Consider the following 113,117-nt stretch of genomic DNA (forward strand, 5'->3'; position numbering starts at 1 on the left):
GACCGGGTGGGGGTGATGTACCTGGGGAAGATGGTCGAGATCGGCACGGACACCCAGATCTACGACCACCCCACGCACCCGTACACGCAGGCGCTGCTCTCGGCGGTGCCGGTGCCGGATCCGGAGGCGCGTGAGGGGCGGGAGCGGATCATCCTGCAGGGGGACGTGCCCTCGCCGGCGAACCCGCCGTCGGGCTGCCGGTTCCGCACCCGCTGCTGGAAGGCGCAGGAGCGGTGTGCGACCGAGGTGCCGCTGCTGGCGGTGCCCTCGACGCTGAAGGGCGAGGCGGCGCACGACTCGGCGTGCCACTTCGCCGAGGAGAAGGACGTCGTCCACGCCGCCTGAGATGCATGGTGGCACTCCGCCCGTGACGCGCCGCAGGGCCCGGACCGCAGCAGCGGCCCGGGCCCTGCGGCGTTCCCCGCTGTCAGGACGGACGGACGCTGGAACGGCGGAGTCCGCGTCCCCGGCCGGGGACGCGGACTCCGCCGTTGCGCGCGGTGCTACCGGATCACTTGGTGAAGCCGATGTCCTGGTACTTCAGGTCCGCGAACCCCTTGGCGCCCAGGTTGGCGAGGGTCTTCTTGGTGGCGAAGATGTCGGGGCGCTGGTACAGCGGGATCAGGCCGGCCTGGTCCCACACCAGCTTGTCGGCGGCGTTGAGGTCCGTGAGGGCCTGCGCAGGATCGATGTCGGCGGCCGCCTTGTCCATCGCGGCGTCGAGCTCGGGGCTGCCCACCCGGGTGTAGTTCTGCTGGATCTCGTCGCCCTTGGGGTTGACGTACAGCGACTTGCTCGACGAGGCCGCGAAGGGCGTGCCGATCCAGCTGAAGACGGTCAGGTCGAAGTTACCCGGGGTGACGTACTTGTCGAAGAAGGCGTCCAGCGGGACCGACTTGATGTTCAGCTTGATGCCGACGGCCTTGAGCATCGGCTGCATCAGCTTGCCCTCGTTGGCCGAGACGGAGACGTTGGCCGGGATGACCAGGTTGACCTCGAGGGTCTTGCCGTCCTTCTTGCGGAACTCGCCGTCCTGCTTCCAGCCGGCCGCGTCCAGGGCCGCCTTCGCCTTGGCAGGGTCGTACTGGCCGGTGTCGCCGGAGTTGTCCTGGTACCCCTTCTGGTTGTTGACCAGGAAGTGGTTGTTCAGCGGCTGGGCCGCCCAGTCCAGGCCCTGCAGGTCGGAGTTGGCGATCGCCTTGCGGTTGAGCGCCATGGAGATGGCCTTGCGCACGTTGACGTCACTGAGCATCGCGCTCTTGCCGTTCATCGTGACGTGGCGGTAGTTGGGACCGCCGGCCTTGAGGATCTGTCCGTCGGCAACCCCCTTGGCCTGCTTGTAGGCCGCCGGGTCCGGGCCGACGTCGAAGAAGTCGACCTCGCCGTTGGCGAAGGCGCCGGGAGTCGCGGAGGAATCCAGCGCGCGGTAGATGATCTTGTCGAGGATTGCCTTCTCGCCCCACCAGTTGTCGTCGCGGACGACGGTCAGCGTCTTGGCGGTCTTGTCGATGCCCTGGAACTTGAACGGGCCCGCGGTGATCGGGATCTTGCCCAGGTAGCCGTTGTTGAAGCCGTCCGGGGTGCTGTTGATCGAGGCCGGGTACAGCGGCGAGAACAGTGACTTCCAGTCGCCGAACGGGGACGAGAAGGTGACGATGACCTCCTGGTCGTCCTTGCCCTTCGCCACGCTGGTGATCAGCTCGTAGCCGGTGCTCGAGGAGATCTTGTACTTCTTGTCCTTGCCGTTCAGGGCCTTCCACTGGGCCTCGAAGTCCTTGTAGGACAGCGGCTTGCCGTCGGACCACTTGGCCTTCGGGTTGATGTGGTAGGTCACCACCTGCTTGCCCGAGCTGCTGTCGGCCTTGGCGTCGGTCAGGTAGTTCGGGTCGGGGGAGACGGTGCCGGTTGCGTCCGCGATCATCGTCACCGGCATCAGGGCGTGCTCGACGTCGAGGCCGTCGGAGAGCGTGCCGTCGATCTCGTTGTAGTTGAAGTTCTCGGCAATCTCGCCGAGCGGCCAGTTGAGGGTGCCGCCCTGCTTCAGCTGTGCCCGGTCCACGGGGTTGACGTTGTTGGCGTTCGACTTCGGCAGGGGCTTCGAGGAGCTGCTCGAACCCTTGCCGCCGTCGCCGCTGCTGCAGGCGGTGAGGCACAGCGCGGACGTGGCGATGGTGGCGACCAGCGCGAGGGAGACGCGGTTTCTCTGCAAGGGGTTCTCCAGGGGAGTGGTTGGGACGAACGGGTGGTCGGGTGATGCGGGCGGACTACACCACGGTCAGAGCAGCCGCGTAGTGGCAGGCTGCGGTGTGGTCCTCGCCGAGACCGCGCAGTGCGGGGTCCTCATCGCGGCAGCGGTTCTGCTCCGCCCCGGGGAGGGCGGCGAACTTGGGGCACCGGTTTCGGAACCGGCAGCCGTCCGGCACATCTGCCGGACTGGGCAGGTCACCGGTGAGCAGGATGCGCTTGCGCTCCCGCTCCTTGCGTGGGTCCGGCAGAGGCACCGCCGACAGCAGCGCCTGCGTGTACGGGTGTGACGGTGAGGCGAACACGGAGTCCGCCTCACCGAGCTCGACGATCCGGCCGAGGTACATCACGGCGATCCGGTCCGCAATGTGCCGGACCACGGACAGGTCGTGCGCAACGAAGAGGTAGCTCAGACCCATCCGGGACTTGAGCTCGTCCAGCAGGTTGAGCACGCCGGCCTGGATGGACACGTCCAGCGCCGAGACCGGCTCGTCCAGGATCACCAGCTTGGGCTCCAGGGCCAGGGCGCGGGCGATGCTGATCCGCTGCCGCTGGCCGCCGGAGAACTCGGAGGGGAACCGCTCGGCGTGGTCCGGGTTGAGCCCGACCAGGTCCAGCAGCTCGGGCACCCGAGCGGCGATGCGCTCCTTGCCCCAGCCGTGCGTCTTCAGCGGCTCGGCGAGGATGTCGCCCACCGGCATCCGGGCGTCCAGCGAGGCCATCGGGTCCTGGAAGACGACCTGCAGGTCGCGGCGGAGCGCCTTGCGCTCGCTGCCCTTCCGCAGCGAGCGGATGTCCTTGCCGAAGACGGTGACCGTGCCCGCCTGCCCGCTGGGCAGGTCCAGGATTTCCAGCAGGGTCGTGGTCTTGCCGCAGCCGGACTCGCCGACCAGGCCCAGCGTCTCGCCCTCGCGGATGTCGAAGCCGATGCCGTCCACCGCCCGCACGGTGCCCACCCGGCGCTTGAAGACGGCGCCCTTGAGCAGCGGGAAGTGCTTCACCAGGCCGTCCACGGAGAGCACGGTGGTGCGCTCCTCGCGCGGCAGCCGCTCCACCGCGGCGGCCGGGGGCAGCTCGGGAACGGGGTAGATGGCCGCGGGGTCGAGTGCGCCGCCGTCCTTCAGCTCGTGGCTCCGGTGGCAGGCGGTCGGGTGGCCGACACCTTCCCGGAGGACCAGCTCGGGCTCTGCCTCCCGGCAGTGGTCGACGGCGATGGGGCAGCGTGGGGCGAAGGGGCAGCCCGGAGGCAGCGCCACCATCGACGGCGGTGTCCCCTCGATGGGGGTGAGGGCGTGCTTCCCGGTCTCGTCCAGCCGCGGGATCGACTCCAGCAGGCCGATCGTGTAGGGCATCCGGGGCTGGTAGTAGACCTGATCCACGGTGCCCGCCTCGACGGGCTTGCCCGCGTACATCACCTGGACCCGGTCGGCGAAGCCGGCCACCACGCCCAGGTCGTGGGTGATCATCACGATGGCGGCGCCGGTGACCTCCTGGGCGGTCTTCAGCACCTCCAGCACCTGCGCCTGGATGGTGACGTCCAGGGCGGTGGTGGGCTCGTCCGCGATGATGACCGAGGGGTCGTTGGCGATGGCCATGGCGATCATCGCGCGCTGGCGCATGCCGCCCGAGAACTCGTGGGGGAAGGCGTCGACCCGGCGGTGCGGGTCCGGGATGCCCACCACGTCCAGCAGCTCGACGGCGCGCTTGCGCGCTGCGGCCTGGTCCATCTCCTGGTGGATCTGGAGGGCCTCGACGATCTGCGTGCCGATCGAGTAGACGGGGGTCAGCGCCGACAGCGGGTCCTGGAAGACCATGGCGACGTCCTTGCCGCGGATGGCGGACATCTCCCTGTCGCCGAGCCCCAGCAGCTCCCGGCCGTGCAGCTTGACGGACCCGCTCACCTGGGCGCTGTCCGGAAGCAGTCCGAGCACGGCCATGGAGGAGACCGACTTGCCGGAGCCGGACTCGCCGACGATGCCCAGCACCTCGCCGGGCCGCACCGCATAGGAGATGCCCCGGACCGCGCGGACCGGTCCGGCCTCGCTCGGGAAGCTCACGTGGAGGTCGGTGACCTCCAGTGCGGGAGCGGCGTCCGCGGACGCCGCCGGTCCCGGTCGGTGGAGCGTCTCGGTCACGGGGGTGGTTCCTTCCTTGCTCGTACCGGGCTGCGGTGCTGCGGTGCTGGGGTGGGTGTCGCGTGTCACGGTGTGCCCAGGACGTCGGAGGAGGAGGTGGCGGTGGGATTGGCGTCGGCGCCGGGGATCTCGTCGCCGCGGCGGTCGGCCTTGCGGTCGCGGCGCGGGGGCCTGGCCTTCGCGGTGCTGGAACTCGGGTCGAGCGCGTCCCGCAGGCCGTCCCCGATGAAGGCGATGGACAGGCCGATGAGGACCAGGCAGCCGGCGGGGAAGTAGAACAGCCAGGGGAACGACGGGGCGTCGGGGGTCCCCGAGGCGATGACCGTGCCCAGCGAGACGTCCGGGGTCTGCACGCCGAAGCCGAAGTACGACAGGCCGGTCTCACCGATGATCGCCGCGCTCACCTGGATGGTCGCGTCGATGATCAGCATGGAGGCCATCGAGGGCACGATGTGGCGGAAGATGATCACGAGGTCGGGTACGCCCATGTACTTGGCGGCCTTGACGAACTCCCGGTCCTTCAGCGTCATCGTCATGCTGCGGACCACGCGGCCGGTGATCATCCAGCTGAACGCCGCCAGCAGCACCACGAACAGCAGCCAGGTGGAGCCCTGGAAGACCGGGGAGAGCACCGCGATGATCAGGAAGCTCGGCATCACCAGCAGGAGGTCGACCACCCACATCAGGATGCGGTCCACCCAGCCGCCGAAGTACGCGGCGCTGGCCCCCACCAGGGCAGCCAGCACGGTGCAGATGATGCCGACCAGGATGCCGATCACCAGGGACTTCTGCATGCCGCGCGCCGTCATGGCGAAGAGGTCCGCACCCGCCTGGTCGGTTCCGAACCAGTGGGTCGCGGAGGGTGGCTGCTGGAAGGCGTCGAAGTCCAGTTCGTCATAGCCCCACTGGTAGAAGAGCGGTGCCACGTAAGCCATGAGGAACAGCAGGACCAGCAGGACCAGCCCGAAGAGGGCGGTCCGGTTGCGGCTGAAGCGGACAGCGGTGAGGCGGGCGCGGCTGGTGCGGCGGCGGGTCGGCGCGGCGCCGGCGGGTGCGGCGTCGGGCGCCGCGGGCTGCGTGGGCTGCGGGGTGGAGGTGACGGCCATCGGTGGCTCCTCGGTGCGCGTGTTCGGGATCGGCTCGTGCGGTGCGGGGTCAGCGCACGCGGACGCGCGGATCAAGGGCTGCGTACACCAGGTCGGAGAGGAGACCGGCGATCAGCACCAGTGCTGCGGTGAACATCCCGACGGCAGCGACCGCGTTGACGTCGTTGGTCTGGATCGAGCGCACGAGCCAGGAGCCCATGCCGTGCCAGCCGTAGATCGTCTCGGTGAAGGTGGCGCCGGTGAACAGGAGCACCACGTTGTAGACCAGGAGCGGCATCACCGGCAGGACCGCCGTGCGCAGCCCGTGCTTCATCAGCGCCTTGCGGCGGGACAGGCCCTTCGCGCGGGCCGTCCGCAGGAAGTCGCTGCCCAGCACGTCGAGCATGGTGCTGCGCTGGTACCGACTGTAGATGGCGATCTGGAGCACGATCAGGGTGAGACTGGGCAGCAGCAGGTGGTTGGCGCGGCTGACCAGGCTGGGCCAGAAGCCGCTCACCGAAGGGTCCTTCTCGCCGACGTACTCCAGGACCGTACTGCCCAGCAGGTCGTTGAAGTCGCGGGCCCACAGCTGGAGTGTCACCGCGATCACGAACACCGGCATCGCCAGGATGAAGAACGACGCCAGGGTCGCGGCCCGGTCCGACGCCCGGTACTGCCGGATCGCACCCCAGGCCCCCACCAGCACGCCGGCCACGGAGCCGATGACCGTCGCCAGCAGCAGCAGGCGGGCGCTGACACCGACGCGGCTGGTGAACTCCTCGTTCACCTGGCCGCCGGTCACCGTCCGGCCCAGGTCGCCCTCGGCCACACCCTCCGCCCAGTGGGCGAAACGCGTCACCACGGGCGTATCGGGATTGAGGTTGTACTCGTCGAGCGTGCTGGTGATCGAGGCGGCCGACGGCGGGGGGTTCCGGCCGGCGAAGTTCGAGCGGGGGTTCAGGCTCAGCGCTGCGAGGAAGTAGGTGAGGGAGGCGGCCACGATCACCAGGACCAGGTAGTTGGCCAACCGGCGCAGCAGGTACTGACCCAACGTGCTCTTCTCCCTCGTGCGGTCCAGTGCTGTCGCGGAGGCGGTCCGTCCCGGGACGGCGCGACCCGGGGGATGAGGGGTCCCGCGCGGTGGTGCGTGCTCTGGACGTCTCGCGTTCCGGACAGGTGGACGAAGACTGGCCGCTGTGGAACGGCTCGGGCACATCTTGCTGTTGCCGCAGCAGCGTTGTCGACAAGCCACTGATCAAAGATTGGTAACGCCGGGTGGATTCCCCGGCGCTTTGGCAAACGCTGAGGGCCGCTTCTCGGGCCGCTCGCGACGCAGTCCCGGGTCTTTCTGCGCGGCGGACGCCCTGTACGCCTCTGTCCGAATATCGAACGCAAGGGTGGTTGGATTGGCCAAGATCGGACAGCTTGACTGGATCCTGTCGCTCTTCGAACCTTTTCGGACTGAATCGACGGATCGATGCGGTTGTCCGCTCCGGGGTGCTTTCGGGCCTGCGGTCCGACCGCGTCCTGCATTGTGGCGGCATCGGAAATTGCCGGGGTGGCGGATTCCCGACAGGGTGGCCAATACTCGCCACCGACGTCGTCCCGCCACGCGTTCAGGCCGCTGTTTACACGCCGGTGACAAATCCCCGGAGGCGGATACGCCGGAGGCCGGACCCCGGTGGACGGGGTCCGGCCTCCGCGGAGCGGCCGGGGGTCAGCCGGCGGTCACGGGCAGGACGACGGTGCGCCCGGCGCCGGTCTTGTCCAGGGCCGAGGAGATGGCGTCCGCGACGTCCTTGACGGTCACCGGTCCGACGGTGGAGCCGTGCTTCATCTGCAGGCCCGTGAAGGCGCCCTTGATGCGCGACTCCAGGACGGACAGGTCGAACACCGGGACCACCCTGCCGCTCGCGTCGGGGGCGAGCCGCAGGGAGCGGGCGAACGTGGCGGGGCCGAACGGGACGCCCACCTGGTCGGCCTGGCCGCGCCGGACCCGGACGAAACCGCCCTGCACGACCTGCCGGCCCAGGCCCGCCGCGGCCGCCCGGAGGTCGGCGACGGAGGCCTTCGGCCGCGCGTCGGTGACCTGCAGCTCGATCGGGGCGGACGTCCGGCCCTGCGCCCGGGCCTCGTAGGCCCGCCGGACCGCTGCGGCGGCCGAGTCGACGTCGACGCTCCTGCCCGCCTTCGGCGGCACGACCACCGGCCTGCCGGAGGCGAACGACACGTACCCCTCCTTCGGGCCCTGGCCCGCCCGGCCCGCGAGCTGCTGCAGCGCGGCGCGGAGCTTGGGCAGGTCGATCCTGACCTCCGGCGCCACGGCCTTGGTGGCGCCGGTCAGCGAGCCGACGACGTCCACCGGGTTGTAGCTGTGCCGGGTGAGCCCGTCCACCGTGGCGGTGGTGTCGAAGTACAGGCCTGCCGTGGCCGGGTCCAGGGACACCTGCCGCCCGCCGATGCTGATCGGGACGGGCTGCCGGCCGATCCTCGCGACCGTGGAGTCCAGGGTGTGCACGGCCGCGTCACGGCTGCTGCCGCCGATGTCGGTGCCGAGCACGGTGGTGCCCTTGGGCACGTCGGCCTGGTTGAGCATCAGGCCCGCGCCGTAGGCGGCGCCGGCCGCGCAGACCAGGGCGCCCACCGCGTAGACCAGGAGCTTCTTCGCGCGACCGGGACGGCGCGGTGCGGAGGCGTCGTCCGCCGCCGCCCCGCCGTCGGCCGGGCCGGCCTCGGGCACGGGCACCGTGACCGGGGCCGGCCGGGACGCGCCCGCGGGACCGGGGCGGAAGTCCTCCTCGCGGAAGCCCGGGCCGAAGGGGTCCGCGGACGGCGCGGCCGGACCGCCGGCGAAGGGGTCGGCCGGGTGGCCCGCCGGGCCGCCGGCGAACGGGTCGGCGGCGGCCGGGAAGGCGGCGGTGGTCTCCTCCGGGCGCCCGCCGGCGACCGGGGGGAAGCCGCCGACGGCGGTGTCCCCCGGGGCGGCGTCCCCCGGTGCGGTGTTCCGCGGCCGGGTGTCCCGGCCCGGCCCGGCCGGGCCGGGGCCGAAGGGGTCGTCCCCGTGGTCGGGCCGGAAGCCGCCGCCGGGAGCGCCGCCGGGAGCGCCGCCCGCGGGGCGGCTGCGGACGCCGAGGCCGGGCGGGAACGGTCCGGCCGCGGGCCGCGGTGCGGGGCCGCCCGGGAAGGCGTCGCCGCCGGACCCCTGCTGGGGCGGCGGGGCGAAGGGCGACGCGGGCGCGCCGCCGGGCCGGGGGCCGCCGGGGCCCCGCCGGGGCGTGGCGCCCTCCGGGGCGGCGCCGCGGCCGGGCTCGGCCTGGTTGGGGCGTCCGGTGGTGCGCGGGGGCGCGAACGCCTCGTCGGGCGCCGGAGCGGACGGCGGGGGGACGGGCGCGCCCGCGCTCCGGCCGCCGTTCGGGGCCGACCCGTTCGGGGCGCTCCCGTTCGGGGTGCCCCGGGGCGGCGTGCTCGCGGGCGGCGTGCTTGCGGGCGGCGTGCTCGCGGGCGGGCCGTCCGCCCCGGGTCCGGACTTCCGGCGCGGCCGGAACCACTCGCCGGTGGCGTCGGGCGAGGCGGGCGCCTCCCCGCTCTCGGGGGTCTGCCACTCGGGCGGCAGGTCCGGCGGGGTGGAGGTGCGGTTCTCGGGGTCCATCACACCGAGCACCGGCGAGGCGGGCGCACCCGCCCGGCGCCGGGGCGCCGTGTCCTTCCCGTCGCCGGGGGCCGGCTGCTCGGCCGCCTCCCCGTCCTTCACGGGGCTGCGCACCACCACCGGCGGGATCGGCCGGGACCCGGGGATGTTGATGCGGATGCGCGTGGTGAGCGTGGTCTCGGTGCGGGGGCCGTCCTCGGCGGCGGGCTCCTCGGCGCCGCCCGCCGGGCCGGGCCCCCCGGTGCCGAAGCCGCCGTCCCGCAGGCTGTTGCCGCCGAAGCCGCCCGGCGCGCGGCCGTCGGCGCCGGTGACCTGCGGCACGCCGTAGGGGGGCGTGCCCGACGGATAGGCGTCCCCGCCCTTGCGACGGGGGCTCGGGGACGCGTTGTCAGTTTCGCGGCTGCTCAATGCTGCTCCGGGTTCGCCTCTGTCGCCCGCCGGGGGCTCCAGTCGCGGATGGTGGATCGACCTCCGTGCGGCGCACCGCACACAGGATCTGGTTGGCCGGCGCCGGCCCGCGGACCGGCCCCGCGGGGCACGGCCGGTACCTCCCGGCGTGCGTACCGCTGTCGGGAGTCTAGGGTCCTGCGGGCGACCCGCCGTTCGGGGGGCCGCCGCACCACCATACTGGGAACGCCGTGGTGGCGGTCCGGTTCCGATAGAACCCCTTTGGTCCGAATCGCGGCGTATGCACCTCCCTGCCCGGGCTGCTGACGCACCGTCGTCCGGTCGTCGTCCGGAGGGCCGGCTCCCGGCGGACACCACCGATGACGTCTCCCGGCGGCGGACGGTTCAGGGAGGACCGCCCCGGCGGGCCGGACGGCTCAGCGGCCGCCCGCGCGCCCGGCCCCGGAGCCCGGTTCGTACAGCGGGCGGGTCGGCAGGGTGGCGCAGATCACGCCCCCCACCGCCCCCGCGAAGAGGTACACGTACGACCCGATGCCGCTGGCGAGGACGAAGTCGCCCTCCGGCCGCGGGCTCATCAGCACCATCAGCGCGAGGAACCAGCCGGCCAGCGGGGCGCCCGCCCCGAGCTTCGTGGTGGTCAGCCGCAGCCCGCCGTAGAAGAGGCCCAGGGTCGCCGCCAGCGCCAGCAGCAGGCCGCCGGGGAACCAGAGCGACTGGGTGAAGGAGCCGGCCAGCGCGGTCACCGCCCCCACCGCCGTCAGGGCCGCGTAGGCGGCGGCCCGCGCGGCGCGCGGCGGGGGCGCCTCCGACAGCCGCTCGGAGCGCGAGCCGAGCACGGCGGCGACCCCCGACGGCCGGGGCCGCGGCGGTACCGGCAGCGGCCTGCCCGGGCGCGGGTCCTCCGGCATGGCGGGGCTCACCGGGTCTCCCCGGCGCGGGCGGAGGCGGCGCCCCGGCCGCTGTCCGGACCCGTGTCCAGGCCGGCGAAGAGGTCGTCCTCCCGGCCGTCGGCGACGCCGGGAACGCCGTGCACCAGCCGGTAGTACTCCACGGCCGGCATCGGCTGGCCCAGGTCGTTGGAGAGCGCGAAGAAGGGGCCGTCCACGGCGATCTGGGTGGCGTGCGCCGCCATGGCGGCGGCCTTCCGCGCCGCGTGCGCGGAGCCGTCCACCGCGGCGGTCACCAGGGCGTCGTCCACCACGCCGGGGACGTCGTCGGCGCTCGCGACCCCGGGGAAGGGGCTCTCCTTCCCCGCGGCGCGCAGCGCGGCGAAGCCGGCCTCCAGCACCGAGCGGGGCATGCAGTTCCAGTAGACCTTGGGGACCGCCCAGGCCGGGCCGAGGTCCGGCCGGAACGCCGGGTCGGCGGCCAGCGCATGGGCGCGCATGGCGACCCGGTGCGCCTGGATGTGGTCGGGGTGCCCGTAGCCGCCGTCCTCGTCGTACGTGACGAGCACCTGCGGCCGCACCTCGCGCACCACGGCGACCAGGTGGGCGGCGGCCTCGTCCACGTCGGCGCGCCAGAAGCAGCCGGGGCGGTCGTTGCTCGGCACGCCCATCATCCCGGAGTCCCGGTAGCGGCCCGGGCCGCCGAGGAAGCGGTGGTCGGTGACGCCGAGCTCCTTCATGGCGGCGGCCAGCTCGCCGGACCGGTGCGCGCCGAGGGTGTCGTCGCGGTCGGCGGCCAGGTGGGCGAGCTCCGGCGGGATGACCTCGCCCTCCTCGCCGAGCGTGCAGGTCACCAGGGTGACCAGGGCGCCCTCCGCGGCGTACCGGGCCATGGTGGCGCCGTTGCCGATCGACTCGTCGTCGGGGTGGGCGTGGACCAGCAGCAGCCGGCGGGGCGGGAGGTCGTCCGCGCCCGCACCGGCGGCGTCTTCGGTCGGGTCCGGCTGGTGCGGCAGGTCGCTCATGGGATCAGGGTAAGGGCGGCCCGCCGGGGCGGTGGACCGGTGGGTCCGTGCCGGGGCGCGGGGCCGGCTCAGGTCACAGCTTCAGTCCGTTGATCATGCCGGCCACGTTGCTGGTGACCTGCTGGATCGACGGGGCGATGGAACTGGACGCGAGGTAGAAGCCGAGCAGGGTGCACGCCAGTGCATGCCAGAACTTCAGGCCGGAGCGGCGGATCAGCAGTACCACGATGACCAGCAGCAGGATGGCTGCGGAGACCGTCAGGGCCATGGCGGTTCAACACCTCTCAGCGCGCCGCCGCCGGGGCGGCGGTCGGGACGGGCGGGACGGCGGGGACGGGTGCGACTGCGCGGCGGAGGCGGGACCCCGCCGCACCGGCTGGGGCCAACCGGCTATCCCTTCATACCCGATCGGTGAGCCCGCCATTACTTTCCGTCAGCCCGCATATGCCGGTGCACAGATGCACCGGCGGGGCGCACGCACCCCGGAACCCCGGTGCCCGGCGGGCTCCGGGCCCCTCCGGCGCCGGCTGCCGGGACGGCAGGACGACGGGCGCCCGTACTCCCTCCGGGTGGGGGCGCGGCGGCATAGGGTCACCCGTATGACCAAGGAGACCTCCTTCCCCCGCCAGTACTCGCGGACGCTGCGCTACACCCTCGGCGCACCGCGCTCCTTCACGGTCTCGCCGGACGGTGCGCGGGTCGCGTTCCTGCGCTCCCGCTCCGGCACCGACCGGGCGAACCTGCTGTGGGTGCTGGACACCGCCACCGGCCGCGAGCGCGCCGCGGCCGACCCGGCGGAGCTGCTGGGCGGCGGCGGGGAGGACCTCTCCCCGGCCGAGCGGGCCCGCCGCGAGCGCACCCGCGAGGGGTCCGCCGGGATCGTCGGCTACGCCGTGGACGCCGACGCCGCGCTGGCCGCCTTCGCCCTCTCCGGGCGGCTCTTCACCGCGCCGCTGGCGCACGGCGCCGGGGAGGCCGGGGGCGGCGGCGCCCGCGAGATCCTGGTCACCGGACCCGTCCTCGACCCCCGCCCGTCCCCCGACGGCCGCCACATCGCCTACGCCACCACCCGCGGCGACCTCCGCGTGGTCACCTCCGACGGGGAGACCGACCGGGCCCTCGCCGAGCCCGACGCCGACGGGGTGACCTGGGGTCAGGCCGAGTTCGTCGCCCAGGAGGAGATGGACCGCGGCCGCGGCTTCTGGTGGGCGCCCGAGGGCGGCCGGCTGCTCGCGGCCCGCGTCGACGACACCCCCGTGCAGCGCTGGTGGATCGCCGACCCCGCCCACCCGGCCGCCGCGCCCGCCGAGGTCGCCTACCCGGCGGCCGGCACCCCCAACGCCGAGGTCTCCCTCGCCGTCCTCGGCCTCGACGGCTCCCGCACCGACGTCACCTGGGACCGCGCCCGGTACCCCTACCTCGCCCGCGTCCACTGGTCGGCCGGCGGCCCGCCGCTCCTCCTCGTCCAGGCCCGCGACCAGCGCAGCCAGCTCGTGCTCGCCCTCGACCCGGACACCGGCGCCACCCGCACCCTCCACGTCGACGAGGACCCGGTCTGGCTCGACCTCTTCCCCGGCGTGCCCGCCTGGACCCCCGACGGCCGCCTGGTGCGGATCGCCGACGAGGGCGGCGCCCGCGTCCTCGCCGTCGGCGACCGGGTGCTCACCGGCGCCGCCCTGCACGTCCGGGCGGTTCTCGACGTCGGCCCCGACGACGTGCTCGTCACCGCCTCGGCCGGCGAGGGGGCCGCCGACCCCGAACTCGGCGAGGTGCACGTGCTGCGGGTCGGCCCCGCGGGCGCCGTCCGCGTCTCCGGGCGGCCCGGGCACCACTCCGCGGTCCGCTCCGGGGACGTGACCGTGCTCTCCTCCGCCGCCCTGGACCGCCCCGGCAGCCGCGTCCGGGTGCTGCGCGGCGCCGAGCCGGTGGCCGAGATCGCCTCGTACGCCGAGACCCCGGTCATCGGTACCGGCGTGCGGCTGGTCGCGGCGGGCAAGCGGCGCATCCCGTGCGCGGTGCTGCTGCCCGACGGGTACGACCGCGACCGGGACGGGCTGCTGCCGGTCCTGATGGACCCCTACGGCGGCCCGCACGGCCAGCGCGTCGTCGCCGCCCGCAACGCCCACCTCACCTCGCAGTGGTTCGCCGACCAGGGCTTCGCCGTCGTCGTCGCCGACGGCCGCGGCACGCCCGGCCACAGCCCCGCCTGGGAGAAGGCCATCGCCTTCGACATGGCCGGCGTGACCCTGGACGACCAGGTGGAGGCGGTGCAGGCGCTCGCCGAGGAGTTCCCGCTGGACCTCGGCCGGGTCGCGATCCGCGGCTGGTCCTACGGCGGCTACCTCGCGGCCCTCGCCGTGCTGCGCCGCCCCGACGTCTTCCACGCCGCCGTCGCCGGAGCCCCCGTCACCGACTGGCGGCTGTACGACACCCACTACACCGAGCGCTACCTCGGCCACCCCGACGAGCGGCCCGAGGTGTACGACGCGCACGCGCTGGCCGCCGACGCGGCGGAGCTGAGCCGCCCGCTGATGCTCGTCCACGGCCTGGCCGACGACAACGTGGTGGCCGCGCACACCCTGCGGTTCTCCTCCGCGCTGCTGGAGGCGGGCCGCCCGCACACCGTGCTGCCGCTGTCGGGCGTCACCCACATGACGCCCCAGGAGCAGGTGGCCGAGAACCTGCTGCTGCTCCAGGTGGACTTCCTGCGCAGGTCGCTGGGCCTCTGAGGCCCCGGGGCCCGCGGCCCGCGCCGCGCGGTGCGCCCGGCCCGGCCGCCCCGCGCGGCCGGGCCGGACGCCCGGAGCGCGGGGCACGGCGGGACACGGCGTGGCGGGGCCGGGAGCCGGGTGCCCGGCCGGGCCTCAGGCGGCGGGCGGGTCCTCGCGGCCCGGCGGCCGGCCGGGGTCCGGCGCCCCCGTGCCGGACGGCCCCGGGCCCTCCCGCAGCGTGCGCTCGCGCTCCGCGGGCCCGCCCCCCAGCCGGGAGCCGACGACGGCCCAGACGACCCCGAGCAGCAGGGAGGCGGCGACCGCGGCCAGGACGATCACGAGCAGGAGGCGCATCTCTCTCCGCGGGTTTTCCGGGGGCGTTCGTCGGGGCCCGGTTCACGAGTGCACAAAGGGGGGATTCCCTGCCCGCGCGTCCCGAACCCGCCGAAGCGTACGGCGCGCGGGGCGCGGCCGGGCCGCCCGGCGCGCCGGGCCCGTACCGTCCGCGGCCCCCGGGGCCCCGGCCGTGCGGGGCCCGGCCGGCGCCGGCGGGCGCCCCGGTCAGTTGAGGCGGTGCCGTGCGGCCTTCGCCTCCAGCCGGACGCGGGCGGCGGACTCCGGGTCGAAGGCGTCCAGGATCCCCGCGTAGGACTCCATCTCCGCCGCGCCGCCGAGGAAGTCCCCGGTGCGGACCAGGAGTTCGGCGCGCTCCAGGCGCAGCTGGGCCGGGTGCCGCGGCAGCAGCAGCGACAGCTCGGTGGCCCACAGCTGGGTGCGCGCGTGCTCCGGGCGGGACGCCGCCCAGGTGCGGATGTTGCCCAGCACCCGCAGCACGGTGTCGAGCGGCTGCGCCGGGGTGAGCATGTCCTCCGTCAGCGGCCCGCCGGTGGCGGCCGCGACGAGGTCCGAGGCGTCCTCCGGGGAGAGCCGGCGGCCGCCGCGGAACGGGTCGGCGAGCACGGGCCCGCCCTCCTCCGGGCCGCCGACCGCCACCACGAAGTGCCCCGGCAGCGCGACGCCGTGGACGGGCAGCCCGGCCCGCGCGCCGACGGCCGACCACACCAGGGAGAGCATGATCGGCAGTCCGCGGCGGCGCTCCAGCACCGCCGGCAGCAGCGAGGACTCCAGCCGGTTGTAGTCCGACGGCCGCCCGTGGAACCGCTCGCGGCCCGCCAGCACCGCCGCGAGCAGCGCCGCCACCGCCTCCGCGCCGCGGGGCCGGCGCTCGGCGACGGCCCGGCGCACCGCGGCGGCCAGGCCGTCCAGGGCGGCGCCGGCGGCGGCGACCGCCTCGTCCGGGTCGGCCTGCGGGTCCGCCTCCACGGCGGCGAGCAGGCAGAGCAGCACGGGGTCCGGGCACTCCGCCCTGGCCTCGGCGCTGAACCGCGCCCGGCTCTCTTCGCTCACGACTGGTACGGCCCGTTCGCGTCGGTCTGGTCTGTTCCGTCTGTCCGGCCTGTCCGGCCTGTCAGGCCTGTCCGGCCTGTCCGGCCTGTCCGGCCTGCCGCGCCGGGCCCGGCCGGCCCGGCCCGGCCCGGACGTCAGCCCTCCGGCAGCCGGCAGTAGTGGTAAGTGTGGCCGGTGGTGAAGCCCAGCCGGTCGTACAGGGCCACCGCGCCGTCGTTCTCCGCCTCCACCTGGAGGTACGCGCCGGTGGCGCCCTCCTCGGCGGCGCGCGCCGCGAGCGCCGCCATGACCCGGGTGGCCAGCCCCTCGCGGCGCCTCCCCGGCACCACCTCGACCGCGGAGAAGCCCGCCCACGCGCCGTCGACCACGCACCGGCCGATCGCGTCGGGCCCGGAGCCGTCCGCCGAGGGCAGCGAGGCGAACCAGACCGAGGGGCCGCCGTGCAGCACCGCCTGCGCGGCCCGCTCCAGGGCGGCGTCGCCGCCCACGCGCCGGTAGCGCGACAGCCAGCCGTCGGACGCCCGCCGGGCGAGCCGCACCCCGTCGTCCGCCGCGGCGAGCCGGGCGAGCGGCGCCAGCGGGGCCGTCCGGAAGAGCGTGGGCGCCTCCTCGGCGCCGAGCCGCGCCAGCTCCTCGCGGAGCCCCTCCGGCGAGCCGGGCACGGTCACCTCGACCTGGGCGGGCAGCCCGCGGGCGGCGTACCAGGCGCGCACCGCCGCCAGGGCGTCCGGCAGCGGCACGCCGGGATCACCCAGGGCCTGCGCCGAGTTGGCCCGCCGGGTGAAGCCGCCGGCGGCGCGCAGCGTCCACGCGCCGAGCCGCTCCGTCTCGGCCGCGGGCCAGCCGCGGGCGGCGAGGCGCTGCAGCTCCACCGGCCCGGCCTCGGGCGCGGGGGCCCGCCGGGCGGGCGCGGGCGGCACCGGCTTGCCCGCGACGAGCAGGTGCTCGGGGACGGCCGTCTCCCGGCCGTCCCGGCCGACCACGACCAGCGTCCCGGCGTCCCACGATGCGAGCACGCCCAGCGTGTCGCCGAAGACCGGACGGTCCCCCGAGACGTCCAGGACCCGCCGCACCGAGACGCGTCGTCCCACGTCGGAAGGGGTGAGCCGGACCCCGGCGCGCCCCTGCGGCGGATCTCCGTGCGCCATCCCGGCCACCTCCCGTGCATCCAGTGTCGTAGACCCGCGATACTAGGGGCGGGCATCGACGACGACGCGCTCCCCCGCGCGAGAGCCAGCCCCTACGAGGAGGAACGACAGCGTGACCTACGTCATCGCGCAGCCTTGTGTCGACGTCAAGGACAAGGCTTGCATCGAGGAGTGCCCGGTCGACTGCATCTACGAGGGGCAGCGGTCCCTCTACATCCACCCGGACGAGTGCGTCGACTGCGGTGCCTGTGAGCCGGTGTGCCCGGTCGAGGCGATCTTCTACGAGGACGACACCCCGGAGGAGTGGAAGGACTACTACAAGGCGAACGTCGAGTTCTTCGACGACCTCGGCTCGCCCGGTGGCGCCTCCAAGCTCGGGCTGATCGAGCGCGACCACCCCTTCATCGCCGCCCTGCCCCCGCAGCAGGCCTGACGATCGGTGGCACCGACGCTGTGAGCACCAACGACAGCACGCACGCGCCGCTCCCGACCGGCTCGGGAGCGGCGCGCCGCGTTTCCGGGCTCCTCCCGGTCTTCCCCTGGGACCGGCTGGAGCCGTACAAGGCGACCGCCGCCGCGCACCCCGGCGGCATCGTCGACCTCTCGGTCGGCACCCCCGTGGACCCGGTCCCGGAGCTGATCCGCAAGGCGCTGGCCGAGGCCTCGGACGCGCCCGGCTACCCCACCGTCTGGGGCACCCCCGAGCTGCGGGAGGCGATCGCCGGCTGGCTGCGCCGCCGCCTGGGCGCCACCGGCGCCGACCCGTCGGGGGTCCTGCCCACGATCGGGTCCAAGGAGCTGGTGGCCTGGCTGCCGACGCAGCTCGGCCTCGGCCCCGGCGACCGGGTGGCCCTGCCGCGGCTGGCCTACCCCACGTACGAGGTGGGCGCCCGGCTGGCCTGCGCCGAGCCGGTGGTCTACGACGACCCGTGGGAGCTGGACCCGGCCGGGCTGCGGCTGCTCTGGCTCAACTCGCCGTCCAACCCCACCGGCCGCGTCCTCGGGACGGACGAGCTGCGCCGCACCGTCGCCTGGGCCCGCGAGCACGGCGTGCTCCTGGTCAGCGACGAGTGCTACCTGGAGCTGGGCTGGGAGGCCGACCCGGTCTCGGTGCTGCACCCGGACGTCTGCGGGGACGGCCACGACGGCCTGCTGGCGGTCCACTCGCTCTCCAAGCGGTCCAACCTGGCGGGCTACCGGGCGTCCTTCGTCGCGGGCGACCGCGCGGTGGTGCACGAGCTGCTGCAGGTCCGCAAGCACGGCGGCATGATCGTGCCGGCGCCGGTGCAGGCGGCGACGGTGGCCGCGCTGGAGGACGACGCGCACGTGGCGGAGCAGCGGGAGCGGTACGCCCGCCGCCGCAGCGCGCTGCGCGAGGCGCTGGAGGCGTACGGCTTCCGGATCGAGCACTCGGAGGCCAGCCTCTACCTGTGGGCGACCCGGGACGAGCCGTGCTGGGACACCGTGGCGGAGCTGGCGGGCCTCGGCATCCTGGTCGCGCCGGGCGACTTCTACGGCGAGGCGGGCGAGCGGTTCGTGCGGGTGGCGTTCACCGCCGTCGACGAGCGGGTGGACGCCGCGGTCCGGCGGCTCGGCGCCTGACGGCCGGACAGCCGGCGGCCGGAGGCCGTGCGCCACGGACGGGCGGGACCGGGGAGTGTGCAGCTCCCCGGCCCCGCCCGTCCGTGCGTGCGGACGCACCCGGATGCGTCAGAGCGGCAGGCCCTGGATGGGGGAGCCGCCGCCCTGCAGGCCCTGGGTGCCCTGGCTCGCGGCGCCGCCGATGCTGCTGATCAGCGAGGTCAGCGAGTCCAGGCCGCCGAGGCCGCCGGAGGACGAGCCGAGGTCCGGCAGGCCGCCGAGGCGGTGGTGGGCGCCGCCGCCCGCCATCTGGTCCAGGCCGCCGAGCGGGAGGCCGCCGGTGAGCTGGTCGGTGGGCAGGCCGCCGCCGGTGAGGGCGCCGAGCGGGCTGCCGCCGCTCACCGGGCTGACGGCGCGGTTGGCCGCGCCGGAGGCCATGTCGCCGGTGGTGCCCGCGGTGGCGCCGGCCTGCTCCGCGGTGGAGCCGACGAGCCTGTTGACCTCGGGGATCGCGGCACCTGCGGTGGCGCCGAGCGTGTCGGCCGCGGTCGGGACGCCGGAGGCCACCGCGTGGCCGCCTGCGGATCCGGCCTGGCGGCCGGCCTGGTGCGCGACGTCCTGCACCTGGTGGGCGAGGCCGTCGCTGTCGAGCTGGGTCAGCCCACCCAGGTCGGCCGTCCGGGGCAGCTCCGCGGCGGACGCGGTGCCGGCCGCCGCGACCACGGGGGCCGCTCCGGCCGCGACGAGCAGCGCGGCCTGGGCGATCCGACGCGTGAGGGGGAGAGACATGGTGCTCCTAACGGAAATGCGAACAGGACCCGTCCGCCGGGCGGACGTGGTGATTACCGCCGGGGGAGCGGGAAGGTTGCGGCCGCCGAAAGCAAAGACTCGGTAAAGCGGAGGGCGGCTTCCGTGTCGCATTACGGACATTGCGCCCGCGGGGTGCTTCGTCCGCGGAGCGTCGCTCCCCTTGCGCCGCAACGGCGGCGGCCTCCTCGCCCGGTGCGGCGCCCCTCCGTCCGCGGGCCCCGCTCCCGGGCCGTGCGGACGTCAACCGGCGGCCGGGCCGGTTCATCCCCAGGTGGGTCCCCCGGACGCCCCGGACGCTGCCGGCGCCCCGTGCGCTCCGTGTGCCCCGTGCGCTCCGTGCGTCCCGGACGCCGCGGCGGACGCGGACGGGCCCCGGTGCGCCGCACGCGGCGGCACACCGGGGCCCGCGGCCGCGGCCCGTCCGGGTTCGGCCGGGCCGGGCCGGCCGGATCCGGACGGGTCAGAAAATGATCTTCTCGTTCCTCAGGGCGGTCCCCAGCGAGTAGCGGGCGGCGAACGGCCGGCTCACCCGGTTGTAGCCGCGGAACAGCCACAGGCGGCCGGAGGTGTCCCGGGCCAGGAAGTCCGAGCGGCCGTCCCGGTTCACGTCGCCGGTGGAGAGCACGTAGTCGTAGCCCCGGAAGTTGGTGGCCAGGCGGATCCGCCGGTGGAACGGCCGCTTCACGTCGCCGGTGCCCGGGTGCACCCACACCGTGTTGTGGTAGTCCACGCCGAGCAGGTCGGTGCGGCCGTCGCCGGTGTAGTCGAACTTGCCGAAGATCGCGCGGTAGGTGTTCCAGCCGCTGCCGACCCGGATGCGCCGGCCGAGGTGCCCGTTGGAGTAGCCGGGGTGCACCCACAGCACGCCGGACCGGTCGCGGCCGACCACGTCGTCGGCCGCGGTGCCGCCCAGGTTCCCCGGCATGGCGAGCGCGGTGTAGCCGTTCCAGCCGGCCCCCTCGTCGATCGGCTTGGAGACGCCGGAGACGAAGCCGTACAGGTGGCCGTTGCTCCTGTGGCGCAGGAACACGTCCTCGGTGCGGTCGCTGTTGATGCTGCCCGCCACCGCGCCGTTCACGAAGGAGTAGCCGGAGTAGCACGTCGGCGAGCCGAAGCCGCCCTTGCTCGACGGGTTCCACCCGCAGAGGGTGCCCTTGCCGTCGATGGCGTTCAGCGGCAGGGCGGCGACGCGGCTGGTGCCCGCCCGGGCGAGGGCGGACGGCAGGGCGACGGCGCCCTGCGGGACGCCGGTGCGGACGGCGGCGGTCGGGGCGGTCGGGGCGGCCGGGGCGGACGGGCCCGCGGCCTCGGCGGCCGTCGCGGTGCCGGCCATGGCGGCCGCCATGCCGGCCGCGGCCGTCGCGGTGGCCAGGCGGCGGAGGGTGCGGCGGGCGCCGCCGGGGAGGGAGGACTGCACAGGTGACTCCTCGTCGTCGGGACAGGGGTGTGCACCCGCCGTCGCGGCAGCCGGAGCCCGAAAGTGTGCGGTCGCGCCGGTACGGCGCGGATCCCCCCGCTTCCCCCGTGTGTCCCCCTGCAGCGCGCCCGGGAGGCGCACGCGACGACTGTAGCCAACCTCCGTGACACTCGAACACCTGATTGCGGTTCCGCCCGGCCGGCCCGGGACCGGGGCCCGGGCCGGGGGCCGCGTTCCTGCCCGGGGACCCCGGTCCGGGCCGGGGGCCGCGGTCCGGACCGGGGTGCCCCCGTGTCAGCCGCCCGCGGTCACCAGCACCCGTCCGGCGGGCGCCTGCTCCCCGCCGGCCCGCCAGGCGCCGGAGGAGCCGCCGGTCCGCCACTCCGCTCCCCCGTACGCCACCGACGCGACGCCCAGGTCCGCCGCCCGCGCCACCGCCCAGTGCGCCACCGCCCAGCCGCCGCGGCGGGCCGCCGCGCCCTCACCGGACGGCAGCAGCTCCAGGGCGCGGCCCCCGGCCGCGGCGCGCACCGCGACGGTGCGGCCGAAGTCCCGCCGCACCTGCGCGGCGATCCGCCGGGCGCCCCCGGTCAGCCCGTCCCGCCCGACCCGCGGCGAGGCCGCGGCCACCGGCGCCGCGCCGTCCACGGTGCAGCCCAGCGACTCCGCCTCGCGCCCGGTGAGGGAGCCCGCGAGCACCGTGGCGTCGGTCTCGTGCTTGGCGTACGCCTGCGGGAAGCCGCTCTTCTGCACCGTCTGGGCCGCCTCGGTGAGCGGCAGCCGCGAGTAGCCGGGGACCTTCACCAGCCCGTCGAAGAACTTGTTGGCGGTGTACACCGGGTCGGCGATCTGCCGGGCGGTGCCCCAGCCCTGCGACGGCCGCTGCTGGAACAGGCCGATCGAGTCGCGGTCCCCGCCCTCCATGTTCTCCAGGTGCGACTCCTGCAGCGCGGTGGCCAGGGCGATGGTGACCGCCCGCTCCGGCAGGTTCCGCGACCGGGCCACGGCCGCGATCACGGCGGCGTTGGACGCCTGCGTGGGGTCCAGCACCACCTCCCCGGCGGCGGTGACGACGTGGCACTCCTCGGCGGCGGGCAGGACGTCGCGGCGCTCCGCGAACAGCACGGCCGCCGCCAGCACGGCCAGCGCCAGCACGGCCGGCAGCAGCCACCGCCACCGGCGCCTCCGCCGGGCGGACGCCCCCTTCGGCGACGCGCCCGCCGGCGGTGCCCCTGCCGAGGATGTCCCCATCGCCATCGGACGCCGTCCCTCCCTGCCCTCCCTGCCCTGCGGCCACCCAAGGTACCGGCAGGCCGCGGCGGAGCACGAGGTGCGGCCTGCCCCCCACGGGCCTTCGTTAGGGTGGGCGCATGAGCGACCACCGGCCCGCCCCCGCCCTCCTCGACCTCTCCCTGGACGGCGGCGCGCTCACCGCGCAGCTCGTCGACATCCCGTCGGTCAGCGGGGACGAGAAGGCCGTCGCCGACGCGGTGGAGGCGGCGCTGCGCACCCTGCCCCACCTGGCCGTGGACCGGTACGGCAACAACGTGGTCGCCCGCACCTCCCTCGGCCGCGCCGAGCGGGTGGTGCTCGCCGGGCACCTGGACACCGTGCCGATCGCCGACAACCTGCCCTCCCGCGTCGAGGGCGACCTGCTCCACGGCTGCGGCACCTCCGACATGAAGTCCGGCGTCGCCGTGCAGCTGCGGATCGCCGCCACCGTCCCGGAGCCCAACCGCGACCTCACCTTCGTCTTCTACGACTGCGAGGAGGTCGAGGCGTCCCGCAACGGCCTCGGCCACCTCGCCCGCGAGCGGCCCGAGTGGCTGCACGGCGACTTCGCCGTGCTGCTGGAGCCCAGCGGCGCCGTCGTGGAGGGCGGCTGCCAGGGCACCCTGCGGGTGCGGGTCCGGGTCACCGGGCAGCGGGCGCACGCCGCCCGCAGCTGGCTCGGCGACAACGCCGTCCACCGCACCGGCGAGCTGCTCACGCGGCTCGCCGCCTACCGGCCGCGGCGGGTGGAGATCGACGGCCTGGAGTACCGCGAGGGCCTCAACGCGGTGGGGATCGAGGGCGGCGTGGCCGGCAACGTCATCCCCGACCTGTGCACCGTCACCGTGAACTTCCGCTTCGCGCCGGACCGCACGGTGGCGCAGGCCGAGGCGCACGTCCGGGAGGTCCTGGACGGCTACGACGTCGAGGTCACCGACGCGGCCCCCGGCGCCCTGCCCGGCCTCGCCCACCCGGCGGCCAAGGCCTTCCTCGCGGCCACCGGCGGCGAGCCGCGGGCCAAGTACGGCTGGACCGACGTCGCCCGCTTCGCCGGCCTCGGCATCCCCGCCGTGAACTACGGCCCCGGCGAGCCCAACCTCGCCCACAAGCGCGAGGAGCACTGCTCGCTCGCGGCCGTCGCCGCGTGCGAGCGCCGCCTGCGGGAGTGGCTCACCGCCTGACGTCCGGGCCCGTCCGCCACCCGTCCGGGCCCCGGCGCCACTACCCTTCCTGCATGAACGGCACTGGTGGGCAGGGAACGGGCCCGGGCGACGGGCAGGGCGACGGGCTGCGCGAGGCGCTGCCGAACGGTCGGGGACCGGCGGTCCCGGCGGCGGGTCCGCCGGGGCGCCACCGCTGGCCGGAGCGCCAGCAGGGGCCGCTGCTGCTGCGGCGCGGCCGTGTCGGGGCGCAGACCACCGACCAGCGGCTGCTGGACACCACCGGCCCCACGGACTGGCTGCACACCGACCCCTGGCGGGTGCTGCGGATCACCTCCGAGTTCGTCGAGGGCTTCGGCGCGCTGGCCGAGCTGCCGTCCGCGGTGAGCGTCTTCGGCTCCGCCCGCACCCCCCGCGACTCGGAGGAGTACCGGACGGGCGTCGAGGTCGGCCGGGCGCTCGCCCGGGCCGGCTACACGGTGATCACCGGCGGCGGGCCCGGGGCGATGGAGGCCGCCAACCGGGGCGCCTCCGAGGCCGGCGGCGTGTCGGTGGGCCTCGGCATCGAGCTCCCCTTCGAGCAGGGGCTCAACGAGTACGTCGACCTGGGGCTCAACTTCCGGTACTTCTTCGTCCGCAAGACGATGTTCGTGAAGTACTCCCAGGCCTTCGTGGTGCTGCCGGGCGGCTTCGGGACCCTCGACGAGCTCTTCGAGGCGCTGACCCTGGTGCAGACCCGCAAGGTCACCCGGTTCCCGGTGGTGCTCTTCGGCACCGCCTACTGGGGCGGCCTGGTCGAGTGGCTGCGCGGCACCCTCGTCGCCGAGGGCAAGGCGTCCCCCGCCGACCTGGACCTCTTCCACGTCACCGACGACGTGGGCGAGGTGATGAAGGTGATCGAGGACGCCCGGCGGCGCAACGGCGTCTCCGCCCAGGAGACCGCCGAGGCGGCGGCGTACGCGGCCTTCGAGGAGAACGTCGAGGAGTGCTGAGGGGCCCCCGGGCCCCGGACGGCCGGGGCCGGCCGGGGCCCGGGGCGCCGCGTCAGGCCAGGCCCCGGCGGGCCACCGCCGGCGGCCGGGTGCCGCGGATCGACGCGACCATGTCCAGGACCTGCCGGGTCTCCGCCACCTGGTGCGCCCGGTAGATCCGGGCGCCCAGCCAGGCGGAGACCGCGGTGGCCGCCAGCGTGCCCAGCAGCCGCCCGTCGACCGGCCGGTCCAGGGTCTCGCCGACGAAGTCCTTGTTGGAGAGCGACACCAGCACCGGCCAGCCGGTCGCCGTCATCTCCGGCAGGCGGCGGGTGGCCTCCAGCGAGTGGCGGGTGTTCTTGCCGAAGTCGTGGCCGGGGTCGATGACCACGGCGTCCCGCCGCACGCCGAGGGCGACCGCCCGCTCCGCCAGCCCGGTGGTGACCCGCAGGATGTCCGCCATGACGTCCTCGTAGCCCACGCGGTGCGGCCGGGTGCGGGGCTCGGCGCCGCCCGCGTGGGTGCAGACGAGGCCCGCGTCGTACCGGGCGGCCACCTCGGCCAGCTTCGGGTCCACCCCGCCCCAGGCGTCGTTCAGCAGGTCCGCGCCCGCCTCGCAGACCGCCTCGCCCACCTCGTGCCGCCAGGTGTCCACGCTGATCACCACCTCCGGGTGGCGCCTGCGCAGCTCGGCCACGAACGGCACCGTGCGCCGCAGCTCCTCCTCGACGGTGACCTCCTCGCCGGGGCCGGCCTTCACCCCGCCGATGTCGAGGATCGCGGCGCCCTCGGCCACCGCCCGGTCGGCGGCGGCGAACGCGGCCTCGTCGGCGAAGGTCGCGCCGCGGTCGAAGAAGGAGTCGGGCGTCCGGTTGACGATCGCCATGACGACGAGGTCGTCGTCGCCGAACTCGCACCGTCCGAGCCTGAGTGCCACGCGTCCTCCAGAATCCGGCTGCCGGCCCGTGCGGCCCGCGACGGCCCGTGCCGTCCCGGTCCGCGCCGAGGTGGTCCATGATGGTCACCGCGCGTGCGCGATGATGGCCCGGGGGCCCTGCCAGGGACCATGATCCTCCACGCGGCGGCGCGGGGGTGACCGGGAGGAGCGGATCGTGTTCTGGTTGATCGTGGCGGGTATGGCCGTGGTGGTGGGCGTGGCCGCCCTGGTGGCGCTGGGCGCCGGCGGGTCGATGCCCGAGGCCGTGCACGACCGGCTCGTCCCCGTCCTGCCCCGGGACCGGCCCCTGGACCGGGGTGACGTCGACGGGCTGCGGCTGCCGATGGCGCTGCGCGGCTACCGCATGGACGAGGTCGACGACGTCCTCGACCGGCTCGGTGCCGAGCTGGCCCTGCGCGACGCCCGCATCGCCGAGCTGGAGGCCGCCGCGGCGGGCGGCAGGGTCTCCTGGTCCGACCAGGCCGGGCCCGCCTCCGCGCCGCACGCCCCCGCGCCGCACGCCCCCGCGTCCCGCGAGGACGCCCCCCGGCCGGGCGGCACGACGCCCGGCGGCCCCGCGTCCGGCACCCCGGAGGACCGGGCGTGAGCGCCGCCGCCGGCTCCGACGGGCTGCTGCGCTGCCCCTGGGGCCTCTCCGCCGAGGACTACCGGGCCTACCACGACACCGAGTGGGGGCGCCCGGTCCGCGGCGACGACGCGCTCTTCGAGCGGGTCTGCCTGGAGGCCTTCCAGTCCGGCCTGTCGTGGATCACGATCCTGCGCCGCCGGGAGGGCTTCCGCGCCGCCTTCGCCGGCTTCGTGATCGAGCGGGTCGCGGCCTTCACCGAGGCCGACCGCGAGCGGCTGCTGCAGGACCCCGGCATCATCCGCAACCGCGCCAAGATCGACGCGGCGGTCTCCAACGCCCGCGCCGCCCTGGAGCTGCCCGACGGCCTGGACGTGCTGGTCTGGTCGTACGCGGGCGACCCCGGCCGCCCGGCGCCGCGCACCCTCGCCGACGTGCCGGCCGCCACCCCGGAGTCCGCGGCGCTCGCGAAGGAGCTCAAGCGCCGCGGCTTCCGCTTCGTGGGGCCCACCACCGCCTACGCGCTCATGCAGGCGTGCGGGCTGGTCGACGACCACCTGGCCGACTGCCGGTTCCGGGGCGGGGCGGTGGCCCGCCGCCTGACGGGCCACCGCCCCCGGCGCCCGGCGGGCTAGCGGCCCAGGTACTCGGGCTTCTCCTTGGCGAGGAACGCCCGGACGGCGATCGCGTGGTCCTCCGAGGCGCCGGCCCGGGTCTGGAGCTCGTCCTCCTTCTCCAGCGCCTCGGCGAGCGAGTGCGACCAGCCGAAGTCGACGGACTCCTTGAGGGCGCCCAGCGCCACCGTCGGCCCCTCGGCCAGGCGGCGGGCGAAGTCGCGGGCGGCGGCGGCCAGCTCCGCCGCCGGGACCACCCGGGTGGCCAGGCCGATCTCCAGCGCCTCGGGCGCCTTCACCGTGCGCGGCATCATCAGCAGCTCGGTCGCCCGCGCGTGCCCGACCAGGCGCGGGAGCGTCCAGGACGCGCCGGAGTCGGCGGTCAGCGCGACGCCCGCGAAGGAGGTGTTGAAGCCCGCCGTGTCGGCGACGATCCGGAAGTCGCAGGCGAACGCGAGGGACGCCCCGGCCCCGGCGGCCACCCCGTTGACCGCCGCCACGGTCGGCTTGCGCATCCCGGCCAGCGCCCTGACCAGCGGGTTGTAGTGCTCGGCGACGGTGGCCAGCGCCGGACCGCCGCCCTCCCGCGCCCGGGCGAGGCTGCCGATGTGCTCCTTGAGGTCCTGTCCGACGCAGAACGCCCGGTCCCCGGCGCCGGTGAGCAGCACCGCGCGCACCCCCGGGTCCTCCGCCGCGGCCGCGACGGTGTCGCGCAGCGCCACCTTGGTCGGCGTGTCCAGCGCGTTCATCGCGTCGGGGCGGTTGATGACGACGACGGCGAGGCCGCCGTCGCGTTCGTACAGCACGGGGCTGTCGGCCATGGCGTGTCTGTCCTGTCCTGTGGGGGCGCGCTCCGGTGGGGACGCGGTCCTGCGGGTGGGATCACGGCCAGCATGCCGGAGCCGGACCGGGTCGCGTCAGTGTGACGTGCGGCACCCCGGCCGGTCCGGCCCGGACCGCGGTGCGGGGCGGCGCCCGGCGGCGGCCGGAGGGCCGCCGGAGGTGGCCGGAGGCGGTCCGGACGGGAGCGGCCGCCGCCGCTTCCGGGGCCTCCCCGTTGCGCGTTCTTCCGGCGTCCGGACGACGGAATGGGCAGGTTTGGGGGCTGGTGGCTGCGGATGCGCGAAGAGTGATGTTGGTCATCGGGCCTTCTCATGCGGGATAATGGTCTCCGATCAATGCGTTCGATACCGGCGGTGGACGGACCGGCGGTACGTCGATGAGCAGGTTGCAGGAAGGGGAACGAGCATGGCGGCCATGAAGCCGCGGACGGGCGACGGCCCGCTCGAGGTGACCAAGGAGGGGCGGGGCATCGTCATGCGAGTTCCGCTCGAGGGCGGCGGTCGGCTCGTCGTCGAGCTCACGCCCGACGAGGCCGACGCGCTGGGCGAGGCCCTGAAGAAGGCCTGCGGCTGAGCCTGCGGAAGGCCTGCGGCTGAGGCGGCCGGCCCTTCCCCTCCGCGAGAGCGGCGAGGCCCCGCCGGGACGGACGTCCCGGCGGGGCCTCGGTGTGTGCGGCAGCGGGTGCGGCGCCCGGCCGCGCCCCTCCGGGCGGCCGGCGCCCCGGAACCCCCGGTACCGGACCGCCCGCGGCCCCGGAACCCCCGCGTCCGGCCGGCCTCAGTGCCGGACCGGTCTCAGCGCCCGGCCGGTCTCAGCGCCCGGCCGGTCTCAGCGCCCGGCCGGCCTCAGCGCCGGACCGCGCAGAGCAGCCCGTCGCTCACCGGCAGCAGCGCCGGCAGCAGGGCGTCGCTCTCCCGGACCACCCGCACCAGCTCCCGCACCGCGTGGGTCTGGGCGTCGCGCAGCCCCGGGTCGGCCAGCCGGCCCTCCTGGAAGACGCCCTCGAAGCAGACCATCCCGCCCGGCCGCAGCAGGCGCAACGATTCTGCGAGGTACTCGCGGGACTCCGCCGCGTCCCCGTCGCAGAACACCAGGTCGTACTGGCCGTCCGCGAGCCGGGGCAGCACCTCCAGCGCCCGTCCGGCGATGAGCCGGGAGCGGTTGGCGGCGAACCCGGCCGCCGCGTAGGCCTCGCGGGCCAGCTGCTGCCGGTCCGGCTCGGGGTCGACCGTGGTCAGCACCCCGTCGGGCCGCATCCCGCGCAGCAGGTACACGCCGGACACCCCGGCGCCGGTGCCGATCTCCGCGACCGCCTTGGCCCCCAGCGCCGCCGCGAGCAGCCGCAGGCAGGCGCCGCCGCCCGGCCCTATCGCCCGCACCCCGGCGCGCGCGGCCCGTGCGCGGGCGTGTGCCAGGGCGTCGTCCTCCCCGACGAAGGTGTCGGCGAGGGCCACGCCCGCGAGCCCGAAGCCGGTGATGGCTGCCTCCGTCAGGGACCTGGCCGAAGTCGATGTCGATATTTCCAGCCACAGGTTACTGGCCGTCCCGGGAACCGCGTCCGACGGCGGTGCGTTCACCGGATACGGAGGCGACCGGCCCCCGTGACGGTCCGAGCGTGTGAAACGGGCTTTATCCGGAACTGACGGGCGAGGCGGATATGGTGGTGGCCCTGCTGGGCAGAAGAGCCGACCGAGGAGGTGTGGCTGAGGGCGGCGCCCCTGTGCGGCGGCACTTCCGCAGCGCAGCGTCGGCCCGTACGCCGGAGCCCGTGATGAACCAGCCTGCGCAGTCCCCCGCCGACGAGCCCTCCGCCGACCTGCCGGCAGCGGCCCCGCGGACGGCGATCCCGCACCAGGGGACGCCCGCCACGGCCGCCTTCGCCGAGGGCGCCGACGCGCAGGCCTGGACGCCGCCCAGCTGGGAGGAGATCGTCCAGGCGCACAGCGCCCGGGTGTACCGCCTCGCGTACCGGCTGACCGGCAACCAGCACGACGCCGAGGACCTCACCCAGGAGGTCTTCGTCCGGGTCTTCCGCTCGCTCTCCACCTACACGCCCGGCACCTTCGAGGGCTGGCTGCACCGCATCACGACCAACCTCTTCCTCGACATGGTGCGCCGCCGCCAGCGGATCCGCTTCGACGCCCTGGGCGACGACGCCGCCGAGCGGCTGCCCAGCCGCGACCCGAGCCCGGCCCAGCACTTCCACGACAACCACTTCGACGCCGACGTGCAGCAGGCGCTCGACACGCTGGCGCCGGAGTTCCGGGCCGCCGTCGTGCTCTGCGACATCGAGGGCCTGTCGTACGAGGAGATCGCCGCCACGCTCGGGGTGAAGCTCGGCACCGTCCGCAGCCGCATCCACCGCGGCCGCTCCCACCTGCGCTCCGCCCTGCGGCACCGCGCGCCGGGCTCCGCCCCGGGCCGGTCCCGGCGCGGGGGCTCCGGCCCCGCCGCGGCGGCCGCGACCGCCGCGCCCCCCGCATCCTCCGGTGACACGGGACGGAGGCCGTCGTGAGCGCTGAGCGCCACACCGGGTCGGGGCGCCGCAGCAGGCCGCAGCACGCCGGGAAGCAGCACGCCGGGAAGGACGCCGCCGCCGAGGAGCAGCAGCGCCCCGGCTCCCTCGTGGAGCTCACCCGGGTCGGTGCGGCCCCCGCGTCCGAGCAGTCCGCCGGCCGGCACCACCTGGGCGACCGGCTCGACGGCTTCGTCGACGGCGAACTCGACCACGAGGCCAGGGACCGGGTGCAGGCCCACCTGGCGACCTGCCCCGACTGCCTCGCCGAGGCGGAGGACGCCCGCGCGGTCAAGCAGCTGCTGGCCGGCGCCGGGACGCCCGGGCCCTCCGCGCTGCTGACGGCCCGGCTGCTGGCGGTCGGCGCCGACCGGCCCGACGGCGACGGCGGCACCCTCGGCGGCAGCAGGCTCGACGGCGGGTCCTTCGGCCGGGGCGCCGACCCCTTCGGCGGCGGCACGCCCTTCGGCGGCGGCGCGGCCTTCGGCACCGGGGCGCTGGGCGCGGGCACCCCCGTGCCCGGGGCCGACCCCCGGACCGTGCAGCGCGGCGGCGACCTGCGCCCGCTGGCCCGGCTGCGCAACGCGGTCGCTCCCCCCGACCGCAGGCCCGCGGGCACGGCCGCCGAGCGTTCGGCGCGGCCGTCCCCGGCCCGGGGCCGGCGGTTCGCCTTCGCGGCGGCGGGCGCCTTCTCGGTGGCCGCGGTGGCCCTCACCGGCTTCGGCGGCGTGGGCGCGGTGGACGCGCCCGCGGACGAGCCGTACGGCACCAGCGTCAGCCCGGTCGCCGACACCGGCGGCGCCTTCGACGCGGGCGAGCTCTCCCCGCTCAACGCCCCCGTGCGGGCGGGCTACCCCGTCTCCGTGCCCGCCCCGCTCCCGGACGCGGCGGCCACCGGCGCGGCGGCCTCCCCGTCGGCCGGCACGCGCCTCCACGCCGGCCGCTAGCGGTCCGCGGCCGGCCCGCAGCCGGTCCCCGGTCGGGCCGCTGCTCCGCACGGTGCCCGCGGTCGCGCCGGGACTGGTTGAATCGGAGCTGCGGCCGCGATGGCCGCGGTGGCCGCAGAGGAGCAGCAGCACGGATGAGCGCGACCGAGGAGCGGCCGGGTCGGGACGCCGGCGCGCCGCAGTGGTGGAGCCACCCCGACCGGCCGGCGGACAGGGACGGCGCGCCCGCGGCCGGGGGCGCGGCGGACGGCCGCCCGGTGCGGGCGCCGCTGCCGCCCGCACCCCCGGAGCCGTACGGCGCCCCCGACCCCTGGGCCCCGCCCCCCGCCCCGCCCGGCGACGCCGCACCGGCCCGCCGACGGCGCGCCGCGCTGCTGGCCGGCGCGGTCCTGCTGGCCCTGGTCTCGGGGACCGCGGGCGGCGGCGTGGGCGCCCTCCTGGAGGCCCGCGGCACGGGCGGCCGCCTCACCCTGCCGCAGGTCTCCGACGCGGCCGCGGAGCGGGCGCCGGGCAGCGTCGCGGCCGTCGCCCGGGCGACCCTGCCCGGCGTGGTGTACATCCACGTCAAGGGCCCCCGGGCCGAGGGCACCGGCACCGGGTTCGTCCTCGACACCCGGGGCCGCATCCTCACCAACAACCACGTGGTCGCCCCGGCGGCGTCGTCCGGCACGATCACGGTCACCTTCGACGGCGGCCAGACCCGCCGGGCCACCGTCGTCGGACGGGACAGCGGGTACGACCTGGCGGTGATCCGGGTGGCCGGGGTCTCGGGCCTGCGGCCGCTCACCCTCGGCGACTCCGACCGGGTGCGCGTGGGCGACCCGGTGGTCGCCATCGGCGCCCCGTTCGGCCTGGAGGGCACCGTCACCACGGGCATCGTCAGCGCGACCCACCGGCCGATCACGGCCGGCGGCACGGCCGGGGGCGACGGGGTCTCGTACGTCGACGCGCTGCAGACCGACGCGCCCATCAACCCGGGCAACTCCGGGGGGCCGCTGATGGACGCGGCGGGCCGGGTGATCGGCGTCAACTCCGCCATCCGGTCGGCCTCCGGCACCGGCGACCCGTTCGGCAGCGACCAGCAGTCCGGCAGCATCGGCCTGGGCTTCGCCATCCCGGTGAACGAGGCCCGCCGGGTCGCCGAGCAGCTGGTCAACGACGGGAAGGCGGTGCACCCCGTCATCGGCGTCACCCTGGACATGCAGTTCGCGGGCGACGGGGCGAAGGTGCTGGTGCGGGCGTCCGCCCGGGGCGGGGCCCCCGTCACGCCCGGCGGTCCGGGGGACCGGGCCGGACTCCGGCCCGGCGACGTGATCACCGCCGCCGACGGCCGGCCGGTGCACGACGGCGACCAGCTGGTGGTCGTGATCCGCAGCCACCGGCCGGGGGACACCCTGCGGCTGACCGTGGAGCGCGGCGGCAGCCGGCGCACCGTGGCGGTCGTCCTCGGAGCCGCCGGCGGCTGAGCGGGCCGGCGGCCGGGCGGCCCGGGGCCCGTCCGGGGCCGCGGCACCGGGCCGGGGGCGGCGGTGCCCTGTTTGCCCCGCTCCGCTCCTCGGCCCTGCCTTCCGCAGGCCTCCCGTTACCCTGGTGGGGAGTGCCGTCGCACCGGTACGCCGTCCAGCAGCAGGGAGCCCCGGGTGTTCAACGACATAGGCCTGCCCGAGATGGCGGTCCTCGCCGTCATCGCGGTGGTCGTCTTCGGCCCGGACAAGCTGCCGAAGGTCATCCAGGACGCCATGGCCTTCATCCGCAAGGTCCGCTCCTTCGCCGACAACGCCAAGGCCGACATCCGCAACGAGCTCGGCCCGGAGTTCAAGGACTTCGAGTTCGAGGACCTCAACCCGAAGACCTTCGTCCGCAAGAACCTGCTGACCGGCGACGAGCTCGGGCTCAAGGAGATCCGCAACGGCTTCGACCTGGCGGCGGACGCCGAGCCCGCCCCGGCGCCGCGCCGCACGGTCTCCGGCTCCCTGGACCTGTCCAAGGACGGCGGCCCCGCCGGGGCCGGCGGTCTGCAGGCGGACGAGCGCCCCCCGTACGACCCGGACGCCACCTGAGCCGTCCGGCCCTGCCCGGGACCCGAAACACCGGTGTGTGCGGCGACACGCCGGTGCGCGCCCCTGGCCTCGCTATCCTATTTTCTGCCCTGATGCATCGTCTGTGCCCGAGGGGCCCGGCGCACCCCGCGCCGGAGCAGTGACCACAGCGGTCGGAGGAGGCCCGGGATGGACACGACGAGTCGTGCGGCGGGAGCGGCGGTCGCGCTCGACGGTTACCTGGCGGCGGACTTCCCCTGGTACGGCCTGGACGACGGCTGGACGGGCGACCGCTGGCTGCTGCAGGTCGGCGCGGGCGCCGAGGGCACCGTGGACTACGGCTCCGTCGGCCACGGCGACGAGCCCGCCGCCCGCCAGTACGAGGTGCCGGACACCCGCCGCTTCGCCGTGGTGGTCACCGTGGCGCGCCGCCCGGTGCGGCGCAGCGCCGACGGCACCGGCGTGCTGGAGGCCACCTCGGCCTCGTCGGCCGCCTGGCTGGCCGGCTCGGGCCTCCTGTCGGCCACCTGGCCGGGCCAGCTGGACCGGACGCTCCGTCAGGACTGGCTGGACCAGCAGACCGCCATCGCGTGGGACCTCGCCGACGACCTCGACGGCCCGAACTGGTCCTCGCTCAACCTCCCCGTCAACGGGCAGCCGCAGGACTTCCGCTACCGCGAGTCCGAGTACGGCTGGGTGCTGGCCGGCGAGGCCCCCGGGGTGCTGATCGGCGCCTACGGGCGCGGCATCAGCGCGTACGGGCTGGGCTTCGCCGCCGTCGGCGACGTCGCCCGCCGCTACGCCGAGCCCCGCCCGGCGGGGGCCACCGCGCTCGGCTCCTCCTGACGCACTCCCCGCACGGCGCCCCGCGGACACCGCGGGGCGCCGTCGGCGTGCCGCCGCCGCCGTCGTCGGCGTGCCGCTGCTGTCGCCGTCGCCGCCGTCGTGCGGCCCGGGGCAGGGGGTCCGGACGCACCGCGGGGCGGCCGGGACCGCGTCCCGACCGCCCCGCACCGCCCCTGCCGGGGCGCCGGGCCGCGCCGCTCAGAACTTGTTGCGCGGCGTCAGCCCCAGCGACATGCCCGCCAGACCGCGCTCCCGCCGTCCGAGCTTCGCGGCCACCGCGCGCAGTGCGGCGCCGGCCGGCGAGTCGGGGTCGGACAGGACGACCGGCTTGCCCTCGTCGCCGCCCTCGCGCAGCCGCACGTCGATCGGGATCGAGCCCAGCACCGGGACCTCGGCGCCGGTCGCCCGGGTGAGGGCCTCGGCGACGGTCCGCCCGCCGCCGGTGCCGAAGACGTCCACCATCTCGCCGCAGTGCGGGCAGGGCATGCCGGACATGTTCTCGATCACGCCGACGATCTTCTGGTGGGTCTGCAGCGCGATGGTGCCGGCCCGCTCCGCCACCTCGGCCGCGGCCTGCTGCGGGGTGGTGACGATGAGGATCTCCGCGTTGGGCACCAGCTGCGCCACCGAGATGGCGATGTCGCCGGTGCCGGGCGGCAGGTCCAGCAGCAGCACGTCCAGGTCGCCCCAGTAGACGTCCGCGAGGAACTGCTGGAGCGCGCGGTGGAGCATCGGGCCGCGCCACACCACGGGCGCGTTGCCCGGGGTGAACATGCCGATGGAGATCACCTTCACGTCGTGCGCCGACGGCGGCATGATCATGTTCTCGACCTGGGTGGGACGGCCGTCCACGCCCAGCATCCGCGGCACGCTGTGACCGTAGATGTCGGCGTCCACCACGGCGACCTTCAGGCCGTCGGCGGCCAGCGACGCCGCCAGGTTCACGGTCACCGACGACTTGCCGACACCGCCCTTGCCGGACGCGACCGCGTACACCCGGGTCAGCGAGCCCGGCTTCGCGAAGGGGATCTCCCGCTCGGCGGCGCCGCCGCGCAGCAGCTCGGACAGCTCCCGCCGCTGCTGGTCGCTCATCACGTCCAGCTCGACCTCGACGCCGGAGACGCCGGGCACCCGTCCGACCGCCTCGGTGACGCGGGAGGTGATGGTGTCGCGCATCGGGCAGCCCGAGACGGTCAGCCAGACGGCGACGCGGACCGCGCCGCCCTCGCCGACCTCCACCGATTTCACCATGCCCAGCTCGGTGATCGGGCGGTGGATCTCCGGGTCCTGGACGGTCGTCAGCGCGCTGCGTACGGACTCCTCGAGTGCCGTCGCGCCGCCGGCCCCGCCCTGCGTCTCATTGGCCATGCACCGATGGTACGGCGCCGGGCTCCGCCCCAGCTCCGCCGGTGGGGTGCGGCCGATCACACGGCCGGGCCGCGGGTCCGACGGCCGGGCCGCGGGGCCGACCACCCGGCCGGGCCGCAGGGACGGACCGTGCGGCCGGACCGGCCGGGCCGCCGGCGCGGCCGGGGCTCAGCGGCGGTCGGGGACGTCGTCGGCGTGCGGCGAGAGCTCCCGCCGCTGCTCCTCCAGCTCCTTGAGCAGGATCTGCAGCTCCGAGCGGAGGAAGTCGCGGGTCGCCACCTCGCCCAGGCCCTGCCGCAGGGCTGCCACCTCGCGGGTGAGGAACTCGGTGTCGGCGATGTTGCGCTCGCTGCGCGCCCGGTCCTGCTCCATGTTCACCCGGTCGCGGTCGTCCTGCCGGTTCTGCGCCAGCAGGATCAGCGGCGCCGCGTACGACGCCTGCAGCGACAGCGCCAGGGTGAGGAAGATGAAGGGGTACTGGTCGAACCGCAGGGAGCCCGGCGCCAGGCTGTTCCAGCCGACCCAGACGACCACCACCACCGTCATCCAGACGATGAACCGGCCCGTCCCCAGGAAGCGCGCGATCTGCTCCGACAGCCGCCCGAACGCCTCCGGGTCGTACGCGGGCAGCCGCACCCAGGACCGGCGCCCGCTGCGCGGCTGGTCCAGCCGGATGCGCCGCCGCTCCTCGTGCTCGCCGATCCGTGCCGCGGCGCCCTGGACCGCGGAGGGGCCCCCCTCGCGCAGCCGCAGCTCGCGCAGCTCCCTCAGCTCCCGCAGCTCGCTCTGGAGCCGGGAGCGGCCCTCCTCGCGGCCCTCCCGGTCCCGGCGGCCCCGGCCGCCCCGCTCACCGTCCACCGCCGGCCACCCCCTCGGGCGGGAGGTCCTCGACGTGCACGGTGGACTCCCGCCAGTCCTCCGGCAGCAGGTGGTCCAGGACGTCGTCCACGGTGACGGTGCCCAGCAGGTGGTCGGCGTCGTCCACGACGGGTGCGGCCACCAGGTTGTAGGTCGCCAGGTAGCTGGTGATCACGGGCAGCGGGGTGTCCGGCGGCAGCGGGTCCAGGGCGCGGTCGACGATCGCCCCGACCAGGGTGAACGGCGGCTCCCGCAGCAGCCGCTGGAAGTGCACCATGCCCAGGTAGGTCCCGGTCGGCGTCTCGCTCGGCGGCCGGCAGACGTACACCTGCGCCGCCAGCGCCGACTTCTGGTCCGCGACCCGCACGCGGGCCAGGGCCTCCGCCACCGTGGCGTCGGGCTCCAGCACGATCGGCTCGGTGGTCATCAGGCCGCCCGCGGTGTTCTCCTCGTAGCCCAGCAGGCGGCGCACCGGCTCGGCCTCGTCGGGCTCCATCAGCCGCAGCAGCCGCTCGGCCTCGTCCTCGGGCAGCTCGGAGAGCAGGTCGGCGGCGTCGTCCGGGTCCATGGCCTCCAGGATGTCGGCGGCCCGCTCGTCCTTCAGCTTGCCGATGATCTCCACCTGGTCGTCCTCGGGGAGCTCCTCCAGGACGTCCGCGAGCCGCTCGTCGTCCAGCGCCGCCGCCACCTCGACGCGGCGCTTGGCCGAGAGGTGGTGCAGCACGTTGGCCAGGTCGGCGGGGCGCAGCTGCTCGAAGGTGGCCAGCAGGTTGGCGGCGCCCTGCCCCTCCTCGGTGAGGGAGAACCCGGTGACGGCCGACCAGTCCACGGTCAGCGTCTCGCCGCGGCGGCGCAGCCGGCCCGTCTTGCCGCGCTGCACGTAGACCTTGGAGACCTCCCACTCGCGCAGCCGGGTCTGCACCATCGCCACGTCCAGGACGGTGACCTGCTCGCCGGTGTCGGTGAGGGTGACGCGCCGGTCCAGCATCTCGCCGAGCACCAGCGTCTCGGTGGGCCGCTGCTCGAAGCGCCGCATGTTGATCACGCCGGTGGTCAGCACCTGGCCGGACTCCAGGCTGGTCACCCGGGTCATCGGCAGGAAGATGCGGCGGCGGCTCACCACCTCGGCGACCAGGCCCAGCACCCGGGGCGGCCGGCCGCCCAGGCGCAGCGAGACGACGACGTCGCGGACCCGTCCCACCTGGTCGCCGTTGGGGTCGAAGACCGCGACGCCGGAGAGGTGGGAGATGAAGACCCGGTTGGCTGCTCCTGCCATGGCCTCCTCGGTCTCCTCCCTCGTCATGGCCTGCTCACGGGCGTGTCGCCGTGCAGCCAGGCTACCTGCGGCTCCGGGCGCGGGCCCGCCGGGCACGGGACCCGTGCGGCCCGCCCCGCCCGTGCCCGTCCGTCCCCGCCCGTGCGCCCGCCCGTGTGTCCGTCCTGCGGGCGGGGCGTGGGGGCGCGGTGGAGGGCGCCCGGGGGGCCTCCCCGAGCCGAACCTCCGTTGCGGGTCCCCGCCCACGCTGCGGTAGCTTTCTGGCGTCCCACCAGCCCCTACCCCGACACGGCGCGGCCACCGCCCCGCCGCCCGTGCCGACCGCGGGAGGAACAGGCCCATGCCGACCCGCCGCACCGCCCTCGGCGCCGCCTGCGCGGCCGCCGCCCTGGCGCTCGCCGCCGTCGCCGGCTGCAGCAGTCCGCCGCCCCCCGACCCCGACGCGGGCACCAACGGCATCGGCCGGCAGGCCCCGGAGGCCATCGCCTCCCGTGCGCGGGCCGCCGCGCTCGCCGCCCCCTCGGTCCACCTGTCCGGCACCGTCGTCAGCGGCGGGGCCACCTACCGCCTCGACGTGCGGCTCAGCGCCGCGGGCGGCACCGGGAGCGTCGTCAGCGGGAACCGCTCCTTCGAGCTGCTGCGCGTCGGCTCCCGGCTCTACGTCAAGGGCGACGCCGACTTCTACGCGCAGGCGGCCGGCGGGAAGCCGCCGAGCAGGCTGGAGGGCCGGTACGTGCGGGTCCACGCGACCGACCCCGCCTACCGGCAGCTGGCGGTCTTCACCGACAAGGCGGCCCTGCTGAACAGCATCACCGCCCTGGGCGGGCCCGCCCGCAAGGGCGACTACCGCGAGGTCGGCGGGGTGCGCACGGTCGCCGTCGGCACCGACGGGGGCAGCACCCTGCGGGTCTCGCTCGAGGGCACCCCCTACCCGGTCCGGGTGGAGCGCGCCCGCGGCGCCGGCGTCCTCGCCCTGACCGACTACGGCAAGGACCTCACGGTGAAGGCCCCGGCGCCCGGCCAGGTGCTCGACTACGGCACGGCGGGGGCGGCGGGCAGGGGCTGACGCGCGCCGGCGCCCGGCGGGCCCGTCCCGGCCCGCCGGCGCGGCTCAGCGGCCGCGGCGGCGCAGGAGCAGCCGGGGGAGCCCCGCCGGCACCGGGCGGCGGGTGGTGGCCGCGGACGGCAGGGGCCGCGCTGAGTGGGAGCCGTCGGGCATCGCGCCGGGCCGCTGCGCGGTCGGACCGGCCGTCTCCAGCCGCAGCACCCGGCACTCGCGGGCCCAGCGGTCGGTGACGGTGTCGGTGTCCGGGGCGTTGAGCCGCTTGCCCTTGAGCTCCTCGACCGCCGCCCGCCAGGCGTCCCCGCCCGGGGCCAGCTCCACCACCCGCACGGGCCAGGCCGCCAGGCGGCCGCCCTTGTCCTTGCTGCGGGCCGTCACCAGCGCGTCCTGACCGTCCGCCAGGCCGTGCAGCGGCTGCTCGGCCCCGTCGCCGACGACGACCACCGCCCCGTCCTGCCAGACGTGCCACAGGGGGCGGGCGGGAGCGCCGCCCGCCGAGACCCAGAGCAGGCCGGACTTCTTCGCGGCCTCCTCCACCAGGGCGGGGTCGAGGAACTCCCCGGCCTCCTCGGCCTGCGGGGCGGGTGCGGCGGTCACTCGGTCCATGGCGCACAGCGTACGGGGCGGGGCCGTCCCGGGCGGTCCCGGGCGGCGGGGCCGCAGGGCCGCGCCGGGGGGCCGCCCCGCGCCGCGGGGGCCGCCCGGAGGGGTCCACTTCCCGGACGACAGTGGTGTCCGACGGTGACGGGCCTTACGGTGAGAGGTGCCACCCCGCCCCGCCGCACCACGAGGAGCGCCGTGCCCGCCGCCCGGCCCGAGACCCCCGCCCGCGCCACCGGTACCGGGCACGCCGGCGCCGCCGACGCCGCCGACGCCGGGCCGCCGCACCGCCTGCCGGTCGCCGACCTGCTCCTCCTCGCGGTCTCCGTCGGCGGCATCTCCCTCTCCGCCCCGCTGATCAGCGCCACCGCGGCCCCCGCCCTCGCCATCGCCTTCTGGCGCAACACCATGGCCGTGGGCGTCCTCGGCCCGTACGCGCTGCTGCGGCACCGCGCCGAGCTGCGCCGGATCGGCCGCCGCGCCCTGCTGCTCACCCTCGCGGCCGGCGCGCTGCTCGCCGTGCACTTCGCGCTCTGGCTGCCCAGCCTGCGGATGACCTCGGTGGCGTCCTCCACCGCCCTGGTCACCACCACGCCGCTGTGGGCCACGCTGATCATGCGGCTGCGGGGCCGGTGCGCGGCGCCCGCGGTCTGGGCGGGCACCGCCATCGCCTTCACCGGCGTGCTGGTGCTGACCGGCGTCGACCTCTCGCTCTCCCCCCGGGCCCTGGCCGGCGACGCCCTGGCGCTGGCGGCGGGCCTGGCCGCCGCCGGCTACCTGCTGCTGGGCGCCGAGGTCCGGCGCACCGTCTCCACCACGGCGTACACGCTCGTCTGCTACGCGACCACGGCGGTGCTGCTGCTCGCCGCCGCCCTCGCCTCGGGAACCGCCCTCGCCGGCTGGGACGCCGGGACGTGGGGGAAGCTGGCGCTGCTGACCGCCGCCGCGCAGCTGCTCGGCCACTCGCTCAGCAACCGGGTGGTGCGCACCCTGGGGCCCGCGGTGACCTCCACCGCGATCCTGCTGGAGACGCCCGGCGCCGCGCTGATCGCCGCCCTGTGGCTCGGGCAGATGCCGCCCGTCGCCGCCTACCCGGCGGTCGCGCTGATCCTCGCCGGCCTGGTGCTGGTGGTCCGCGCCGGCCGGCGCGGCTGAGCCGCCCGTCCTGCGGCTTCCGGGCCGGGCGCGCCCGGCCCGGAAGCCGCAGGACGGATCAGAGCCAGCCGTTGCGGCGGAAGCCGCGGTACATCATGGCGCAGACCACGGCGATGCCGACCAGCACCGCCGGGTAGCCGTACTCGGACGTCAGCTCCGGCATGTGCTCGAAGTTCATCCCGTACACGCCGGTGATCATGGTGGGCACGGCGAAGATGGCGGCCCACGCGGTGATCTTGCGCATGTCCTCGTTCTGCGCCACCGAGACCTGGGCGAGGTTCGCCTGGAGCAGCGAGTTGAGCAGCTCGTCGAAGGCGGAGACCTGCTCGTTGACCCGGGCCAGGTGGTCGGCGACGTCGCGGAAGTACTTCTGGATGTCCGGGTCCACCAGGCGCATCGGCCGCTCGGAGAGCAGCTGCATCGGCCGCAGCAGCGGGCCGGCGGCGCGCTTGAACTCCAGCACCTCGCGCTTCAGCTGGTACACCCGGCCGATGTCGGCGCTCTTCGTGCTCCGGGGCGAGAAGACGTCGGACTCCACCTCGTCCACGTCCGTCTGCAGCTCGTCGACCACCGCCAGGTAGTCGTCGACGACCCGGTCGGCGATGGCGTGCAGCACCGCGGACGGGCCCTTGGCCAGCAGCTCCGTGTCCTCCTCCAGGCGGCGGCGCAGGCCGCGCAGCGAGCCGTGGCCGCCGTGCCGCACGGTGATGACGAAGTCCCGGCCGGTGAAGACCATCACCTCGCCGGTGGAGACCACCTCGCTGGTCGGCGTGAGCTGGTCGTGCTCCACGTACCGGATCGTTTTGAAGACGGCGAAGAGCACGTCGTCGTACCGCTCCAGCTTCGGCCGCTGGTGGGCGTGGACGGCGTCCTCCACCGCCAGCGGGTGCAGGCCGAAGCGCTTGGCGATGCCCTCGAACTCGGCCTCGGTGGGCTCGTGCAGGCCGATCCAGACGAAGGAGCCGCCCTCGACCGGGTCCCCGTCGGCGGCCAGCCGCACCCGGTGGGCGGCCTCGCGCGGCGAGCAGGAGTCGCCCACGCGCCTCCCGCCGGAGTACACGGCGCAGTCCACCACCGCGCTGGGGGTGGAGTCGGTGGGGGTGCCGTCGTAGGGGGCGCCGGGGCGGCGGCGGTGCGGTCGGACTGCGGCGCGCAGGTCGCGGATCATCGACATGGCGGGCTCCTTCACGGGAAGGGCCGTCGACTGCCGGCGGGGCGGGACGGGGCGGTGCGGGCCCGCCCCGGCAGGTGCCGGGAGTGCGGCGGCGGGGAACGCCTGGCGTGTGGCGCCGGAGACCTGGCGCAGGAGGGTTCCTGACGGGGTCTCGGGGGCGCCCGGGGCGGCGCTCTCCCGTCCGGTGGTGCGTGCCCGTCGTGCGCGGTCGCCGCCCGCGGTGCGGGCGCAGGTGGGGCCGTGAGCACTCCCGATCCGGGAGGAGGGGACACGGGAGCGGCGGGAGCCGGGAGGGCTCGCTGCCGCGCGGGTGTTCCGACTGCTGTCAGGGCCTCAGATGCGAGGGGGGCGGCCGCAGGGCACCGGTACGGGAGAGCTGCCGGTACTGCACGGTCGGCTGGTATCCACCCGCAACCACCTCCCTCGGCCGGTCCCCGCTGGGGGAGAGCCTCGTCCTCGCGGCGCGCGGTGCGCGCCCGGTGCGTCCGCCGGAAAGGACGCGGCCGCCGGGTTTCGCACGACTCCGGCCGGGTAGACCGGGGTGCGTCGACCCCGCCAGGGGTCCCTGCGGCATGTCCGCTTCAGCGGGCCGACGGCCCACCCTAGCAGGCGGTCCGGAGGCCGCGCGGCAGGGCGGCCGTACCGGCCTGTCCTCAGTCTGCCCGATAACCTCGCGCGCATGGCCTTCCATGACCCAGGCTTTGCCTCCGGACCCGACCCCCTCTCCCGCGACGCCGTCCTGGCGGCGGTGGAGGCCCGGCTGCTCACCGCGTTCGGGGAGCCCACCGGCCGGGCCGCGGTCACCTTCCTCGGCGCCGACCGCATCGAGGTGCTGCGCTTCGGGCCGGGCGCCGAGACCGGCGCCGTCACCGGCACGGCCGACCCGGCGCTGGTCCGGTACGCGACGCTCGGCATGTCGGCCGCCCCCATGGCCGACCCGCTCAGCCCCGTCGCCGACCCGCAGCGGGGCCCGCGGGCGGAGCTGCTGCTCTCGGTGCGCGGCGGCCGCGACGACGTGCTGCGGGCGCTGGCCGTCCTGGCGGCGGCGCCGCAGGTCGAGGGCCTGGTCGTCGCCCCCGGCGCCTCGCTGGACCTGGGCACGCCGCTCTGGGAGGGCGCCCCGTTCCCCTCCGTGCTGGTCGCCGAGCCCGGCGGCCTGGTCGAGGACCTGGAGCTGCCGGAGCCCGCCGAGCCCGTGCGCTTCCTGCCGCTGCTGCCCATGACGCCGACCGAGGCCGCCTGGAAGCGGGTGCACGGCGGCGCCGCCCTCCAGGAGCGGTGGCTGCGGCACGGCACCGACCTGCGCGACCCGCGCCGCCGCGCGGTGCCGCTCGACTGACCCCCGGGGGAGTCCCTGCGGGCCCGCCGCGGTTCGGACGGGCGGCCGGCCCGGCGGGCCGGAGCGGCGGCCGGTCCGGGACGCCGGGAGGCGTCACGCGGGGCCGGGACGCCCCGGGACGCCTCAGGAGGCGCCGCGGACGAACGCGATCACGCCGTCGGCGACCAGCTGCACCGCGATGGCCGACAGCAGCAGGCCGGACAGCCGGGTCACCAGGACCACGCCGCCCTCCTTGATGACCCGGATCACGACCAGCGAGTAGCGCATCGTCAGCCACATCACCACGTGCATCAGCGCGATCGCGACCCACACCGCGACCTCCTGGCCCGCACCGTGCGCGCCCTGCACGGCCAGGATCACCGCGACGATGGCGCCCGGACCGGCCAGCAGCGGCGTGCCGAGGGGCACCAGCGCGACGTTGACGTCCTTGGTCTGCGTGGGCTCCTCGATCCTGCCGGTGAGCAGGTCGAGCGCGATCAGCAGGAGCAGCAGGCCGCCGGAGACCTGCAGCGCCGGTATGGAGACGTGCAGGTAGTCGAGGATCTGGTGGCCGAAGAGGCCGAAGGCGGTGATCACGCCGAGGGCCACCGCGGCGGCCTGCCAGGCCATCCGGCGCTGGGTGCGGGCGGCGCGGCCGGAGGTCAGGGCCAGGAAGATCGGGATGGTGCCGGGCGGGTCCATGATGACGAAGAGGGTGACGAAGAGCGATCCGAAGGTCGCGATGTCGAAGAGGGCCATGGGTCTGTGCTCGCAGGTCTCTCGTGGAACGGGTGGAACGTCGGGAACGGCGGGAGGCGGGGCCGGGCCCGCGCGGACGCGCGGCGGCGCCCGCGCCCCGGGGCGGCGGGCGCGGGTCGGCGGCGCGGCGGGTCGGCCGGTCCGGACCGGGGTGCGGCCGGGTCGGCGGGGGCGGGTACGGCGGGCGCGGGCCTGCGCCTGGTGGGGCCGGTCCGGGCCCGGGCTCCGGGCCCGGACCGGCGCGGGCCCCGGCGGCCTAGGAGGTGAGCGGCTTGGCGCCGGTGGCCCGGCCGATGAGCTCCTCGTACACGGCCGGGTCCGTCGTGGAGTCGCCCAGCCGGACCGTCTTGCGGCTGCCGTGGTAGTCGCTGGAGCCGGTGGCCAGCAGCCCGAGGCCGGAGGCCAGGTCGCGCAGCCGGGCCCTGGTCGGCCCGTCGTGGTCCATGTGGTCGACCTCCAGGCCGGCCAGCCCGGCGGCGGCCAGCTCCCCGACCGTCCGGTCGGACACCGTCCGGCCCCGCTTGGACGCCCCCGGGTGGGCCAGGACCGCGACCCCGCCGGCCGCGCGCACCAGGCGCACCGCCTCCAGCGGGTCCAGCTCGTGCTTGGGCACGTCGGCCCGGCCGCCGTCGGCCAGCCACTCGGGCGTGAAGGCGTCCCCCACGGTGGGGACCACCCCGGCCTCCACCAGGGCGCTCGCCACGTGCGGGCGGCCCACCGAGCCGTCGCCCGCGATGCGGCGCACCTGCTCCCAGGTGACGGGGGCGCCGAGGGCGCGGCACCGCTCCACGACGGCCCGGGCGCGGCGGACGCGGTCGGTGCGGACCAGGTCGCGCTCGCGGGCGAACTCCGGTTCGTCCGGGTCGAAGAGGTAGGCCAGCAGGTGCATGCCGATCCCGTCGCCGCCGCGGCAGGAGAGCTCGGCCCCGGTCACCAGCGTGAGCGCGCCCGCGGGCAGCGCCCGGAGCGCGGCGGCGGCCTCGGCGTACCCGGCGGTGGTGTCGTGGTCGGTGAGCGCCACGACATCCAGCCCGGCGCCGGCGGCGGCCGCGACCAGCTCCGCCGGGGAGTCGGTCCCGTCCGAGGCGGTGCTGTGGGCGTGCAGGTCGATACGCACGGGCGGTCGCTCCTGGGGGCCGGGGGGTCGGGGCCGTTCCAGGATAGCGTGGCGGCGGCCGGATCGGGCGGCCAATGCCTGCCGATTATCCTGTCATCTGCGCCACATGCCGAAGATCCTAAGGCGTTGAGGCGATTTCAGGAGAGAATCCTCGGAGACAGGGCTCCGCAGGGCAGCAGCTCCAGCTCCGCTCCGGCGTCCCGCAGGTCGGTCAGCACCAGCTCGTCGTACATGAGCACCCCCGACCGCTCCGGCCAGGCGACCGCCCACATCCACAGGCCCATCGCCTCCCCCACGAAGACCGCCCGGTCGTCGGGGGCGCCGGGGACGTGCCACATCGGTGTGGGGCGGCCCGCGGCCAGCAGCTTGGCGTCGGCGGACCGGTCGACGGAGAGGGTCTCGCCCGGGTCCGGCCCCGGGATGCCGGCGTACCGGGCCCCGAGGCCCACGCCGAGCTCCTCGGCGACGAGGACCAGCTCGCCGAAGCCGCCCAGCGGTCCCGGCCCGGAGCAGGCCACGGCGGTCGCGCGGGCGCCCGAGAGGTCGTCGCCCGCGTGGGCGATGCCGGTGTAGAGCCACCCCACGGGCAGCGGCCAGGGCATCCAGACGGGCACCTGGGACCGCGCCACCGCCACGGCCAGCGCCTCGATGCTGGGCGGCACCACGGGCTGCAGGGGGTGCACGGCGCCGTGCGTGTCGCACTGCCAGGTGTCGGAGAAGAGGCCGGGGGCGCGGACACGGCCGCCGCACCTCGGACAACTGGGCTCGCCCCTCATAGCCGTCAACGGTCCTCCCTCGAACGGGCGGCGTCAAGGACGATCACCCGACCGGGTCACGGCCGCGCCGTCCGTGCACGGTTGTGCAATGCAACTGATGTAGCTAGCATCAATTAGCGTATCTAACGACAACCGGGGACACCGCCGGAGAGGAGAAGGACCGTGACCACTGGCCGCCAGGGCGCCCGGCCCGGCCTGCTGCGCCAGCCCATGGCCGTCTGGGCGACCGCCGGAGCCGCCGTCGTCGCCTTCATGGGCATCGGACTGGTCGACCCGATCCTGCCGTCCATCGCCAAGGGCCTCGACGCCACCCCCGGGCAGGTGTCCCTGCTCTTCACCAGCTACTTCCTGATCACCGCCGTCGCGATGCTGGTCACCGGCTTCGTCTCCAGCCGCATCGGCGGCCGCCGTACCCTGCTCGCCGGCCTCGCCCTCGTCGTCGTCTTCGCCGGCCTCGCCGGCACCTCGGACACCGTCGGCCAGCTCGTCGGCTTCCGCGCCGGCTGGGGCCTGGGCAACGCGCTCTTCGTCTCCACCTCGCTCGCGGTGATCGTCGGGGCCGCCAGCGGCGGCAGCGAGTCGGCGATCCTGCTGTACGAGTCCGCGCTCGGCCTGGGCATGGCCTGCGGCCCCCTGCTCGGCGCCGTCCTCGGCAACGCCAGCTGGCGCTACCCGTTCTTCGGCACCGCCACCCTCATGGCGGTCGGCTTCGCCGGCATCGCCGCCCTGCTGAAGGAGCAGCCCCGGCCCGCCCGCCGCACCGGGCTGACCGAACCGCTGCGCGCGCTGGCCCACGGCGGCCTGGCCACCACCGCCGCGAGCGCCTTCTTCTACAACTACGCCTTCTTCACCGTGCTGGCGTTCTCGCCGTTCGTGCTCGACATGAGCCCCTACCGCAGCGGTGGCGTCTTCTTCGCCTGGGGTGTGCTGCTCGCCGTCTTCTCGGTGCTGGTGGCCCCCCGGCTCCAGCGGCGCCTCGGCTCCGTGCGGGTGCTCGGCGGCTCGCTGGTCCTCATGGCGGCCGACCTGCTGCTGCTCGGCTACGGCTCGCACACGGCCGCGATCGCGGCGGTGATCGCCTCCGGCGCGTTCATCGGCATGAACAACACCGTCTACACCGAGCTGGCCCTCGGGGTCTCCGACGCGCCCCGGCCGGTGGCCTCGGCCGGCTACAACTTCGTCCGCTGGTTCGCCGCCGCCGCCGCGCCCTACCTGGCGCCCAAGCTGGCGGAGCACGTGGACGTGCACGCACCGTTCACCGTCGCGGCGGGGGCCGCGCTGGCGGCCGCCCTGGTCGCCGCCGTGCGCCGCCGGCACCTGGCGGTGGACCACGGCACGGCCCACGGCGCGCCCGCACCGGCCGCCGAGCCGCTCCCGGCCGGGGCCGCGGCCCGCGGCTGACCGACCGGCCCGGCCGGCCCGGCCGGCCGTACGGCCCCCGGGCCCCGGAGCCCTCCGCCCCGGGTCCCGGGGGCCTGCCGTGCCTCCGGCGTGCCTCCGGTACCGCCGTGCCTCAGGCCCCGGTGTAGGTGCCGAAGGACCACAGGACGCCCTCGGGGTCGGCGACCGTGAAGTCCCGCGAGCCGTAGTCCTGGTCGGCGGGGGCGCGGACCACCCGCGCCCCCGCCGCGCGCGCCCGCGCGAAGAGGGCGTCCGGCGCGTCGGTCACCACGTACACCGCACCGGTGCCCGGCGGCAGGTCCGCGATCGCGCTGTCCCCGCGGGCGGAGCCGAGCATCACCCCGCCGCCGAGCGGCCAGTCGAGCTGGGCGTGCGCCACCTCCGGGCCGTCCCCGTCCACCGGGTACAGGGCCGTCTCCTCGAAGCCGAACGCCTCCACGAGGAAGCGGACGGCGGCTCGTGCGTCCCGGTAGCGCAGGGCCGGCCAGACCGTGGTGGCGGGCCGGGCGGGGGCGGCCGCGGCGGGGCCCCGGGTGTCCGCGTGTGCGGTGTTCTCGTCCATGGGGCCAGCGTGCCCGGGCGCGGCCGCCCCGCCTTGTACGGAGGGGAACCGCCGCGTCCCGCCCACCCGGCCGGCGGAGCGGGCCGCCGTCCGGGCCGTCACCCGTCGCCGGGCACCGGCGGCTCCCCGGCGGCCAGCCACGCGGACGCGGGCATCCCCGCCAGGCCGCGCCACTCCCGGGCCATGTGCGCCTGGTCGAAGTACCCGCACGCGGCCGCCACCGCCGCCAGCGTCCGCGGGCCGGGGCGCTGCAGCAGCCGCCTGGACCGGTGGAAGCGGGCGACCCGCACGGCCGCGGTGGGGGACAGGCCGAACTCGGCGGTGAACCGCCCCGAGAGGTGGCGCCGGCTCCAGCCCAGCTCGCGGGCCACTCCTGCGACCGGCCCTCCGGCGACCGGCCCTCCCGCGGCGGGCGGCCCGTCCCCGGCTGTTCCCGGCCCGCCCGGGCGGGTCAGCCGCCGCCAGGCGTGCGCCAGCTCCGGCCGGGGTGCGGCCGCGGGGTCCGCCCGGCGGGCGAGCAAGGCGTCCAGCAGCGCGAACCTCCCGGCCCAGTCCGGCTCCCGCGCCAGCCGCTCCGGCAGCAGGGCGGCCGCGCCGCCCAGCAGCTCCGGCAGGTCCACCACGGAGGCGGCCAGTTCCGCGGCGGGCGCCCCGAACAGGGCGCGTGCGCCGTACGGGGTCAGCTCCAGCTGCACGCCGTACTGCTCGCCGTCGTGGGGGAGCAGGACCGGCCGGACGTGCAGGCCGCCGGCCAGCGAGGCGTGGAGGCGCGGCTCCCCGTCCGGCCGGAGGGCGACCCGGACGGGCGCGCCGAGGCTGACCACCACGGTGAGGTGGGGGGAGGGCAGGCCGAGGTGGACGCCCGGCGGGAAGCCCCGGTAGCGGTAGCCGACGTAGCGGTGCACCAGCGGCCGCAGCGCGGCGCACGGCAGCCCGGCCGCGGTGTCCGCGACCGGTTCCCCTGCCGCCTCCCGCAGCGGTCCCATGGTCCGAGGGTAGGCGGGCGCCGCCGTCCGCGGGGGGCGTCCGCGGGGCCCGTGCGGCCGACGCCCCGCCACCGGGATCCCGGTGGCGGGGCGTCGGTGCGCCCTCGGCGGGCGCTGCTGCGTGCCGCAGGTGCCCGGTGTCAGGCGGTGGTCGGGCACGGTCGGATGTAGAGGCGTTCGCCTGTGGCGGCGGCGGTCTCGACGAGTTCCCGCACGGTGTCGGCGTCGGCGATGAAGCGGTCGGTGGCGGTGCCGTCGACGTCGTCCAGTCGCATGATCTCGAAGCGCATGGCCTCTCCCTTCCTGGCCTCTCACGAGGAGCGGATGGTGCCGGCAGGGCTTTCCCCCCACGGTTCACGGTGCCGTGCTACGGCTTCGTTGCGGTTGCCCGTCCGTAAAGTCCGGGTTTCGCCACATCTTCCACCGGAGGGGCGGGAGGCGCGACCGGAGCACACGTCGGTGCGGGGGGAGCCGGAGTGTCCACAGGTGCCAACGCGACCTGTGGGGCTGCTGATTCCCGAACACCTCGAATTTTACGCTGCCTAATGAAAATCCGCCCAGAAATCCAGCAGCGCGCGGGCCGTCTCCGCGGGGCGCTCGGCGTTGGGGGAGTGCCCCGCCTCCGGCACCACCACCCGCCGGGCGCCCAGCCGCTCCGCCATCGCGGACTGCCAGGGGACCGGCCAGGCGTAGTCGCGCTCCCCGGACAGCACCAGCTTCGGCAGCGCCGCCGCGGCCCGGGCCAGCTCCGCCACCCGGTCGGTCTCGGAGACCAGGCGGCGCCCCATCGCGGCGAGCGACTGCGGCACGTTGGACACCCACCGCCGGTGCAGGAACTCCGCGACCTCCGGCGCGGGCCGCGCGGCCTGGTCCCCGCTGCCCTCGTCCATCTCCCGCATGACCTGCCAGATCCCCTCCAGGTCCATCACCGTGAGGGCGTCCAGCAGCAGCTTGGTACGCGCCGCCTCGCCGGGCTCGATCGCCGCCGGACCGGTGCTGAGCAGCGTCAGCGAGCGCCAGGACGCGCCGCCGCCCGCCGCCAGCACCGCCTCGCGCACCACGTATCCGCCGAACGAGTGACCCAGCAGGTGCGGCGCGCCGTGCCCGCCCACCGCCTCGGTGAGCGCCAGCACGTCCAGGCCCAGCTCCGCCAGCTCGTACGCCGCCTCGTCGGCCGGGCCGCCGGTCTCGTGCTGCCCCCGCTGGTCGACCGCGACCACGCGGACGCCCGCCGCGCAGAGCGGCTCCAGCAGGGCGATGAAGTCCTCCTTGCTGCCGGTGAAACCGGGGACCAGCAGCGCCGTGGAGCGCACCGGGCCGTCCGGCAGCGCCTCCAGGGCGGCGAAGGAGCCGCGGGAGGTCTCCAGCCGCACGGTGCGGGCGCAAGCCGGGAGTCTCAGGAAGGGCGGGGTGCTCATGGGTCCTCCGCCGGTCTCGGGCGTGGTCGGTGTCGGACGGGGTCGGTGCCGGACGGGGTCGCGGCCGCCCGCGGGTGCGGCCGGTCCGCGGCCGGTCCCGGACCGCTCCGGGCGCGCACCGGCCCGGGCGGGCGCGGGGCCCCGGACGCCATCATGCCCCGCGGCGGGCCCGTACCGGGGCAGCGGCCCGCCCCGGTGCGTACGCGCGTCGCCCCCGCCGCCGCACGGGGCGGCGACGGGGGCGACGGGGGCGACGGGTGCGGCCGGGTGCCCCGGCCGGGTGCGCTGCGGGTCAGCCCTCCGACGGGGCCGCCCCGTCGGCCGCCGGGCGGCGGGTGCGCCGACGGCGGCGCGGGGCGCCGGTGCCGGCCTCCCCGGACGCGTCGGCGGCCGCCGGGGCTGCGGCCCCGGCGGACTCCGCGGCCGGGGCCGCGGCGTCGGTGCGGGCGGCCGCCGGGCGGCGGTTGCGGCGACGGCGGCGCGGGGCGTCGCCGCCCTCGCCGGACTCCGCCGCCGGGGCGGTCACGGCGGGAGTGTCCGCCGCGGCCTTCGCGTCGTCGGCCACCTGCTCGGGCGCGGCGCCGTCCGCGGCCGCCGAGCCGCCGCGGGTGCGGCGGCGCTGGCGGGTGCGGCGCGGCTGCTCCGCCCCGTCGCCGGACCCGGCCGCCTCGTCGGCCGCCGGACCCCGGCCCCCGGGCCGGCCGCCGCGCGGGCGGTCGCCGCCCCGCTCGCCGCCCCGGCCGCCGCGGCCGCGGCCGCCGGTCTCGCCCAGGTCCTCGATCTGCTCCGCGTCCAGCCCGGCACGGGTGCGCTCGGAGCGCGGCAGGACACCGGCCGTGCCCGGGGCGATCCCCAGCAGCTCGTACAGGTGGGCCGAGGTGGAGTAGGTCTCCTCCGGGTCGTTGAAGGGGAGGTCCAGCGCCTTGTTGATCAGCTGCCAGCGCGGGATGTCGTCCCAGTCGACCAGGGTCACGGCAGTGCCGGACGCCCCGGCGCGGCCGGTGCGGCCGATCCGGTGCAGGTAGGTCTTCTCGTCCTCGGGGCACTGGTAGTTCACCACGTGGGTGACGCCCTCGACGTCGATGCCGCGGGCGGCGACGTCGGTGCAGACCAGCACGTCGACCTTGCCGTTGCGGAAGGCCCGCAGCGCCTGCTCGCGGGCGCCCTGGCCGAGGTCGCCGTGGACCGCGCCGGCGGCGAAGCCGCGGCGGGTCAGCTGGTCGGCGACGTCGGCGGCGGTGCGCTTGGTCCGGCAGAAGATCATCGCCAGCCCGCGGCCGTCGGCCTGCAGGATGCGCGAGACCATCTCGACCTTGTCGAGCGAGTGGGCGCGGAAGATGTGCTGCGTGACGGAGGCGACGGTCGCGCCCTCGTCGTCCGGCGCGGTGGCCCGGATGTGGGTGGGCTGCCGCATGTACCGGCGGGCGAGGCTGATGACCTGGCCCGGCATGGTGGCGGAGAAGAGCATGGTCTGCCGGCCGGCCGGCAGCATGGTGATGATCTTCTCGACGTCGGGCAGGAAGCCGAGGTCGAGCATCTCGTCGGCCTCGTCCAGCACCAGGGCGCGGACCTTCGACAGGTCCAGCTTCCGCTGGCCGGCGAGGTCGAGCAGGCGGCCCGGGGTGCCGACGACGATGTCGACGCCCTTCTTCAGGGCCTCGACCTGCGGCTCGTAGGCGCGGCCGCCGTACACGGCGAGCACGCGGACGTTGCGCACCTTGCCGGCGGTCTGCAGGTCGTTGGTCACCTGCGTGCAGAGCTCGCGGGTGGGGACGACGACGAGGGCCTGCGGCGCGTCGCACAGGTCGGCGTCGGTCGCCCGGCCGGCCTCCACGTCGGCGCCGACGACCACGCGGTCGATCAGCGGCAGGCCGAAACCCAGGGTCTTGCCGGTGCCGGTCTTGGCCTGGCCGATGACGTCGTGGCCGGTCAGCGCGACCGGGAGGGTCATCTCCTGGATGGGGAAGGGAGTAGTGATGCCGACCGCCTCAAGGGCTTCGGCGGTCTCGGGGAGGATTCCGAGGTCTCGAAACGTGGACAGGATGCTGCCTCTTCCGTGTGGGGGCCGGGCACGAGGACGGCGGGCGCCCGGCGGGCCGTGGGGCCCGTGGGGCGCGCAACCGCGCCGGTCCCTGCGGCCTGCGGGGCGCCGCCGTGCCCGGCAGGGCGGCGCGCGGGCACGCGGTGCGGTCCGGGAGCCCGTACGGCCCCTGACGTGCACCGCGACCAGCCGTGCCGGCCTGTCGGCCCGGCGCCCCGTGGCGTCGGGAGATTCCCGCGAAGAGCCCCGGCGCGGGACCGGCGCCGTACTCGGCGCGATCCGCGACGGCCCTCGCTCGGCCACTGAAGCGTTGTCTGGTCGGAGCCGATCGGTCCTCCGACCGGGCATCCGCGTACTGAGTACCCACTGCTCGTATCGGGTGAACACGGCGGGCCTCACTACCACCATACCCGGCGGGTGCCACTCCGGGAGGGGGCGGGCGGCGGCGCGCACCGGTGCGGGGCCCGGTACCCCTGCTGCGCCGCAGGTCCGCGCACTACAGTGCGGAGTCATGGACACTCATGGCGACGCCGCGGGCACCGCGGCCGAGGGCAGCGGCGGCACGGACGGCACGGACGCGGGGGCGGCCGGCGCGGCCGGCACCGCCGCGGCCGGGCACGAGTCGATCGGCGACTGGGAGGCGTGCTCCGCGGACCCGCACTACCGCGCCGCGGTGGTGGACCTGCTCGGCGCCCTCGCCTACGGCGAGCTGAGCGCCTTCGAGCGGCTGGCCGAGGACGCCAAGATGGCCCCCGGCCTCACCGACAAGGCGGAGCTGGCGGGGATGGCCGCCGCCGAGTTCCAGCACTACCGGCAGCTCCACGACCGGCTGGCGGCGGTCGGCGCCGACCCGGCCGAGTCCATGCGGCCCTTCGTGGAGCCCCTGGACTCCTTCCACCGGATGACCGCGCCGGCCGACTGGCTGGAGGGCCTGGTCAAGGCGTTCGTGGGCGACGCCATCGCCGCCGACTTCTACCGCGAGGTCGCGGTGCGGCTGGACGACGACACCCGGGACCTCGTGCTCGGCGTGATGGCCGACACCGGGCACGGCCGGTTCGCCGTGGACCGGGTCCGCACCGCGATCGAGGAGGACCCCCGGGTCGGCGGGCGCCTCGCCCTGTGGGGCCGGCGCCTGATGGGCGAGGCGCTCAGCCAGGCCCAGCGGGTCGTCGCCGACCGCGACGCGCTCTCCAACCTGCTGATCGGCGGCGCCGAGGTGCGGGGCTTCGACCTGGTGGAGGTCGGCAAGATGTTCAACCGGATCACCGAGGCGCACACCAAGCGGATGGCGGCGCTGGGCCTGGCCTCCTGAGCCGCGCCCGGGGGAGGAGGCGCCCGCCGGGCCGGGGCCCGGCGGGCGGTGCTGGCGTCGGCGGCCGCCGCGGCCGGGCCGGGGCGGCCCGGCGGGTCAGGCCGGACGGTGGCCGTGCGGGCCGCTGCGGCCGCGGCGCACCCGGTCCGGCCGGGCCAGCACGGAGACCAGCAGCCCGGCGGTGACCACCCCCACGCCGGCGCTCAGCGCCGGGTGCTCCGACCCGAGCGCGGCACGCGTCACCAGCCCGGCGACCAGCGCGGACACCGCACCGGTGAGCACCGTCAGCGGGCGCGGCGAGGGGAAGTACTCGGGGAGGGCCGCCACCGCTGCCGCCCCGACGAGCAGTCCCGCCAGGGCGAGGACGAGGGTCTCCGCGAGCATGGGGCGCCTCCTTTGCCGCCGGTGCCGGAGCGCCCCCTGCAAACGGCGCTTTCCGGTCACCCCGGGCACTACCCAGGTGCACGCCGGGTGACACGTGCGGTGCCACGGACGGCGGCACGGCCGCCGGCCGGCGCGGGGGCGCGGGCGGCGGCCGGGGCGCCCCGCGCCGGCACGCGACGGGGCCTCCCGCCCGGCATGCGACGGGGCCCCGCGTCCGGACGTCCGGACGCGGGGCCCCGTGAGGCACGGACCCCCTCCGCGCGGGGCGGGGGGAAGTACTCAGAGGGTGCCGAAGCCCACCTTGCGCACCGTCTGCTCGCCGATCTCCACGTATGCCAGGCGCTCGGCCGGGACGATGACGCGGCGGCCGTGCTCGTCGGCGAGCGTGAGCAGCTTCGCCCCGCCCTCGAGCGCCTGCGACACTGCCCGCTGGACCTCATCGGCAGACTGCGCGCTCTCGAGAACGATCTCGCGGGCGGCGTTCTGCACGCCGATCTTGACCTCCACGGCTTCCCGTCCCTCCGGGGGTTGCAGTGATCCTTCGTACGGCCCCACCTTAACCGTGCGGCCGCCGGTGACGTGCACGATCGGGGTCTCAGTCGGCCTGCTGGCCCGGCTGCCCCTCCCGGGGGTGCATCGGGAAGCCCTTGAGGCCGCGCCAGGAGAGGCTGGAGACCAGCCGCACCGCCTCGTCGCGCGGGATGTCGCCGGACTCCGCCAGCCAGTAGCGCGCCGTGACCTGGCAGGCGCCGCAGACACCGACGGCGAGGAGCATCGCCGCCTCCTCGGGCAGGTCGGTGTCCTCCGCGATCACCTTGCTGACCAGGGTCGCGGTCTCCCGGGTGACACGCTCCACCCGCTCCTTGACCGCCTCCTCGTTGGTGAGGTCGGACTCGAAGACCAGCCGGAACGCGCCGGACTCGCTGGCGACGTAGGTGAAGTAGGCCTCGGTGGTGGCCGCCACCCGCTGCTTGTTGTCGGTGGTGGCCTCCAGCGCCGCCCGGATCGCCTCGACCAGGGCGTCGCAGTGCTTGTCCAGCAGGGCCAGGTACAGCTCCAGCTTCCCGGGGAAGTGCTGGTAGAGCACGGGCTTGCTGACACCGGCCCGCTCGGCGATGTCGTCCATGGCCGCCGCGTGGTAGCCCTGGGCGACGAACACCTCCTGGGCGGCGCCGAGCAGCTGGTTGCGGCGCGCGCTCCGCGGAAGCCGTCCGGTGCTCCTGCCGCCCGGGCGCGGGCGCTCGTCCGTGTCCTGGATGGCCGTCACGGCGCTCCCTCACATCACGGTCAACGGCTCGCGGTGACGCCGTCCGGTCGCCGCCGGGCGGGCCGCGCACCGTTGCTGCGACCCGTCCGCCGGCCGGCCGGCGGCCGGGGCCGTGCGGTCGGTGCCTTGCAAGGTCCCCATCCTACTTTTCGGTAACCCCTCCTGCCCACGGTGAAGCGGAGAAAAGCGCAGCTCCCCCTTGTGGGAACGCGACAAGCCGCCGCGGGAGGGCGGCGGGCCCGCACCGGCCCGCAGCCGTCGGGGCGCGGACCGGCGGCGGGGCGCCGGGCGGAGAGGCGGGCAGGTCAGCGGTAGTCGTCCTCGTCGAGATCCACCACCCGGCGCTGCTCGGTGGCGTCCGCCGGGTCGGCGTCGAACCCGGCACTTGCGGCCTCCGGCTCGTCGCGGTGCCGCCGCACCTCCCGGTGCTGCTCCTGGGCGTCCGCCTCGGGCGCCTCCAGGTCGATCTCGGGGGCCTCCGTGTCCTCCTCCCGGTCCGCGATCTCGTCCGGGTCGGCGGGCGCCGGCGCACCGGCCAGCCCCTCCTCCAGGGCCGGGCCCCGGTCGGTGCGGGCGACGGCCCCGCCGTGCGGCGTCGTGTCGGACATCGTGCCTCCCTGTGGCGGCCGGACCGGCGGGCGCCGGCCCGCCTGCGGCCTCTGCTCGCCCGGCCACTCCTCGGCCGGGCACGGGGGAGCGTGCCCCGGGCGCCGCTCCGCACACGGGCCGGACGGGTCCCGCTGCGCGGACGTCCGCCCCGGGCGGCGGGACCTCCTGGGGGGCGGGCGTCCTCCTGCGCGGCGGGGCCGCGCTGCGTAGCATCGGCGTCCATGACGCCGACCCCCGCCACCGGTCCGATACCCGCCCCGCACCCCGCGGTCCCGCACCAGGCGGACCCGTACCGGACCGGCCCGGTGCCCGGGCACCCGCTGCGCACCGTGGCCGTGCCCGGCTGCACCCTGGCGGTCAGCGCCGTGGAGCCGGACGGCGACGGACTGCCGCCCGCCGTGATGGTGCACGGCTTGGGCGGCTCCACCCAGAACTGGGCCGAGCTGATGGCGGAACTGGCCGGCGACGTGCACGCCGAGGCCGTGGACCTGCCCGGCTTCGGCCACTCGGCCCCGCCGGACGACGGCGACCTGTCGCTGTCCGGGCACGTCCGCGCGGTCACCGCCTACCTGGAGTCCGCGGACCGGGGCCCGGTGCACCTCTTCGGCAACTCCCTCGGCGGCGCCGTCGCCGTCCGCCTGGCGGCGCTCCGCCCGGACCTGGTCCGCACCCTCACCCTGGTCTCCCCGGCGCTGCCCGAGCTGCCGCCGCAGCACACCGCGCTGCCCACCGGCCTGCTGGCCGTCCCCGGGGCGGCCCGGCTGCTGGAGCGGCTGGCCGCAGGGCAGAGCGCCGAGCAGCGCACCGCCGCGCTCTTCGCCCTCGTCTACGGCGACCCGGAGCTGATCCCCCAGGACCGGCGCGACCTCGCGGTGCGGGAGTACCGCCGCCGGATGGACCTGCCCTACGCGATGGACGTGCTGGCACGCTCCGCTCGGGGCATCGTCCGCGCCTACGCCGAGCGGGGCGCGCAGTCGCTGTGGCGGCAGGCCGGGCAGGTGCAGGCGCCGGTGCTGCTGGTGTACGGACTGCGGGACCGGCTGGTGTCGTACCGCAGCGCCCGCCGGGCCTGCGAGGCGTTCCCCGACGCCCGGCTGCTGGTGCTGCCGGACTCCGGGCACGTCGCGATGATGGAGCACCCGGTGCAGGTGGCCCGGGCCTTCCGCGAGATGGCCGCGGAGGCCGCGGCGCGCCGGGGGAGGCCGGTCCCGGCCGAGGGCCGACGGGTCGTCCGGGAGGTGTGACGCGGCGTCACCCGGCTTTCCGGGAGGGGGTTGCCGGCTGACGGCCGTTCACCCGTAGACCTGGCGGCAGGTCCGCTCCGCGGCGCTGCCCGGCGCCCAGCGGCCGAAGCGGGTGCCCAGGTCGCAGACGCCGCCCCGGCCGCCGGTGTGCCGCCCGCCGGTGTGCGGGCCCGGGCGGCGGCCGTGGTGCGTGCCGCCGTGTGCGCCGTGCCGCCCGGCCGCGCGCCGCTGCGGACGGAGCCGGCGGAGGTGCGAGGGGCGCGCCTCCGCGCCGCGCCCCCGCCCGGCCGCCTCCGAGCCGTGCGGGTCCCCGGCCGTCGCGGGGCCCCCGCCGGCCTCGTCGGCCCGTCGTCCCGTCGGCTGCGCCCCGGGGTCGCCCTCGGCGACGCCGTACCGCTCCACGGACGTGCCCGCGCCCGCCGCCGGGAGCGGCGAGGGGGCCGCGGGGGCGGCCGGGGCGACGGTCCGGGCCGGGCCGGGGTCCCGGCCCGGGCCCGTCGACACGCAGCCGCAGAGCAGGACCGCGCAGAGCAGGACCGCCCAGGACAGCGCGGGCCGGGGCGGTGCGGGCCGGGACGGCGCCGGCCGGGGCGGTGCGGGCCGGGACAGCGCCGGCCGGGGCGGTGCGGGCCGGGACAGCGCCGGCCGGGGCGGTGCGGTGCGGGGTGGGACCGGCGGGGCCGGGCGGCCCTGGGGCGGAACGGCGGGCATCGGGGCGTCCTCCGGCGAGGGCGGGGTCTGCGCGGACACGGCTGCGCGGCTGCACGGCCACTGCGGTGCGGCGTCGTGCGCGCGGCGCGGGGCGCGGGGCGGGTCGGGGCGGGGCCGCCTCCGCGGCGGACGGGGGCCCCGCCGTGTCCCAACGAGCGGTTCCGGTCGGAGGATGTGGCGTTTGTCTCGGTATGCCGATCGACTTTGACTATTTACTTATGAGGGTTCAAAGTTTCCCTCATGGTTCGCACCGGTCCGCCCTGTCGCAGCGCCGCCTTCCGGCTGGCGCTCCTCGGCGTGGCCGCGCTCTGCGTCGCCGACGTCGACTGTCCCTGACGCCGACCGCCCCGGGCCGCCTCCACGGCGCCGCCCCGCGACCCCCCGCCCAGCCCCGCCCCGCGCCCGGCCGAACGGCGCACCGCCGCGCCCCGCCACGCCCCCTCCGTCCCTGCCCCGTCCCGCCCCGTCCCGCCCCGTCCCGCCCCCGGGACGTCCGGCAACACCCCGAGAGGTACCTCCCATGCGCAAGTCCAGAGCCCTGTACGCGGCCGCCGGTACGGCACTCCTGTCGAGCCTCGCCGTCGCCTGCGGCAGCGGCGGCGGTGCGGGCGGGGCCGGTCACAAGGCCTTCGACCCGAAGGACTACCGCGGCGGCACCCTCACCGTGCTCAACCACAACGACCAGGGCCACTTCGACCCCGCGCGGCTCTACACCTCCGGCGGCGGCAAGATCCCCACCCTGGTCTTCCGCACGCTGACCACCCGCGACCACACCACCGGCGGCCCCGAGGGCGCCAAGCCGGTCCCGGACCTGGCCACCGACACCGGCACGCCCAGCGACGGCGCCCGGACCTGGACGTACCACCTGAAGGACGGCCTGACGTACGAGGACGGCACGCCGATCAAGGCGCAGGACGTCAAGTACGGCATCGAGCGCTCCTTCGCCCCCGAGCTGCCCGGCGGCGCCCCCTACCTGCGCGACTGGCTGGTCGGCGGCGAGGACTACCAGGGCCCGTACAAGGGCGGCGAGCTGGACTCCATCGTCGTCCCCGACGACCGCACCATCGTCTTCCACCTGCGCAAGCCCGAGGGCGACTTCCCGTACCTGGCCACCGCCACCCAGTTCGCCCCGGTGCCGAAGGCCAAGGACACCGGCGTGAACTACGAGAAGCACCCGGTCTCCTCCGGCCCCTACAAGGTCGTCAGCAACGACCAGGGCCGGACCATCGTGCTGGCCCGCAACCCGCACTGGTCGCAGAAGAACGACGACCAGCGCCTCGCCGGCCCCGACCGCATCGTGGTGCAGTCCGGCCTCGACCAGTCCGTGATCAACCAGCGCCTCGCCGCGAGCAGCGGCGCCGACGCGCGGGCTGTCACCACCGACACCAACATCGACGCCTCGGTGCTGGCGAAGCTGAACGGCCCGCAGGGCCTGAAGGACCGGGTCGCCACCGGCTTCTTCGGCGAGACCTGGTACCTCGCGTTCAACACCAAGGCCAAGCCCTTCGACAACCAGAAGGTGCGCGAGGCGATCTCCTACGCCGTGGACCGGCGGTCGGTGGTCAACGCCGTCGGCGGCACCGCCGTCGCCAAGCCCGCCACGACCTTCCTGCCCGACCAGAAGGCGTTCGGCTACACCCCCTACGACTACTTCCCCGGCGGCGCCTCCGGCGACCCGGCGAAGGCCCGCAAGGTCCTGGCCGAGGCCGGCTACCCCAACGGCCTCACCATCACCCTGGACCACACCACCTCCGCCGGCGACGGCAACGGCCCCGAGGTCGCCACCGCCGTCCAGGAGGCGCTGAAGAAGGCCGGCATCACGGTGCGGCTGCACGCCTCCGAGTCCAACGACTACGCCGAGAAAACCCAGAAGCCGGCCACCGAGCCCGGCCTCTTCCTGCAGAGCTGGGGCGCCGACTGGCCGTCCGGCGGCCCGTTCCTGGCCCCGGTCTTCGACGGCCGGCAGATCCTGAAGGGCGGCGGCAACTACAACGCCAGCCAGCTCGACGACCCGAAGGTCAACGCCGAGATCGACGCCATCAACAAGCTCACCGACCCGGAGGCCGCCGCGGCCCGCTGGGGGAGGCTCGACGCCGAGCTGGGCAAGCGCGCCCTGACCGTGCCGCTCTACCACCCGGTCTACAAGCGCCTCTTCGGCAAGGACGTCACCAACACCTACGTCAGCCAGTGGAACGGGCTCTACGACCTGTCCCGCATCTCGGTGAAGTAGGACGGACGCAGTGAGCGAGACCGCGACGGTCCTCGACACCGCCACCGCCGCCGGGGCCGCCGAGCCCCGGCGGCGGGGGCGGGTGTGGCAGCGGCTGCGCCGCAACCGCGCCGCCATGGCCGCCCTGGCCGTGGTGGCGCTCCTGGTGCTCTTCGCACTGGCCGCGCCGCTGCTGTCGGCCCTGGAGGGCCAGGACCCCACCACCTTCCACAGCGACCTCGTCGACTCCGCGACCGGCGGTGTGCCGACCGGCTCCTTCGGCGGCGTGAGCGCCGACCACTGGCTGGGCGTGGAGCCCGGCAACGGCCGCGACGTCTTCGCCCGCCTCGCCCACGGCGCCCGGGTCTCGCTGGGCGTCGCGGTGGGCGCCACCCTCGTCCAGGTCGCCCTGGGCACCCTCGTCGGGCTCGCCGCCGGTCTCGGCAACCGGCTCGCCGACACGGTGCTCAGCCGCGCGATGGACCTGGTCATCGCCTTCCCCGAGCTGGTCTTCGCCATCGCCCTGATGGCGATCGTGCCGGAGGGCTTCCCCCGGCCGGTCCTGCTGATGCTGGTCATCGGCGTGCTCGGGTGGGGCGCCCCGGCCCGCGTCGTCCGCGCCCAGGTGCTCTCGCTGCGCGGCCTGGACTACGTCGCCGCGGCGCGCCTCGGCGGCTCCGGGCGCTGGCGCGTCGCCCGCCGCGAGATCCTGCCCGGCCTCGCGGCGCCGGTCATCACGTTCGCGCTGCTGCGGCTGCCGGTCAACGTCGCCTCCGAGGCGGGGCTCTCCTTCCTCGGCGTCGGCGTGCGGCCGCCCACCTCCTCGTGGGGGCAGATGCTCTCCACCGCCACCACCTGGTACGAGACCGACCCGACGTACGTCCTGCTGCCCGCCGGGCTGCTCTTCGTCACCGTGCTCGCCTTCACCGTCCTCGGCGACGGGCTGCGCACCGCCCTCGACCCGCGCGCCGCCTCCCGGCTTCGGGCCGGCACCCGGCGCGGGAACGCGGCCCCGCGCAGGCCCGCGCCGGCCGCCCGGTCCGACGCCGGCGTGCCGGCCGCCGCAGCCGACGCCGCCACGCCGCCGAGGACCGAGGACTGATCCGCCATGCTCCGCTTCCTCCTCCGACGCTCCGTCAGCACCGCCCTGGTGCTGCTGGTGCTGTCGGCCGTGGTCTTCACCCTCTTCTACGCCACCCCCGGCGACCCCGCGATCCTCGCCTGCGGCAAGGGCTGCGACGGCGACCGGCTCGCCGTGGTCCGGCACAAGCTCGGCACCGACCTGCCGCTGTGGGACCAGTACTGGCACTTCCTGCGGGGCCTGGTCGCCGGCCGCGACTACGATGCGGGCGCCGACACCACCCACTGCGCCGCCCCCTGCTTCGGCTACTCCTTCCAGTACGACCAGCCGGTGCTCGGCATGATCACCGCCCGCCTGCCGGTGGACGTCTCGCTCACCCTCGGCGCCATGGTCATCTGGATGGTCGTCGGCGTCGGCACCGGCCTGCTCTCGGCCCTGCGCCGCGGCGGCGCCACCGAGCGGCTGCTGACCGGCCTCACCCTGGCCGGCATGTCCACCCCGGTCTTCCTCATCGGCCTGCTGCTGATGATGGCCTTCTGCTCCTGGCTGGGCTGGCTGCCCTTCCCGCAGTACACGCCGATCGCCGACGACCCGGCCCGCTGGGCCGCCAACCTGGTGCTGCCCTGGTTGTCGCTGGCGCTGATCAGCGCTGCCGCCTACGCCCGGATGACCCGCAGCTCCATGCTGGAGACGCTGGCCGAGGACCACATCCGCACCGGCCGGGCGTACGGGCTGCCCGAGCGGCGCATCGTCGCCGGGCACGCCCTGCGCGGCGCCCTCACGCCGGTGATCACGCTCCTGGCCATCGACGTCGGCGGCATGCTGGGCGGCGCCACCCTCACCGAGACCGTCTTCGGCTTCGACGGGCTCGGCCGGCTGCTGGTGAACGCGGTCAACCACATCGACCTGCCGGTCGTCGTCGGCGTGACCCTCTTCGCCGCCTTCTTCATCGTGATCGCCAACGCCGTCGCGGACGTCCTGTACGCGGTGGCCGACCCCCGGGTGGCCCTGGCATGACCGACGACCTCCTGACCGACCGGTCGCCCTCCGGCGGCCCGTCGGCCGGCAACCTGCTCCTCGACGTCCGCGACCTGCGCGTCTCCTTCCCCGCGGCCGACGCCGAGGGCGGGTCCGTCACGGCCGTGGACGGCCTCTCCCTCACCCTGGCCCGCGGGCGGTCCCTCGGCCTGGTGGGGGAGTCCGGCTCCGGCAAGAGCACCGCCGCCTTCGCCCTGCTCGGCATGCACCGCGGCACCGGGGCCGAGGTCACCGGCACCGTCCGGGTCGCCGGGACGGACGTCAACGCCGCCTCCGACGAGGAGCTGCGGCGCCTGCGCGGCAACCGGGTCGCCATGGTCTTCCAGGACCCGCTCTCCGCCCTCGACCCCTTCTGGTCCGTCGGCGACCAGATCGCCGAGGTGTACCGGCTGCACACGGGCGCCTCCCGCCGGGCCGCCCGCGCGCGGGCCGTCGAGGTCCTGGACCGGGTCGGCATCCCCGACGCCGCCCGGCGCGCGGGCGCCCACCCCCACGAGTTCTCCGGCGGCATGCGCCAGCGCGCGCTCATCGCCATGGCCCTCGCCTGCGAGCCCGACGTGCTCGTCGCGGACGAGCCCACCACCGCGCTGGACGTCACCGTCCAGGCGCAGATCCTCGACCTCCTGCACGACCTGCGGGAGGAGACCGGCATGGGGCTGCTGCTGGTCACCCACGACCTGGGCGTGGTGGCCGGCGCCACCGACGAGGTCCTCGTCATGCAGGGCGGGCGCGCCGTCGAGCACGGCGGCACGGAGGACGTGCTGAGCGCCCCCGGGCGCCCGTACACGCGGCAGCTCGTCGAGGCCGTACCCCGCCTGGAGGCCCGGCGCACCCCCGTGCCGGTCGGCGACGACGTGCTGCTCCGCGTCGAGGACCTCCACCGGCACTACCCGGCCCCCGGCGGCTCCGGCGGCTCCGGCGGCGAGCGCGCCCCCGGCCTCGGCCGGCTGCTCGGCCGCCGGCCGCAGCACCGCGCCGTGGACGGCGTCACCCTGGACGTGCGGCGCGGGGAGACCCTCGGCGTCGTCGGCGAGAGCGGCAGCGGCAAGACCACCCTCGGCCGCATGATGGTCCGGCTCCTGGAGCCCACCTCCGGCCGGATCCTCCTCGACGGCCGGGACATCTCCCGGGACGGCGAGCGCGCCCTGCGCCCCGTCCGGCGCGACCTGCAGATGGTCTTCCAGGACCCCGTCTCCTCCCTCAACCCGCGCCGCTCCGTCGGCGACTCCGTCGCCGAGCCCCTGCTGGCGGGCGGTGCGGACGCAGCGGCCGCCCGGTCCGAGGTGCGCGACCTGCTGGAGCGGGTGGGGCTGCCAGCCTCCTGGTACGACCGCTACCCGCACGAGTTCTCCGGCGGCCAGCGGCAGCGCGTCGGCATCGCCCGCGCCCTCGCGGTGCGCCCCCGGCTGATCGTCTGCGACGAGCCGGTCTCCGCCCTGGACGTCTCCACCCAGGCCCAGGTCGTGGGGCTCCTCGGCGACCTGCAGCGCGAGTTCGGGCTGACCCTGGTCTTCATCGCCCACGACCTCGCGGTGGTCCGGCAGGTCAGCGACCGGGTCGCGGTCATGCGGCAGGGGCAGGTCGTGGAGTGGGGCGATGCCGACAGGGTGTACGAGTCCCCGCAGCACCCCTACACGCGGCGGCTGCTCGCCGCGGTCCCGGTGCTGGACCCGGCCGAGGCGGCGTCCCGGCGCCGGGCCCGGCGGGCGCTGCTCGCCCTGGACCGGAGCGCGGACGCGGCGGAGCCGGCCGCGGTGGCCTGAGCCCGGACCGCCGCGGCCCGAGCCGGGCCGCGGCGGCCGTGCGCGGTGCGGCGGGCCGAGCCGCCCGCCGACCGCCCCCGCCGTCCCGTCCTGCGGCCGCCCCGCCGGCCGTTCCGTCCGAGGCCGCCCCGCGCCGACCGCGCCGGGCGGCCTCCGCGTTCCCGCCGCCCCGCCCCCTGCCGTCCCTGGGCCGTGCCGTCCGCCGTCCGCCGTCCGCCGTCCGCCGTCCGGGCCCGCGCCCCCGCGGACGTGCAGGTTACGGCCATTCACTCCTTCAGGTGGCGGCCACGCAAGTGACCGACGGCCCGGCCGCGCGGGCGCCTACCTTCGAGGGGCCGGACCGAACAAGCGTCGGGTGCCTTGCGCCGGGAGGCCCCGGCGTGGGCGGCCCGACCGTGCACGCCCGGCCGCCGCCGGTCCGACCCGGCGGGGGCCCTTCCGGCACGGACGGTCCCGGCACGGGCGGTCCCGGTACGGGCCGGTCCGGCGCCCTCCGGGGCGCCGCGTGCCGCCGTGCCCCGGCTGCTGCCGCCCCCGGCCGCCGCCCCGCCCCCGACAGCCCCGCCGTTCCGCCGCCCGATCCGCCCCGGAGGTCCCGTGCGCATCGCCCTGCTCACCGCGAGCGACGACGCGACTGCTCCGCGTTCCGCACCCGGCGGTGCCGACTGGTGCGCCTGGGCGGAGCGCAGCCTGCCCGGGCACGCGTTCCTGCACCCGGTCCTCGACGCGGCCCCGGCGGGCCGCCGGGGCCGCGCGCCGCGCGGCCGCCGCCGGGCGCGCCTGCTGCGGTCCTACGAGGCCCTGGTGCGGGCGCTGGCCGAACCGCGGGAGAGCGCCTCCCTCCCCGCGGCCCTGTACGCCCTGGCGGACGCCGCGGAGCCCCCCGGCCACCTCCCGGCCCTGCTGCGGTGCGAGGAGGCGGCGCGGCTGCTGGAGCGGACCTGGCGGTCCGGGAGCGGCCCCGCATCGGTCCGGTCCCCCGCCGCCCGCGACGTCCTCGCCGCGTCGGACGCCCTGGAGCGGGCCCTGCGGCCCCTCGCCGCCGGATGGCTCCGCGACCCGGCGGGCGCCCCCTCGGCCGACCTGTGCCACGTCACCGGCGGCACCCCCGCCGCCCTGGCCGCGCTCCTCGCCGGACGGCTGCACGGCGTGCCCTGCGCCGTCAGCGGCCACCGGCTCCTGCCGGGGGAGCCGCCCCCCGGCTCCGCCCCCGGTCCCGGGCCGGCCCGCGCGCTCATCCTCTCCTTCTCCCGCCTGCTCGCCCGCGAGGCACTGGGGCGCGCGGCCGTGGTCCTCGCCGGCAGCGACCACGAACGCCGCTGGCTGGAGCGGTGCGGGGCCGACCCGGCCCGCACGCGGGTGCTCCGCGACCCGGTGGCGGACGGGCCGCACCCGGCAGCGGGCCCCGAACCCCCCGTGCCGACGCTGCTGTGGCTGCGCGAGCCGGACGCGGTCGCGGCGGACCCGGCGGTGCGGGAGGCCGTCGCCCTGGTGCGCGGGTCGTTCCCCGCACTGCGGGTACGGGCCTGCGCCCCCGCCCCGGCCCCCGCTGCTCCCGGCCCTGCGGCGAGCGCTCCGGCTGCGGGCGGCCCCGCCGGGGCCGGCGGCGTCCCGGGCCCGGTCCACGGCGCGGGCAGCGTGGTCCTGCTGCCCGCCTCCGACCGGCCGTCCGCCGGACCGCTGGCCGAGGCGATGCTCAGCGGCCGGGTCGTGGTCGCGGAGGACGTCGGGCCCGCCAGGGAGGTGCTCGGCCCCGCCGGCGTCCTGGTGCCGCCCGGCGACCCGCAGGCGCTGGCCGATGCGTGCACCGCCCTGCTGCGCGACCCGCGGCGCCGCGCCCGGCTCGGGACGGCCGGGCGGCGGCGCGCCCTCGAGCTCTTCTCCGCGGAGACCGCCGCCGGCACCCTGCGGCGCGCCTACCTGGACGCCGCCGCCCGCTGGCCGGCCTTCCCGGACGCGGGCCGCCCGTCCGCCGAGCCCTTCGCCCTGCCCGCCGAGTACCGGTCGGCAGGGCAGCGGCCCGCCGGGCACCGCCCGGGTGCCGGTCCGGCCGCCGGCACCGGCCGCCCGCCCGGCCCGGTCCGCGGGACCGCCCGGCCGGCCTCCGCCCGTGAGCCCGACCCGGTCGACGGGCCCGACCCGGTCGACGGGCCCGGCCCGGTCCGTGATCCCGGCCCGGCCGTTCCGCCCGGCGACACCCGTCCGTCCCGCCACCGGGAGGTCGCATGACCAGCCGCCCGCCCGTCCCCGTCCGCCCGCAGGAGGCGCCGTGACCGCTCCCCGCCCCCCGCGGCCGTCCGGGGCCGACCCCGTGCGCCAACTCATGGAACGCCACCGCGACCTGTGCGAGAGCGCCACCGACCCGCTGGAGATCGCCGCCGGTCTGGAGGCCGCGGGCGTCGGGCCCGACGCGGTCGCCCGCTGCCGCCACGCGGACGTCTTCGCCCTCGCGGAGGAGCTGTACGCGCGGGTGCCGCGGCGGTCCGCCGGCTCCGCGGCCCCGGACACGGCCGGCCCCTGGCGCCGCCGCGCCGGTGCGAGCCTGCTCGCCGCCGTGCTCTACGCGCTGCCCTGCGCCGCCTTCGCCGCGATCCGGGCGGTCGCCCCCCGGTCCTCGCCCTGGGCCCTGCTGGCGGCCGCGGCCGTCGCCGGCGCCTGGTACGCCGCCACGGCGCTGGAGACCGCCCGGTGGGAGGGGGGCCGCCCCGGACCGTCCGCCCCGGCGCCGCCCGGGACCGGCCCGGCCGGCACCTCCCTGCGCGCGGTCGCCGCCGCCGGGGTCGGGGCGGTGCTGGTGATGCCGCTGGTCCTGCCGTTCGCGGGCGGGGGGGATCCCGCCTCCCCCGTCACGCCGGCGGCCCTGGCGGTCGGCATGGGCGCGGCCGAGTGGTGTGCGCGCTGGTTCCGGCACGCCGGACGGTCCCACCTGGCCGCGGCGGCCGGCATCGCCGAGTTCCGGCGCCGGATGGTCCCGGTCCTGCCGGCGGCCGTCCTGCTGCACCTCTGCGCCGTCGCCCTGCTCACCGCCGCCGTCCTCGCCGTCCGCCCCGGGGGTCGGGAGGAGGACTTCGGCGCGCTCCAGTGGGGCGCCCAGGGGGCCGCCGCACTGCTGCTGTCCCTGGTCGTCCTGCTGCTCCGCTGCGGGCGCCCGGGAGCCGCGGCCGCCGGCGCCGCCGCGGCGGCCGGCGGGACGGGCCTGCTCCTCGCGGTGCGGGCGCTGCCCCTGGCCCTGCCCGGCCGGGACCTCCTCGCCGCCCACGGCCCGGCGGCCGTCCAGCTCGCCGGCTGCGGCGCCGCGGCCGCCGCCCTGCTGCCCTGGGCCTGGGCCGCACTGGTGCGGCCCGGCGCCCACCGTGCCGCACCGGCCGGGCCTCCCCCGGCCCCCGCACGCTCCGGGCCGTCCGCCCGGACCCCGCTCACGGAAGGACCGACCCCCACATGAGGGTGCTGCTGCTGGGCGCGGACGGCTTCATCGGCCGCCGCGTCGCCGACCGCCTGCTCGCCGACCCCGAGCTCCAGGTCACCGTCCTCGGCCGGCGCGACACCGCGGACATCCGGTTCGACCTCTCCGCGGGCAGCCCCGGCGCGCTCGCCCGCTTCCTCGACGCCGTCATGCCCCGGGTGATCATCAACTGCGCCGGTGCCACGTACGGCAGTCCCCGCGCCCTGACCAGGGCCAACACCGTCGCTGTGGCCACCGTCTGCGAGGCCGTCCGGCGCAGCCACGAGCCCGCCCGCCTCATCCACGTGGGGTCCGCCGCCGAGTACGGGCCGGCGCCCTTCGGCCAGCCGGTCCCGGAGACCGCCGAACCGCGCCCCCTCGGCCCGTACGGGGTGACCAAGCTGGCCGGCACCGAGCTGGTGCTCTCCTCCGGGCTGGACGCCGCCGTGCTGCGGGTCTTCGACGCGGTGGGACCCGGGGCCCCCACCGGCTCGCTCTTCGGCCGCCTGGCCGAGGGGCTGCGGCGCGCCCTGGAGCGCGGCGAGCCGCAGCTGCGGGCCCCCGACCTGTCCGCCTTCCGCGACTTCGTCGACGTCCGCGACGTGGCGCGGGCCGTGCAGTCGGCCGCCGTGTCCGCCGCCACCGGGATCGTCAACATCGGCAGCGGCACGGGGACGCGGGTCCGCGACGCGGCCGAGCTGCTGGTCCGCGCCTCCGGCTTCGACGGGCGCCTGGTGGAGGAGGGCCGCCCCGCGCTGCCCCCGCCGCCCGCCCCGGCCGACGGGTCCTCCGTCCCCGGGGGCGCGGCGTCCGCGCCCCCGGGGCCCGGGGCCGCCGAGCCCCGCTACCCGGCCGAGCCCGTCCTGTGGCGGCAGGCCGACGTCCGCACGGCCCGCGACCGCCTCGGCTGGCGGCCCCGCATCCCCCTGGAGGAGTCCCTGGCGGACGTCTGGACCGAGATCGCCTGCCGCGTGTGAGGCCGGAGGGGGCGTGCGGCGCCTGCGCTCGCAGACGGGCGCGGCGGCCGCGCGCCCTCCGGACCGGGACGCCGGCGACGACCGACTTGCTGCGCGTGGGGAGAGAGACGGAGCCGGTCGAAGGCGTCCGGGCCGGGTACCCGCACGGCGAGACCGTCATGACGACGACGCCGGAGACCTTCCACCACCGGATCGTCCGCCTCATCGACCGGCAGCTCCCCGAGGACCGCTTCGAGGTGCGGCCGAACCATGCGGTCGCCGTCCCCGAGCCCGGCGGTGAGCCCGTCCCGGACCCCATGCCCACCTGGGCGGACCGCGACCTCGGCTTCGTGGACGGCGTCGACCCGGTGCACGTCGCCGCGGTCCTCGAGACCGTCTCCCCCGGGAGGAGGAGGAACCGGACCGGGGCGGTACGCGACCTGGAGGCCGAGCCGGAGATGCACGCCTCGGCGGGCATCCCGCTCTGCGTCGTCGTCACCCCCGACGGCGAGGGCCGGGCCGACGTCCTGGAGGATCCCGACCCGGCGCGGCAGTCCCGCCCGGGCCGCCACCGGTACCGGTTCGGCGACCGGGTGCCGCTGCCGCAGCCCGTCGGGACGGTCCTCGACACCTCCCGGTCCGTGCGGCAACCGGCGGAGGGCCGAGCGCGTCCACGATCCGTCGCCGGACGTCTCGCCCCTCGGAACGGGTGTCTCGGAACAAGAACCGCCGTGACACTGTTGACCCGGAGAACAGACGAACTGACGACCATCGGAGTCCCCGTGTCGCTGCCACCCCTGGTCGAGCCGGCCGCCGAGCTCACCGTCGACGAGGTCCGCAGGTACTCCCGCCACCTGATCATCCCCGACGTCGGGATGGACGGGCAGAAGCGGCTGAAGAACGCCAAGGTGCTCTGTGTGGGCGCCGGCGGCCTCGGCTCGCCCGCCCTGCTCTACCTGGCCGCGGCGGGCGTCGGCACGCTGGGCATCGTCGAGTTCGACGTCGTGGACGAGTCGAACCTCCAGCGGCAGGTCATCCACGGCCAGTCGGACGTCGGCCGGTCGAAGGCCGAGTCCGCGCGCGACTCCGTCAAGGAGATCAACCCGCTGGTGGACGTCGTGCTCCACGAGGAGCGGCTGGACACCTCCAACGTCATGGAGATCTTCTCCGGCTACGACCTCATCGTCGACGGCACCGACAACTTCGCCACGCGCTACCTGGTGAACGACGCAGCCGTGCTGCTGGGCAAGCCCTACGTCTGGGGCTCCATCTACCGCTTCGACGGGCAGGCCAGCGTCTTCTGGGCCGAGCACGGCCCCTGCTATCGCTGCCTCTACCCGGAGGCCCCGCCGCCGGGCATGGTCCCCTCCTGCGCCGAGGGCGGCGTGCTGGGCGTGCTCTGCGCCTCCATCGGCTCCATCCAGGTCACCGAGGCGATCAAGCTCCTCGCGGGCGTCGGCGAGCCGCTGGTCGGCCGCCTGATGATCTACGACGCGCTGGAGATGCAGTACCGCACGGTGAAGGTCCGCAAGGACCCCGACTGCGCGGTCTGCGGCGAGAACCCGACGGTCACCGAGCTGATCGACTACGAGGCGTTCTGCGGTGTGGTGTCCGAGGAGGCCCAGGAGGCCGTCCTCGGCTCGACGATCACTCCCAAGCAGCTCAAGGAGTGGATCGACGAGGGCGAGAACATCGACATCATCGACGTCCGCGAGCCCAACGAGTACGAGATCGTCTCCATCCCGGGCGCCCGCCTGGTCCCGAAGAACGAGTTCCTGATGGGCAACGCCCTCCAGGACCTGCCCCAGGACAGGAAGATCGTCCTGCACTGCAAGACCGGCGTCCGCTCCGCCGAGGTCCTGGCCGTGCTGAAGTCGGCCGGCTTCTCCGACGCGGTCCACGTGGGCGGCGGCGTCATCGGCTGGGTCAACCAGATCGAGCCGGAGAAGCCCGTCTACTGATCAATCGATCTGCTGAGCTGCACTGCCCAACGGCTGTGTTCTTCTGACCAGTGCTGATGCCGTCAGCGGTTGTCATGGTTGGTCGGCGCTGATCGTCATTTCACGGCCCAGAGACGGCCCCGGGACTTGATCGCCCGGGGCCGTTTCGCGTCCGCGGTCCGGCTGGCACTGGGGCGGCTTGCGGTTGTAGCTTCCGCACCGAGTCGATCTGGCCTGCCGCCAACGCGGCGGCACCTTCTTGGGGGCACTGTGTGGGATGGCCCGTTCTATCGGGTGAAGCGGGTCCGGTACGAGATCTGTTTCGTGCCCGGGGCGGATGAAGACCTGGACGAGGTGTGCAACGTCGACATGTGGGTGACGTTCACCGACGGTAACCGCTGGTCCGGAACGGTGTTCACCCTCGATGAGGTGCAGCGCATCATGGACCACTGGAAGGGCACCGGCGAGTGCCTGGACGGCAGCTACTTCTGGTGCTGGGACGGGCTCATTGTCCGCGAAGCCGGCATCCCCGCCATGGTTCGAGTCATCGATGACCTGGTGGCTACCGGCGACTACGAAGGCGTCCTACGCTCGCTCGGACCGGAGGATGATCAGGGCAGCTGACTCCTGGGCTCGCATCCAGTGTCCCAGCTTGGAAGACGGCGTATACGGATCGCGGCTGACCTGGCAAATCCCTGACCTGCGCCCGAGCGCGGTCGGCACCGGCGTTCCCCGTGAGTCTCCGCTGTGCCCCGCCCGAACGGGCACGTAGCGGGCACGGCGCCAACGAGCTGAGCCGTCGGTATATGCCACGATGCTGGCCATGCTCACCATCGACGTCAGCTCAGTTACTGATGAGCGCGAACTACACGCTGTGCTCGCGCAGACTCTTCACTTTCCCGACTTCTACGGCAGTAACTGGGACGCCTTCTGGGACGCGATCACTGGGCTTGTCGAGATTCCGGACCATGTCCGCCTTACAGGGTGGAAGCACCTCAGCGACCGCATCCCTCGCGGGGCGATCATGCTGCAACGTGCCTTGGACGACTATCGGCAGGGGTGCCGGCCGCAGTTCCTTGCCGAGTACAGATAGGGCGCGCGGCCCTCATTTGAAGACCCGCGGCCGAGCGAAGTGGCTTCTTCCTCAACTGACCTTCGGGGATGAGCACCTGCGCCGATGTTCGGAGCACCGCCCCTGAGCAGGGGAAGTGGAGTCGGCGACTGTCGTCATCTGTCGTCGTTGGCTACCGTCGGACGGCCCAGAGACGGCTCGGGAATCCAGGCCATCCGCCGCGCCGCACTTCTGATCCGTAGCTCTGCAGAGATCGGTCATTGGAGGTCATACAGACTGCCGGGAAGCCCATGGGGGTCAGCGTGGGGCGCTGCCGGCTGCTGGGGTGCTGCACTTCTCTGCTATACAGCCGGGGTCCGATGGGAACTACGCAGGACGCCGATAGCGCACGCCACGCTCGTACGGCCACCCCGCGAGCCGCCTCTTGTGTCTCTCACCTGCTGTAGTGGTCCGCCGGTGGGTCGTGAGCGTATCGGTCAGAAGGGAGGTTCGAGATCGCCGCGGCCATCGCTGTGTGGTCCCCAGACCCAGGGCTCCTCCGGAAGAGGCTCCGGGCCGGGAGGATTGTGGCCCCAGGCTTCGAGGGTCCTCCACGCGACGCGGCGGTTGGGGTCGTAGCCGCTGGTGTCCAGGACGCGGCGCGCGTGCACGGCGAGGTGATCGCGGTGCTCGGCGAGCGCGGGGTGTTCGACGAGGATGAGCGCGGTGACGACGGCGGCTTCGCGCACGTTCTCGTGGCTGTCCTGGAGGAAGGGCGCGACGGCCTGGTAGAGCATCGGGCGCAGGTCCCGGAAGGCCGCCACGATGGTGCCGGGGGCGAGGAAGCCAGGGAAACGCTGCTCGATGAAGCCGACAATCTCGTCGGAGGCGTCTTGAAGGGTGGAAGCCAGCCAACCCAACAGCGTCGCGCGGATGGGGATGTCGCGATAGGGCCGGAGGGTCATGGCCGCGGGGTGGGTGAGGATGCCTGCGACATACATGACGGCGGGGGCGGTGGCTTCGTAGATGGTGTTCTGGTGGTTGACCAACTCGCCCAGCTCCGACAAGGCGGTGACCTGGACCTTGGGATCGGGCTCCAGCAACCGTGCCAGAATCCCGGGAAGGTCCTCACCGCTCCCGAAAGCCGTCTCGAGCGAATCCCAATCAGTCTCCGCCAGGACTGCCTGGTAGGGCGGCAAGTCAGGCTCGTGGGACGCCCCGGCGTTGAAACGGCTGTGGTTCACAGGACAAACCTAGACCGGACTTCTGACCTCAGCCCACCACTTTCCCCAGCTTCCATCCCGTCCGCCGTCGACCCACATACCGTGGAGCGGGCGTGGTTCATGGCGTCCAGGTGGAGCGCGCCACTGTACGAACGACCTGGACGCCATGGACCGCGTCTGCTCGGCTCTGCCTGGGTCGACGGTGGACGGGGTGGGAGCTCCCCGCGCACGCCACTACGGGCCCGCGGTCGGCGACGGCGCCCCTCCATCCCGGTGCCGGCCGATCCCCCGCCGGAGGCATCGTCGGTGACCGTGGGCCATGAACGTCGGGTGCTCGTCTCATGACCTCCGGGCCTATCCACATGTGGGCGGGCGTCGGCGCAGCCGGGGCGGAGCGGGCCGAAGGCAGGAGCGGTGCCCCGAGCGGAGCCGGGAGCGGGTCTGTACGGTCTTCGGTGTAACTCCCGATCATGGAAGTAGCACCTGATGAGCGACATGACTGCCTCGCCTGAGGCGGTTGAAGAGGTCCGGCCGGCCGAGGTGGCGGCGGACCTGCTGGACGACCAGTTGATCGGGCAGCTGGTCGACCGGGCCCGGGCGAACGGCCTGCGGCTGACCGGCGAGGGCGGGCTGTCCCCGCAGGGGGCGACCCCCAGCAGCAGCTGACCAAGCGCGTGCTGGAGTCCGCCCTCGACGGCGAGATCACCGACCACCTCGGCTACGACAAGCACGACAAGGCCGGTGCCGGCTCGGGCAACTCCCGCAACGGCACCCGTGCCAAGACCGTGCTCACCGACGTCGGCCCCGTGGAGATCGACGTCCCCCGCGACCGGGCCGGCTCGTTCGAGCCGCAGATCGTCAAGAAGCGCCAGCGGCGCCTGACCGGCGTCGATGAGATGGTGCTCTCGCTGTCGGCCCGCGGCCTGACGCACGGCGACATCGCGGCTCACCTGGCCGAGGTCTACGGCGCCAGCGTGTCGAAGTCGACCATCTCCACCATCACCGACAAGGTCATGGACGGGATGGCCGAGTGGCAGAACCGGCCGCTGGACCCGGTCTACCCGGTGGTCTTCGTCGACTGCGTGCACGTGAAGGTCCGCGACGGGCAGGTCGCCAACCGGCCCATCTACGTCGCCTTGGCCGTCACGGTGGACGGCACCCGCGACATCCTCGGCCTGTGGGCCGGCGACGGCGGCGAGGGCGCCACGTACTGGCTGCAGGTCCTGACCGAGATCAAGAACCGCGGCGTCGAGGACGTGTGCATGGTCGTCTGCGACGGACTGAAGGGACTGCCCGACGCCATCGGCACCGTCTGGCCGCAGGCGGTCACCCAGACCTGCGTGGTCCACCTGATCCGGGCCTCGTTCCGCTACGCGGGCCGCCAGGACTGGGACAAGATCTCCAAGGCGCTCAAGCCCGTCTACACGGCCCCGACGGCGGCCGCGGCCGAGGAGCGGTTCCTGGAGTTCGCCGAGGAATGGGGCGCCAGGTATCCGGCGATCGTCCGGCTCTGGGAGAACGCCTGGGCCGAGTTCGTGCCGTTCCTGCAGTTCGACGCGGAGATCCGCCGCATCGTCTGCACCACGAACGCGATCGAGTCCGTCAACGCGCGGATCCGCAAGGCCGTCCGGGCCCGGTGGCACTTCCCCAACGAGCAGGCGGCGCTCACGTGCGTCCACCTGGCCGTGATGAGCCTGGACCCGACCGGCCAGGGACGCAAACGCTGGACGATGCGCTGGAAGCCCGCCCTGCAGGCCTTCGACATCGCCTTCGACGGCCGACTCTCCATCGGCCGCCGGTAACTCACCCCACCTGAGTTACACCGCTGGCTGTACAGACCCTCCCCGACAGGCAGAAGCGCCAGGCGGAGGCATGGCTCACTCAGGTCGAGGCCGACATGGCAAGGGGGCAGTACGCCGATCCCCGTGCCGGACGCATCACAGTGAAGCAGTACGCCGAGCGGTGGTTGGGCTCGCTCACCATGGACCCGGGTACCTATGTCAGCACCGAGCAGCGCATCCGCCTGCACGTGCTGCCGTACCTCGGCTCGCGCCCCCTGGGGTCACTCAAGCCGTTGCACGTCCGTGAGTGGCTTCGGCAGCTCCAGGACCAGCGGTTGGCGCCCGCCTATCAGCGCGTCATCTTCGTTAACCTGTGCACGATGCTTAACGCTGCCGTGGACGACCGCGTCATCCCGCACAACCCGTGCCGTTCGTCTTCGGTCCGTGCCCCTCGCCTGGATGCCCGGCGAGTGGTCCCATGGCGAGGCAAGCAAGTCCTGGCCGTGCGGGCTGCTCTGCCTGAGAGGTACCGGCCGATCGTGGACCTGGCCGGCGGTTGCGGCATGCGACAGGGGGAGGTCCTGGGCTTGGCTGTCGAGGACCTCGACTCGATCGAGGGCCTGGTACACGTGACGCGACAGGTCAAGCTCATCCGGAACCGTCCGGTGTTCGCCCCGCCGAAGAGTGGCAAAGCTCGTACGGTGCCGCTGCCCGAGTCCATCGCCCGGTCCCTGGAGCAGCACATCACCAGCCATCCGCCGCTCAGCGTCAGTCTGCCGTGGCGCACTGTGGACGGTCCGCCCGTCACGGCGGCGCTGCTCTTCACAGACCGTGGGCTGGCAGTGAACAGGAACGCCTTCAACCGGTCGGTGTGGCGTCCCGCACTGACCGCGGCCGACGTACCTCATGGACGTGAGAACGGCATGCACGCCCTTCGCCACTTCTATGCGTCGGTCCTGCTGGACGCGGGGGAGAGCATCAAGGCTCTCAGCGAGTACCTGGGGCACCATGATCCTGGCTTCACGCTCCGGACCTACACCCACCTCATGCCGAGCAGTGAGAAGCGAACCCGAGAGGCTGTCGACAGGGCCTTCGGGAATGGCCCCGTATCGGGTGACGGCCCCACGACGGCCCAGGGCGGGTGAGCGCACCACAAACACACAGCTCATGCGCCATGCTGGCTGGCTAGCCCGTCTACTGATCAGCCGGCTCGCCGAACCGCGCCGGCCGCCAGGTTGTCCTCCTGTCGACGCCCGTGTCGTCGGACGTTGTCATGGCCGGCCGGTCCTGACCGACCTTTCGCGGCCCGGAGACGGCCCCGGGACTTGCCTGCCCGGGGCCGTCCCGCCTCTGCGCCCCGACTGGCTCCGAGGGGCCTTGCGAGCGCCGCTCCCCGGGTTGCCCGAGGCCTCCCGCCCCCTCCTGCGCCGGGCTGTGCCCAGCGGTCAGGCGGTGCCGCCCGCGCACTCCTCCGCCCACGTGCGGAAGAGCGTCAGCGCCTCCGTGAGGTTCCGCGGCCCGCACGCCGCGTGGAAGGCGCCCCTGGCCGACCACGCCTCCACCCGGTCGCCGTCGCTGCGGTCGATCTCCCGACGGAGGTGCGCGCGCCCTTCGAGGGGCGTTCCCCGGAGGCCGACGGAGACCGTCCGGCCGGGGTTGTCCAGGGTGTCGATCCGGACACCCCATTCGTGCTCCCACTGTCCGTCGCAGTGCGAGAGGCACCAGCCCTGCAGCCGGTCGGGCACGTGCTCCGCTCCGCCGTCCGCTCCCGCCCGCCGGATGGCGCCCGGCCCGTCGGCGGTCCCGGGGCCTGGATAATCGCTCCGGTGAACTCCGCAGCACCCCTCGCCGCCCCGGGCGGCCGCCCGGAACCCGCCGACGACGGCCCGCGTCCCGACGGCCAGGTGCCGGCAGGTGCCCCGTCGGACACCACCGCCACTGCTGCCCCCGACCGCCCGGTCCCCGGTGCCGCGCCGCCGTCCCGCGGCCGGGCCGCGCGGGCGGCCGTCCGCCGTGCCGCGCCCGCCCTGCTGGCGTACGCCGCGGTGCGGCTGCTCGGCCTCGCCGTCCTCGCCGCGTGGGCCGGTGCGGAGGGCAGGAGCGCCCACAAGCTCCTCTCGGGCCGCTGGGACTCGATCTGGTACGCCCGCATCGCCGGGCACGGCTACGGCTTCACGCTCCACCTGCCCGGCGGCCGGATCCACTCCGACCTGGCCTTCTTCCCCCTGCTGCCCTGGCTGGAGCGCGCGCTCTCCGCCGTGACGCCGCTCGGCCCGCCCGACGCGGGGCTCGCCGTGAGCGCCCTCGCCGCGCTCGCCGCCGCCTGGGGGGTCTTCGCCGTCGGCGACCGCCTCCACGGCCGCCGCACGGGCGTCCTGCTCGCCGTGCTCTGGGGGGTGCTGCCGACCGCCGCCGTGCAGTCGATGGCGTACACCGAGTCGCTCTTCACCGCGCTGGCCGCCTGGTCCCTGTACGCCCTGCTCGCCCGCCGGTGGGCCGCTGCGGGGGTCCTGGCCGCCCTCGCCGGGCTGACCCGGCCGGTCGGCGTCGCGCTGGTCGCCGCGGTGTGGGCGACGGCCGCCCTCGACCTGTACCGCGCCCGGACCGGCCGCCCCGGCCCGGGCGCGGGCCCCGCCGCCGGGAGCCCCGCCGCCGGGAGCCCCGCCGCGCTCCGCACGGCGGCGGGCGTGGCGGCGGCCCCGCTCGGCTGGCTCGGGTACGTCGCCTGGGTCGGGTTCCGCACCGGCAGCCCCACCGGCTACCTCGACGTCCAGGGCGGCTGGGGCAACGGCTTCGACGGCGGCGCGGCCTTCGCCCGCTTCGTCCTCCGGCAGCTCACCGCGCCGCCGTACGCCGGCGGCCTCGGGCTGCTGGCCGGCGTCGCCCTGCTCGCCTGGCTGTACGCCCGCTGCGTGCGGCAGCGCCAGCCGCTGCCGCTGCTGGTGTACACGGGCGTCGTCCTCGCGCTGGCCCTCACCGGCGCGGGCTACTTCGGCTCCAGGCCCCGCCTGCTCATGCCCGCCTTCCCCCTGCTGCTCCCCGTGGCCCTCGCGCTGGCCCGGCTGCGCCCCCGCCGTGCGGCCGCCGTCCTGGGTGCGGCCGCGCTGGCCTCGGCCGCCTACGGCGCGTTCTGGCTGCTCGGCTCCGGCCCGCCCTGAGCCCGCCGCGGCCGCGGGGGGAGCCTTCTGCCCGGCCGGGGCCCGGCCGGCCGGTCGAGGCGGGGAGGCCCGGGCGGGAACCGATCCTGTCCTTTCCCGGTCCGTACGCGTGAGGCAGTCCGTCCGCCGCGGGGGGGGGCGCCGGCCCGGCCGGCCCCTCCGCGGCGAGGTCGTCCGGGGAGGCACGGGAATGCACGGCACGAGGGCGGAAGGCAGGCCGCCCGCTCCTGCCCAGGGGTGCGGCTGGTACCTGCTGGCTCCCGTCGTCGCCGCCTTCGGCGTGTACGGCGGCACGGTGTGGACCGTCCGGTCGTGGGCGGGCTGCCCGCTCGGGAACGACACCGGCGGCACCGTCGGCCTGCAGATGACGATGTCCGCCGTGTGGCTCTGCACGACCCTGGTGCTGCTGCCGTTCCAGCTCGCGCTGCGGCGGTGGCCCCCTCGGGGCGGGCGGGCGGTCCTGTGGCTCGCGCCGGTCGCGGCGGGCCTCGGTCTGGCCCTGCTGTACCGGTGGGGGATGGGCTGGCCGTACCAGCCGCCCGGAGGGCCGTGCACGGAGGGCTATCCCCTCTTCCCGTTCACGGGCACGACGGGCCCGCACTCCGCCGGGTAGGCATCGGCCTGCCGGCCGCGGCGGGCGGTGCCGGCCGGTGGGAACGGCCGCAGCCGCCCCCACGCGGCGTCGGGTGGCCGCCCCGCCCCGTGCCCGCACCGGCGACCCGGGCACGGGCCGGTCCCACGGCCGGCCGGACCGTTCCTAGAGGGCCTTCTTGCGCTGCAGGTAGGCGAAGCAGCCCCAGCCGGGCAGGACGGGCAGCCAGAAGGTCAGCAGCCGGAAGAGCAGCACCGCGGAGAACGCCGTGGGGGAGGCGACCCCCGCCGCGGTGAGGCCGCCGGTCAGCGCGGCCTCGATGGCGCCGATGCCGCCCGGGGTGGGGATGGCGGACCCGACGGCGTTGCCCGCCAGGAACACCACGGCCGTGGCGGCGAAGCTGAGCTCCCCGCCGAAGGCCCGCAGCGACAGGTTCAGGCAGGTGACGAAGGCGATGGTCAGCAGGATGGTCCCGCCGAAGCCGGTGACCAGCCGCGAGGGCCGCTGCACCAGGTCGAGCATGCGCGGGATCACACCGGTGAGGAGCGGCCGCAGCCGGGCCATCAGCCAGCGGCGCATCGGCGGGATCGCGGCGACCACCAGGATCAGCACCGCGACGGTCAGCAGGCCGGCGATCACGGTGCGGGAGGGCGTCAGGTCCTGGGTCTGCTCGTTGCCGGCGACGTACCCGAAGGCCAGCAGGAGCAGGATGTGGCAGCCGAGGCCGGCGAGCTGGGAGGCGCCCACGCTGGCCGCCGCCTGGACGGGGCGCACCCCTGCGCGCTGCAGGAAGCGCGCGTTGAGTGCGACGCCGCCGACCGCGGCCGGCGCCACCAGCTTGACGAACGAGCCCGCCACCTGGGCCAGCACGGCCTTCCCGAACGACAGCCGCTCGGGGACGAACCCGGTGAGGCTCATCGCCGCGGCGACGTAGCTGAGCGCGGAGGCGCCCACCGCGCCCAGCGCCCAGCCCCAGTCGGCCTCCCCGAGCAGCTCGGCCGGGCGGACGTGGCCCAGGCTGGAGAAGAGCAGGTAGACCGCCATGGCCCCGGCCACGATGCTGATCAGCGTCCTGGGCCGCAGCCGCTGCAGCCGCACCGGGGCGATCGGGGCCTCCGGCACCATCTCCAGCACCTGCTCGCGGATGCGGGCCAGCAGGTCGTAGCGGGTGCCGTCCGCCAGCTCCTCGTCGGCCTCCGCCTGCGTGATCTCCTCGGCGGCGACCCGGGCGTCGGCGGCGGCGCGGGCCGCCGCCCGGCGCGCCCGGTTGGACTGCCGCAGCTCCAGCCGGGTGGACCGGCTCAGCCCCACCGGCTGCAGCAGCGGCAGCGAGGCCGCCACCCGCCGCGGCCCGAGCACCCCGGCGGCCGCGGCGACCGCCCGTTCGGGCCCCGTGCGCAGGGCGAAGGTGGTGAGCAGCTGCGCGACGTCCATCCGCAGGGCCAGGTCGCCGGCGGCGATGTCGCCCCCGGAGAGGTTGACCAGGCGGCCCGACCCGTCGTCCGTCCGCAGCAGGGACTCGCCGGTGAGCCTCCGGTGCGCGATCCGGCGGTCGTGCAGCGCCTTGACGGACTCCCACAGGTCGGTCATCAGCCCGTCGGTGGCCTCCTCGTCGGGGAGCTGGTCGAGGGTGCGGCCCTCGGTGTGCTCGTAGACGAGGATGGCGGCGTCCGGGCCCAGCTCGGAGGTGGCGACCAGGTGGGGCGCCCGCGCCCCGGAGGCGGTGGCCGCGTAGGCGATCAGGGCCTCCTGCTCCAGGGCTCCGCGCAGCGACTGCGGGCTGCGCCGCACCGAGACCGACCGCAGCTGCAGCTGCCGCCACAGGCGGTAGAAGAACCCGGAGGCCTGCTGCTCGCGGTCGATGACGTGCACGTCGAGCGGGACGCCGTCGCCCTGGACCACGTAGTACCGGCGGGCGCCGCCCGGCGCGTCCGGGGCGCGGTGGGCGCTGACCGGGGCGAAGCCGACCTTGCGCAGGCCGGCGAGCAGGGTGTGCCCGGTGGGGCGGACGTTCGGGGAGCCGATCGCGTACAGGGTGCCGTAGGCGACGGTCCAGCCGAGGAGGACGGTGAGCACCAGGGACAGGGGGGTGGTGTAGCCGCTGAGGAGCTCGGTGCCGCCGCTGAGGACGACCACCGCCCACAGGGCGACGCGCCAGCGGGGCCGGCTCGCCATGCCCACCGCGGTCATGTACGCGATGACGGGGGCGAGGTAGCCGTGCACGGGGTCGGTGAGGCCGCCGCCGGGCTGTGCGATCCGGGTGAGGGCGCTGCGGATGTTGTCGGACGCGGCCTCGGCGACCCACAGGTCGATGCCCAGGGACAGGCCGTGGGCCAGCACCGCGGCGAGCACGCCGTCCGCGACCCGCAGGCCGTCGCGCTTGATCAGCCGCTCGACGGCGAAGGCGACCGGGACCACCAGCACCGCCACGCTGGAGACGAGCCCCACGACGGTGGTGAGGAAGCCCGGGACCTTGGTGGCGCCGACGGTGATGTCGTTCTCGATGCCGGTGGTGGTGTTCTGGGCGATGTTCGCGAGGACGAACACCGCGATCACGCCGAGCAGCCCGGCGAGGAAGCGGATCAGGTCCGAGGGGCGGTGCACCCGGGCGGCCAGCAGGGGCTCGTCCACGGAGACGTGGGAGCCGGCGGCCGGCACCTCCGGGTGCGGGTCGGCGGGCTCCGCGGCGGCGGGACGGTCCGTCCTGACCAGGGAGACCCGCTCCGGGGCCGCCTCCTCCCCGGGGCCCTCGACGGTGCTCCGTGCCGGGGGAGACCCCGCCGGGCCGGGGTGTGCAGGCACGGCGGTGTCGGGGCCGGCCGCCCCCCGGCCGGCCTCCTCGCCGGTCTTCCCCGTCATCTGCTCGTGTCCTCGTATCACCATTCACCGCCCCGAAGATGGTGGCATGCCCGGGCGGTGCGTGCAGGGCAGGGGGCGGCACGGGGCCTGTGACGTGCCTCGCGTCACAGGCCCCGGCGCGCCGGGTGCGGCAGAATCCCGGGGATGGAGCAGCGGGAGACGCGGCGGCAGGGGACAGGGCGGCGGGCGACGGGACCGACGGCGGCCGACGGTCCCGGGGACGGCGGCCCGGGAGCCGACGGGGCGCTCCCGCCGTTCGCCGAGCGGGTGCTCGACCTCGCCGAGCGCATCCCGCCCGGCACCGTGATGACGTACGGGGACGTCGCGGAGTTCCTGGAGCAGGGCGGCCCCCGCCAGGTCGGCCGCGTGATGGCGCTCTACGGCGGCGCGGTCCCGTGGTGGCGGGTGGTCCGGGCGGACGGGGCGTTCCTGCCCGGCCACGAGCGGCGCGCGCTCGCACGCTACCGGGAGGAGGGCACGCCGCTGCGCACCTCCCGGACCGGTGCCCCGCAGCGCGTGGACATGGCCCGCGCCCGGTGGGACGGGGCCTGAGCCGCCCTCCGCGCCGGAGCGTCCGCCGCCCGCGCACACCTGCCGCACTCGAACGGGTGGGTGTTTCCGGGAAGCCCGGACGCGGACGGGACCGTCGGGAGAACATCGTAAGCTCGACGGCTGCGGACCCCACGGGGGTCGGACGCGGCACGGGAGGCGCAGCCCTCCCCGTCCGCCGCACCCGGCCCGGCGGGGTCCGCACCACGCCCGCAGCCCCCAGGAACCGCCCGTGACCTCGCCCGCCTCCCCCTTCCGCCTGGTGCGCGGCCCCCTGCCGCCGTCGGCGCCGCCCGAGCTGGACGCGTACCAGCGGGCCGTCGCCGACCACGCGGGCGGGCCGCTGCTGGTCCTCGCCGGACCCGGCACGGGCAAGACCACCACGCTGGTGGAGGCGGTGGCGGCCCGGATCGCCCGGGGGGCCGACCCCGAGCGCCTGCTGGTGCTCACCTTCAGCCGCAGGGCCGCCGCGGAGCTCCGCGACCGGATGGCCGCCCGGCTCGGCTCCGGCGCGGGCGCCGGCACCGGGGCCGGGGCCGTGCCGCAGGCCACCACCTTCCACTCCTTCTGCTACGCGCTGGTCCGCGCCCACCAGGACCCCGACCTCTTCGCCGAGCCGGTCCGCCTGCTCTCCGGACCCGAGCAGGACGTCATGGTCCGCGAGCTGCTGGCCGGCGACGCGGAGGACGCCCGGCGCGGCGAGGGGCGCATCGCCTGGCCCGACGACCTGCGGGCCTGCCTGACCACCCGCGGCTTCGCCGACGAGGTGCGCGCGGTGCTGGCCCGCAGCCGCGAGCTGGCGCTGGACCCGGCCGAGCTGCGCCGCTTCGCCGCCCGCGACGGCCGCCCCGACTGGGCGGCGGCGGCCCACTTCTACGCCGAGTACCTGGACGTCCTCGACCTGCAGGGCGTGCTCGACTACGCGGAGCTGGTCCACCGCGCCGTGCTGCTGGCGGAGCGGCCGGAGGTCTCCGCGGCGCTGCGCGCCCGCTACGAGGCGGTCTTCGTCGACGAGTACCAGGACACCGACCCCTCGCAGGTGCGGCTGCTGCGGGCCCTCGCCGGCGACGGCCGGGACCTGGTCGCGGTGGGCGACCCCGACCAGTCGATCTACGCCTTCCGCGGCGCCGACGTCAACGGCATCCTCGACTTCCCCACGGCCTTCCCGCGGCGGGACGGCCGCCCGGCCGACGTCCGGGTGCTGCGGGTCTCCCGCCGCTCCGGGTCCGTCCTGCTGGCCGCCTCCCGCGAGGTGGCCCGGCGCATCCCGGTGGGGCGGCTGCCCGCCGCGGCGCTCGCCGCCCACCGCTCGCCCGAGCCGGTCCGCGACGGCGGGCGGGTCGAGGTGCTCACCTACCCGACGCCCGGCGCGGAGCTGGACGGCGTCGCCGACCTGCTGCGCCGCGCCCACCTGGAGGACGGCGTGCCGTGGGGATCCATGGCCGTGCTGGTCAGGGCGGGCGGGCGCACCATACCGGGCGTCCGCCGGGCGCTGACCGCGGCCGGGGTCCCGGTGGAGACCGACGGCGACGACATCCCGCTGCGGGCCGAGCCCGCCGTCGCGCCGCTGCTGCTCGCCCTGCGGACCGCCGCCGTCGGCGCCGCGCGCGACAACCGCCTCGCGTCGGCACCGGCCGAGGACGCCCCGGACGGGCCCGGCGACGGGCCGGCCGGCGCCGCGGCGGACCCCCTCGCCCGTCCCGACCCCCTCGCCGGCCCCGACCCCCTGACGGCCGAGGTCGCCCACACCCTGCTCACCGGCCCCCTCTGCGGGATGGACGGCTCCGACCTGCGCCGCCTGGGCCGGGCCCTGCGCGAGGAGGAGCGGGCCGCACTGCGGGAGCAGGGGTCCGCCGCCGCCGTCCGCCCGGCCGACGAGCTGGTCCGCGAGGCCCTGGCCGAGCCCGAGCGCCTGGTGGCCCTCGACCCGGCGTACGCCCGCCGCCCCCGCGAGCTGGGCGTGCTGCTGCGCAAGGTCCGGGAGCTGCTGGCCGGCGGCGCCACGGCGGAGGAGGCGCTCTGGGCGCTGTGGGACGGCAGCGTCCGCTGGCGGGACCGGCTGGAGCGGGCCGCGTTGCGCGGCGGTCCGGCGGGCCGCAACGCCGACCGCGACCTGGACGCCCTGTGCGCCCTGTTCGAGACCGCGGCCCGCGCCGAGGAGCGCGTCGGGCACCGGGGGGCGCTCAACTTCCTGGAGGAGCTCGACGCCCAGGACATCGCCGCCGACACCCTCGCGGTGCGGGCGGTCCGCCCCGACGCGGTGCGGCTGATGACCGCGCACCGCTCCAAGGGCCTGGAGTGGCCGCTCGTGGTCGTCGCGGGCGTCCAGGAGGGCCTCTGGCCGGACCTGCGCCGCCGCGGCTCGCTCCTGGAGGCCGACCGCATCGGCCGGGACGGCCTCTCCGCCCCCATGCCGCCCGGCGCCCTCCTCGCCGAGGAGCGGCGGCTCTTCTACGTCGCCGTCACCCGGGCCCGGGAGCGGCTGGTGGTGACCGCGGTCAAGGCGCAGTCCGAGGACGGCGACGAGCCGTCCCGCTTCCTGCGCGAGCTCTACCGCGAGGAGACGGACCGGCACGGCCGTGTGCTGCGGCGCGTCCCCTCCGTCCGGGTCGAGGACGTCGCCCACCGCCCCCGGCGCCCGCTCTCGACGGCCGCGCTCGTCGCCGAGCTGCGCGCCGTCAGCGTGGACGCCGCCGCCTCCCCGGGGCTGCGCCTGGCTGCGGCCGAGCGGCTGGCCCGGCTCGCCGCGGCGACGGGGGAGGACGGCGTGCCGCTGGTGCCCGCCGCCCACCCCGACCGCTGGTGGGGCCTGGAGGAGCCGACCGCCGCCGAGGCGCCGCTCCGCGACCCGGCGCACCCGGTGCAGCTCTCCGGCAGCTCGGTGGAGCAGCTGGACGCCTGCTCGCTGCAGTGGTTCCTGGACCGGGAGGTGCGCGCCCGCACCGCCTCCTCGGGCGCCCAGGGTTTCGGCAACGTGCTGCACGTCCTCGCCGACGAGGTGGGCTCGGGCCGCACCCCGGCCGACCTCGACGTCCTGATGGAGCGCCTGGACCGGGTGTGGGACGCCCTCGCCTTCGACGCCCCCTGGAAGTCGGAGCAGGAGCGCCGGGAGGCACGGGCGGCCCTGGAGCGGTTCCTGCACTGGCACACCCTGGAGCGGGGCCGGGTGCCGGTGGCCACCGAGCACGGCTTCGAGGTCACGCTGGAGGCCGGCGGCCGGGCGGTGGAGATCCGCGGCAGCATGGACCGCGTCGAGCGGGACGCCGCGGGCCTCGCCTACGTCGTGGACTTCAAGACCGGGAAGTCGGTGCCCACCGCCGCCGAGGTGGCCGGCCACCCCCAGCTCGCCGTCTACCAGCTGGCCGTGCGCGAGGGCGCCCTCGACGGACTGCCCGGCCTCGACGGCGCCGGCCTGCGGCCCGGCGGCGCCGAGCTCGTCCAGCTGCGCACCCCGGTCAAGGACACCGACCTGCCGAAGGTGCAGGCCCAGGAGGCGCTGCCCGCCGAGCCGTGGGTCGAGGGGCTGCTCGCCGAGGCGGCCGGCCGGGTGCTGGACGAGCGGTTCACCCCGTCCCCCGGCGCGGGCTGCGACCGCTGCTCCTTCGCGCGCAGCTGCTCGGCCCGGCCCGAGGGACGCCACGTGGTGGAGTGACGGACGTGCGTCGAATATGCGGGATATCTGTGAGGGATCCGTGGGGCCGCCGTGCGGTGACGGAAGCGTGACAGGAAATCAACCCGGCTGGTCCGTGACGGCTGATAGCGTCTCGCGGCACTCACCCTCCCTTGCCCCCGGCACCCGCCGCAGAATTGAGATCCGTATGCGCATCACCCGTCCCGCCGCCGTCGTCCTGGCCTGCTCCGCGGCCATAGCCGGGCTCTCCGCCTGCGGCAGCGACGGGGGATCCTCCTCCTCGGCCGCGGCCGCCCCCTCCGGCGGCGCCGGCGCCGCAGCGAGCCCCTCCCCGTCCCCCACGACCTCCGGCATCGAGGCGCTCCCGGCGGCCCGGATCGCCGACAAGGCCAAGCAGGCGCTCATGTCGGCGCCCTCGCTCACCATGACTCTGGACATCAAGGTCGACGGCAAGACGACGGGCGGCAAGGTCTCGCTGGACCGGCAGGGCCACTGCGCGGGGAACATGACCGTCCCGGGGATGGGGTCCTTCGAGGTCCTCAAGTCCGGCGCCAGCATGTGGATCAAGCCCGACGCCGCCTTCCTGAAGGTCTTCGGCGGCGGCGGCGAGGCCGCGAAGCTGATGGCCGGCAAGTACCTCAAGGCCGACGGGCAGATGAAGGACATGGGGTCCTTCTGCGACCTGAAGCAGTTCGCCGACGAGATCGCCAAGGAGAAGGACACCGGGACGAAGTACACCAAGGAGGGCACCGTCACCGAGGGCGGGGTCACCATGGTCGTCGTCGGCGCGGTCGACCCGAAGGACGGCAAGAGCCTGCTCTACGTCCCGGTCACGGGCACCCCGTACCCGGTCAAGATCTCGCACCCGTCGGGCAAGGAGACCGGCAGCATCACCTTCGGCGGCTTCGGCGAGCCGGTTGTTGTGCAGACCCCGCCGGCCGACCAGGTCATCGACCCCTCCAAGCTGGGACGCTGACCCGTCGCGGAGCCGCGCCGCCGGCCGCTCGTCCGGCCGCTCGTCCGGGCGACCGTCCCGCCGCCCGGCCGGGCGGCGGGCGGCGCTGTCGGCGGCGCCGGTTACCGTAGTGCGGGTGTCCGCCGCCATCACCAGCCCCGAGCAGCTCAAGGAGCTCCTCGGCATCCCCTTCACCGACCAGCAGGTGGCGGCGATCACCGCCCCCACCGCCCCGGCCGTGGTCGTGGCCGGGGCGGGGTCGGGCAAGACGACGGTGATGGCGGCCCGGGTGGTCTGGCTGGTGGGCCGGGGCCTGGTGCGGCCCGAGCAGGTGCTGGGCCTCACCTTCACCAACAAGGCCGCGGGCGAGCTGTCCGAGCGCGTGCGGACGGCCCTGGCCCGCGCCGGGGTCTCCACCGCCGAGCCCGCCGACGAGGGGGACGCCCCCGGCGACCCCGAGATCTCCACCTACCACGCCTTCGCGGGCCGTCTCCTCAAGGAGCACGGCCTGCGGATCGGCATCGAGCCCGACGTGCGGCTCCTCGCCGACGCCACCCGCTTCCAGCTCGCCGCCCGGGTGCTGGGATCGGCCCGCGGCCCCTACCGGGCGCTCACCGGCACCGTCTCCTCCCTCGTCGCCGAGCTCCTCGCGCTCGACGGCGAGCTGGCCGAGCACCTCGTCACGCCCGAACGGCTCCGTGACCACGACCGGGAGCTGCTCGACGCCCTGGCCGCGGCGAGGCTCACCAACGAGGAGCTGCGCAGGGTCCCGGAGGCGGCCCGCGGCCGGCTGGAGCTGCTGGGGCTGGTGGAGGAGTACCGGCGCCGCAAGCAGGCCGCCGGGCTGATGGACTTCGGCGACCAGATCGCCGCCGCGGCGACCCTCGCCCAGACCCGCCCCGAGGTCGGGCGGCTGCTGCGCGACCAGTACCGGGTGGTGCTGCTGGACGAGTACCAGGACACCTCCGTCGCCCAGCGGCTGCTCCTGGCCGGCCTCTTCGGCCGCGGCCCGGAACACCCGGGCGGGCACCCGGTCACCGCCGTCGGCGACCCCTGCCAGGCCATCTACGGCTGGCGCGGCGCCTCGGTGGCGAACCTGGACGAGTTCCCCGAGCACTTCCCGCACGCCGACGGGCGGCCCGCCGCCCGGTACTCGCTCAGCGAGAACCGCCGCAGCGGCGGCCGCCTGCTGGACTTCGCCAACCGCCTCGCCGAGCCGCTGCGCGCCATGCACGAGGGCGTGGAGGCGCTCCGCCCGGCGCCCGGCGCCGAGCACGACGGCTTCGTGCGGTGCGCGCTGCTGCCCACCCACGCCGAGGAGGTGGAGTGGCTCGCCGACTCCATCGCCCACCTGGTCCGCACCGGCACCGCGCCCGGCCGGATCGCGGTGCTCTGCCGCGGCGGCGCCGCCTTCCCCGACGTCCACGCGGCGCTGACGGCCCGTGACGTGCCCGTCGAGGTCGTGGGCCTCTCCGGGCTGCTGCACCTGCCCGAGGTCGCCGACCTGGTGGCGACCTGCGAGGTGCTGCAGGACCCCACGGCCAACGCCGCCCTGGTGCGGCTGCTGGTCGGCCCGCGCTGGCGGATCGGCCCGCGCGACCTGGCGCTCCTCGGCCGCCGCGCCCGCGACCTGGTCCGGGTGGACCGCGGCGGCGACCCCGCCGACCGGTTGGCGGACGCGGTCGCCGAGGCCGACCCCACCGAGGTGGTCTCGCTCGCCGACGCCCTGGAGACCTTCCTGCACCCGGGCGGCGTCGACGGGGAGGACGAGCTGCCGTTCTCGCCGGAGGCGCGGGTGCGCTTCGCGCGCCTCGCCCGGGAGATCCGCGACCTGCGCCGCTCCCTCGCCGAGCCGCTGATGGACGTGCTGCACCGGGTGCTCGCCGCGACCGGCCTCGACGTGGAGCTGGCCGCCTCCCCGCACGCCCTGGCGGCCCGCCGCCGGGAGACCCTGCACGCCTTCCTCGACGTCGCGGCCTCCTTCGCCGACCTCGACGGGGACCCCTCCCTCGGCGCGTTCCTCGCCTTCCTGCGGGCGGCGCAGGAGTACGACCGGGGCCTGGACGGCACCCTGCCCGGCGGCGACGACACGGTGAAGGTGCTCACCGCCCACAAGGCCAAGGGCCTGGAGTGGGACGTCGTGGCCGTCCCGGGCCTGGTGCAGGGCGCGTTCCCCAGCACGAAGGCGCGCGAGCGCTGGACCGCCCGCCGCCACGTGCTCCCGCACGCCCTGCGCGGCGACGCGGACACCCTGCCGCCCGCGCCGGAGTGGACCGCCCGCGGCATGAAGGGGTTCGCCGCCCTGATGAAGGAGCAGGCCGCGACGGAGGAGCTGCGCCTGGGCTACGTCGCGTTCACCCGCCCCCGCGGCCTGCTCCTCGCCTCCGGCCACTGGTGGGGGGCGTCCCGCCGCCGGCCCGCCGGCCCCTCGGACTTCCTGCTGCAGCTGCGCGACCACTGCGAGCGGCCCGGCGGCCTCGGCGAGGTCGAGGCCTGGGCCGAGCCGCCCGGCGAGGACGAGGAGAACCCCGCGCTGGGGGCCGCGGAGCAGACCCCCTGGCCGCTGCCGCTCGACCCGGCGGCGATGCACGCGCGCCGGCTGGCCGCCCGCACGGTGCTGGCGCGGCTGGACGGGCACCCGCCCGCGGTGCCGCCCGCCCCGCCCACCCCGGAGGAGCGGCGCCTGGTGGAGTCCTGGGACCGCGACCTGGCGGCCCTCCTCGGCGAGCTGGAGCGGTCGCGGCGCGCGGTGCGGGACGTCCCCGTGCCGCCGTCGCTCTCCGCCTCCCAGCTGATGCGGCTGGCCGCCGACCCGGACGGCTTCGCCCGCGACCTGGCCCGTCCGATGCCGCGGCCGCCGCAGCCCGCGGCCCGCCGTGGCACCCGCTTCCACGCCTGGGTGGAGTCGCGCTTCGAGCCGCTGATGCTGGTGGGGCCGGACGAGCTGCCCGGCGAGGACGACGACGGCATCGAGGACGAGCGCGACCTGGCCCGCCTCAAGGAGGCCTTCCTGCGCACCCCGTACGCCCACCGTACCCCGCACCGGGTGGAGGCGCCGTTCCAGCTGGTGCTGGCGGGGCGGGTGGTGCGCGGCCGGATCGACGCGGTGTACCGGTGCGAGGGCGGCGACGGAACGTCACCGGGCGCCCCCCGCTTCGAGGTGGTGGACTGGAAGACCGGCCGGCGGGAGGACGCCGACCCGCTCCAGCTGGCGGTGTACCGGCTCGCCTGGGCCGAGCAGCAGGGCCTGCCGCCGGAGCAGGTCACGGCCGCGTTCCTGCACGTGCGCAGCGGCCGGGTCGAATACCTGTCAGATCTCCCCGATCGAACAGCATTGGAACGCATCCTGACCGGGAACAGTGAGGAATGGGTCACGGAGAGCACCCAAGTCGTCACGGGTACGTGAAAAACCTGTGCGGCTTGCACTTTTCGCGCCTATTGTGGGGTCGGTAACCGGTCACCCCGTTCCCCGGCCGCCTGCCAGGCCCTGCGCTTAACCCTCAGTCACCGCCACAAGGGCGCTTCCCGCTGGAGAATCCGACGTTGAGCGTGACCGGGCGGCTCCGCCGCCTCAAGCAGCTGCTCGCCGGGGGCTGGTCCCGCACAGCCCTGGCGCTGCCCTTCCTCGCCCTGGTGATGATCGTCGCCCTCGACCTGACCAGCAAGTCCGAGGTCACCGTCGAGCCCGCCCTCACCTCCGCGCCGGCGCTGGCCGCCGTGGTCTGCCGCCGCACCTGGTACCCCCTGCTCGTCGGCGGCGTCACCGTGGTGTGCGCCTTCGGCATGGCCGCCTACAACGGCGTGCTCACCGAGTCCGTCCACACCGCCAGCGTCCTCGCGGTCGTCCTGGTCACCGTGATCGGCTGGATCAGCGCCGTGCTGCGCATGCGCCAGGAGCGGGCCCTCGCCGACGCCCGGCTGGTCGCCGAGATCGCCCAGCGGGTGCTGCTGCGCTCCATCCCCGACCGGGTCGGCAGCGTGCGGGCCGCCGTCCACTACGCGGCCGCGGCCGCCCACGCCCGCATCGGCGGCGACCTCTACGAGGTGGTCAACACCCGGCACGGCGTGCGGGCCGTCGTCGGCGACGTGCGCGGCAAGGGGCTGGGCGCGGTGGAGACCGCCGCCGCCGTGCTCGGGGCCTTCCGCGAGGCCGCCCACCAGGAGCAGGCCCTGGACCGGGTGGCCGGGTGGCTGGCCGACAGCCTCGACCGCTCGCTGCGGGAGAACGGCCACGACCGGCTGGGGGAGGAGTTCGTGACGCTCGTGATGATCGGGGTCCGCCCCGACGGGATCGCCGAGATCGTCAACTGCGGCCACCCCGCGCCGGTGCTGCTCCGCGGCGGCGAGCCGGTCCGGCTGCTGGAGCCGCTCTCCCCGGTGCCGCCGCTCGGCGTGCTGCCGCCGGAGTCGGTGCGGCCGCCGGTGCGGTGCACCGCGTTCCTGCCGGGCGACCGGGTGCTGCTCTACACCGACGGCGTGATCGAGGCGCGCGACGGCCGGGGCCGCTTCTACCCGCTGCTCGACCGCCTGCCCGGCTGCGCCCGGACCGGCGGGCCCGGCGAGGTCCTGGACCGGGTGCACGAGGACGTGGTCCGCCACGTCGGCCGCCAGCTCGGCGACGACGCGGCGATGCTGCTGCTGCAGTACGAGCCGGTGGTCGTCCCGGAGCAGCTCCCCCGGCCCAACGGGCACGTGCCGCAGCGCGGCTGACCCGGCGGCCCGGCCCCGGGCGGTCGGCTCCCGGGCGGTCGGCTCCCGGGCGGTCGGGGCGGCCGCGGCCGGTGCCGGCCGGACGGCCCCCTTCGGCCGGTCCCGGTCGGCCCCGGCCGGCCCGGGAGGAGGGCCCGGCCCGCGCCCCGGCTCAGAGGTCGACCTCGACCACCAGCGGCCGGTGGTCGGAGATCGGGGTGCGGGGGCTCTCCGCCGCGCCCACGGAGGCCGGGAGGACCCCCACCGCCAGCACGTGGTCGAACTGCACGGCCGGCCGGTGCGAGGGGTAGGTCGGCGTCCGGGCCAGGTCGCGCCACCCCTGCAGCCGCTCCCGGGCCCGGCTGCGCGCCGCCCGGCGGCGGCGGAACCGTTCGCGGGACACCCGCCGCAGTCCGGCCCGGCGGGCCTCCCGCGGGCCGCCCGGACCCCCCTGCACCGGCACGCCGCCCTGCGCGGGCATGCCGCGCAGGGCGGCCGGGACGCCCTCCCGGGCCGCTCCCGGTCCGCCGCCCGCGGGGCGCGCCCCGGCCGCGTCCGGCGTCCCGTGCGGGCCCCGCGGTTCCCCCGCGGCCCCTCCGCGCGGCGCGCGCTGCCCGTACAGGACCCGCAGGCGGCGCAGGCCCCGCTGCCCCTCCGGGCCCCCCGCCCCGCGCAGCCGGGCCGTCCGCGGGGAGGCGGCTCCCGGCGCGGGCACCGGCGCGGGCAGGGGCACGGCCGCCGGCACGGGTACGGGTGGGGGCACAGGTGAGGTCGTCGGCCCGGGGGCCCCGGCGGGCCGCCGTGCCGCCGGTGCCTGCGCCCCGGCCGGCGCCGGCCGCCGCCCGCGCAGGCGCGGCGCGGCCACGGCCACGCCGTCCACCACGGCCGCCCCGCCCAGGACCGTCCGCGGCACCGCCCCGACCAGGTTGAAGTCCCCCAGCAGCAGGTAGGGCGCCGGCAGGTCGGAGATCCAGCGGCGGATGCCGGCGAGCTGGGCGACGTTCCAGCCGGGGACGAACGACAGGTGCGCGGCCACGACGGTGAACGGCCCCCGCCGCCCCTCCAGGACGGCCGCCAGCGCCGCCCGCGGTTCGTCGGGCACCCGGGTCAGCCCGCGGCGCCCGGCCACCCGCAGCGGCAGCCCGAACGGTGCGGGCGGGAAGCGCCGGGCCCGCCAGTGGTGCACGGGGAGCCGGGTCAGCAGCGCCGTCCCGTACGACGGGAGGTCGCCGCCGCTGCCGGCCTGCCCGGGCCCGTACACCCGGAAGCCCGTCGCCGAGGGGTCCCGCACCCAGCCGGAGACCGGTGCCGGCCGGCCGTGCAGGGCGGCCGCGAACCGCCAGTCTGCGGCTCCCATCGCCTCCGCCGCGACGGCCGCCTGGTCGACGAGTCCGGACCGGGGCTGGTGGCGGTCGACCTCCTGCAGGGCGAGGACGTCGGCGTCCAGCGAGGCCACCGCCTCGGCCAGCCCCGCGGCGGCCGCCGCCGGGTCGGCCGGGTCCGGGGGGAAGGGCAGCGGGGCCCCGTCCCGGGCCAGGGGCTGCCCGTGCAGCAGGTTGAAGGTCGCGATGCGCAGCCGGTCCACCCCGCGACGGTACCGCGCCGCCGGCGTGCCCCGGCCGGGTCCCGCGCGGACCGCGGTTGAACGCGCCCTGCATACCGGGTATACATACTCGGTATGTCGATCCGTCACGGGCTGCTCGCCCTCCTGGACCAGGGGCCGCGCTACGGCTACCAGCTGCGCAGCGAGTTCGAGGCCTGCACCGGGGCGACCTGGCCGCTGAACGTCGGCCAGGTCTACACCACCCTCGGCCGGCTGGAGCGCGACGGACTCGTCGAGCCCTCCGGGGAGGACGACGAGGGCCACGTCTTCTACGCCGTCACCGAGAAGGGACGCGCCGAACTGCGCTCCTGGTTCGGCTCCCCCGTGAGCCGGGACGACCCGCCCCGCGACGAACTGGCCATCAAGCTCGCCATGGCCGTCACCGTCCCCGGCGTGGACGTCCGCGAGGTGGTGCAGGCCCAGCGCCGGCACAGCATCCGCGCCCTGCAGGACTGCACCCGGCTCAAGGCCCGGGCCATGGCCGAGGGCGCGGCCGACTCCGACGGGGGCCTCGCCTGGCTGCTGGTCCTCGACCAGATGATCTTCCGCACGGAGGCGGAGGTGCGCTGGCTCGACCACTGCGAGAGCCGGCTCGCCCGCCACCGGCCCCCCGCCGCTGCCGCGCCCGCCGCGACCGGCCCGCGGGCGGAGCCCGGGCCGGAGCCCGAACCGGAGCCCCACGGCTCCTTCCGACGGCGGGGGACCAGGCCCCGGCGGGCCTGACGCCGTCGCACCCGATTCCGCGAACGACCCCCAGGGGGGAACATGACAGGCAACACCGGGTCCGGCGCCGCAGCGCCGGTCCTCAGGCTGGAGGACGTCTCACGCGTCCACGGACGCGGCGCCGCCGAGGTCCACGCCCTGCGCGGCGTGGACCTGGAGGTGCACCCGGGCGAACTGGTCGCCGTGATGGGCCCGTCCGGATCCGGCAAGTCCACCCTGCTCACCCTCGCCGGCGGCCTGGACACGCCCACCTCGGGCCGGGTCCTCGTCGAGGGGCGGCCCCTCGGCGACCTCTCCCGCAAGCGTCTGGCGGCGGTGCGCCGCCGCGCCGTCGGCTACGTCTTCCAGGACTACAACCTGATACCGGCGCTCACGGCGGCGGAGAACATCTCCCTGCCCCGTGAGCTCGACGGCGCCTCCGCCCGCGCCGCGCGCCGCGAGGCGCTGGCCGCCCTCGAGGAGCTCGGCCTGGCCGACCTGGCCGACCGCTTCCCCGACGAGATGTCCGGCGGCCAGCAGCAGCGGGTCGCCATCGCCCGCGCCCTCATCGGCGACCGCCGCCTCGTCCTCGCCGACGAGCCCACCGGCGCCCTCGACTCCACCACCGGCGAGGCGGTGCTCGCCGTGCTGCGGGCCCGCTGCGACGCCGGCGCCGCCGCGATGATGGTGACCCACGAGGCCCGCCACGCCGCCTGGGCGGACCGGGTCGTCTTCCTGCGCGACGGCAGCGTGGTGGACGAGGCCGGCGCGGCCCCCGCCGAGTCCCTGCTCGCGGGTACGGCCCGCGACGGCAGCGGCCCGGTGGGCCGGTGAGGCCCGCCGCCTGGCGGGTCGCCCTGCGCATCGCCCGCCGCGACGCCCTCCGCGCCAAGGGCCGCAGCGCCCTGGTCGCCGCCATGATCGCCCTGCCCGTGCTGGGCGTCGCCGGCGCCGACATCGTCTACCAGAGCGGCCGCCTCGACCCGGAGGAGCGGATCACCCGTCAGATGGGCTCCGCCGACGCCGAGATCATCCTCTGGCAGCAGGGCCAGGCGATGGTGCAGCTGCCCGACCCGCAGGACGGCACCTTCCCCCTGGGCGTCGACGGGAAGGAGCACCGGCGCACCCCGGAGGAGCGGACGTCCGCCGCCACCGACCCCGCCGTGCTGGTCCGGCGGCTGGTCCCGGCCGGCAGCACCGTCGTCCCGCAGCTCGGCGGCCCCCAGGCCGTCGCCTCCACCGCCCACGGCCTGGCCCGCGTCGGCACCGCCGAGATGGACCTGGCGGACCCGGTCTGGCACGGCGTCGTGAACGTGGTCGGCGGCCGCGTCCCCGCCGCCCCCGGGGAGGTCGCCGCCACCCGCAGGTTCCTGGACGACTCCGGCCTGCACCTGGGCGACACCACCACCGTCCGCGGCCTCCCCCGCCCCCTGACGATCACCGCCGCCGTGGAGTACCCCGGCGCGCTCGGGAACTCCGAGCTGATCGGCAGGCCCGGCACCCTGGCCGCCCCGCTCGCCCGCGCCGACGGCGGCCCGAAGGGGAGCGCCCCGTCCGACGGCGTCAGCTGGCTGGTCAAGGTCCCCGGCGGCGCCGGATTCCCCTGGGCGAAGGTCGTGGAGGCCAACCGGTACGGCTTCCAGGTCACCTCCCGGCAGGTCGTCCTGGACCCGCCGCCGCGCTCCGCGGTGCCCTACCACCGCCTGGTGCGGCAGCGGGGCGACGCAGGGACGACCGACCCCGTCATGCTGGCCTCCGCCGTCACCGTCGCCGGCATGGCCCTGCTGGAGGTCGTCCTGCTCGCCGGGCCCGCCTTCGCCGTCGGCGCCCGCCGCTCCCGCCGCCAGCTCGGCCTGCTGGCCGCGGGCGGCGGCGACCGCTCCCATGTCCGGGGCGTCGTCCTCGGCGGCGGCGTGGTGCTGGGCGCCGCGGGCGCGGTCGCGGGCACGGCCCTGGCCGTCGCGGCCGTGGCTGCCGCCCGCCCCTGGCTGGAGGAGACCGCGGGGCGGCGCTTCGGCCACGTCGACCTGCACCCGCTCGACCTCCTCGCCGTCGCCGCCCTCGGCCTGGCCACCGGCGTGCTCGCGGCGGTCGTCCCCGCCGTCCAGGCGTCCCGGCAGGACGTCGTCGCGGCGCTCACCGGACGCGGCACCGTCAAGCCCCCGTCCCGGCGGCTCGCGGCGGCGGGCCTCCTCGCCGTGGCCGGCGGCGCCGCCCTCGCCGTCCTCGGCGCCGCCGCGGGACGGGGCGCCCCCGCCGTGGTCGGCGGCTCCGCCCTGGCCGAGCTGGGCATGGTGGCCTGCACCCCCTTCCTCGTCGGCCTCTTCGGCAGGCTGGGCCGCCACCTGCCGCTCGCGCCCCGCCTCGCCCTGCGCGACGCGGTGCGCCACCGCGGACGCACCGCCCCCGCCGTCGCCGCGGTGATGGCCGCCGTGGCCGGCTCCGTCGCGGTCGGCGTCTACACCACCAGCCAGGACGCGGACGCCCGTCGCCACTACGCGGCCTCCGCCCCCGCCGGGTCGGTCACCCTCACCGGCATCCCCGCCCGTGCCGACCACGGGGCGGCCCTGCACCGGGCCCGCGCCGCCGTGGAGCGGGCCGTCGCCGGGCTCGGACCGCGCGCCGACGTCTACAGCGCCTACCCGGCGGAGTGCCCGCCGGGCGGCGGCTGCGTCGCCCCCTCCCTCGTCCTGCCGCCCGAGCGCGAGTGCCCGCTGCAGAGGCCGGGCCGGTTCTCGGAGGCCGAGTCCGCCCGCCTCCGGCGCGACGACCCGCGCTGCCGGCTTGACCGCTTCTCCTGGGGCAGCCGCTTCGACGGCGCCCCCGCCGGAGACGCGGCGGTGCTCCGCACCCTCTTCGGCGTCCACGACCCCGCCGCGGAGCGGGCACTCGCCGCCGGCAGCGTCGTCGTCTTCGACGCCCGCTACGTCAAGGACGGGTACGTCACCCTCCACATCACCACCTTCTCCGGCCCGGCCAAGGCCGCCGGGCCGGAGGAGCCGCCCCAGGAGCGCGAGGTGCGGCTCCCCGCGATCGTGCGGACCCCGTCCGTGTACACGGCCGAGGCCCTGCTCCCGCCCGCCGCCGCGCGCCGGGCCGGTCTGCGCCTCGCCGAGGCGGGCTCGGTGTGGCAGCCGGCCGCCGCCCCCCCGGAGGCGGACGCGCAGCGGGCCTACGCCGCGGTGGCGCCGATCACGCCCGACGCCTCGGTCGACGTCGAGCGGGGGTACCGCTCCAGCGGCACCCTCACCACCCTCGGCCTGACGCTCTTCGCGGGGCTGGTCGCCCTGGGCGCCGCCGGCATCGCCACCGGCCTCGCCGCGGCCGACTCCCAGCAGGACCTGGCGACCCTGGCGGCCGTCGGCGCCGCCCCCCGCATCCGCCGGACCCTCTCCGGCCTCCAGTGCGGGGTGGTCGCCGCGATGGGCGCGCTGCTGGGAACGGTCTGCGGCGTGGTGCCCGCCGTGGCGCTGCGCAAGGTCGAGCAGGCGGCGATGGGCTCCCTGGGCACGGTCTCGATCGTCTTCCCCTGGTGGCAGCTGGCCGCCACGGTGGCCGTCCTGCCCGCGGTCGCGGCCCTGCTCGCCGCGCTGCTCTCCCGCTCCCGGATCGCCCTGGTCAGGCGCGCCGGCTGAGCACCGCCGCACCGCCGCCGGCCCCGGGCGTGACGCATCACACGTCCGGGGCCGGACCCCGCGGGCCGGCGGCCGGCGGCACGCCCCGCCCCGGGCGAACTAAAGTCGTCTCCATGACGAAAACCCCGGACAGCGCCGTCCGCGCCCACATCGACCAGCACCGCGCCGCCTTCCTCGACGACCTCGCCGCCTGGCTGCGCATCCCCTCGGTCTCCGCCGACCCCGCCCGGGCCGGCGAGGTGCGCCGGTCCGCCGAGTGGCTGGCGGAGCGGCTGCGCGCGACCGGCTTCCCGGTCGCGGAGGTCTGGGAGACCGGCGCCGGGGCCGAGGAGCCGGGCGCCGCGGGCGGAGGCCTGCCGGCGGTGTACGCGGAGTGGCCCTCCGGGGACCCGGACGCCCCGACCGTGCTGGTCTACGGCCACCACGACGTCCAGCCCGCCGCCCGCGAGGACGGCTGGGCCACCGACCCGTTCGAGCCGGTCGTCGCCGACGGCCGGATGTACGCCCGCGGCGCCGCCGACGACAAGGGCCAGGTCTTCTTCCACACCCTGGGCGTGCGCGCCCACCTGGCCGCGACCGGCCGCACCGCCCCCGCGGTCAACCTCAAGCTGCTGATCGAGGGCGAGGAGGAGTCCGGCTCCCCGAACTTCGCGGACCTGGTGCGCCGCCGCGCCGACCGGCTGGCCTGCGACGCGGTGATCGTCTCCGACACCGGGATGTGGGCCGAGGACACCCCCACCGTCTGCACCGGCATGCGCGGCCTCGCGGACTGCCAGGTCGACCTGTACGGGCCGGACCAGGACATCCACTCCGGGTCCTTCGGCGGCGCCGTGCCCAACCCGGCCACCGAGGCCGCCCGGCTGGCCGCCGCCCTGCACGACGCCGACCGTCGGGTGGCCGTCCCCGGCTTCTACGACGGCGTGGTGGAGCTGACCGACCGGGAGCGCGAGCTCTTCGCCGAGCTGCCCTTCGACGAGGAGCGGTGGCTGGGCACGGCCCGCTCCCACGGCGTGCTCGGCGAGGCCGGGTACACCACCCTGGAGCGCATCTGGGCCCGGCCGACGGCCGAGGTCAACGGCATCTGGGGCGGGTACACCGGCCCCGGCGGCAAGACCGTCGTCCCGTCCTCCGCGCACCTCAAGCTCTCCTTCCGGCTGGTGGCCGGGCAGGAGGTGGAGAAGGTCCGCGAGGCGGTCCGCGCCTGGGTCGCCGCGCAGCTGCCCGACGGCATCCGGCACGAGATCACCTTCCCCGGCGCGACCCGCCCCTGCCTCACCCCGCTGGACCACCCCGCCCTGCAGTCCGTGGTGCGGTCGATGGGCCGGTCCTTCGGCAAGGAGGTCAGGTTCACCCGCGAGGGCGGCTCCGGACCCGCCGCCGACCTGCAGGACGTCCTCGGCGCCCCCGTCCTCTTCCTCGGCATCTCGGTGCCCTCCGACGGCTGGCACTCGGTGAACGAGAAGGTCGAGCTGGACCTGCTCCTCAAGGGCGTGGAGACCTCCGCCTACCTCTGGGGCGACCTGGCCGAGACCTGGACCCCGGGGGAGGACGCCCGATGAGCACCGCGGCGCCCGGCCCCGGGGAGCAGGCGGTACCGGCCCCCCTCGCGCTCGCCCTCTCCCGGGCCGGCGTGGACCGGGCCGCGCACCGCCGCTTCGACGAGCCCTGGCTCGCCGCCGCCTGGAGCCACCCCAGCACCCGGGTGCTGCCGATCTCGGGCGGCGAGGCGTTCGTCGTCGACACCGAGCGCGGCACCGAACTGGTCCTGGTCCCCTCCTTCGAGGCACCGGACGAGGGCGACCGCTACTTCCTCGGCACCGACGAGGACGGGGTCTCGTACTTCTCCCTGGCGGGCGAGTCGCTGCCGGGCCGGCTGGACGGCGACGCCCGGCCGGCGGGCCTGCGCGAGGTGGGCGGCCTGCTCTCCGACCGCGACGCGGGGCTGCTGGTCCACGCGGTGGCGCTGGAGAACTGGCACCGGCTGCACTCCTTCTGCTCGCGGTGCGGGCACCCGACCCGCAAGGCGGGCGCGGGGCACGTCCGCCGCTGCACCTCCTGCGCGGCCGAGCACTACCCGCGCACCGACCCCGCGGTGATCATGCTGGTCACCGACGACCAGGACCGCTGCCTGCTGGGGCGCCAGACGCTCTGGCCCGAGGGGCGCTGGTCGACGCTGGCCGGCTTCGTCGAGCCGGGGGAGTCGCTGGAGCAGGCCGTGGTGCGGGAGGTCGCCGAGGAGGCGGGCGTGCGGGTGGCGGAGGTCGAGTACGTCGCCAGCCAGCCGTGGCCGTTCCCGTCCAGCCTGATGCTCGGCTTCACCGCCCGGGCGCACTCCGACGGCACCGCGATCACCGTGGACGGCGAGGAGCTCTCCGAGGCCCGGTGGGTCAGCCGGGAGGAGCTGCGGGCGGGGTGGGAGTCCGGCGAGATGCTGCCGCCGTCCGGCATCTCGATCGCACGGCACCTGATCGAGCGCTGGTACGGCGAGCCGATCCCGGCGGCGGCGCGCTGGTAGCGGTGCTCCGGGCACCGGCGGACCGGCGTGCGGCGCCCGGGACGCCGGTGTCCCGGGCGCCGGGGCCGGCGGCCGTCCCGCACCGGCCCGTCCCGCGCCGGCCCGGCCTGCACTCGGCACGCTCCGCGCCCCGGGCGCCGGTTCCGCGCCCCCGGCGCCGGGCGCACGCCCCCAGCGCCGGGTGCACCCGATCGGGTGCACCCGGCGTCCTGCGGGGCGGGCCCGGTCCGGCCGCGTCCGCTCCCGCGGGCCCCGGACGGCTACGGCCGCCGGTGCCGTCCGGCCGGTCCGGGGCGCGGCTCGGCGGCGCGGTCGCCGTCGAGCCAGCAGGTGACGGTCTTGCCCGTCAGCCGGGAGGTCACCTGCCAGCCGTCGCAGAGGGTCTCCACGATCTGCAGGCCCCGGCCGCCCGGCTCGTCGGCGCGGGCGTCCCTGGGCGCGGGCAGCGCCGGGCCGCCGTCCGACACCGAGATCTGCAGCGCCTCCGCGGTGAGGACCAGGGCCAGCGACACCGGGCCGCAGCCGTAGCGCACGGCGTTGGTGACCAGCTCGGAGACCACCATCTCGGCGCTGTCGGACAGCTGCTGCGCGCCCCAGGCGGCCAGGGCGGTCCTGGTCAGCAGCCTGCTGCGGGCGACGTTCCGTGGGTGGGGCGGGAAAGTGGCCGTCGTGGCCCATGCACCCCGATCGTTCATGGCTGCTCCAAGGCAGGCCCGTTGCCTTCCGGCTCCGTGCGCGTTGATGTGTACGGGCATGAATTCCGCCCCCGATGGCAAGTCATTGGAATCAATCTAATGGTTCCAGTCTTGACTTATGTTGGCTGATTTCCTGGAATGGGTGCAACCGGAATCGCTACATTCATCGGGTGAACATCTCCCGAGGCCCAGGACAAGCGCCCAAATACCAGCGCCTCGCCGCGGACCTGCGCCGCCGGATCGCCGCCGGCGAGTGGCAGGGCGGGGCGGCGCTGCCCGTCGAGGCCGAACTCGAGACGCAGTACGGAGTCGCCCGCAACACCGTCCGGCTGGCCGTGGACGTGCTGGTCAACGAGGGTCTGCTCATCCGCGTGCAGGGCAAGGGCACATTCCTGAAGGACCACTCGGTCCTGGACCACCACGCATACCGCTCCCCGTCCGAACCGCAGCCCCGTGACATCCTGGCGGCGCCCTCCGAGGTGTACACGGAAGAGGCGCAGGCCGCGGGCCGCATGTTGACGGCGGACTTCGAGATGCTGATCGTACGGGCCCGCACCGACATCGCCGACCGGCTCGGGCTGCGGCCCGGAGAGGCCGTCGTGCTCCGCCGCGTGCTCCGCTTCATGGACAGCGAGCCGTGGTCCATCGAGGAGAGCCACTTCCCGGCCGGGCTCGCCGCGGGCACCCCGCTGATGGACCCCGACCCGGTCGACGGCGGGGACGAGAAGGTGCTCGCCGGCATCGGCCGCACCGAGATCGGCGCCGTGGACCACGTCACCGCCCGGATGCCGGGGCCGGAGGAGTCGCAGTGGTTCCAGGCCGGGCCGGGCGTGCCGCTCATGGTGCAGACCCGGGCGACCTACGACGTGCGCGGACCGGTGCGGGTGATCGAGACCCGCTACTCGGCCGACCGCAGCCGGCTGCGGTACGGCCTCGGCGACCTCGCCGCCCGGGACGCCCGTCCGGTCCGGGCCTCCGCGCAGCGCTGAGGGCCGTCCGCCGCAGGGGTGCGCCCGTCGTCCGGTCCGGGCCGGTCCGGGTGCGCCCGCGGGCGTGCGGGCGTGCGGGCGTGTGCGGCCGTGCGAAAACCGCCGGCCCGCGACCGGTGGACGGTCGCGGGCCGGCGCCCCGGGCGTGCGGGGTCAGACGCCCAGCTTGGCCTTCACCTGGGCCAGCGAGGGGTTGGTCAGTGCGGTGCCGTCCGCGAAGAGCACCGTCGGCACGGTCTGGTTGCCGTTGTTGACGGACTCCACGAACTGGGCCGACGCCGGGTCCTGCTCGATGTTGACCTCGGTGTACGCGATGCCCTCGCGGTCCATCTGGCCCTTGAGTCGGCGGCAGTAGCCGCACCAGGTGGTGCTGTACATGGTGACGGACATCGCGGTGGACTCCTTCGCTCGTGGGGTGTGCGCGGCGTACTCGGGAGCGCGCCGTCGGCGGGTGCAACGACCCGCCCGCCCGGAACATTCCGCCCGCCCCCGCGGGCACCCCCCCCTCCGGCCGCCCCCGCCCCCGCCCCCGCCGCCCGCCGCACGGGTTCCGGTCGTACGAACACACCGCGCCTGTGGACAACCCGGAGCGGGCTGTCCGCCGGACTTGAGAGGATGGGCCCATGCAGGCACAGCTCCCGGTCCCGGACGACTCCCGCGCACCGCACGCCGCCGCCCCCGGCGCCCCGGCCGACGCCGACGCGGTCCTCGCCGGCCTCGACCCCGAGCAGCGCGCGGTCGCCACGGCGCTGCACGGGCCCGTCTGCGTGCTCGCGGGCGCGGGCACCGGCAAGACCCGCGCCATCACCCACCGCATCGCCTACGGCGTGCGCAGCGGCGTCTACCGGCCGCAGCAGGTGCTCGCCGTCACCTTCACCGCCCGCGCCGCCGGCGAGATGCGCGGCCGCCTGCGCCAGCTGGGCGCCGACGGCGTGCAGGCCCGCACCTTCCACTCCGCGGCGCTGCGCCAGCTCCAGTACTTCTGGCCGCGCGCCGTGGGCGGCGAGGTGCCCCGGCTCATGGAGCGCAAGGTCCAGCTCGTCGCCGAGGCCGCCGGCCGCTGCGGGCTGCGGGTGCAGCGCACCGAGCTGCGCGACCTCACCGGCGAGATCGAGTGGTGCAAGGTCACCCAGATCGTCCCGGAGGACTACGCGGCCGCCGTCGCCAAGGCGGGCCGCGACGCGCCCCGCGACCCGGCCGAGGTCTCCCGGGTGTACGGCCTCTACGAGCAGCTCAAGCGCGACCGCGGCGTCATCGACTTCGAGGACGTGCTGCTGCTCACCGCCGCCGTCCTGGAGGACCGGCCGGAGATCGCCGAGCAGGTCAGGGCCCAGTACCAGCACTTCACCGTGGACGAGTACCAGGACGTCTCCCCGCTCCAGCAGCGGCTGCTCGACCAGTGGGTCGGCCCCGGCTCCAGCCTCTGCGTGGTCGGCGACGCCAGCCAGACCATCTACTCCTTCACCGGCGCCACCCCCGACTACCTCCTGGGCTTCCGCACCCGGCACCCGGACGCCACCGTGGTGAAGCTGGTGCGCGACTACCGGTCCACCCCCCAGGTCGTCCACCTCGCCAACGGCCTCCTCGCCCAGGCCCGCGGCGAGGCGGCCCGCCACCGGCTGGAGCTCGTCTCCCAGCGCGACGCCGGGCCCGAGCCGGTCTACGCCGAGTACGCCGACGAGCCCGCGGAGGCCGAGGGCACCGCGCACCGCATCCGGGAGCTGCTGGCGCGCGGCGTGCGGGCCAGCGAGATCGCGGTGCTCTTCCGCACCAACGGCCAGTCGGAGGTCTACGAGCAGGCGCTGGCCGACCTCGGCCTGCCCTACCAGCTCAAGGGGGCCGAGCGGTTCTTCGAGCGGCCCGAGATCCGCGAGGCGGGCATGCTGCTGCGCGGCGCCGCCCGGGCCGGTGCCGACACCCTCGCGGTGGACGGGCCGGACCTCGCCGCCCAGGTGCGCGCCGTCCTGGCCACCCGCGGGTTCACCCCCGAGCCGCCCGGCGGCTCGGGTGCGGTCCGCGAGCGCTGGGAGTCGCTGGCCGCCCTGGTGCGGCTGGCGGAGGAGTTCGAGGCGGCGCAGCGCGGCGCGGGGCTGCCCGCGGACCTGGGCGCGTACGTCGCGGAGCTCGACGCCCGGGCCAACGCCCAGCACGCCCCCGCCGTGGAGGGCGTCACCCTTGCCTCGCTGCACGCCGCCAAGGGCCTGGAGTGGGACGCCGTCTTCCTCGTCGGCCTCACCGAGGGCATGATGCCGATCACCTACGCCAAGACCGACGAGCAGATCGAGGAGGAGCGGCGGCTCCTCTACGTCGGCGTCACCCGGGCCCGCGAACACCTCTCCCTCTCCTGGGCCCTCGCCCGCTCCCCGGGCGGCCGGGCCGGCCGCATCCCCACCCGCTTCCTGGACGGCCTGCGGCCCGGATCCGGTTCCCGCGCCGGCGGGCGCGGCGGCCGGGGCGCCCCGGGGGGCGCGGAGGCCGGCGAGCGCGCCGCGCGCCGCAACCGCGGGCCGGTGAAGTGCCGGGTCTGCGGCCGGACGCTGACCGAGGCGGTGGAGCGCAAGCTGCGCCGCTGCGAGGACTGCCCCTCCTCGATGGACGAGGCGCTCTTCGAGCGGCTGCGGGAGTGGCGCAGCGTGCAGGCCCGCAGCCAGGGGGTCCCCGCCTACGTGGTCTTCACCGACGCCACCCTGACGGCCATCGCGGAGGACCCCCCGGGCAGCGAGCGCGCGCTCGCCGGGATCCCGGGGGTGGGCCCCTCCAAGCTGGAGAAGTACGGCGCCGACGTGCTGGCGCTCTGCGCGGGGGAGGAGCCGGGCGGTGCCCCGGACGGACGGCTGCCGGACGACCCCCCGGAGGCCCCCGGGGACGGCGCCGGCGACCTTCCCGAGGACTCGCCCGAAAAATAGTTTGCGCGTCCCGACCCGGGCGCAATAGCCTGCCGAGGCAGCCGGGGGGCGTAGCCGCACACCATGCGGAACCCGCCCCTCACGCCTGCACACGCACAACACGCACCACACGCACGACCGACCATGCCAGCCAGTCGGGAGCCGGGGGACCGGAGCCCGTGAGACGCCGAGAGGAGGCGGAGACCGTGGAGACCACGAAGACGATCACGACGATCAAACTGACGGGCGAGACCGTCCTCGCCGCCAAGGGCGTCTCCGCCGCCGCGCGTCTGCGCGGCTGCGTCGTCCTGGCTGCAGGCGTTCCCGCCCTCCGCGGGACCGGACTGTCCGGCACCGGCATGTACGGCACCGGTCTGTCCGGTGCGGGCATGCCTGCCGCCACCGGTCTCACCCGTGGCTGGACCCCCGTCGTCGTGGAGCGCAGCGAGCGACCGATCCAGGCACCGAAGGCAGTGGCAGCGGCCGACCTGTACGGCCGCGTCCACACCCTCGGTGCCGACAACCAGCAGGACCACCGGATCCACCAGGCAGCGGCCGATTTTGCGGCCGATGCCGCCCGTTCGGCGAAGGCCTTCCGCGGCCGAGCACCCTGGAGAGAGCGAACCTGATCCAGCATCAGGTCGGCGCCTCCAGGGCCGCGGAACCCGTCACCGGGATCCGCGGCCCTTCTGTTTGTCCGGTACCACCGCCCCACCGGCCCACAAGGCCGGAACGACAACACCAGACGAGGAAGACGCACACGTGTCCACGGTCACCACACCGCACCCCCCGTCCGTACCGACGACAGAGCCGATCACCCCGGCCGACAAGGCCGGCCCCCCGGAGGTTTCCCTGATGCAGATCACCGCCCTCGCCGAGGCCGACGCCCTCGGTGAGACGATCCCCTGCCGCTCCTACGACCCCGAGGTCTTCTTCGCCGAGACCCCGGCGGACGTGGAGTACGCCAAGACCCTCTGCGCCACCTGCCCGGTGAAGGCGGCCTGCCTCCAGGGCGCGCTGGAGCGCCGTGAGCCCTGGGGCGTCTGGGGCGGGGAGCTCTTCGTCCAGGGTGTGGTCGTGGCCCGCAAGCGGCCGCGGGGCCGTCCGCGCAAGACCGAGGTCGCCGCGTGACCGCCACCGCCGTCCGCCCGGCCGACGTCAGCCCCGCCGACGTCCTGCGGATCTCCGTCCGCATCGCCGCCGCCAAGGCCGATCCCCGACTCCCCGACTCCCCGTACCGCGAGCAGGACCCCACGATGACCCCGATCGCCGACCCCGCCGTCCGCCCCGAGCAGACCTCCGAACTGACACTCCAGAACAGGACCCGAGACATGCATCTCATGCACGAAGCCATGGCCCGTGCCCATATGCAACACATGCACCGGGAGGCGGAGCACGAACGCCTCGTCCGGCAGTTCGTCGACGCCCGCCGGATGAAGCGGCGTGCCGAGCGCGCCGGCCTGCGCGCCCGCCGGGCTCTCGCCGTCGCCCTCATGCAGTAGGAGGCCGAGAGGGGGCGCATCCCGCGGACCGCACCACCGACGTGCACCGCACCGCGCCACCGCACTCCACCGCACTGCACCGCACGACCGACGTGCACCGCACCGCACCGCGGCCCGCCAGGCATCCCAGCCGCCTGGCGGGCCGCACGGCGTCCGGGCTCAGCCCAGGCCCTCGTCCCCGGCGAAACCGGGCAGCCACTCCATGAGCTCCTCCCGGAACGGCGCCTCCGCACCCAGCTGGCACAGGACGCCGACCGTGGACAGCGTCACCCGGTGGATCAGCAGGTACGACGGCGGCAGGTTGAGCTGCTTGCCGAGGTCGTACGCCGGCGAGCGCGGGTCCGCGATCCGCGCCGCCTGGGTCCGCATCCAGCTCCGGGTGAAGGTGAAGCGGTCCGTGGCGGCCGGCTCGATCATCGGCCGCAGGTAGTCCAGCACGGCCTCCGGGTCGAGCTCGATCGTCGGCCGGACGAAGCCCTCCCGGCGCAGCATCTCCAGCACCGCGCCCGCCTCGTCGGCCAGTGCCAGCCGCAGCGCCGTGCCGATGGGCAGGGGCAGCCCGTCGGGCAGCCGGTCCACCGTGCCGAAGTCCATGACGCCCAGCCGCCAGGTCCCGGCCGGGCCGTCGCCCTTGACCAGCCGGAAGTTGCCGGGGTGGGTGTCGGCGTGCAGGAGCCCGGTGCGGGCCGGCCCGGCGAACAGGAACCGCACCAGCAGCTCCCCGGCCCGGTCGCGCTCCTCCTGGCTGCCGCGGGCGATGACCTCCGCCAGCGGCACCCCGTCCATCCACTCCGTCACCAGCACCTGGTCCGCCTGGGAGACCACGTCCGGCACCAGGATGTCCGGGTCGTCGGCGAACTCCCGCGCGTGCGCCCGCTGCGCCTCCGCCTCCAGGGCGTAGTCCAGCTCCTCCGCCACCCGCTCGCGCAGCGCCGTGATCAGGGGCTTGATGTCCAGCCCCGGGACCAGCGGTCCGACCAGCCGCGCCACCCGGGCCAGCTGGTTGAGGTCGGCGAGCAGCGCCTCCCCGGCCCCCGGGTACTGCACCTTCACGGCCACCTGCCGGCCGTCCCGCCACACGCCCCGGTGCACCTGGCCGATCGATGCGGCCGCCGCGGGCCGGTCGTCGAACTCCAGGAAGTCGTCGCGCCAGCCCGGTCCCAGCCGCTCCGCCAGCACCGCGTGCACGGTGGCCGAGGGCATCGGCGGGGCCGCGTCCTGCAGTCTGGTCAGCGCCGCCCGGTAGGGGCCCGCCACCTCCTCCGGCAGGGCCGCCTCGAACACCGACAGCACCTGCCCGAACTTCATCGCGCCGCCCTTGAGCTCGCCCAGCACCTTGAAGAGCTGCTCGGCGGTGCGCTGCTGGAGCTCGGCGGCGACGACGTCGGCGGGCCGGCCGCCGATCCGCTTCCCCAGGCCCAGCGTGGCGCGACCCGCTATCCCCAGCGGCAGTGCCGCGAGCTTCGCGGTCCGGGTCACTGCCTTGCGTGGAAGATCGCTCACACTGGCCTCCCTGGCACACGTCCGCCCTGCTCCCACGCGGTCGCGGGGGGCGGTCCCCCCGCCATTGTGCCCGCTGCCCCCCCGGTCCCCGCCCGACCCCGCCCGCCGCGCCGCCCTCCCCGGCCCGCCGCGCAGCCCGCCCCCGCCCGCCGCTAACCGCCGTACCACGAGCACCCGCACGCGGGGTGGAGGTCCGTCCGCAGGCGCCGCGCCATGCCGTCCGCCGCCGACAGCTCCATCACCCCGTCCACGCTGGGCGGCCGCAGTCCGTCCAGCAGCATCAGCACGTGCAGCGCCGCGAGCCCGGCGACGGCGGCCGCCAGGGCGGTGTCGCAGGCCGGCGTGCGGGCCCGGGCGGGACCGTCCGAGCAGAGCTGCGCCACCAGCCGGGCCCAGGCGGGGTCCCGGTCGCCCCGGTGCAGGGCGGTGCACCCGGCGCACGCGGACGCCCCCGGCAGCACCAGCGGCCCCACCAGGCCCAGGTGCTCCGTCACGCCCGTCCACAGGTGGGGGACCCCCGCCCGCATCAGCTCACGGCCCTGCACCGGGTCCGTCGCGAGCCCGGCGGCGCAGTCGCGGGGCGCCAGCACCACCAGGTCCGGCCGCGAGCCGTCCGCGGGCGCCGCCCGGACGCCCCGCCCCACCGCGCGGTGCAGCGCCTCCCGGGCCGCGGTGGTGCGCAGCCGGCCGACGTCCTCCGGCGGCACCCCCGCGGGAGAGCAGTCGCCGGCGGACACCCGCCCGCCGTCCACCACGTCGACCCTGCCGACGCCCGCGGCCGCCAGCAGCGCCGCCGCCGCGACGCCCACCCGGCCCGCGCCGCGCACCTGCACGAAGGCCCGGCTCCGGGCGGCCAGCAGCGCGGGCGCCGCCCCGGGCTCCGGGTGCACCAGGGAGAGGGAGGCCATGTCCGGGGCGAGCCGGCCGCGCTGCGCGGCGGGCAGCGGGGCGAGGGGCTGCTGCGCCCCCGCGTCGTCCAGCAGGCCCGCGCCGGCCAGCGACGCCAGGAACTCCCGGGCCGGCCCCGCGCCGACGCCCAGCCGCTCGCCCTCCGCAGCCAGCTCCTCGGTCCCCCTGCTGCCGTCGACCAGGTCCAGGAAGGCGCTCACGGCCGGCCCGACGCCGTCGAGCACGACCGCCCGCTCGGCCACGGCTCCGAACTGCAGCACGTCGCGGTCCCGCCAGACGCGGGGCAGCGCCCCCTTGAGCACGGGCCGGGCCACGGGCTCGGCCGCAGGTCCGGCGGCGGGCTCGGCCGTGCGTCCGGCCACGGGCTCGGCCGCAGGTCCGGCTGCGGGTCCGGCCGCGGTCACGGGCCTGCGCACGCGCTCGGTCAGGGTCTCGGTCACGGGTCGGGACATCCGCCCCTCCTTTCGCCACTCCCGCAGCATGCTGCGGGGGCGGTCCGGAGCGGAAGCCGGTCGTCCACAGGCCCCGGAGATCATCCGATCGTCTTCGCGCAGTCGGCGGACGCCCTGTGGACAACCTCCGCCTGCCTCCGGCACGGAATCCGGCCGGGGCGGGGGACTTCTGTCATACCCACCGGGTAACGTCGTCGCCGTGGCAGCCGAAAGGGACCCCTCTTCCGCGGTGCCGCGTCGGCCTGCCCCCGACGGACCGGCGCGGCCCTCCGACCCCGGCGCGCAGGGTACGGCCCCGCGCGAGGCCGACGGGCGGGACGTCGAGGTGCGCCGCAGCGCCCGCCGCCGTCGCACCGTCTCCGCCTACCGCGAGGGCGACCGGACGGTCGTGCTCATCCCCGCCCGGATGTCCGCGGCCGAGGAGAAGCGCTGGGTCGCCCTGATGCTGGACAAGCTCGCCGCCCAGGAGAGCCGCCGCACCCTCGGCGACGAGGCCCTGGCCGCCCGCGCCCGCGAGCTGTCCGACCGGTACCTCGGCGGGCGGGCCGTGCCCGCCCGGGTCCGCTGGGTCACCAACCAGAACACCCGCTGGGGGTCGTGCACCCCGGCCGAGCGGTCCATCCGGCTCTCCCACCGGCTGCAGGGCATGCCCGAGTACGTCGTCGACTACGTCCTGCTGCACGAGCTGGCCCACCTGCTGGTGTCCGACCACGGTCCCCGCTTCTGGGCCCTGCTGGAGGCGTACCCGCGCACCGAGCGGGCCCGCGGCTACCTGGAGGGGGTGGTCGCCGCCGCACGGCTCCCGCACCCGCCGGGAGGCGGCGCCGGGACCGGTCCCGCCGCCCCCGGCGCGGGGGAGCCGGCCGCCGTCCCGCACGAGGAGTGCGTCTGACCGGACCGCGCCGCAGCCTCACACCGCCCGACGGGGCGGTGCTAGTGTCGCCGGATCCGTGCCGGACCGCAGGGAGGGGAAGCACCGCCAGCCATGACCAGGGAACTCGTCAAGGCAGCCAGGGTCCGCATCGGCGACCTCACCCCGGGCACCGACCTCTACATCGGCGTGCAGATCTCCGCCCCCGGACTGAGCTTCGACATCAGCTGCTTCGGCCTCGACGCCGCCGAGCGGCTGAGCGACGACCGCTACTTTGTCTTCTTCAACCAGCCCGCCTCGCCCGAGGGGTCGGTCCGGCTCCTCGGCGCCCAGTCCGGTGACACCGAGTCGTTCCGCCTGCTGCTGGACCAGGTGCCGGAGGCGGTCCACAAGCTGAGCCTCACCGCGACCGTCGACGGCGACGGGCGGATGTCCCAGGTCTCCGCCGGCTGCGTGCGCATCGTCGCCGGCGGCGAGGAGGTCGGCCGGTACTCCTTCACCGGGGCCGAGTTCAGCACCGAGCGCGCCGTGATGCTCGCCGACGTCTACCGCAAGGGCGGCGAGTGGCGGTTCGCCGCGGTCGGGCAGGGCTTCGACGGCGGGCTCCGCGCCCTGCTGGAGAACTTCGGCGGCGAGGTGCTGGAGGACGACGCGCCCCAGGCCCCCGCCCCGACCGTTCCCGCCCAGGCCGCCCCTGCGGGGCCCGCCCGGGCCTCCGTGCCCGCGCCGGCCCCCGCGGCCGCCCCGGCGGGCACGCCGGCCGGCATCCCGGCGGGCACGCCGGCCGGCATCCCGGCGGGGTCCCCCGTGCCGCCGCACGCCCCCGCCCCGGCGCAGCAGCCGGGCGTCAAGGTGTCGTTGGTCAAGTACGCCGAGGTCCCCGAGCAGTCCGGCTGGGTGCAGCAGAACCCGAACCTGGTCCGGGTGACCGTCACCCAGGGCCGGGACGTCCTCGCCCTGCACGGCAGCATGGTCGCCTACCAGGGCAAGGCGGACTTCGCCCACGAGAGCTCCGGCATGCTGCGCAGGCTCACCGCCAACCTCACCGGCCAGCAGCTCAGGCTCATGCGGGTCAGCGGCGAGGGCCAGGTCTTCCTCGCCGACGAGGCGTCCCAGCTGCACGTGGTGCGGCTGGAGGGCGACGCGCTCTGCGTCAGTGCCGACCGGGTGCTGGCCTTCGACGCCGGCATCGAGCACGAGGTGCGCCGGATCGAGGGCGAGGGACTGCCGAACGGCGGCCTCCACACCTTGATGTTCGGCGGCCACGGCACCGTCGTCATCAAGACGAACGGCACCCCCGTGGTGCTGCCCGTCACCCCCGCGCCCGAGACCCACGCCGACGCCCACGCCCTGGTCGCCTGGACCAGGGGCGCCCAGGTGATCACCACCGCCCCGGTCCGCATCCGCCGCTCCGCGTACGCCGGCCACGCCGCCGAGTCGTACAGCCTGCAGTTCCGCGGCGCACCGGGGAACTTCATCGTCGTCCAGCCCTTCGAGGTCTGAGAGGCCGCCGCCCATGGACACGCAGCCGCTGCCCGGCCAGGGCATCGGGTACTTCGCCCCCGCCCCCACCGGCGCCCGGATGGCCAACCACGGGGCGGCCATGTGCCGGGTCGCCGTCACCGCGGGCCGCGACGTCTACGCCAAGCCCGGCGCCATGGTCGCCTACGAGGGCTTCCTGCAGTACGAGCCGGTCTCCCAGTCGTTCCGCAGCGCGCTGGGGGAGTGGGCGTCGGGGGAGCGCACCCCGCTGATGTCCTGGTCGGGCGACGGCACCCTCTACCTCGCCGATTACGGTGCCGACGTGCTGGTCCTCCAGCTCGACGACGAGTCCCTGTCGGTGAACGGCTCGCACCTCCTCGCGCTCGACGCCGGACTCGCCTGCCGGGTGGAGAAGGTCAAGGGGCCCGCCCTGCTGGCCGGCACCGGCCTGTACAACGTGACCGTCTCGGGCAGCGGCTGGATCGCCGTCACCTCCCGGGGCGTGCCGGTGGTGCTGGACTGCGCCGAGGCGGAGACCTTCGTCGACCCGGACGCGCTGGTCGCCTGGACCACCGGGCTGAAGGTCAAGGCCCGCTCCACGCTGAAGGTCGGCGCCCTGATCGGCCGGGGCAGCGGCGAGGCGGTGCAGCTGGGCTTCGCAGGCTCCGGCTTCATCGTGGTGCAGCCCAGCGAGGACACCTCCGACCGACTCAAGATCCGCGGCTGAGCCAGGAGACCGTCACCGTGCAGAGCCCCCTCTTCGGCCACACCGAGAACCGGACCGACGACCGCTACGCCCTGCAGAACCCGCAGATGCTGCGGGTCCGGCTGGACGGGCGCTCCGACGTGCTGGCCCGCAGCGGCGCCATGGTCGCCCACACCGGCCGGGTCGCCTTCACCGGCTGGACCCCGCCCGGCCAGGGCCGCCGCAGCGGCAACCCGCTGGTCCTGGAGCTGATGCGCTGCAGCGGCGAGGGGACGGTCTACCTGGCCAACCTCGCCCAGCACCTGCACATCCTCGACCTGCAGCGCGAGAAGCTGACCGTCACCAGCTCCTACGTCCTCGCACTGGACTCCGCCGTCCGCTGGCAGGTCGTCAACATCCAGGGCGGCGAGCACATCGCGGGCGTCGGCGCGTACAGCCTGGAGCTGTCGGGCAGCGGCCGGGTGGTGCTGATGACCTCCGGGCAGCCGCTGGTGATGCGCGTCGAGCCCGGCGCGTACTGCTACGCGGACGCCGACGCCGTGGTCGCCTGGTCCTCGCAGCTGGACGTCCAGCTCCAGGCCCAGAGCCGCAACACCGAGGTGTGGCGGCGCCGCGGGACCGCCACCGAGGGCTGGGAGATGGCGTTCTCCGGCTCGGGGTACGTCGTCGTCCAGCCCAGCGAGCTGCTGCCCCCGCAGCGCGTCCCGCTGCGCGTGCCGGCGGCCCGGCCCGGCCCCCGCTGACGGGGGCCGGGGCCGGGCGCGGCCTTCTCCGCGGCGGCGTCAGCCGGTGAGCAGGCGGGCCCGCTCCACCAGGGCGCGCACCGAGCGGTCCGCGAGCTCGGGCAGCGCGCCGTAGTCGAACCAGCGCAGGTCCAGGGACTCCTCGCTGATCGCGGCCTCCGCCCCGGCCGGGGCGACGGCGACGTACTGGACGTCCAGGTGGACGTTCTCCGGCCGGTCGCGCCCGGCGCAGCGCACCCGGTGCCGGTCCAGCCGCACCGGGGCGACGCCGTCGCCGGCGTCCAGCAGCACCAGGCCCGGGATGCCGGACTCCTCCGTCGCCTCCCGCAGGGCGGCGCCGGCCAGCGTGGCGTCCTCCGGCTCGCAGTGGCCGCCCATCTGCAGCCAGCGGCCCACCTTGGGGTGCAGCGTGAGGAGCACCCGCCCGTGACCGGGGTCCACGACCACGGCGCTGGCGGTGACGTGCGCGGGGGTGCAGGACCGCCAGAGGCCGTCCCGGTGGGACGCGAGGTGCTCGATGTAGTCCAGCCGCAGCTGCTCCTGGCCGCCCTCGGGCGTGTCCGGTGCGGTCCAGTCCTTCAGTGCCCGGAGGGCGTCGTCGTGCAGCGTCATGCGGTGGGGTCGTCCTTCCCGTCGCCGGTTCCGCCGTCCCGGTCCTCCCCCGGAGGGGTCGGGCCGGTGCCCTTCTCCGGGCCGGGGCCATTCTCCCGCCCGGAGCCGCCCTCCTGCGCCTGCCCCGCGGTGCCGTGCTTCTCCAGGTCGGAGAAGTCGAAGCCGCTCAGGTCCAGCTCCTCACGGTGGACGAAGCCGTCCGGGTCGTCCAGGTCGTCCGCCGTGGGCAGCATGTCGGGGTGCCCCCAGAGGGCGTCGCGGCCCTCCAGGCCCCGCGCGTCGGCCAGCGACGCCCACAGCCGGGAGGCGTCCCGCAGCCGCCGCGGCCGCAGCTCCAGGCCGACCAGGGTGGCGAAGGTCTGCTCGGCGGGGCCGCCCGTCGCCCGGCGCCGCCGCAGCGTCTCGCGCAGTCCGGCGGCGTGCGGCAGGTGCGGGGACGCCGCGGCGTGGACCACCGCGTCGACCCAGCCCTCGACGAGCGCCAGCGCGGTCTCCAGCCGGGCCAGCGCCGCCTTCTGCTCCGGGGTGTCCTCCGGCTGGAAGACGCCGCCCTGCAGCGCCTCCTGCAGCGCCTCGGGGTTGGACGGGTCCAGCTCCCCGACCATGTCCTCCAGCCGCGCGGTGTCGACCCTGATGCCGCGGGCGTAGGCCTCCACGGCGCCGAACAGGTGCTGCCGCAGCCACGGCACGTGGGCGAAGAGCCGCTGGTGGGCGGCCTCGCGCAGGGCGAGGTACAGCCGGACCTCCTCGGCGGGGATGTCCAGCCCCTCCCCGAGCTTCTCGATGTTCTGCGGCAGCAGCGCCGCCTGGCGGGGCGGGCCCAGCGGCAGGCCGACGTCGGCCGAGCCGACCACCTCGCCCGCCAGGGCGCCCAGCGCCTGTCCGATCTGGGTGCCGAACATGGCGCCGCCCATGCTGCGCATCACGCCCAGCAGCGGGCCGGCCATGGCCTGCATCTCCTCGGGGACCACGCCGCCCATGGCGCCGGCCACCTGCTCGGCGACCGGGTCGACGAGGTCCTTCCACACCGGGATGGTGGCCTCGATCCACTCCGCCCGGCTCCAGGCGACGGCGGTGCCGGCGCCGGAGGGGAAGTCGGTCACCGAGTCCAGCCACAGGTCGGCGAGGCGCACGGCCTCGGCGACCGCGGCCCGCTCCGCGTCGCCCACCGAGCGGTCCTTGCCGCCGCCCTCGGCGTCCCCGGCGACCACGGTCTGCCGGGCGATGCCGGTGGCCAGGTCCCAGTTGACCGGGCCGCCCTCGAAGGAGAGCATCTGGCCGAGCTGCTGGAAGGCCGCCCCCAGGTCCGCCGGGTTGAAGGCGCCGCCCATCATGGCCGCGAACGGGTTGTCGGCCGGCCCGCCGGAGCCCGGGGCGCCGCCCATGCCGAACATCCCGGCGAGCGGGTTGCCGCCGAAGCCGAAGGGGTTCGGCGTGCCGCCGGGGCCCTGCCCCGGTCCGCCCTTCCCGCCGCCGGGACCCCCGCCGCCCGCGTTCCGGCCGCCGCCGGAGTTCTGGCCGGAGCCGGACCCCTCACCGCCCCTGCCGGGCTTTCCGTCCTCGGGCTCCTCAGGGGGGACACCGAATCCGAAGGGGATGTCGCTCACGAGTTCCTCGATCTCGTCGGCCGTCACTGCATGCTGTGGCGGGTATGGCCCGTCCGAGGTTCCGTGCGGCTCCGCCGCGGCGCGGACGGCCTTGTCGGCGGCCTGCCCGTGCCGGGTGCACCGCCATGCCCTCGCCTCGGGCAGGATGGTCGG

General features: G+C 76.1%; 97 protein-coding genes and 2 pseudogenes. 54 read left to right on the plus strand and 45 right to left on the minus strand.

The annotated features are described in order from the left end of the window. Nucleotides 1-345: oligopeptide/dipeptide ABC transporter ATP-binding protein (locus ACFY07_RS06575; RefSeq protein ID WP_390867681.1), on the plus strand; the 345-nt coding region annotated here is incomplete at its 5' end. 166 nt (nucleotides 346-511) lie between these two features. Here the strand turns inward: ACFY07_RS06575 and ACFY07_RS06580 are convergent. From ACFY07_RS06580 to ACFY07_RS06615, 8 genes are all read right to left on the minus strand, one after another. Continuing rightward, a complete protein-coding gene (locus ACFY07_RS06580; RefSeq protein ID WP_390867682.1) occupies nucleotides 512-2,209 on the minus strand; it encodes an ABC transporter family substrate-binding protein in 1,698 nt (565 codons plus the stop codon). Between the two features lie 55 nt (nucleotides 2,210-2,264). Then, a complete protein-coding gene (locus ACFY07_RS06585) occupies nucleotides 2,265-4,379 on the minus strand; it encodes a dipeptide ABC transporter ATP-binding protein (protein WP_390867683.1) in 2,115 nt (704 codons plus the stop codon). Between the two features lie 65 nt (nucleotides 4,380-4,444). Next, on the minus strand, nucleotides 4,445-5,485 hold the full coding sequence (locus tag ACFY07_RS06590; RefSeq protein ID WP_390867684.1) for an ABC transporter permease: 1,041 nt from the start codon (nucleotides 5,483-5,485) through the stop codon (nucleotides 4,445-4,447). A 49-nt stretch (nucleotides 5,486-5,534) separates the two neighbouring features. Then, nucleotides 5,535-6,515, minus strand: coding sequence for an ABC transporter permease (locus ACFY07_RS06595; RefSeq protein WP_390867685.1), 981 nt, complete (start codon nucleotides 6,513-6,515; stop codon nucleotides 5,535-5,537). Nucleotides 6,516-7,181: 666 nt separating this feature from the next. After that, on the minus strand, nucleotides 7,182-9,521 hold the full coding sequence (locus tag ACFY07_RS06600; RefSeq protein ID WP_390867686.1) for a peptidoglycan binding domain-containing protein: 2,340 nt from the start codon (nucleotides 9,519-9,521) through the stop codon (nucleotides 7,182-7,184). A 416-nt stretch (nucleotides 9,522-9,937) separates the two neighbouring features. Further along, complete coding sequence (locus ACFY07_RS06605) at nucleotides 9,938-10,441, minus strand: DUF6113 family protein (RefSeq protein WP_390867687.1); 504 nt, start codon at nucleotides 10,439-10,441, stop codon at nucleotides 9,938-9,940. Next, the gene (gene mshB / locus ACFY07_RS06610) at nucleotides 10,438-11,433 is read right to left on the minus strand and encodes an N-acetyl-1-D-myo-inositol-2-amino-2-deoxy-alpha-D-glucopyranoside deacetylase (RefSeq protein ID WP_390867688.1); all 996 of its coding nucleotides are present in this window, start codon (nucleotides 11,431-11,433) and stop codon (nucleotides 10,438-10,440) included. The genes ACFY07_RS06605 and mshB overlap by 4 nt, the downstream gene beginning before the upstream one ends. Nucleotides 11,434-11,506: 73 nt before the next feature. Next, the gene (locus ACFY07_RS06615; protein ID WP_230746924.1) at nucleotides 11,507-11,701 is read right to left on the minus strand and encodes a DUF2304 family protein; all 195 of its coding nucleotides are present in this window, start codon (nucleotides 11,699-11,701) and stop codon (nucleotides 11,507-11,509) included. A 331-nt stretch (nucleotides 11,702-12,032) separates the two neighbouring features. Here ACFY07_RS06615 and ACFY07_RS06620 point away from each other — a divergent pair, with 331 nt between their 5' ends. Continuing rightward, nucleotides 12,033-14,162: an alpha/beta fold hydrolase gene (locus ACFY07_RS06620; RefSeq protein ID WP_390867690.1), complete on the plus strand. Its 2,130-nt coding sequence runs from the start codon at nucleotides 12,033-12,035 to the stop codon at nucleotides 14,160-14,162. Nucleotides 14,163-14,297: 135 nt separating this feature from the next. On the opposite strand, the gene ACFY07_RS06625 is transcribed toward ACFY07_RS06620, so the two are convergent. The 3 genes from ACFY07_RS06625 to ACFY07_RS06635 all read right to left on the minus strand — a co-directional run bounded on the left by ACFY07_RS06625 (nucleotide 14,298) and on the right by ACFY07_RS06635 (nucleotide 16,699). After that, nucleotides 14,298-14,498: a hypothetical protein gene (locus ACFY07_RS06625; RefSeq protein ID WP_390867691.1), complete on the minus strand. Its 201-nt coding sequence runs from the start codon at nucleotides 14,496-14,498 to the stop codon at nucleotides 14,298-14,300. 207 nt (nucleotides 14,499-14,705) lie between these two features. Continuing rightward, a complete protein-coding gene (locus ACFY07_RS06630) occupies nucleotides 14,706-15,551 on the minus strand; it encodes a transglutaminase family protein (RefSeq protein ID WP_390867692.1) in 846 nt (281 codons plus the stop codon). A gap of 134 nt (nucleotides 15,552-15,685) precedes the next feature. After that, on the minus strand, nucleotides 15,686-16,699 hold the full coding sequence (locus ACFY07_RS06635; RefSeq protein WP_390867693.1) for a GNAT family N-acetyltransferase: 1,014 nt from the start codon (nucleotides 16,697-16,699) through the stop codon (nucleotides 15,686-15,688). A 112-nt stretch (nucleotides 16,700-16,811) separates the two neighbouring features. Here ACFY07_RS06635 and fdxA point away from each other — a divergent pair, with 112 nt between their 5' ends. Continuing rightward, nucleotides 16,812-17,132 (plus strand): ferredoxin, encoded by a 321-nt coding sequence (gene fdxA, locus ACFY07_RS06640; protein ID WP_230746915.1) that lies wholly within the window; start codon nucleotides 16,812-16,814, stop codon nucleotides 17,130-17,132. A 20-nt stretch (nucleotides 17,133-17,152) separates the two neighbouring features. After that, entirely contained in the window at nucleotides 17,153-18,301 is a 1,149-nt protein-coding gene (gene dapC / locus ACFY07_RS06645; RefSeq protein WP_390867694.1) for a succinyldiaminopimelate transaminase, read from the plus strand. Between the two features lie 629 nt (nucleotides 18,302-18,930). Here the strand turns inward: dapC and ACFY07_RS06650 are convergent. The 3 genes and pseudogenes from ACFY07_RS06650 to ACFY07_RS06660 form a co-directional block, all read right to left on the minus strand. Then, nucleotides 18,931-19,069: pseudogene (locus tag ACFY07_RS06650) on the minus strand (ATP-binding protein); the annotation flags it as partial. 481 nt (nucleotides 19,070-19,550) lie between these two features. Beyond that, entirely contained in the window at nucleotides 19,551-20,507 is a 957-nt protein-coding gene (locus tag ACFY07_RS06655; protein WP_390867695.1) for an FG-GAP repeat domain-containing protein, read from the minus strand. Nucleotides 20,508-20,801: 294 nt separating this feature from the next. Beyond that, nucleotides 20,802-21,764: a hypothetical protein gene (locus ACFY07_RS06660; RefSeq protein WP_390867696.1), complete on the minus strand. Its 963-nt coding sequence runs from the start codon at nucleotides 21,762-21,764 to the stop codon at nucleotides 20,802-20,804. 113 nt (nucleotides 21,765-21,877) lie between these two features. Between ACFY07_RS06660 and dapE the strand changes: the two genes are divergently transcribed. Then, nucleotides 21,878-22,960, plus strand: a complete 1,083-nt coding sequence (dapE, locus tag ACFY07_RS06665) for a succinyl-diaminopimelate desuccinylase (protein ID WP_230746911.1) — start codon at nucleotides 21,878-21,880, stop codon at nucleotides 22,958-22,960. Nucleotides 22,961-23,013: 53 nt separating this feature from the next. Further along, the gene (locus tag ACFY07_RS06670) at nucleotides 23,014-23,931 is read left to right on the plus strand and encodes a TIGR00730 family Rossman fold protein (protein ID WP_390867697.1); all 918 of its coding nucleotides are present in this window, start codon (nucleotides 23,014-23,016) and stop codon (nucleotides 23,929-23,931) included. Between the two features lie 52 nt (nucleotides 23,932-23,983). Here ACFY07_RS06670 and folP read toward each other — a convergent pair whose 3' ends face one another. Beyond that, on the minus strand, nucleotides 23,984-24,796 hold the full coding sequence (gene folP / locus ACFY07_RS06675) for a dihydropteroate synthase (RefSeq protein ID WP_230746939.1): 813 nt from the start codon (nucleotides 24,794-24,796) through the stop codon (nucleotides 23,984-23,986). A gap of 226 nt (nucleotides 24,797-25,022) precedes the next feature. Here folP and ACFY07_RS06680 point away from each other — a divergent pair, with 226 nt between their 5' ends. Beyond that, nucleotides 25,023-25,454: a DivIVA domain-containing protein gene (locus ACFY07_RS06680; protein ID WP_390867698.1), complete on the plus strand. Its 432-nt coding sequence runs from the start codon at nucleotides 25,023-25,025 to the stop codon at nucleotides 25,452-25,454. Continuing rightward, nucleotides 25,451-26,068, plus strand: a complete 618-nt coding sequence (locus tag ACFY07_RS06685) for a DNA-3-methyladenine glycosylase I (protein ID WP_390867699.1) — start codon at nucleotides 25,451-25,453, stop codon at nucleotides 26,066-26,068. The genes ACFY07_RS06680 and ACFY07_RS06685 overlap by 4 nt, the downstream gene beginning before the upstream one ends. On the opposite strand, the gene ACFY07_RS06690 is transcribed toward ACFY07_RS06685, so the two are convergent. Next, nucleotides 26,065-26,868, minus strand: a complete 804-nt coding sequence (locus ACFY07_RS06690; RefSeq protein WP_230746908.1) for an enoyl-CoA hydratase/isomerase family protein — start codon at nucleotides 26,866-26,868, stop codon at nucleotides 26,065-26,067. The genes ACFY07_RS06685 and ACFY07_RS06690 overlap by 4 nt on opposite strands. Before the next feature lie 427 nt (nucleotides 26,869-27,295). On the opposite strand from ACFY07_RS06690, the gene ACFY07_RS06695 reads away from it, so the two are divergent. After that, nucleotides 27,296-27,463: a DUF3117 domain-containing protein gene (locus ACFY07_RS06695; protein ID WP_107101321.1), complete on the plus strand. Its 168-nt coding sequence runs from the start codon at nucleotides 27,296-27,298 to the stop codon at nucleotides 27,461-27,463. 272 nt (nucleotides 27,464-27,735) lie between these two features. Here ACFY07_RS06695 and ACFY07_RS06700 read toward each other — a convergent pair whose 3' ends face one another. Further along, entirely contained in the window at nucleotides 27,736-28,383 is a 648-nt protein-coding gene (locus tag ACFY07_RS06700) for a class I SAM-dependent methyltransferase (protein WP_255744850.1), read from the minus strand. Nucleotides 28,384-28,547: 164 nt separating this feature from the next. Here ACFY07_RS06700 and sigE point away from each other — a divergent pair, with 164 nt between their 5' ends. From sigE to ACFY07_RS06725, 5 genes are all read left to right on the plus strand, one after another. After that, nucleotides 28,548-29,405: an RNA polymerase sigma factor SigE gene (gene sigE / locus ACFY07_RS06705; protein WP_390867700.1), complete on the plus strand. Its 858-nt coding sequence runs from the start codon at nucleotides 28,548-28,550 to the stop codon at nucleotides 29,403-29,405. Then, complete coding sequence (locus ACFY07_RS06710) at nucleotides 29,402-30,352, plus strand: anti-sigma factor family protein (protein ID WP_390867701.1); 951 nt, start codon at nucleotides 29,402-29,404, stop codon at nucleotides 30,350-30,352. Before sigE ends, ACFY07_RS06710 begins: the two co-directional genes overlap by 4 nt. Before the next feature lie 134 nt (nucleotides 30,353-30,486). Continuing rightward, a complete protein-coding gene (locus ACFY07_RS06715) occupies nucleotides 30,487-31,818 on the plus strand; it encodes a S1C family serine protease (protein ID WP_390867702.1) in 1,332 nt (443 codons plus the stop codon). 174 nt (nucleotides 31,819-31,992) lie between these two features. Next, complete coding sequence (locus ACFY07_RS06720) at nucleotides 31,993-32,412, plus strand: sec-independent translocase (RefSeq protein ID WP_230746901.1); 420 nt, start codon at nucleotides 31,993-31,995, stop codon at nucleotides 32,410-32,412. 168 nt (nucleotides 32,413-32,580) lie between these two features. Beyond that, a complete protein-coding gene (locus ACFY07_RS06725; RefSeq protein ID WP_230746899.1) occupies nucleotides 32,581-33,237 on the plus strand; it encodes a hypothetical protein in 657 nt (218 codons plus the stop codon). A 198-nt stretch (nucleotides 33,238-33,435) separates the two neighbouring features. Here the strand turns inward: ACFY07_RS06725 and ACFY07_RS06730 are convergent, their stop codons facing one another. From ACFY07_RS06730 to ACFY07_RS06740, 3 genes are all read right to left on the minus strand, one after another. Then, nucleotides 33,436-34,605, minus strand: coding sequence for an Mrp/NBP35 family ATP-binding protein (locus tag ACFY07_RS06730; protein WP_390867703.1), 1,170 nt, complete (start codon nucleotides 34,603-34,605; stop codon nucleotides 33,436-33,438). Between the two features lie 168 nt (nucleotides 34,606-34,773). Further along, nucleotides 34,774-35,352: a DUF1003 domain-containing protein gene (locus ACFY07_RS06735; protein WP_374228245.1), complete on the minus strand. Its 579-nt coding sequence runs from the start codon at nucleotides 35,350-35,352 to the stop codon at nucleotides 34,774-34,776. A 100-nt stretch (nucleotides 35,353-35,452) separates the two neighbouring features. Then, nucleotides 35,453-36,739, minus strand: a complete 1,287-nt coding sequence (locus tag ACFY07_RS06740; RefSeq protein ID WP_230746895.1) for a magnesium transporter MgtE N-terminal domain-containing protein — start codon at nucleotides 36,737-36,739, stop codon at nucleotides 35,453-35,455. Nucleotides 36,740-37,079: 340 nt separating this feature from the next. On the opposite strand from ACFY07_RS06740, the gene ACFY07_RS06745 reads away from it, so the two are divergent. Continuing rightward, the gene (locus ACFY07_RS06745) at nucleotides 37,080-37,805 is read left to right on the plus strand and encodes a hypothetical protein (RefSeq protein WP_390867704.1); all 726 of its coding nucleotides are present in this window, start codon (nucleotides 37,080-37,082) and stop codon (nucleotides 37,803-37,805) included. Between the two features lie 45 nt (nucleotides 37,806-37,850). Here the strand turns inward: ACFY07_RS06745 and ACFY07_RS06750 are convergent, their stop codons facing one another. Beyond that, complete coding sequence (locus tag ACFY07_RS06750) at nucleotides 37,851-38,408, minus strand: hypothetical protein (protein ID WP_390867705.1); 558 nt, start codon at nucleotides 38,406-38,408, stop codon at nucleotides 37,851-37,853. 192 nt (nucleotides 38,409-38,600) lie between these two features. On the opposite strand from ACFY07_RS06750, the gene ACFY07_RS06755 reads away from it, so the two are divergent. Then, a complete protein-coding gene (locus ACFY07_RS06755) occupies nucleotides 38,601-39,557 on the plus strand; it encodes a DMT family transporter (RefSeq protein WP_390867706.1) in 957 nt (318 codons plus the stop codon). A 58-nt stretch (nucleotides 39,558-39,615) separates the two neighbouring features. On the opposite strand, the gene ACFY07_RS06760 is transcribed toward ACFY07_RS06755, so the two are convergent. Continuing rightward, complete coding sequence (locus ACFY07_RS06760; protein WP_390867708.1) at nucleotides 39,616-40,731, minus strand: magnesium and cobalt transport protein CorA; 1,116 nt, start codon at nucleotides 40,729-40,731, stop codon at nucleotides 39,616-39,618. A 679-nt stretch (nucleotides 40,732-41,410) separates the two neighbouring features. On the opposite strand from ACFY07_RS06760, the gene ACFY07_RS06765 reads away from it, so the two are divergent. After that, entirely contained in the window at nucleotides 41,411-42,070 is a 660-nt protein-coding gene (locus tag ACFY07_RS06765) for a suppressor of fused domain protein (RefSeq protein WP_230746883.1), read from the plus strand. Between the two features lie 123 nt (nucleotides 42,071-42,193). On the opposite strand, the gene ACFY07_RS06770 is transcribed toward ACFY07_RS06765, so the two are convergent. From ACFY07_RS06770 to ACFY07_RS06780, 3 genes are all read right to left on the minus strand, one after another. After that, nucleotides 42,194-42,808, minus strand: coding sequence for a MarC family protein (locus ACFY07_RS06770; RefSeq protein ID WP_230746882.1), 615 nt, complete (start codon nucleotides 42,806-42,808; stop codon nucleotides 42,194-42,196). 256 nt (nucleotides 42,809-43,064) lie between these two features. Beyond that, complete coding sequence (locus ACFY07_RS06775) at nucleotides 43,065-43,925, minus strand: PHP domain-containing protein (protein ID WP_390867709.1); 861 nt, start codon at nucleotides 43,923-43,925, stop codon at nucleotides 43,065-43,067. 137 nt (nucleotides 43,926-44,062) lie between these two features. Next, nucleotides 44,063-44,701 (minus strand): DUF6758 family protein, encoded by a 639-nt coding sequence (locus tag ACFY07_RS06780; protein WP_390867906.1) that lies wholly within the window; start codon nucleotides 44,699-44,701, stop codon nucleotides 44,063-44,065. Between the two features lie 210 nt (nucleotides 44,702-44,911). Here ACFY07_RS06780 and ACFY07_RS06785 point away from each other — a divergent pair, with 210 nt between their 5' ends. Further along, on the plus strand, nucleotides 44,912-46,102 hold the full coding sequence (locus ACFY07_RS06785; RefSeq protein WP_390867907.1) for an MFS transporter: 1,191 nt from the start codon (nucleotides 44,912-44,914) through the stop codon (nucleotides 46,100-46,102). Nucleotides 46,103-46,214: 112 nt separating this feature from the next. On the opposite strand, the gene ACFY07_RS06790 is transcribed toward ACFY07_RS06785, so the two are convergent. From ACFY07_RS06790 to ACFY07_RS06810, 5 genes are all read right to left on the minus strand, one after another. Next, nucleotides 46,215-46,664 carry a VOC family protein gene (locus ACFY07_RS06790; RefSeq protein WP_390867710.1) on the minus strand — a complete coding sequence of 150 codons (450 nt, stop codon included), beginning with the start codon at nucleotides 46,662-46,664 and terminating at the stop codon, nucleotides 46,215-46,217. A gap of 98 nt (nucleotides 46,665-46,762) precedes the next feature. Beyond that, nucleotides 46,763-47,650 carry a helix-turn-helix domain-containing protein gene (locus ACFY07_RS06795; RefSeq protein WP_390867711.1) on the minus strand — a complete coding sequence of 296 codons (888 nt, stop codon included), beginning with the start codon at nucleotides 47,648-47,650 and terminating at the stop codon, nucleotides 46,763-46,765. Nucleotides 47,651-47,790: 140 nt separating this feature from the next. Then, nucleotides 47,791-47,940, minus strand: coding sequence for a hypothetical protein (locus tag ACFY07_RS06800; protein WP_230746874.1), 150 nt, complete (start codon nucleotides 47,938-47,940; stop codon nucleotides 47,791-47,793). A gap of 252 nt (nucleotides 47,941-48,192) precedes the next feature. Further along, the gene (locus ACFY07_RS06805; RefSeq protein ID WP_230746872.1) at nucleotides 48,193-49,068 is read right to left on the minus strand and encodes an alpha/beta fold hydrolase; all 876 of its coding nucleotides are present in this window, start codon (nucleotides 49,066-49,068) and stop codon (nucleotides 48,193-48,195) included. Between the two features lie 292 nt (nucleotides 49,069-49,360). Beyond that, complete coding sequence (locus ACFY07_RS06810) at nucleotides 49,361-51,019, minus strand: DEAD/DEAH box helicase (protein ID WP_390867712.1); 1,659 nt, start codon at nucleotides 51,017-51,019, stop codon at nucleotides 49,361-49,363. 601 nt (nucleotides 51,020-51,620) lie between these two features. Between ACFY07_RS06810 and ACFY07_RS06815 the strand changes: the two genes are divergently transcribed. Then, nucleotides 51,621-52,421, plus strand: coding sequence for a ferritin-like fold-containing protein (locus ACFY07_RS06815; RefSeq protein WP_230746868.1), 801 nt, complete (start codon nucleotides 51,621-51,623; stop codon nucleotides 52,419-52,421). A 96-nt stretch (nucleotides 52,422-52,517) separates the two neighbouring features. Here the strand turns inward: ACFY07_RS06815 and ACFY07_RS06820 are convergent, their stop codons facing one another. The 4 genes from ACFY07_RS06820 to ACFY07_RS06835 form a co-directional block, all read right to left on the minus strand. Next, entirely contained in the window at nucleotides 52,518-52,805 is a 288-nt protein-coding gene (locus ACFY07_RS06820) for a hypothetical protein (RefSeq protein ID WP_390867713.1), read from the minus strand. A 279-nt stretch (nucleotides 52,806-53,084) separates the two neighbouring features. Further along, nucleotides 53,085-53,312 carry a DUF3107 domain-containing protein gene (locus ACFY07_RS06825; RefSeq protein ID WP_230746865.1) on the minus strand — a complete coding sequence of 76 codons (228 nt, stop codon included), beginning with the start codon at nucleotides 53,310-53,312 and terminating at the stop codon, nucleotides 53,085-53,087. 88 nt (nucleotides 53,313-53,400) lie between these two features. Next, entirely contained in the window at nucleotides 53,401-54,072 is a 672-nt protein-coding gene (locus ACFY07_RS06830; RefSeq protein ID WP_230746864.1) for a TetR/AcrR family transcriptional regulator, read from the minus strand. Nucleotides 54,073-54,377: 305 nt separating this feature from the next. After that, nucleotides 54,378-54,680, minus strand: coding sequence for a hypothetical protein (locus tag ACFY07_RS06835; protein WP_308188996.1), 303 nt, complete (start codon nucleotides 54,678-54,680; stop codon nucleotides 54,378-54,380). Between the two features lie 222 nt (nucleotides 54,681-54,902). Here ACFY07_RS06835 and ACFY07_RS06840 point away from each other — a divergent pair, with 222 nt between their 5' ends. After that, a complete protein-coding gene (locus tag ACFY07_RS06840; protein ID WP_390867714.1) occupies nucleotides 54,903-55,925 on the plus strand; it encodes an alpha/beta fold hydrolase in 1,023 nt (340 codons plus the stop codon). A 48-nt stretch (nucleotides 55,926-55,973) separates the two neighbouring features. On the opposite strand, the gene ACFY07_RS06845 is transcribed toward ACFY07_RS06840, so the two are convergent. Further along, complete coding sequence (locus tag ACFY07_RS06845; protein ID WP_390867715.1) at nucleotides 55,974-56,429, minus strand: hypothetical protein; 456 nt, start codon at nucleotides 56,427-56,429, stop codon at nucleotides 55,974-55,976. Between the two features lie 447 nt (nucleotides 56,430-56,876). Here ACFY07_RS06845 and ACFY07_RS06850 point away from each other — a divergent pair, with 447 nt between their 5' ends. The 11 genes from ACFY07_RS06850 (at nucleotide 56,877) to ACFY07_RS06900 (ending at nucleotide 70,158) form a co-directional block, all read left to right on the plus strand. Beyond that, complete coding sequence (locus ACFY07_RS06850; protein WP_374228241.1) at nucleotides 56,877-56,972, plus strand: Ms4533A family Cys-rich leader peptide; 96 nt, start codon at nucleotides 56,877-56,879, stop codon at nucleotides 56,970-56,972. Nucleotides 56,973-57,156: 184 nt separating this feature from the next. Next, a complete protein-coding gene (locus ACFY07_RS06855) occupies nucleotides 57,157-58,866 on the plus strand; it encodes an ABC transporter substrate-binding protein (RefSeq protein ID WP_390867716.1) in 1,710 nt (569 codons plus the stop codon). Nucleotides 58,867-58,876: 10 nt separating this feature from the next. Then, nucleotides 58,877-59,947 carry an ABC transporter permease gene (locus tag ACFY07_RS06860; protein WP_390867717.1) on the plus strand — a complete coding sequence of 357 codons (1,071 nt, stop codon included), beginning with the start codon at nucleotides 58,877-58,879 and terminating at the stop codon, nucleotides 59,945-59,947. Between the two features lie 6 nt (nucleotides 59,948-59,953). Further along, entirely contained in the window at nucleotides 59,954-60,943 is a 990-nt protein-coding gene (locus ACFY07_RS06865; protein WP_390867718.1) for an ABC transporter permease, read from the plus strand. Beyond that, complete coding sequence (locus ACFY07_RS06870) at nucleotides 60,940-62,727, plus strand: ABC transporter ATP-binding protein (RefSeq protein ID WP_390867719.1); 1,788 nt, start codon at nucleotides 60,940-60,942, stop codon at nucleotides 62,725-62,727. Before ACFY07_RS06865 ends, ACFY07_RS06870 begins: the two co-directional genes overlap by 4 nt. Before the next feature lie 597 nt (nucleotides 62,728-63,324). Further along, on the plus strand, nucleotides 63,325-64,956 hold the full coding sequence (locus ACFY07_RS06875) for a glycosyltransferase (RefSeq protein WP_390867720.1): 1,632 nt from the start codon (nucleotides 63,325-63,327) through the stop codon (nucleotides 64,954-64,956). Nucleotides 64,957-64,996: 40 nt separating this feature from the next. After that, nucleotides 64,997-66,169: a hypothetical protein gene (locus ACFY07_RS06880; protein WP_390867721.1), complete on the plus strand. Its 1,173-nt coding sequence runs from the start codon at nucleotides 64,997-64,999 to the stop codon at nucleotides 66,167-66,169. Continuing rightward, the gene (locus tag ACFY07_RS06885) at nucleotides 66,166-67,146 is read left to right on the plus strand and encodes an NAD-dependent epimerase/dehydratase family protein (protein ID WP_390867722.1); all 981 of its coding nucleotides are present in this window, start codon (nucleotides 66,166-66,168) and stop codon (nucleotides 67,144-67,146) included. Before ACFY07_RS06880 ends, ACFY07_RS06885 begins: the two co-directional genes overlap by 4 nt. A 761-nt stretch (nucleotides 67,147-67,907) precedes the next feature. Beyond that, a complete protein-coding gene (gene moeZ / locus ACFY07_RS06890; protein WP_230746850.1) occupies nucleotides 67,908-69,086 on the plus strand; it encodes an adenylyltransferase/sulfurtransferase MoeZ in 1,179 nt (392 codons plus the stop codon). 273 nt (nucleotides 69,087-69,359) lie between these two features. Further along, the gene (locus ACFY07_RS06895) at nucleotides 69,360-69,689 is read left to right on the plus strand and encodes a hypothetical protein (protein WP_390867723.1); all 330 of its coding nucleotides are present in this window, start codon (nucleotides 69,360-69,362) and stop codon (nucleotides 69,687-69,689) included. Between the two features lie 199 nt (nucleotides 69,690-69,888). Further along, nucleotides 69,889-70,158, plus strand: coding sequence for a barstar family protein (locus tag ACFY07_RS06900; RefSeq protein WP_390867724.1), 270 nt, complete (start codon nucleotides 69,889-69,891; stop codon nucleotides 70,156-70,158). Nucleotides 70,159-70,613: 455 nt separating this feature from the next. Here ACFY07_RS06900 and ACFY07_RS06905 read toward each other — a convergent pair whose 3' ends face one another. After that, nucleotides 70,614-71,360, minus strand: a complete 747-nt coding sequence (locus ACFY07_RS06905) for a hypothetical protein (RefSeq protein ID WP_390867725.1) — start codon at nucleotides 71,358-71,360, stop codon at nucleotides 70,614-70,616. A gap of 474 nt (nucleotides 71,361-71,834) precedes the next feature. Here ACFY07_RS06905 and ACFY07_RS06910 point away from each other — a divergent pair. Together ACFY07_RS06910 and ACFY07_RS06915 are read left to right on the plus strand one after the other, a co-directional pair. Further along, nucleotides 71,835-73,141: pseudogene (locus ACFY07_RS06910) on the plus strand (IS256 family transposase). 140 nt (nucleotides 73,142-73,281) lie between these two features. Next, on the plus strand, nucleotides 73,282-74,265 hold the full coding sequence (locus ACFY07_RS06915; protein ID WP_390867726.1) for a tyrosine-type recombinase/integrase: 984 nt from the start codon (nucleotides 73,282-73,284) through the stop codon (nucleotides 74,263-74,265). Nucleotides 74,266-74,565: 300 nt separating this feature from the next. Here the strand turns inward: ACFY07_RS06915 and ACFY07_RS06920 are convergent, their stop codons facing one another. Then, nucleotides 74,566-74,865 (minus strand): immunity 53 family protein, encoded by a 300-nt coding sequence (locus ACFY07_RS06920; protein ID WP_390867727.1) that lies wholly within the window; start codon nucleotides 74,863-74,865, stop codon nucleotides 74,566-74,568. Nucleotides 74,866-75,024: 159 nt separating this feature from the next. Between ACFY07_RS06920 and ACFY07_RS06925 the strand changes: the two genes are divergently transcribed. After that, on the plus strand, nucleotides 75,025-76,278 hold the full coding sequence (locus tag ACFY07_RS06925; protein ID WP_390867908.1) for a hypothetical protein: 1,254 nt from the start codon (nucleotides 75,025-75,027) through the stop codon (nucleotides 76,276-76,278). A gap of 190 nt (nucleotides 76,279-76,468) precedes the next feature. Further along, nucleotides 76,469-76,891 (plus strand): hypothetical protein, encoded by a 423-nt coding sequence (locus ACFY07_RS06930; protein WP_390867728.1) that lies wholly within the window; start codon nucleotides 76,469-76,471, stop codon nucleotides 76,889-76,891. Nucleotides 76,892-77,035: 144 nt separating this feature from the next. Here ACFY07_RS06930 and ACFY07_RS06935 read toward each other — a convergent pair whose 3' ends face one another. After that, nucleotides 77,036-79,729, minus strand: a complete 2,694-nt coding sequence (locus ACFY07_RS06935) for a flippase-like domain-containing protein (protein WP_390867729.1) — start codon at nucleotides 79,727-79,729, stop codon at nucleotides 77,036-77,038. A 144-nt stretch (nucleotides 79,730-79,873) separates the two neighbouring features. Here ACFY07_RS06935 and ACFY07_RS06940 point away from each other — a divergent pair, with 144 nt between their 5' ends. From ACFY07_RS06940 to ACFY07_RS06960, 5 genes are all read left to right on the plus strand, one after another. Next, nucleotides 79,874-80,281, plus strand: a complete 408-nt coding sequence (locus ACFY07_RS06940) for an MGMT family protein (RefSeq protein WP_390867730.1) — start codon at nucleotides 79,874-79,876, stop codon at nucleotides 80,279-80,281. A 229-nt stretch (nucleotides 80,282-80,510) separates the two neighbouring features. Continuing rightward, entirely contained in the window at nucleotides 80,511-83,930 is a 3,420-nt protein-coding gene (locus ACFY07_RS06945) for an ATP-dependent helicase (RefSeq protein ID WP_390867731.1), read from the plus strand. Between the two features lie 166 nt (nucleotides 83,931-84,096). Then, nucleotides 84,097-84,885, plus strand: a complete 789-nt coding sequence (locus tag ACFY07_RS06950) for a hypothetical protein (protein WP_390867732.1) — start codon at nucleotides 84,097-84,099, stop codon at nucleotides 84,883-84,885. 115 nt (nucleotides 84,886-85,000) lie between these two features. Beyond that, entirely contained in the window at nucleotides 85,001-88,270 is a 3,270-nt protein-coding gene (locus ACFY07_RS06955) for a UvrD-helicase domain-containing protein (protein ID WP_390867733.1), read from the plus strand. 143 nt (nucleotides 88,271-88,413) lie between these two features. Continuing rightward, nucleotides 88,414-89,574, plus strand: a complete 1,161-nt coding sequence (locus ACFY07_RS06960; protein WP_390867909.1) for a PP2C family protein-serine/threonine phosphatase — start codon at nucleotides 88,414-88,416, stop codon at nucleotides 89,572-89,574. A 151-nt stretch (nucleotides 89,575-89,725) separates the two neighbouring features. Here the strand turns inward: ACFY07_RS06960 and ACFY07_RS06965 are convergent, their stop codons facing one another. Further along, complete coding sequence (locus ACFY07_RS06965) at nucleotides 89,726-91,138, minus strand: endonuclease/exonuclease/phosphatase family protein (protein ID WP_390867734.1); 1,413 nt, start codon at nucleotides 91,136-91,138, stop codon at nucleotides 89,726-89,728. Between the two features lie 93 nt (nucleotides 91,139-91,231). Here ACFY07_RS06965 and ACFY07_RS06970 point away from each other — a divergent pair, with 93 nt between their 5' ends. The 5 genes from ACFY07_RS06970 to nudC all read left to right on the plus strand — a co-directional run bounded on the left by ACFY07_RS06970 (nucleotide 91,232) and on the right by nudC (nucleotide 98,008). Further along, nucleotides 91,232-91,879, plus strand: coding sequence for a PadR family transcriptional regulator (locus tag ACFY07_RS06970; RefSeq protein ID WP_390867735.1), 648 nt, complete (start codon nucleotides 91,232-91,234; stop codon nucleotides 91,877-91,879). Between the two features lie 42 nt (nucleotides 91,880-91,921). Then, nucleotides 91,922-92,692 carry an ABC transporter ATP-binding protein gene (locus ACFY07_RS06975; RefSeq protein ID WP_390867736.1) on the plus strand — a complete coding sequence of 257 codons (771 nt, stop codon included), beginning with the start codon at nucleotides 91,922-91,924 and terminating at the stop codon, nucleotides 92,690-92,692. Next, the gene (locus ACFY07_RS06980; RefSeq protein WP_390867737.1) at nucleotides 92,689-95,493 is read left to right on the plus strand and encodes an FtsX-like permease family protein; all 2,805 of its coding nucleotides are present in this window, start codon (nucleotides 92,689-92,691) and stop codon (nucleotides 95,491-95,493) included. The genes ACFY07_RS06975 and ACFY07_RS06980 overlap by 4 nt, the downstream gene beginning before the upstream one ends. A 113-nt stretch (nucleotides 95,494-95,606) precedes the next feature. Next, on the plus strand, nucleotides 95,607-97,052 hold the full coding sequence (locus tag ACFY07_RS06985) for a M20/M25/M40 family metallo-hydrolase (RefSeq protein ID WP_390867738.1): 1,446 nt from the start codon (nucleotides 95,607-95,609) through the stop codon (nucleotides 97,050-97,052). Further along, complete coding sequence (gene nudC / locus ACFY07_RS06990) at nucleotides 97,049-98,008, plus strand: NAD(+) diphosphatase (protein ID WP_390867740.1); 960 nt, start codon at nucleotides 97,049-97,051, stop codon at nucleotides 98,006-98,008. Before ACFY07_RS06985 ends, nudC begins: the two co-directional genes overlap by 4 nt. A 260-nt stretch (nucleotides 98,009-98,268) precedes the next feature. Here the strand turns inward: nudC and ACFY07_RS06995 are convergent, their stop codons facing one another. Next, the gene (locus tag ACFY07_RS06995; RefSeq protein ID WP_390867741.1) at nucleotides 98,269-98,703 is read right to left on the minus strand and encodes an ATP-binding protein; all 435 of its coding nucleotides are present in this window, start codon (nucleotides 98,701-98,703) and stop codon (nucleotides 98,269-98,271) included. Between the two features lie 170 nt (nucleotides 98,704-98,873). Between ACFY07_RS06995 and ACFY07_RS07000 the strand changes: the two genes are divergently transcribed. Then, a complete protein-coding gene (locus ACFY07_RS07000) occupies nucleotides 98,874-99,692 on the plus strand; it encodes a GntR family transcriptional regulator (RefSeq protein WP_390867742.1) in 819 nt (272 codons plus the stop codon). Between the two features lie 153 nt (nucleotides 99,693-99,845). On the opposite strand, the gene ACFY07_RS07005 is transcribed toward ACFY07_RS07000, so the two are convergent. Then, the gene (locus tag ACFY07_RS07005; RefSeq protein ID WP_230650340.1) at nucleotides 99,846-100,082 is read right to left on the minus strand and encodes a mycoredoxin; all 237 of its coding nucleotides are present in this window, start codon (nucleotides 100,080-100,082) and stop codon (nucleotides 99,846-99,848) included. A 233-nt stretch (nucleotides 100,083-100,315) separates the two neighbouring features. On the opposite strand from ACFY07_RS07005, the gene ACFY07_RS07010 reads away from it, so the two are divergent. The 4 genes from ACFY07_RS07010 to ACFY07_RS07025 all read left to right on the plus strand — a co-directional run bounded on the left by ACFY07_RS07010 (nucleotide 100,316) and on the right by ACFY07_RS07025 (nucleotide 104,079). Beyond that, nucleotides 100,316-102,598: an ATP-dependent DNA helicase UvrD2 gene (locus tag ACFY07_RS07010; RefSeq protein WP_390867743.1), complete on the plus strand. Its 2,283-nt coding sequence runs from the start codon at nucleotides 100,316-100,318 to the stop codon at nucleotides 102,596-102,598. Between the two features lie 185 nt (nucleotides 102,599-102,783). After that, nucleotides 102,784-103,206: a hypothetical protein gene (locus tag ACFY07_RS07015; protein WP_390867744.1), complete on the plus strand. Its 423-nt coding sequence runs from the start codon at nucleotides 102,784-102,786 to the stop codon at nucleotides 103,204-103,206. A gap of 133 nt (nucleotides 103,207-103,339) precedes the next feature. Then, a complete protein-coding gene (locus ACFY07_RS07020; RefSeq protein ID WP_374228131.1) occupies nucleotides 103,340-103,708 on the plus strand; it encodes a WhiB family transcriptional regulator in 369 nt (122 codons plus the stop codon). Then, nucleotides 103,705-104,079: a hypothetical protein gene (locus ACFY07_RS07025; RefSeq protein ID WP_390867745.1), complete on the plus strand. Its 375-nt coding sequence runs from the start codon at nucleotides 103,705-103,707 to the stop codon at nucleotides 104,077-104,079. The genes ACFY07_RS07020 and ACFY07_RS07025 overlap by 4 nt, the downstream gene beginning before the upstream one ends. A 159-nt stretch (nucleotides 104,080-104,238) precedes the next feature. On the opposite strand, the gene ACFY07_RS07030 is transcribed toward ACFY07_RS07025, so the two are convergent. Together ACFY07_RS07030 and ACFY07_RS07035 are read right to left on the minus strand one after the other, a co-directional pair. Next, nucleotides 104,239-105,582 (minus strand): AarF/ABC1/UbiB kinase family protein, encoded by a 1,344-nt coding sequence (locus ACFY07_RS07030; RefSeq protein ID WP_230650354.1) that lies wholly within the window; start codon nucleotides 105,580-105,582, stop codon nucleotides 104,239-104,241. 152 nt (nucleotides 105,583-105,734) lie between these two features. Further along, nucleotides 105,735-106,943 carry a ThiF family adenylyltransferase gene (locus ACFY07_RS07035; protein WP_390867746.1) on the minus strand — a complete coding sequence of 403 codons (1,209 nt, stop codon included), beginning with the start codon at nucleotides 106,941-106,943 and terminating at the stop codon, nucleotides 105,735-105,737. Between the two features lie 199 nt (nucleotides 106,944-107,142). Between ACFY07_RS07035 and ACFY07_RS07040 the strand changes: the two genes are divergently transcribed. The 4 genes from ACFY07_RS07040 to ACFY07_RS07055 all read left to right on the plus strand — a co-directional run bounded on the left by ACFY07_RS07040 (nucleotide 107,143) and on the right by ACFY07_RS07055 (nucleotide 110,745). After that, nucleotides 107,143-107,835: a M48 family metallopeptidase gene (locus tag ACFY07_RS07040; RefSeq protein WP_390867747.1), complete on the plus strand. Its 693-nt coding sequence runs from the start codon at nucleotides 107,143-107,145 to the stop codon at nucleotides 107,833-107,835. A gap of 93 nt (nucleotides 107,836-107,928) precedes the next feature. Then, entirely contained in the window at nucleotides 107,929-109,317 is a 1,389-nt protein-coding gene (locus ACFY07_RS07045) for a TerD family protein (RefSeq protein ID WP_390867748.1), read from the plus strand. 13 nt (nucleotides 109,318-109,330) lie between these two features. Next, a complete protein-coding gene (locus ACFY07_RS07050) occupies nucleotides 109,331-110,023 on the plus strand; it encodes an AIM24 family protein (protein WP_390867749.1) in 693 nt (230 codons plus the stop codon). Between the two features lie 17 nt (nucleotides 110,024-110,040). After that, nucleotides 110,041-110,745, plus strand: coding sequence for an AIM24 family protein (locus tag ACFY07_RS07055; protein WP_390867750.1), 705 nt, complete (start codon nucleotides 110,041-110,043; stop codon nucleotides 110,743-110,745). A gap of 39 nt (nucleotides 110,746-110,784) precedes the next feature. Here ACFY07_RS07055 and ACFY07_RS07060 read toward each other — a convergent pair whose 3' ends face one another. After that, nucleotides 110,785-111,357, minus strand: coding sequence for an NUDIX hydrolase (locus ACFY07_RS07060; protein WP_230650380.1), 573 nt, complete (start codon nucleotides 111,355-111,357; stop codon nucleotides 110,785-110,787). Then, nucleotides 111,354-112,964 (minus strand): zinc-dependent metalloprotease, encoded by a 1,611-nt coding sequence (locus tag ACFY07_RS07065; RefSeq protein WP_390867910.1) that lies wholly within the window; start codon nucleotides 112,962-112,964, stop codon nucleotides 111,354-111,356. Before ACFY07_RS07065 ends, ACFY07_RS07060 begins: the two co-directional genes overlap by 4 nt. Between the last annotated feature and the right edge of the window lie 153 nt (nucleotides 112,965-113,117).

Source organism: Streptomyces sp. NPDC001380 (genome assembly GCF_042895785.1).
Taxonomy (GTDB): domain Bacteria; phylum Actinomycetota; class Actinomycetes; order Streptomycetales; family Streptomycetaceae; genus Peterkaempfera.

Excerpts from the sequence above, each read along its gene's own strand:
- ACFY07_RS06800 (WP_230746874.1), bottom strand. The coding sequence starts at position 47,940 with ATGCGCTTCGAGATCATGCGACTGGACGACGTCGACGGCACCGCCACC.
- ACFY07_RS06620 (WP_390867690.1), top strand. The coding sequence starts at position 12,033 with ATGACCAAGGAGACCTCCTTCCCCCGCCAGTACTCGCGGACGCTGCGC.
- ACFY07_RS06725 (WP_230746899.1), top strand. The coding sequence starts at position 32,581 with ATGGACACGACGAGTCGTGCGGCGGGAGCGGCGGTCGCGCTCGACGGT.
- ACFY07_RS06975 (WP_390867736.1), top strand. The coding sequence starts at position 91,922 with ATGACAGGCAACACCGGGTCCGGCGCCGCAGCGCCGGTCCTCAGGCTG.
- ACFY07_RS06985 (WP_390867738.1), top strand. The coding sequence starts at position 95,607 with ATGACGAAAACCCCGGACAGCGCCGTCCGCGCCCACATCGACCAGCAC.
- ACFY07_RS06745 (WP_390867704.1), top strand. The coding sequence starts at position 37,080 with ATGCCGACCCGCCGCACCGCCCTCGGCGCCGCCTGCGCGGCCGCCGCC.
- ACFY07_RS06855 (WP_390867716.1), top strand. The coding sequence starts at position 57,157 with ATGCGCAAGTCCAGAGCCCTGTACGCGGCCGCCGGTACGGCACTCCTG.
- ACFY07_RS06805 (WP_230746872.1), bottom strand. The coding sequence starts at position 49,068 with ATGAGCACCCCGCCCTTCCTGAGACTCCCGGCTTGCGCCCGCACCGTG.
- ACFY07_RS06590 (WP_390867684.1), bottom strand. The coding sequence starts at position 5,485 with ATGGCCGTCACCTCCACCCCGCAGCCCACGCAGCCCGCGGCGCCCGAC.
- ACFY07_RS06810 (WP_390867712.1), bottom strand. The coding sequence starts at position 51,019 with ATGACCCTCCCGGTCGCGCTGACCGGCCACGACGTCATCGGCCAGGCC.
- ACFY07_RS06815 (WP_230746868.1), top strand. The coding sequence starts at position 51,621 with ATGGACACTCATGGCGACGCCGCGGGCACCGCGGCCGAGGGCAGCGGC.
- ACFY07_RS06900 (WP_390867724.1), top strand. The coding sequence starts at position 69,889 with ATGCTCACCATCGACGTCAGCTCAGTTACTGATGAGCGCGAACTACAC.
- dapE (WP_230746911.1), top strand. The coding sequence starts at position 21,878 with ATGAGCGACCACCGGCCCGCCCCCGCCCTCCTCGACCTCTCCCTGGAC.
- ACFY07_RS06885 (WP_390867722.1), top strand. The coding sequence starts at position 66,166 with ATGAGGGTGCTGCTGCTGGGCGCGGACGGCTTCATCGGCCGCCGCGTC.
- ACFY07_RS06750 (WP_390867705.1), bottom strand. The coding sequence starts at position 38,408 with ATGGACCGAGTGACCGCCGCACCCGCCCCGCAGGCCGAGGAGGCCGGG.
- ACFY07_RS07005 (WP_230650340.1), bottom strand. The coding sequence starts at position 100,082 with ATGTCCGTCACCATGTACAGCACCACCTGGTGCGGCTACTGCCGCCGA.
- ACFY07_RS06780 (WP_390867906.1), bottom strand. The coding sequence starts at position 44,701 with ATGAGGGGCGAGCCCAGTTGTCCGAGGTGCGGCGGCCGTGTCCGCGCC.
- ACFY07_RS06625 (WP_390867691.1), bottom strand. The coding sequence starts at position 14,498 with ATGCGCCTCCTGCTCGTGATCGTCCTGGCCGCGGTCGCCGCCTCCCTG.
- ACFY07_RS06995 (WP_390867741.1), bottom strand. The coding sequence starts at position 98,703 with ATGAACGATCGGGGTGCATGGGCCACGACGGCCACTTTCCCGCCCCAC.
- ACFY07_RS06715 (WP_390867702.1), top strand. The coding sequence starts at position 30,487 with ATGAGCGCGACCGAGGAGCGGCCGGGTCGGGACGCCGGCGCGCCGCAG.
- ACFY07_RS06790 (WP_390867710.1), bottom strand. The coding sequence starts at position 46,664 with ATGGACGAGAACACCGCACACGCGGACACCCGGGGCCCCGCCGCGGCC.
- ACFY07_RS07045 (WP_390867748.1), top strand. The coding sequence starts at position 107,929 with ATGACCAGGGAACTCGTCAAGGCAGCCAGGGTCCGCATCGGCGACCTC.
- ACFY07_RS06770 (WP_230746882.1), bottom strand. The coding sequence starts at position 42,808 with ATGGCCCTCTTCGACATCGCGACCTTCGGATCGCTCTTCGTCACCCTC.
- ACFY07_RS06950 (WP_390867732.1), top strand. The coding sequence starts at position 84,097 with ATGCGCATCACCCGTCCCGCCGCCGTCGTCCTGGCCTGCTCCGCGGCC.
- ACFY07_RS06690 (WP_230746908.1), bottom strand. The coding sequence starts at position 26,868 with ATGGCCGACAGCCCCGTGCTGTACGAACGCGACGGCGGCCTCGCCGTC.
- ACFY07_RS07035 (WP_390867746.1), bottom strand. The coding sequence starts at position 106,943 with ATGTCCCGACCCGTGACCGAGACCCTGACCGAGCGCGTGCGCAGGCCC.
- ACFY07_RS06835 (WP_308188996.1), bottom strand. The coding sequence starts at position 54,680 with ATGTCCGACACGACGCCGCACGGCGGGGCCGTCGCCCGCACCGACCGG.
- ACFY07_RS06660 (WP_390867696.1), bottom strand. The coding sequence starts at position 21,764 with ATGGCGATGGGGACATCCTCGGCAGGGGCACCGCCGGCGGGCGCGTCG.
- ACFY07_RS06940 (WP_390867730.1), top strand. The coding sequence starts at position 79,874 with ATGGAGCAGCGGGAGACGCGGCGGCAGGGGACAGGGCGGCGGGCGACG.
- ACFY07_RS06615 (WP_230746924.1), bottom strand. The coding sequence starts at position 11,701 with ATGGCCCTGACGGTCTCCGCAGCCATCCTGCTGCTGGTCATCGTGGTA.
- ACFY07_RS06635 (WP_390867693.1), bottom strand. The coding sequence starts at position 16,699 with ATGGCGCACGGAGATCCGCCGCAGGGGCGCGCCGGGGTCCGGCTCACC.
- ACFY07_RS07010 (WP_390867743.1), top strand. The coding sequence starts at position 100,316 with ATGCAGGCACAGCTCCCGGTCCCGGACGACTCCCGCGCACCGCACGCC.
- ACFY07_RS06935 (WP_390867729.1), bottom strand. The coding sequence starts at position 79,729 with ATGACGGGGAAGACCGGCGAGGAGGCCGGCCGGGGGGCGGCCGGCCCC.
- ACFY07_RS06795 (WP_390867711.1), bottom strand. The coding sequence starts at position 47,650 with ATGGGACCGCTGCGGGAGGCGGCAGGGGAACCGGTCGCGGACACCGCG.
- ACFY07_RS06870 (WP_390867719.1), top strand. The coding sequence starts at position 60,940 with ATGACCGACGACCTCCTGACCGACCGGTCGCCCTCCGGCGGCCCGTCG.
- ACFY07_RS06740 (WP_230746895.1), bottom strand. The coding sequence starts at position 36,739 with ATGGCAGGAGCAGCCAACCGGGTCTTCATCTCCCACCTCTCCGGCGTC.
- ACFY07_RS06820 (WP_390867713.1), bottom strand. The coding sequence starts at position 52,805 with ATGCTCGCGGAGACCCTCGTCCTCGCCCTGGCGGGACTGCTCGTCGGG.
- ACFY07_RS07050 (WP_390867749.1), top strand. The coding sequence starts at position 109,331 with ATGGACACGCAGCCGCTGCCCGGCCAGGGCATCGGGTACTTCGCCCCC.
- ACFY07_RS07060 (WP_230650380.1), bottom strand. The coding sequence starts at position 111,357 with ATGACGCTGCACGACGACGCCCTCCGGGCACTGAAGGACTGGACCGCA.
- ACFY07_RS06765 (WP_230746883.1), top strand. The coding sequence starts at position 41,411 with ATGGCCTTCCATGACCCAGGCTTTGCCTCCGGACCCGACCCCCTCTCC.
- ACFY07_RS06785 (WP_390867907.1), top strand. The coding sequence starts at position 44,912 with ATGGCCGTCTGGGCGACCGCCGGAGCCGCCGTCGTCGCCTTCATGGGC.
- folP (WP_230746939.1), bottom strand. The coding sequence starts at position 24,796 with ATGGCGATCGTCAACCGGACGCCCGACTCCTTCTTCGACCGCGGCGCG.
- ACFY07_RS06670 (WP_390867697.1), top strand. The coding sequence starts at position 23,014 with ATGAACGGCACTGGTGGGCAGGGAACGGGCCCGGGCGACGGGCAGGGC.
- ACFY07_RS06695 (WP_107101321.1), top strand. The coding sequence starts at position 27,296 with ATGGCGGCCATGAAGCCGCGGACGGGCGACGGCCCGCTCGAGGTGACC.
- ACFY07_RS06760 (WP_390867708.1), bottom strand. The coding sequence starts at position 40,731 with ATGTCGATGATCCGCGACCTGCGCGCCGCAGTCCGACCGCACCGCCGC.
- nudC (WP_390867740.1), top strand. The coding sequence starts at position 97,049 with ATGAGCACCGCGGCGCCCGGCCCCGGGGAGCAGGCGGTACCGGCCCCC.
- ACFY07_RS06865 (WP_390867718.1), top strand. The coding sequence starts at position 59,954 with ATGCTCCGCTTCCTCCTCCGACGCTCCGTCAGCACCGCCCTGGTGCTG.
- ACFY07_RS06970 (WP_390867735.1), top strand. The coding sequence starts at position 91,232 with ATGTCGATCCGTCACGGGCTGCTCGCCCTCCTGGACCAGGGGCCGCGC.
- sigE (WP_390867700.1), top strand. The coding sequence starts at position 28,548 with ATGGTGGTGGCCCTGCTGGGCAGAAGAGCCGACCGAGGAGGTGTGGCT.
- ACFY07_RS06840 (WP_390867714.1), top strand. The coding sequence starts at position 54,903 with ATGACGCCGACCCCCGCCACCGGTCCGATACCCGCCCCGCACCCCGCG.
- mshB (WP_390867688.1), bottom strand. The coding sequence starts at position 11,433 with ATGAGCGACCTGCCGCACCAGCCGGACCCGACCGAAGACGCCGCCGGT.
- ACFY07_RS06930 (WP_390867728.1), top strand. The coding sequence starts at position 76,469 with ATGCACGGCACGAGGGCGGAAGGCAGGCCGCCCGCTCCTGCCCAGGGG.
- ACFY07_RS06730 (WP_390867703.1), bottom strand. The coding sequence starts at position 34,605 with ATGGCCAATGAGACGCAGGGCGGGGCCGGCGGCGCGACGGCACTCGAG.
- ACFY07_RS06850 (WP_374228241.1), top strand. The coding sequence starts at position 56,877 with ATGGTTCGCACCGGTCCGCCCTGTCGCAGCGCCGCCTTCCGGCTGGCG.